Source organism: Atopobium minutum 10063974 (assembly GCF_000364325.1).
GTDB lineage: Bacteria > Actinomycetota > Coriobacteriia > Coriobacteriales > Atopobiaceae > Atopobium > Atopobium minutum.
In genome coordinates this window covers 1-113,494 of sequence record NZ_KB822534.1, presented here as the reverse complement: position 1 = coordinate 113,494, position 113,494 = coordinate 1, and the positions used below count along the sequence as shown (strand labels likewise).

Annotated in this window: 110 protein-coding genes and 1 pseudogene (1 of these 111 cut by a window edge); 72 read left to right on the top strand and 39 right to left on the bottom strand. The window is 48.3% G+C overall.

Going from position 1 to position 113,494, the window contains the following annotated elements:
* Window positions 1-69, bottom strand: partial view of a YlcI/YnfO family protein gene (locus HMPREF1091_RS07280; RefSeq protein ID WP_002564164.1) — the beginning only. The gene continues 144 nt to the left of window position 1, outside the view; 69 of the gene's 213 nt are visible here — the first part of the coding sequence; its start codon is at window positions 67-69; the stop codon falls past the left edge of the window.
* 136 nt (window positions 70-205) lie between these two features.
* On the opposite strand from HMPREF1091_RS07280, the pseudogene HMPREF1091_RS08585 reads away from it, so the two are divergent.
* A pseudogene (locus HMPREF1091_RS08585) lies at window positions 206-340 on the top strand (helix-turn-helix domain-containing protein); the annotation flags it as partial.
* Window positions 341-583: 243 nt separating this feature from the next.
* Here HMPREF1091_RS08585 and HMPREF1091_RS08525 read toward each other — a convergent pair.
* Both HMPREF1091_RS08525 and HMPREF1091_RS07265 read right to left on the bottom strand, forming a co-directional pair.
* Window positions 584-1,252: a zinc-ribbon domain-containing protein gene (locus HMPREF1091_RS08525; RefSeq protein ID WP_255345449.1), complete on the bottom strand. Its 669-nt coding sequence runs from the start codon at window positions 1,250-1,252 to the stop codon at window positions 584-586.
* Window positions 1,253-1,717: 465 nt separating this feature from the next.
* Window positions 1,718-2,545, bottom strand: a complete 828-nt coding sequence (locus tag HMPREF1091_RS07265; RefSeq protein ID WP_002564161.1) for a helix-turn-helix transcriptional regulator — start codon at window positions 2,543-2,545, stop codon at window positions 1,718-1,720.
* 165 nt (window positions 2,546-2,710) lie between these two features.
* On the opposite strand from HMPREF1091_RS07265, the gene HMPREF1091_RS07260 reads away from it, so the two are divergent.
* Genes HMPREF1091_RS07260 through HMPREF1091_RS07245 form a run of 4 tightly spaced genes read left to right on the top strand, consistent with a single transcriptional unit; the run spans window position 2,711 to window position 6,180 of the window.
* Complete coding sequence (locus HMPREF1091_RS07260) at window positions 2,711-3,742, top strand: FecCD family ABC transporter permease (protein WP_002564160.1); 1,032 nt, start codon at window positions 2,711-2,713, stop codon at window positions 3,740-3,742.
* A 2-nt stretch (window positions 3,743-3,744) separates the two neighbouring features.
* Window positions 3,745-4,500, top strand: coding sequence for an ABC transporter ATP-binding protein (locus HMPREF1091_RS07255; RefSeq protein WP_002564159.1), 756 nt, complete (start codon window positions 3,745-3,747; stop codon window positions 4,498-4,500).
* A gap of 11 nt (window positions 4,501-4,511) precedes the next feature.
* Window positions 4,512-5,516: an ABC transporter substrate-binding protein gene (locus tag HMPREF1091_RS07250; protein ID WP_002564158.1), complete on the top strand. Its 1,005-nt coding sequence runs from the start codon at window positions 4,512-4,514 to the stop codon at window positions 5,514-5,516.
* Window positions 5,517-5,520: 4 nt separating this feature from the next.
* Entirely contained in the window at window positions 5,521-6,180 is a 660-nt protein-coding gene (locus HMPREF1091_RS07245; RefSeq protein ID WP_002564157.1) for an alpha/beta hydrolase-fold protein, read from the top strand.
* A gap of 153 nt (window positions 6,181-6,333) precedes the next feature.
* On the opposite strand, the gene HMPREF1091_RS07240 is transcribed toward HMPREF1091_RS07245, so the two are convergent.
* The 3 genes from HMPREF1091_RS07240 to HMPREF1091_RS07230 form a co-directional block, all read right to left on the bottom strand.
* On the bottom strand, window positions 6,334-7,365 hold the full coding sequence (locus HMPREF1091_RS07240; protein ID WP_231289409.1) for a serpin family protein: 1,032 nt from the start codon (window positions 7,363-7,365) through the stop codon (window positions 6,334-6,336).
* Window positions 7,366-7,550: 185 nt separating this feature from the next.
* Window positions 7,551-7,916, bottom strand: a complete 366-nt coding sequence (locus HMPREF1091_RS07235; RefSeq protein WP_155887842.1) for a hypothetical protein — start codon at window positions 7,914-7,916, stop codon at window positions 7,551-7,553.
* Window positions 7,917-8,153: 237 nt separating this feature from the next.
* The gene (locus HMPREF1091_RS07230; protein WP_002564153.1) at window positions 8,154-9,038 is read right to left on the bottom strand and encodes a radical SAM protein; all 885 of its coding nucleotides are present in this window, start codon (window positions 9,036-9,038) and stop codon (window positions 8,154-8,156) included.
* A 137-nt stretch (window positions 9,039-9,175) separates the two neighbouring features.
* On the opposite strand from HMPREF1091_RS07230, the gene HMPREF1091_RS07225 reads away from it, so the two are divergent.
* The 3 genes from HMPREF1091_RS07225 (at window position 9,176) to HMPREF1091_RS07215 (ending at window position 11,645) form a co-directional block, all read left to right on the top strand.
* The gene (locus HMPREF1091_RS07225) at window positions 9,176-9,493 is read left to right on the top strand and encodes an ArsR/SmtB family transcription factor (protein WP_002564152.1); all 318 of its coding nucleotides are present in this window, start codon (window positions 9,176-9,178) and stop codon (window positions 9,491-9,493) included.
* Between the two features lie 119 nt (window positions 9,494-9,612).
* The gene (locus tag HMPREF1091_RS07220; protein ID WP_002564151.1) at window positions 9,613-10,581 is read left to right on the top strand and encodes an NADH:flavin oxidoreductase; all 969 of its coding nucleotides are present in this window, start codon (window positions 9,613-9,615) and stop codon (window positions 10,579-10,581) included.
* Between the two features lie 128 nt (window positions 10,582-10,709).
* Window positions 10,710-11,645: a Fic family protein gene (locus HMPREF1091_RS07215; RefSeq protein ID WP_002564150.1), complete on the top strand. Its 936-nt coding sequence runs from the start codon at window positions 10,710-10,712 to the stop codon at window positions 11,643-11,645.
* A gap of 336 nt (window positions 11,646-11,981) precedes the next feature.
* On the opposite strand, the gene HMPREF1091_RS07205 is transcribed toward HMPREF1091_RS07215, so the two are convergent.
* The 3 genes from HMPREF1091_RS07205 to HMPREF1091_RS07195 form a co-directional block, all read right to left on the bottom strand.
* On the bottom strand, window positions 11,982-13,319 hold the full coding sequence (locus tag HMPREF1091_RS07205; RefSeq protein WP_002564149.1) for a hypothetical protein: 1,338 nt from the start codon (window positions 13,317-13,319) through the stop codon (window positions 11,982-11,984).
* A 136-nt stretch (window positions 13,320-13,455) separates the two neighbouring features.
* A complete protein-coding gene (locus HMPREF1091_RS07200) occupies window positions 13,456-14,688 on the bottom strand; it encodes a sensor histidine kinase (protein ID WP_002564148.1) in 1,233 nt (410 codons plus the stop codon).
* Between the two features lie 84 nt (window positions 14,689-14,772).
* The gene (locus HMPREF1091_RS07195) at window positions 14,773-15,369 is read right to left on the bottom strand and encodes a response regulator transcription factor (RefSeq protein WP_002564147.1); all 597 of its coding nucleotides are present in this window, start codon (window positions 15,367-15,369) and stop codon (window positions 14,773-14,775) included.
* Window positions 15,370-15,753: 384 nt separating this feature from the next.
* Between HMPREF1091_RS07195 and HMPREF1091_RS07190 the strand changes: the two genes are divergently transcribed.
* Both HMPREF1091_RS07190 and HMPREF1091_RS07185 read left to right on the top strand, forming a co-directional pair.
* Entirely contained in the window at window positions 15,754-16,425 is a 672-nt protein-coding gene (locus HMPREF1091_RS07190) for a DUF3800 domain-containing protein (protein WP_002564146.1), read from the top strand.
* 205 nt (window positions 16,426-16,630) lie between these two features.
* Entirely contained in the window at window positions 16,631-18,766 is a 2,136-nt protein-coding gene (locus tag HMPREF1091_RS07185) for a cation:proton antiporter (protein WP_002564145.1), read from the top strand.
* Window positions 18,767-18,787: 21 nt separating this feature from the next.
* Here HMPREF1091_RS07185 and HMPREF1091_RS07180 read toward each other — a convergent pair whose 3' ends face one another.
* Window positions 18,788-19,420: a DUF1643 domain-containing protein gene (locus tag HMPREF1091_RS07180; RefSeq protein ID WP_002564144.1), complete on the bottom strand. Its 633-nt coding sequence runs from the start codon at window positions 19,418-19,420 to the stop codon at window positions 18,788-18,790.
* Window positions 19,421-19,557: 137 nt separating this feature from the next.
* Between HMPREF1091_RS07180 and HMPREF1091_RS07175 the strand changes: the two genes are divergently transcribed.
* The 3 genes from HMPREF1091_RS07175 to HMPREF1091_RS07165 all read left to right on the top strand — a co-directional run bounded on the left by HMPREF1091_RS07175 (window position 19,558) and on the right by HMPREF1091_RS07165 (window position 21,432).
* Window positions 19,558-20,016, top strand: a complete 459-nt coding sequence (locus HMPREF1091_RS07175) for a methionine-tRNA ligase, beta subunit (RefSeq protein ID WP_002564143.1) — start codon at window positions 19,558-19,560, stop codon at window positions 20,014-20,016.
* Window positions 20,017-20,249: 233 nt separating this feature from the next.
* A complete protein-coding gene (locus tag HMPREF1091_RS07170) occupies window positions 20,250-20,855 on the top strand; it encodes a DUF4230 domain-containing protein (protein WP_002564141.1) in 606 nt (201 codons plus the stop codon).
* Complete coding sequence (locus HMPREF1091_RS07165; RefSeq protein ID WP_021736012.1) at window positions 20,845-21,432, top strand: DUF4230 domain-containing protein; 588 nt, start codon at window positions 20,845-20,847, stop codon at window positions 21,430-21,432. Before HMPREF1091_RS07170 ends, HMPREF1091_RS07165 begins: the two co-directional genes overlap by 11 nt.
* A 266-nt stretch (window positions 21,433-21,698) precedes the next feature.
* Here HMPREF1091_RS07165 and HMPREF1091_RS08420 read toward each other — a convergent pair whose 3' ends face one another.
* The 4 genes from HMPREF1091_RS08420 to HMPREF1091_RS08480 all read right to left on the bottom strand — a co-directional run bounded on the left by HMPREF1091_RS08420 (window position 21,699) and on the right by HMPREF1091_RS08480 (window position 24,642).
* Window positions 21,699-23,432 (bottom strand): immunoglobulin-like domain-containing protein, encoded by a 1,734-nt coding sequence (locus tag HMPREF1091_RS08420; protein WP_002564139.1) that lies wholly within the window; start codon window positions 23,430-23,432, stop codon window positions 21,699-21,701.
* Window positions 23,395-23,676 carry a hypothetical protein gene (locus tag HMPREF1091_RS07155; protein ID WP_002564138.1) on the bottom strand — a complete coding sequence of 94 codons (282 nt, stop codon included), beginning with the start codon at window positions 23,674-23,676 and terminating at the stop codon, window positions 23,395-23,397. The genes HMPREF1091_RS08420 and HMPREF1091_RS07155 overlap by 38 nt, the downstream gene beginning before the upstream one ends.
* 226 nt (window positions 23,677-23,902) lie before the next feature.
* Window positions 23,903-24,217 (bottom strand): TipAS antibiotic-recognition domain-containing protein, encoded by a 315-nt coding sequence (locus HMPREF1091_RS08485; RefSeq protein ID WP_231289408.1) that lies wholly within the window; start codon window positions 24,215-24,217, stop codon window positions 23,903-23,905.
* On the bottom strand, window positions 24,202-24,642 hold the full coding sequence (locus HMPREF1091_RS08480; protein WP_002564137.1) for a MerR family transcriptional regulator: 441 nt from the start codon (window positions 24,640-24,642) through the stop codon (window positions 24,202-24,204). The genes HMPREF1091_RS08485 and HMPREF1091_RS08480 overlap by 16 nt, the downstream gene beginning before the upstream one ends.
* 308 nt (window positions 24,643-24,950) lie before the next feature.
* Here HMPREF1091_RS08480 and HMPREF1091_RS07145 point away from each other — a divergent pair, with 308 nt between their 5' ends.
* Genes HMPREF1091_RS07145 through HMPREF1091_RS07135 form a run of 3 tightly spaced genes read left to right on the top strand, consistent with a single transcriptional unit; the run spans window position 24,951 to window position 27,604 of the window.
* Window positions 24,951-25,970: a metal ABC transporter substrate-binding protein gene (locus tag HMPREF1091_RS07145; protein ID WP_002564136.1), complete on the top strand. Its 1,020-nt coding sequence runs from the start codon at window positions 24,951-24,953 to the stop codon at window positions 25,968-25,970.
* 17 nt (window positions 25,971-25,987) lie between these two features.
* The gene (locus HMPREF1091_RS07140) at window positions 25,988-26,734 is read left to right on the top strand and encodes a metal ABC transporter ATP-binding protein (RefSeq protein WP_002564135.1); all 747 of its coding nucleotides are present in this window, start codon (window positions 25,988-25,990) and stop codon (window positions 26,732-26,734) included.
* A complete protein-coding gene (locus HMPREF1091_RS07135) occupies window positions 26,735-27,604 on the top strand; it encodes a metal ABC transporter permease (RefSeq protein ID WP_002564134.1) in 870 nt (289 codons plus the stop codon).
* A gap of 135 nt (window positions 27,605-27,739) precedes the next feature.
* Here HMPREF1091_RS07135 and HMPREF1091_RS07130 read toward each other — a convergent pair whose 3' ends face one another.
* The 4 genes from HMPREF1091_RS07130 to HMPREF1091_RS07115 all read right to left on the bottom strand — a co-directional run bounded on the left by HMPREF1091_RS07130 (window position 27,740) and on the right by HMPREF1091_RS07115 (window position 31,228).
* Entirely contained in the window at window positions 27,740-28,171 is a 432-nt protein-coding gene (locus tag HMPREF1091_RS07130) for a Dps family protein (protein ID WP_002564133.1), read from the bottom strand.
* A gap of 26 nt (window positions 28,172-28,197) precedes the next feature.
* Window positions 28,198-28,638 carry a Fur family transcriptional regulator gene (locus tag HMPREF1091_RS07125; protein WP_002564132.1) on the bottom strand — a complete coding sequence of 147 codons (441 nt, stop codon included), beginning with the start codon at window positions 28,636-28,638 and terminating at the stop codon, window positions 28,198-28,200.
* A gap of 174 nt (window positions 28,639-28,812) precedes the next feature.
* Window positions 28,813-29,949, bottom strand: a complete 1,137-nt coding sequence (locus HMPREF1091_RS07120) for a YdcF family protein (RefSeq protein ID WP_002564131.1) — start codon at window positions 29,947-29,949, stop codon at window positions 28,813-28,815.
* 76 nt (window positions 29,950-30,025) lie between these two features.
* Complete coding sequence (locus tag HMPREF1091_RS07115) at window positions 30,026-31,228, bottom strand: NAD(P)/FAD-dependent oxidoreductase (RefSeq protein ID WP_002564130.1); 1,203 nt, start codon at window positions 31,226-31,228, stop codon at window positions 30,026-30,028.
* A 273-nt stretch (window positions 31,229-31,501) separates the two neighbouring features.
* On the opposite strand from HMPREF1091_RS07115, the gene HMPREF1091_RS08155 reads away from it, so the two are divergent.
* The 5 genes from HMPREF1091_RS08155 (at window position 31,502) to HMPREF1091_RS07090 (ending at window position 35,395) form a co-directional block, all read left to right on the top strand.
* On the top strand, window positions 31,502-32,377 hold the full coding sequence (locus tag HMPREF1091_RS08155) for a tetratricopeptide repeat protein (RefSeq protein ID WP_002564129.1): 876 nt from the start codon (window positions 31,502-31,504) through the stop codon (window positions 32,375-32,377).
* A gap of 133 nt (window positions 32,378-32,510) precedes the next feature.
* Entirely contained in the window at window positions 32,511-33,554 is a 1,044-nt protein-coding gene (locus tag HMPREF1091_RS08150; protein WP_002564128.1) for a helix-turn-helix domain-containing protein, read from the top strand.
* Between the two features lie 201 nt (window positions 33,555-33,755).
* The gene (locus HMPREF1091_RS08145; RefSeq protein ID WP_002564127.1) at window positions 33,756-34,490 is read left to right on the top strand and encodes a TetR/AcrR family transcriptional regulator; all 735 of its coding nucleotides are present in this window, start codon (window positions 33,756-33,758) and stop codon (window positions 34,488-34,490) included.
* Between the two features lie 2 nt (window positions 34,491-34,492).
* Entirely contained in the window at window positions 34,493-34,843 is a 351-nt protein-coding gene (locus tag HMPREF1091_RS07095; RefSeq protein ID WP_002564126.1) for an arsenate reductase family protein, read from the top strand.
* A 33-nt stretch (window positions 34,844-34,876) separates the two neighbouring features.
* Complete coding sequence (locus HMPREF1091_RS07090; RefSeq protein ID WP_002564125.1) at window positions 34,877-35,395, top strand: hypothetical protein; 519 nt, start codon at window positions 34,877-34,879, stop codon at window positions 35,393-35,395.
* Window positions 35,396-35,516: 121 nt separating this feature from the next.
* On the opposite strand, the gene HMPREF1091_RS07085 is transcribed toward HMPREF1091_RS07090, so the two are convergent.
* From HMPREF1091_RS07085 to HMPREF1091_RS07070, 4 genes are read right to left on the bottom strand one after another with little or no spacing between them, the layout of a single operon-like run.
* The gene (locus HMPREF1091_RS07085) at window positions 35,517-37,427 is read right to left on the bottom strand and encodes a hypothetical protein (RefSeq protein ID WP_002564124.1); all 1,911 of its coding nucleotides are present in this window, start codon (window positions 37,425-37,427) and stop codon (window positions 35,517-35,519) included.
* Window positions 37,428-37,454: 27 nt separating this feature from the next.
* Entirely contained in the window at window positions 37,455-38,240 is a 786-nt protein-coding gene (locus HMPREF1091_RS07080) for a metal ABC transporter permease (RefSeq protein WP_002564123.1), read from the bottom strand.
* Window positions 38,240-38,977 (bottom strand): metal ABC transporter ATP-binding protein, encoded by a 738-nt coding sequence (locus tag HMPREF1091_RS07075; RefSeq protein ID WP_002564122.1) that lies wholly within the window; start codon window positions 38,975-38,977, stop codon window positions 38,240-38,242. The genes HMPREF1091_RS07080 and HMPREF1091_RS07075 overlap by 1 nt, the downstream gene beginning before the upstream one ends.
* Window positions 38,970-39,911: a metal ABC transporter solute-binding protein, Zn/Mn family gene (locus HMPREF1091_RS07070; protein ID WP_002564121.1), complete on the bottom strand. Its 942-nt coding sequence runs from the start codon at window positions 39,909-39,911 to the stop codon at window positions 38,970-38,972. The genes HMPREF1091_RS07075 and HMPREF1091_RS07070 overlap by 8 nt, the downstream gene beginning before the upstream one ends.
* A 452-nt stretch (window positions 39,912-40,363) precedes the next feature.
* Between HMPREF1091_RS07070 and HMPREF1091_RS07065 the strand changes: the two genes are divergently transcribed.
* Both HMPREF1091_RS07065 and HMPREF1091_RS07060 read left to right on the top strand, forming a co-directional pair.
* Window positions 40,364-41,422 carry an NAD(P)-dependent alcohol dehydrogenase gene (locus tag HMPREF1091_RS07065; protein WP_002564120.1) on the top strand — a complete coding sequence of 353 codons (1,059 nt, stop codon included), beginning with the start codon at window positions 40,364-40,366 and terminating at the stop codon, window positions 41,420-41,422.
* A 211-nt stretch (window positions 41,423-41,633) separates the two neighbouring features.
* Window positions 41,634-42,722: a GTP-binding protein gene (locus HMPREF1091_RS07060; RefSeq protein ID WP_035424313.1), complete on the top strand. Its 1,089-nt coding sequence runs from the start codon at window positions 41,634-41,636 to the stop codon at window positions 42,720-42,722.
* 5 nt (window positions 42,723-42,727) lie between these two features.
* On the opposite strand, the gene HMPREF1091_RS07055 is transcribed toward HMPREF1091_RS07060, so the two are convergent.
* Together HMPREF1091_RS07055 and HMPREF1091_RS07050 are read right to left on the bottom strand one after the other, a co-directional pair.
* A complete protein-coding gene (locus tag HMPREF1091_RS07055) occupies window positions 42,728-43,303 on the bottom strand; it encodes a helix-turn-helix domain-containing protein (RefSeq protein ID WP_002564118.1) in 576 nt (191 codons plus the stop codon).
* A gap of 155 nt (window positions 43,304-43,458) precedes the next feature.
* Complete coding sequence (locus HMPREF1091_RS07050; protein WP_002564117.1) at window positions 43,459-44,310, bottom strand: DeoR/GlpR family DNA-binding transcription regulator; 852 nt, start codon at window positions 44,308-44,310, stop codon at window positions 43,459-43,461.
* A gap of 447 nt (window positions 44,311-44,757) precedes the next feature.
* Between HMPREF1091_RS07050 and HMPREF1091_RS07040 the strand changes: the two genes are divergently transcribed.
* The 6 genes from HMPREF1091_RS07040 to brnQ all read left to right on the top strand — a co-directional run bounded on the left by HMPREF1091_RS07040 (window position 44,758) and on the right by brnQ (window position 50,744).
* Window positions 44,758-45,609 (top strand): class II fructose-bisphosphate aldolase, encoded by an 852-nt coding sequence (locus HMPREF1091_RS07040; protein ID WP_002564116.1) that lies wholly within the window; start codon window positions 44,758-44,760, stop codon window positions 45,607-45,609.
* A 21-nt stretch (window positions 45,610-45,630) separates the two neighbouring features.
* Window positions 45,631-46,548: a 1-phosphofructokinase family hexose kinase gene (locus tag HMPREF1091_RS07035; RefSeq protein WP_002564115.1), complete on the top strand. Its 918-nt coding sequence runs from the start codon at window positions 45,631-45,633 to the stop codon at window positions 46,546-46,548.
* A 63-nt stretch (window positions 46,549-46,611) separates the two neighbouring features.
* Window positions 46,612-48,129 carry a PTS fructose transporter subunit IIC gene (locus HMPREF1091_RS07030; protein ID WP_002564114.1) on the top strand — a complete coding sequence of 506 codons (1,518 nt, stop codon included), beginning with the start codon at window positions 46,612-46,614 and terminating at the stop codon, window positions 48,127-48,129.
* A 256-nt stretch (window positions 48,130-48,385) separates the two neighbouring features.
* Window positions 48,386-48,838 (top strand): LytTR family DNA-binding domain-containing protein, encoded by a 453-nt coding sequence (locus HMPREF1091_RS07025; RefSeq protein WP_002564113.1) that lies wholly within the window; start codon window positions 48,386-48,388, stop codon window positions 48,836-48,838.
* 15 nt (window positions 48,839-48,853) lie between these two features.
* Window positions 48,854-49,327, top strand: coding sequence for a hypothetical protein (locus HMPREF1091_RS07020; RefSeq protein WP_155887841.1), 474 nt, complete (start codon window positions 48,854-48,856; stop codon window positions 49,325-49,327).
* 76 nt (window positions 49,328-49,403) lie between these two features.
* Complete coding sequence (gene brnQ / locus HMPREF1091_RS07015; RefSeq protein ID WP_002564111.1) at window positions 49,404-50,744, top strand: branched-chain amino acid transport system II carrier protein; 1,341 nt, start codon at window positions 49,404-49,406, stop codon at window positions 50,742-50,744.
* A 135-nt stretch (window positions 50,745-50,879) separates the two neighbouring features.
* On the opposite strand, the gene HMPREF1091_RS07010 is transcribed toward brnQ, so the two are convergent.
* Window positions 50,880-51,815, bottom strand: a complete 936-nt coding sequence (locus HMPREF1091_RS07010) for a 3-hydroxyacyl-CoA dehydrogenase (protein ID WP_002564110.1) — start codon at window positions 51,813-51,815, stop codon at window positions 50,880-50,882.
* A gap of 223 nt (window positions 51,816-52,038) precedes the next feature.
* Between HMPREF1091_RS07010 and HMPREF1091_RS07005 the strand changes: the two genes are divergently transcribed.
* The 3 genes from HMPREF1091_RS07005 to HMPREF1091_RS06995 all read left to right on the top strand — a co-directional run bounded on the left by HMPREF1091_RS07005 (window position 52,039) and on the right by HMPREF1091_RS06995 (window position 55,898).
* On the top strand, window positions 52,039-52,608 hold the full coding sequence (locus HMPREF1091_RS07005) for a nitroreductase family protein (protein ID WP_002564109.1): 570 nt from the start codon (window positions 52,039-52,041) through the stop codon (window positions 52,606-52,608).
* A gap of 149 nt (window positions 52,609-52,757) precedes the next feature.
* Window positions 52,758-53,057 carry a metal-sensing transcriptional repressor gene (locus tag HMPREF1091_RS07000; protein WP_002564108.1) on the top strand — a complete coding sequence of 100 codons (300 nt, stop codon included), beginning with the start codon at window positions 52,758-52,760 and terminating at the stop codon, window positions 53,055-53,057.
* Between the two features lie 9 nt (window positions 53,058-53,066).
* A complete protein-coding gene (locus tag HMPREF1091_RS06995; protein WP_002564107.1) occupies window positions 53,067-55,898 on the top strand; it encodes a heavy metal translocating P-type ATPase in 2,832 nt (943 codons plus the stop codon).
* Between the two features lie 118 nt (window positions 55,899-56,016).
* Here HMPREF1091_RS06995 and HMPREF1091_RS06990 read toward each other — a convergent pair whose 3' ends face one another.
* From HMPREF1091_RS06990 to HMPREF1091_RS06975, 4 genes are read right to left on the bottom strand one after another with little or no spacing between them, the layout of a single operon-like run.
* Window positions 56,017-56,820, bottom strand: a complete 804-nt coding sequence (locus HMPREF1091_RS06990) for a metal ABC transporter permease (RefSeq protein ID WP_002564106.1) — start codon at window positions 56,818-56,820, stop codon at window positions 56,017-56,019.
* Window positions 56,821-57,585, bottom strand: a complete 765-nt coding sequence (locus tag HMPREF1091_RS06985; protein ID WP_002564105.1) for a metal ABC transporter ATP-binding protein — start codon at window positions 57,583-57,585, stop codon at window positions 56,821-56,823.
* Entirely contained in the window at window positions 57,582-58,574 is a 993-nt protein-coding gene (locus tag HMPREF1091_RS06980; protein ID WP_002564104.1) for a metal ABC transporter substrate-binding protein, read from the bottom strand. The genes HMPREF1091_RS06985 and HMPREF1091_RS06980 overlap by 4 nt, the downstream gene beginning before the upstream one ends.
* A 16-nt stretch (window positions 58,575-58,590) precedes the next feature.
* Window positions 58,591-59,001 (bottom strand): Fur family transcriptional regulator, encoded by a 411-nt coding sequence (locus tag HMPREF1091_RS06975; protein WP_002564103.1) that lies wholly within the window; start codon window positions 58,999-59,001, stop codon window positions 58,591-58,593.
* 332 nt (window positions 59,002-59,333) lie between these two features.
* Between HMPREF1091_RS06975 and HMPREF1091_RS06970 the strand changes: the two genes are divergently transcribed.
* Window positions 59,334-59,969: a Crp/Fnr family transcriptional regulator gene (locus tag HMPREF1091_RS06970; protein WP_002564102.1), complete on the top strand. Its 636-nt coding sequence runs from the start codon at window positions 59,334-59,336 to the stop codon at window positions 59,967-59,969.
* A 3-nt stretch (window positions 59,970-59,972) separates the two neighbouring features.
* Complete coding sequence (locus tag HMPREF1091_RS06965; RefSeq protein WP_002564101.1) at window positions 59,973-60,443, top strand: deoxycytidylate deaminase; 471 nt, start codon at window positions 59,973-59,975, stop codon at window positions 60,441-60,443.
* Window positions 60,444-60,530: 87 nt separating this feature from the next.
* Here HMPREF1091_RS06965 and HMPREF1091_RS06960 read toward each other — a convergent pair whose 3' ends face one another.
* Together HMPREF1091_RS06960 and HMPREF1091_RS06955 are read right to left on the bottom strand one after the other, a co-directional pair.
* Window positions 60,531-62,339 carry an ABC transporter ATP-binding protein gene (locus HMPREF1091_RS06960; RefSeq protein WP_002564100.1) on the bottom strand — a complete coding sequence of 603 codons (1,809 nt, stop codon included), beginning with the start codon at window positions 62,337-62,339 and terminating at the stop codon, window positions 60,531-60,533.
* A gap of 60 nt (window positions 62,340-62,399) precedes the next feature.
* The gene (locus HMPREF1091_RS06955; RefSeq protein ID WP_040324395.1) at window positions 62,400-63,575 is read right to left on the bottom strand and encodes a cation diffusion facilitator family transporter; all 1,176 of its coding nucleotides are present in this window, start codon (window positions 63,573-63,575) and stop codon (window positions 62,400-62,402) included.
* Window positions 63,576-63,769: 194 nt separating this feature from the next.
* Between HMPREF1091_RS06955 and HMPREF1091_RS06950 the strand changes: the two genes are divergently transcribed.
* Window positions 63,770-66,289 (top strand): ATP-dependent helicase, encoded by a 2,520-nt coding sequence (locus tag HMPREF1091_RS06950; RefSeq protein WP_002564098.1) that lies wholly within the window; start codon window positions 63,770-63,772, stop codon window positions 66,287-66,289.
* A gap of 2 nt (window positions 66,290-66,291) precedes the next feature.
* Window positions 66,292-66,999 (top strand): 5'-methylthioadenosine/adenosylhomocysteine nucleosidase, encoded by a 708-nt coding sequence (locus HMPREF1091_RS06945; RefSeq protein ID WP_002564097.1) that lies wholly within the window; start codon window positions 66,292-66,294, stop codon window positions 66,997-66,999.
* Window positions 67,000-67,074: 75 nt separating this feature from the next.
* On the opposite strand, the gene HMPREF1091_RS06940 is transcribed toward HMPREF1091_RS06945, so the two are convergent.
* Complete coding sequence (locus HMPREF1091_RS06940; protein ID WP_002564096.1) at window positions 67,075-67,941, bottom strand: DegV family protein; 867 nt, start codon at window positions 67,939-67,941, stop codon at window positions 67,075-67,077.
* Window positions 67,942-68,111: 170 nt separating this feature from the next.
* Between HMPREF1091_RS06940 and nhaA the strand changes: the two genes are divergently transcribed.
* On the top strand, window positions 68,112-69,521 hold the full coding sequence (gene nhaA, locus HMPREF1091_RS06935) for a Na+/H+ antiporter NhaA (RefSeq protein ID WP_002564095.1): 1,410 nt from the start codon (window positions 68,112-68,114) through the stop codon (window positions 69,519-69,521).
* Here nhaA and HMPREF1091_RS06930 read toward each other — a convergent pair.
* Window positions 69,518-69,763, bottom strand: coding sequence for a hypothetical protein (locus HMPREF1091_RS06930; RefSeq protein WP_002564094.1), 246 nt, complete (start codon window positions 69,761-69,763; stop codon window positions 69,518-69,520). The genes nhaA and HMPREF1091_RS06930 overlap by 4 nt on opposite strands.
* A gap of 103 nt (window positions 69,764-69,866) precedes the next feature.
* On the opposite strand from HMPREF1091_RS06930, the gene HMPREF1091_RS06925 reads away from it, so the two are divergent.
* The 9 genes from HMPREF1091_RS06925 to ricT all read left to right on the top strand — a co-directional run bounded on the left by HMPREF1091_RS06925 (window position 69,867) and on the right by ricT (window position 79,780).
* Window positions 69,867-71,156 carry an aminotransferase class I/II-fold pyridoxal phosphate-dependent enzyme gene (locus HMPREF1091_RS06925; protein ID WP_002564093.1) on the top strand — a complete coding sequence of 430 codons (1,290 nt, stop codon included), beginning with the start codon at window positions 69,867-69,869 and terminating at the stop codon, window positions 71,154-71,156.
* Between the two features lie 92 nt (window positions 71,157-71,248).
* Window positions 71,249-72,019: a tetratricopeptide repeat protein gene (locus HMPREF1091_RS06920; RefSeq protein WP_002564092.1), complete on the top strand. Its 771-nt coding sequence runs from the start codon at window positions 71,249-71,251 to the stop codon at window positions 72,017-72,019.
* Between the two features lie 21 nt (window positions 72,020-72,040).
* Window positions 72,041-72,355 carry an STAS domain-containing protein gene (locus tag HMPREF1091_RS06915; RefSeq protein WP_002564091.1) on the top strand — a complete coding sequence of 105 codons (315 nt, stop codon included), beginning with the start codon at window positions 72,041-72,043 and terminating at the stop codon, window positions 72,353-72,355.
* A 10-nt stretch (window positions 72,356-72,365) separates the two neighbouring features.
* On the top strand, window positions 72,366-72,965 hold the full coding sequence (locus HMPREF1091_RS08140; protein ID WP_002564090.1) for a Sec-independent protein translocase subunit TatA/TatB: 600 nt from the start codon (window positions 72,366-72,368) through the stop codon (window positions 72,963-72,965).
* Window positions 72,966-72,996: 31 nt separating this feature from the next.
* Complete coding sequence (gene tatC, locus HMPREF1091_RS06905; protein ID WP_035424248.1) at window positions 72,997-73,773, top strand: twin-arginine translocase subunit TatC; 777 nt, start codon at window positions 72,997-72,999, stop codon at window positions 73,771-73,773.
* A gap of 107 nt (window positions 73,774-73,880) precedes the next feature.
* Window positions 73,881-76,481 carry a DNA topoisomerase I gene (locus tag HMPREF1091_RS06900; protein WP_002564088.1) on the top strand — a complete coding sequence of 867 codons (2,601 nt, stop codon included), beginning with the start codon at window positions 73,881-73,883 and terminating at the stop codon, window positions 76,479-76,481.
* Entirely contained in the window at window positions 76,481-77,110 is a 630-nt protein-coding gene (gene tmk / locus HMPREF1091_RS06895; protein ID WP_002564087.1) for a dTMP kinase, read from the top strand. Before HMPREF1091_RS06900 ends, tmk begins: the two co-directional genes overlap by 1 nt.
* A gap of 1 nt (window position 77,111) precedes the next feature.
* Window positions 77,112-78,269, top strand: a complete 1,158-nt coding sequence (locus HMPREF1091_RS06890; RefSeq protein ID WP_002564086.1) for a DNA polymerase III subunit — start codon at window positions 77,112-77,114, stop codon at window positions 78,267-78,269.
* On the top strand, window positions 78,269-79,780 hold the full coding sequence (ricT, locus tag HMPREF1091_RS06885) for a PSP1 domain-containing protein (protein ID WP_002564085.1): 1,512 nt from the start codon (window positions 78,269-78,271) through the stop codon (window positions 79,778-79,780). Before HMPREF1091_RS06890 ends, ricT begins: the two co-directional genes overlap by 1 nt.
* 89 nt (window positions 79,781-79,869) lie before the next feature.
* On the opposite strand, the gene dtd is transcribed toward ricT, so the two are convergent.
* Genes dtd through HMPREF1091_RS06870 form a run of 3 tightly spaced genes read right to left on the bottom strand, consistent with a single transcriptional unit; the run spans window position 79,870 to window position 82,383 of the window.
* The gene (dtd, locus tag HMPREF1091_RS06880; RefSeq protein ID WP_231289406.1) at window positions 79,870-80,286 is read right to left on the bottom strand and encodes a D-aminoacyl-tRNA deacylase; all 417 of its coding nucleotides are present in this window, start codon (window positions 80,284-80,286) and stop codon (window positions 79,870-79,872) included.
* Between the two features lie 49 nt (window positions 80,287-80,335).
* A complete protein-coding gene (locus HMPREF1091_RS06875) occupies window positions 80,336-80,806 on the bottom strand; it encodes a pyridoxamine 5'-phosphate oxidase family protein (protein ID WP_002564083.1) in 471 nt (156 codons plus the stop codon).
* A gap of 47 nt (window positions 80,807-80,853) precedes the next feature.
* Window positions 80,854-82,383, bottom strand: coding sequence for a carboxypeptidase M32 (locus HMPREF1091_RS06870; RefSeq protein ID WP_002564082.1), 1,530 nt, complete (start codon window positions 82,381-82,383; stop codon window positions 80,854-80,856).
* A gap of 75 nt (window positions 82,384-82,458) precedes the next feature.
* Here HMPREF1091_RS06870 and HMPREF1091_RS06865 point away from each other — a divergent pair, with 75 nt between their 5' ends.
* The 6 genes from HMPREF1091_RS06865 (at window position 82,459) to HMPREF1091_RS06840 (ending at window position 89,059) form a co-directional block, all read left to right on the top strand.
* Window positions 82,459-83,274 (top strand): HAD-IIB family hydrolase, encoded by an 816-nt coding sequence (locus HMPREF1091_RS06865; RefSeq protein WP_002564081.1) that lies wholly within the window; start codon window positions 82,459-82,461, stop codon window positions 83,272-83,274.
* Between the two features lie 351 nt (window positions 83,275-83,625).
* Window positions 83,626-84,693, top strand: coding sequence for a phenylalanine--tRNA ligase subunit alpha (gene pheS, locus HMPREF1091_RS06860; protein WP_002564080.1), 1,068 nt, complete (start codon window positions 83,626-83,628; stop codon window positions 84,691-84,693).
* Window positions 84,694-84,711: 18 nt separating this feature from the next.
* Window positions 84,712-87,171: a phenylalanine--tRNA ligase subunit beta gene (gene pheT, locus HMPREF1091_RS06855; protein ID WP_002564079.1), complete on the top strand. Its 2,460-nt coding sequence runs from the start codon at window positions 84,712-84,714 to the stop codon at window positions 87,169-87,171.
* Window position 87,172: 1 nt separating this feature from the next.
* On the top strand, window positions 87,173-87,838 hold the full coding sequence (locus tag HMPREF1091_RS06850; RefSeq protein ID WP_002564078.1) for a hypothetical protein: 666 nt from the start codon (window positions 87,173-87,175) through the stop codon (window positions 87,836-87,838).
* 46 nt (window positions 87,839-87,884) lie between these two features.
* Window positions 87,885-88,625, top strand: a complete 741-nt coding sequence (locus tag HMPREF1091_RS06845; RefSeq protein ID WP_002564077.1) for a GntR family transcriptional regulator — start codon at window positions 87,885-87,887, stop codon at window positions 88,623-88,625.
* A 140-nt stretch (window positions 88,626-88,765) separates the two neighbouring features.
* On the top strand, window positions 88,766-89,059 hold the full coding sequence (locus tag HMPREF1091_RS06840; protein ID WP_002564076.1) for a PTS sugar transporter subunit IIB: 294 nt from the start codon (window positions 88,766-88,768) through the stop codon (window positions 89,057-89,059).
* A gap of 43 nt (window positions 89,060-89,102) precedes the next feature.
* Here HMPREF1091_RS06840 and HMPREF1091_RS06835 read toward each other — a convergent pair whose 3' ends face one another.
* On the bottom strand, window positions 89,103-89,759 hold the full coding sequence (locus HMPREF1091_RS06835; protein WP_002564075.1) for a Crp/Fnr family transcriptional regulator: 657 nt from the start codon (window positions 89,757-89,759) through the stop codon (window positions 89,103-89,105).
* Window positions 89,760-89,867: 108 nt separating this feature from the next.
* Here HMPREF1091_RS06835 and HMPREF1091_RS08135 point away from each other — a divergent pair, with 108 nt between their 5' ends.
* Window positions 89,868-90,800 carry a DMT family transporter gene (locus tag HMPREF1091_RS08135; RefSeq protein WP_002564074.1) on the top strand — a complete coding sequence of 311 codons (933 nt, stop codon included), beginning with the start codon at window positions 89,868-89,870 and terminating at the stop codon, window positions 90,798-90,800.
* 137 nt (window positions 90,801-90,937) lie between these two features.
* Here HMPREF1091_RS08135 and pyk read toward each other — a convergent pair whose 3' ends face one another.
* Together pyk and HMPREF1091_RS06815 are read right to left on the bottom strand one after the other, a co-directional pair.
* Window positions 90,938-92,380 carry a pyruvate kinase gene (gene pyk / locus HMPREF1091_RS06820; RefSeq protein ID WP_002564073.1) on the bottom strand — a complete coding sequence of 481 codons (1,443 nt, stop codon included), beginning with the start codon at window positions 92,378-92,380 and terminating at the stop codon, window positions 90,938-90,940.
* A gap of 114 nt (window positions 92,381-92,494) precedes the next feature.
* Window positions 92,495-93,499, bottom strand: a complete 1,005-nt coding sequence (locus HMPREF1091_RS06815; RefSeq protein ID WP_002564072.1) for a 2-hydroxyacid dehydrogenase — start codon at window positions 93,497-93,499, stop codon at window positions 92,495-92,497.
* 225 nt (window positions 93,500-93,724) lie between these two features.
* Between HMPREF1091_RS06815 and nagA the strand changes: the two genes are divergently transcribed.
* The 19 genes from nagA (at window position 93,725) to HMPREF1091_RS06720 (ending at window position 113,329) form a co-directional block, all read left to right on the top strand.
* A complete protein-coding gene (gene nagA, locus HMPREF1091_RS06810) occupies window positions 93,725-94,897 on the top strand; it encodes an N-acetylglucosamine-6-phosphate deacetylase (protein ID WP_002564071.1) in 1,173 nt (390 codons plus the stop codon).
* Between the two features lie 232 nt (window positions 94,898-95,129).
* A complete protein-coding gene (locus HMPREF1091_RS06805; protein ID WP_002564070.1) occupies window positions 95,130-97,811 on the top strand; it encodes a cation-translocating P-type ATPase in 2,682 nt (893 codons plus the stop codon).
* 64 nt (window positions 97,812-97,875) lie between these two features.
* On the top strand, window positions 97,876-99,141 hold the full coding sequence (rsgA, locus tag HMPREF1091_RS06800) for a ribosome small subunit-dependent GTPase A (protein WP_021736013.1): 1,266 nt from the start codon (window positions 97,876-97,878) through the stop codon (window positions 99,139-99,141).
* 191 nt (window positions 99,142-99,332) lie between these two features.
* The gene (cpaB, locus tag HMPREF1091_RS06795) at window positions 99,333-100,046 is read left to right on the top strand and encodes a Flp pilus assembly protein CpaB (RefSeq protein ID WP_002564068.1); all 714 of its coding nucleotides are present in this window, start codon (window positions 99,333-99,335) and stop codon (window positions 100,044-100,046) included.
* 43 nt (window positions 100,047-100,089) lie between these two features.
* Window positions 100,090-101,418, top strand: a complete 1,329-nt coding sequence (locus HMPREF1091_RS06790; RefSeq protein ID WP_002564067.1) for a MinD/ParA family ATP-binding protein — start codon at window positions 100,090-100,092, stop codon at window positions 101,416-101,418.
* Window positions 101,418-102,755 (top strand): CpaF family protein, encoded by a 1,338-nt coding sequence (locus HMPREF1091_RS06785; RefSeq protein WP_002564066.1) that lies wholly within the window; start codon window positions 101,418-101,420, stop codon window positions 102,753-102,755. The genes HMPREF1091_RS06790 and HMPREF1091_RS06785 overlap by 1 nt, the downstream gene beginning before the upstream one ends.
* Complete coding sequence (locus tag HMPREF1091_RS08130) at window positions 102,725-103,654, top strand: type II secretion system F family protein (protein ID WP_002564065.1); 930 nt, start codon at window positions 102,725-102,727, stop codon at window positions 103,652-103,654. The genes HMPREF1091_RS06785 and HMPREF1091_RS08130 overlap by 31 nt, the downstream gene beginning before the upstream one ends.
* The gene (locus tag HMPREF1091_RS06775) at window positions 103,651-104,301 is read left to right on the top strand and encodes a type II secretion system F family protein (RefSeq protein WP_002564064.1); all 651 of its coding nucleotides are present in this window, start codon (window positions 103,651-103,653) and stop codon (window positions 104,299-104,301) included. The genes HMPREF1091_RS08130 and HMPREF1091_RS06775 overlap by 4 nt, the downstream gene beginning before the upstream one ends.
* Window positions 104,302-104,312: 11 nt before the next feature.
* Window positions 104,313-104,528: a hypothetical protein gene (locus tag HMPREF1091_RS06770; RefSeq protein WP_002564063.1), complete on the top strand. Its 216-nt coding sequence runs from the start codon at window positions 104,313-104,315 to the stop codon at window positions 104,526-104,528.
* A complete protein-coding gene (locus tag HMPREF1091_RS06765; RefSeq protein WP_002564062.1) occupies window positions 104,525-105,040 on the top strand; it encodes a hypothetical protein in 516 nt (171 codons plus the stop codon). The genes HMPREF1091_RS06770 and HMPREF1091_RS06765 overlap by 4 nt, the downstream gene beginning before the upstream one ends.
* Window positions 105,015-105,242, top strand: a complete 228-nt coding sequence (locus HMPREF1091_RS06760) for a hypothetical protein (RefSeq protein ID WP_021736018.1) — start codon at window positions 105,015-105,017, stop codon at window positions 105,240-105,242. The genes HMPREF1091_RS06765 and HMPREF1091_RS06760 overlap by 26 nt, the downstream gene beginning before the upstream one ends.
* Window positions 105,243-105,381: 139 nt before the next feature.
* Entirely contained in the window at window positions 105,382-105,696 is a 315-nt protein-coding gene (locus tag HMPREF1091_RS06755; RefSeq protein WP_143273475.1) for a hypothetical protein, read from the top strand.
* Window positions 105,665-106,723, top strand: a complete 1,059-nt coding sequence (locus tag HMPREF1091_RS08125) for a hypothetical protein (protein WP_002564060.1) — start codon at window positions 105,665-105,667, stop codon at window positions 106,721-106,723. The genes HMPREF1091_RS06755 and HMPREF1091_RS08125 overlap by 32 nt, the downstream gene beginning before the upstream one ends.
* On the top strand, window positions 106,711-107,742 hold the full coding sequence (locus HMPREF1091_RS08120; protein ID WP_002564059.1) for a hypothetical protein: 1,032 nt from the start codon (window positions 106,711-106,713) through the stop codon (window positions 107,740-107,742). Before HMPREF1091_RS08125 ends, HMPREF1091_RS08120 begins: the two co-directional genes overlap by 13 nt.
* Complete coding sequence (locus tag HMPREF1091_RS06745) at window positions 107,739-108,233, top strand: hypothetical protein (RefSeq protein WP_002564058.1); 495 nt, start codon at window positions 107,739-107,741, stop codon at window positions 108,231-108,233. The genes HMPREF1091_RS08120 and HMPREF1091_RS06745 overlap by 4 nt, the downstream gene beginning before the upstream one ends.
* A gap of 78 nt (window positions 108,234-108,311) precedes the next feature.
* On the top strand, window positions 108,312-108,773 hold the full coding sequence (locus HMPREF1091_RS06740) for a hypothetical protein (protein WP_002564057.1): 462 nt from the start codon (window positions 108,312-108,314) through the stop codon (window positions 108,771-108,773).
* Window positions 108,774-109,323: 550 nt separating this feature from the next.
* Window positions 109,324-110,670 (top strand): glutamine synthetase family protein, encoded by a 1,347-nt coding sequence (locus tag HMPREF1091_RS06730; protein ID WP_002564055.1) that lies wholly within the window; start codon window positions 109,324-109,326, stop codon window positions 110,668-110,670.
* A gap of 200 nt (window positions 110,671-110,870) precedes the next feature.
* The gene (locus HMPREF1091_RS06725) at window positions 110,871-111,545 is read left to right on the top strand and encodes a winged helix-turn-helix transcriptional regulator (RefSeq protein WP_002564054.1); all 675 of its coding nucleotides are present in this window, start codon (window positions 110,871-110,873) and stop codon (window positions 111,543-111,545) included.
* 179 nt (window positions 111,546-111,724) lie between these two features.
* On the top strand, window positions 111,725-113,329 hold the full coding sequence (locus HMPREF1091_RS06720) for a S1C family serine protease (RefSeq protein WP_002564053.1): 1,605 nt from the start codon (window positions 111,725-111,727) through the stop codon (window positions 113,327-113,329).
* Window positions 113,330-113,494: the final 165 nt, after the last annotated feature.

The following is a 113,494-nucleotide window of genomic DNA, read 5'->3' as shown; positions in this document are numbered from 1 at the left end:
CACCAGGAAGCTCCTGATCTCCGTCTCGTCGGGATTGCTCTTGATGAGTTCCTTGTAACCGTCAGACATCTGCGCTCCCATCGCTCAAAATGCAATACAAATGCGTTTAAGATATTATAATGCAACAGTACGCCACAGCATTAGGGGTGCTTGAACAGCCGATGACTCGGCTTTATGTGAGGGTAAATGGTAGAAGGAGCTTCTCGCAGATTCCAATGCAAGCATCGACTCGATTCCCTTCAAATTAGGATTTGTCTACCCGAGCAATTTCAGCGTGATGTTTAAACGCGCGACTGGGAAAAGTCCAAACGAGTGGGGGGAGGGGGAGGCAAAGCTCTAATCAAGGGGTTTTTACGGTTTGCAAGTTCGTTCCATTGGCATCAGGGTAATAGATTTGATACATATGGACACCGTGACTACTGTGACTACTTAGAGTTTCACTATAGAGCATTATCCAGCCGGTTGGTACAGCAAATAAATCGCCAGCATTGAAAAACGCATCACTTCAAATATAGAAGTGATGCGTTTACTAAAGGGATATATTTACGAGAATCGCTAGGACGGAGTAATTGCTACCCCTCCATTAGCTGTTGCAGTAGGGGCAAGGCTTCTTCCCCTTGATACGGGATGCAACCGTTGCAGTCCATGTGTGGTTGGGGTCGGCTGAGCAAACCCACATGGGAGTAAATCTGAGCTGGCCGTAGGGCTTTGTGTTCCATGGGCTTACTGGGTTGTCCGGACTCCATTCCCTTGCAAGATCTGGATATTTCCAGGCGAGTGATCCCATGATCTTGCCACAATGCGGACAGCGATTATTCATGCGGAGTTCCCTACTACGTACGGTATCGGTCCATTCGTGACTGCAGGCAATACAGCGCCACAGCACCTTGCGTTTACTGCCGCTCTTTACAGTTTCGGGGGTGTAACGTGGTCCATCGACTGCTTGTATCCATTCTTCTGCGAGTTCGGGGTTAGTTTCTCTAAGGCAGTTCCCGCTGCTCTTGATGGATTCGAGAGCAGTCTCTGCCTTCGCTCGCTCGTTGGGGTCGTACGAGTTTTTCGCCAGCCATGCATTGAGCCCAGTAGCCCCTGGAGTTCTTGGAGCTACGTTTCGCTGCTCTAATGGTGTTGTCGGCTTCCTGTCTTCATGGCCAAACAAGACACCGCCGCCCTTCTTTCCACCACAGCCACATCCGAAGTGAATGTCTCCAAGTCGTTCAGCTACCTGCCGACCACATGCTTTGCACTTCACAACGAGCACATCATCGCTAGCCCTTTTACCATGCAGTAGATCGACGAGATCAAATCCGTGTTTATTCGCTAGCGACTCCGCCTCCAGCCAAGATTTATCCTTCTTTGAATATATGACGCCTTGCTCGATAAGGTCTTGGCGAGAAAAGCCTTGTTCGATGAGCTTTCTGACAGACTCATCATAGATATTGTTTGACCGTCCATATCAGCCCATCCAATAACAGGCCCTACAGACCTGCTCTCCAACATCGTTCTTATGGAGGATGTATCTGAGGCAGTAGTGAGCTTCCGTTCCGCATCTGACGCAAGAAGTATAAAGCCAATCGTTCTTGCGGTATTTTCCTTCGGCGTTGTACGACTGCATCAACCGTAGCCCCGCTTGTTGAAGAATTCCATCCAGCTGTTTGTCAGTGAGCTTCATGCGTATTCTCCTATCGGTATCACATCGTTTAGGTCAATCTTCTCTTCACTGGTTTAAATCTGCGGTTTCCTCTTCTTCATTTCGATAGGTTTGACTTGGTGAAATCCCAAAATGTTTCTTATATAACCTACTGAAGTATAACGGATCTTGATAGCCTACATCCCGAGCAGCCTCTGTTACCGAATGTCCCTTCAGCAGCAAAGCTGCTGCTTTTTTCAATCTCAATCGGATGAGATAATCAATGGGACGAATATGATATATTTTATTAAACTTATAAGAAAAGTGTGACACATCCATCTGGGCTACCGCTGCTAAATCTGCCAGTCTTAGATTGTTAGGATACGAAGTCTCCATGAATTCAATTGAGTCTGCAATCTGTAAAAGTTCTTGATTGATATGCGTATATCCAAAAGAGCTCAAAATCAATTGTTGGGCGATTACAGTTCGTTGAATCTGATCATCCCAATTTGCACGTTCTACACTCGTTTTTAAACGATTTAACAGCTCTATGGAATTGTTATCCTTTGGCGATGGAATTTCATAAACCATGTTCATGATATCGCTGACACCATGCCAAGGAATTTCTGGGTCATAGTAAATATTTAGATGTACAAACGGTTCTTTTGAGCTTACTTCAAACGTAATCTTTTGATTTTTTGTGCCATGAATAATCAGATGAGGCATTGCATGGAACGTGTGATGATTAAACGAAATAGATGCGCTGCCTTCTAGTGGATAGATAAACGCACTATGCGTTGTGTCATACGAAATAGTTTTCCCAGGTTCTTTCGTCTGAAGAGAGATGCCAGTAATCAATAATTTACGGCTGGTATATTCTTTTTGACAAGCAACCAAAAAGTCTTTTTTCTCCATAGCCGCGACTCTTTTCTAGACAAGTTTAGTACATGGATATTTTATTACATAATTATCCATGTTTTTCTACTTTTCTACATTCAAAACACTGCTTTGTACCTTTATGATTTCACAAAGGTTAGCCAAATCTAACTAATTACTCATGAGGGGAATGAACTATTTCTCATGACAGTGAGATCAAAGCGTGATATAGCATTTCCATATCTAGTGCTATTTCTCTGCATAGGCTTAGTGATTTCTTTGTTTGTTGCCGTATCACTCGGTGCAGTTAAGATCAACCTAAGTGATACCTACCAGATAATTACCTATCAACTATTTCACATTGGAAATATCGATCAGTTTGCTAAATCGACGATTGCAATCGTATGGAATATGCGCAGCCCACGAGTCATCATGGGGCTTATCGCCGGTGCCGGCCTTGCTCTGTGTGGCACGGTAATGCAGACAACAGTGAATAATCCCATCTCGGAACCGTATATATTAGGTATCTCTGCAGGAGCAACCTTTGGTGCAACGCTGCTGATTATCCTTGGGATAAAATCTTTTATCGGGTTTGGTGCCTTTATTGGTGCGGTTGTTGCAACTGCTGCTGTGATCGCGATTGCCTCTATCGGAAAAAAGCTTACAACAACAAGTCTTGTGTTGGCTGGCGTCGTCGTGAATGCTTTGTTTACTTCTATTTCCAACTTCATTATTTCTGTCGGTGCTAATTCCGATAGCATAATGTCCATAAAATTCTGGACGATGGGATCTCTCACAAGTTCTTCTTGGGACAGCATCCTATTGCCGTTTATTCTCGTTCTGGTTGCCTTACTCTTTTTCTTAACGCAATACCGCGTCATGAATGCGATGTTAATGGGAGATGAGGTTGCAATAACCTTAGGTATCTCACTGCACGTATATAGATTGATCTACATGCTCGTTATTTCCTTTATAACAGGCATCTTGGTTTCTAGTTGCGGCATTATTGGTTTTGTCGGCTTAATTACTCCGCATATCGCAAGAGCGCTTGTCGGAACCAATCACAAAAAGGTGCTCCCCATTTCTGTTATGTTAGGAAGCCTTTTTATTATTTGGGCTGATGTTTTGGCTCGCTGTCTGTTACCTGATGCCGAGTTACCTATCGGAATTTTTACTGCGCTTGTGGGTGCGCCGTTCTTTGTTTACATCGTAATTAAAAACCAAAAAGGTCGCTAACTATGGACGTAACTTGCAAAGATGTGTGCTATTCCATCAGAGATAAAAACATATTAGACCATGTTTCGCTTACGGTGGACAAGCAGCGCTTTGTTGCTGTTCTTGGCCCCAATGGCTGTGGAAAGACAACCCTGTTAAAGAACATTTATAGAGTTCTCAAAAAGGATTCTGGTCAGATTAAATTTGATGATACGGACATTGATGATATGCGCTTGAAAGAAACGGCCAAGAAAATTGCCGTGGTCGCACAATTTAATGAAATCAATTTTGATTGCACGGTCAAAGACATGGTCCTTCTCGGGAGAACTCCGCATATTCCATTTATGCAATCGGAGACTCACAAGGACTATGAAATTGTGGAAGACGCGCTCAAAAAAGTTGATATGCACGATAAGGCCAACCGCTCGTATCTGTCTTTATCGGGAGGAGAAAAACAGCGGGTTGCTTTGGCGCGTGCTATTGCCCAACAGCCAAGCTTGTTAATCCTTGACGAGCCCACCAACCATTTGGACATTCGATACCAAATCGAAATCCTACAGATTGTCAAAGATTTACACATTAACGTTCTCGCGGTTTTACACGATATCCAATTGGCGTGTAGATATTCGGATTATATCTACCTGATGAAGAAAGGAACCATGGTATATGAGGGACCACCTCAAGCCACGGTAACTGAACAGTCGATGCGTGATGTATATGGCATCGACTGCAACATTACCTGGTCACCTGATCAGCAAGCATTAATAGAGTATATCTGAAAGGAACAGATATGAAGAAAATAGTAGGCACCGCCCTCGCTACGGTATTGGCGCTTTCCCTGGTTGGTTGTGGTAATAAGCCCGCGACATCCCAAAAGGACAATGAAGCAGCTACGACACAAAGCGCGGCTGAAACAAAATATCCTTTAACAGTTGCAACCTACGATGGTGACGGCAAAGAGATTGAACAAACCTTTGAGAAGGCACCTGAGCGTGTTGTTACAAACAATCTTTCTGCTACTAAGATCATGATTGACCTAGGCCTGCAGGACAAGATTGTTGGCATGCTCAATCCAGACAACGCAGTTACCGATAGCTACGCCAAAGCGATTGAGGAGATTCCTCACATTGGAGATAAGATGACGGCGTCCCAGGAAGTGGTTCTTTCCTACAATCCCGACGCAATTATCGGCAGGACTTTGATGTTTTCAGATAAGTTTTTGGGAACAGTAGATAGCTGGAACCAAAATGGGGTCAGTGTCTATACGCAAAAGGCTTCTGTATCCAACATGGAGCAGAGCCTCGATACTGTTGTCGAAGACGTCAGGAACATCGGTACTATCTTTAACGTTCAAGATAAGGCCAATGAATACGCAGATAAATTGCAAGAAAGAATTGATGCTGTTCTTGCAAAGCACAGCGATAAGAACGCAGAAAAGAAAGGCGCACTCCTTATGGTTGGGTATAACGATGAGACCTACGGAGCTTTTAAGTCTCCCTTGCAGGAAAGCATTCTTAACGTGCTTGGTTATACCAATGTTGCTACTGGAACATCTGGGCTAACGCTTGAGAACCTCGTAACTTCTAATCCTGATCTTATTATCTATGTGACGTCTGACCGTAATCAGAAGTTGGATGCAACGGCTGTAGATCTGATGAAGAACAATGCCGTGCTTGCTGATGTGCCGGCTATTAAAAACAATAAGATCATGACAATCTCTTACGATGAGCTTATGGATTACGGTCCATCCGTGATTGATGCCCTTGAAGATATCGACGCGTTCTTGAATAAATAACGTAATGCCTATTACCACAAAGATATCTTTACCTCAGAGCTATGACTCAAAGCTTGCATATCCGCTCATTCTCTTGAACGATGGAGGGCTACAGCATTTAGAAGCTTTAAAAGATAGAGTGATACTTGTAGGGTTGATTCCCGAGAATAGGCTATCTGATTACACACCTTGGGCGACACGCGCAATCAGGCCAGGCGCTGAAGACTTTGGTGGAAAGCTGGATGAATATCACAACGAGCTATTCAATTTTGTTTTACCAGAGATTCAAGCAAAGTATCACGTTAACCAGCACCAGATTGTATATGGCGGGCATTCTCTAGGTGGTCTAGCAGCAATATATAGCCTGTATCAGACAAACATTCCTACGAGGATATTCTCTGTCTGCGGGTCATTTTGGTATCCAGGGTTTGTTTCATTCTGTAGGAACAATCCGGTCAAAAACCAGCATGCTCATGTCTATCTGCATAACGGGAAGAGTGAAGGTTCTAAGCACAATAACATTCTAGCTACTGCAGTTCAATGTGCGGAACAGGTTCATTCTTATCTAAGCGAGCAGGTGGATGATTGTGCTTCTGCGTTTGATGGATACGGACACCACGGGCATGTAAAAGCTCGCGATAAGGCTTTAGCCGGTTGGCTGGAACAACAACTTAGTTGTTTGTAGCTTTGTAAGTAAGCTATTCGAAATGTAGGCGCGTCACTTTGAACCTTGAAGTGGCGCGCTTGCTCAATATTTTGATGCTATTAGACAGGGAGTGGTGTGTCCGAGAAATCGGCGCACCACTTTGCGTAGAAGTACAAAGCTTGGATGCCTAGGCTAGTTGCCTATATATGTGCCAACGAATAGCGGAGCTTTACTTTGTGAGAAAAGAGCGAAGGCAAACGGTCTATCAAACACGAGCCTAATGGGAGGTGGCGGAAACTCTGGTGGTATGCCAGCGACGGCAACTAACAGAGTAAATGCAGAACCCTCTACTCCGTTAGGATCGAGCTTGAATTTGGAGCTCTGAGTCACAGAGTCGAGCATGATGTCAGCTTTCGTAATACCTTTGAGCTGAGCCTTGGGAGTGAACACTCGGCGCACGCCCATCGAGTACATAATTTCTTTAAGTTTGAGTGTCTCTGTTGTTAACTCGAATTCCGGTACGGTGAGTTCTATTCCGTCCTCAGGGTATTCGTTATTCTTGTTTGTGATACAACTCGAGATGGTTTTCCATGCTGCGCCAGACTCGATAAATTCGTCAATACCATCTATTGCTGTGGGCATTGTGAACACTACATATGCGCCAGAATCCATCTGCCAAGAGACAGCGATTCCTTTGTTGTTCACATCGGTTAGCATACCTGCGTTGGAGCCGAAGCCTGTCATCATAGTGACCTGTGAAGATGACTCTCTGCCATGGAAGATTTTGTTTTCCTCATGGTTATCAAGGCGATCAATCCAGGTGTCTTTGAAGTCGAGCGCGCTTATGATTGTGAGGGTCGTTTGGGGGTTGCAGTTAGGCGCATTGGAGAACTTTCCACCAGTGTTTTCGGAAAGCCATCTATCCATTTGCTCTTTGGTTTTTGCGCTGCCAAAGTTGGCGGCGAAGGTGCTGCTGTTGAGGAGTTTTAGGGAGTTTATGTACTCATCGCGTAGGGGAGCCCTTTGCTTGTCGGCCCAGACTGAAGTGCCGATGTGGAATCGGTAGTTGTCTGATACATAGTACAACGGCTTCTTGAACAAAGATGACTGTGCAGCCGTACGACCTTCCTTGCCTCCGAGTACAGTGTCGATTTCGGTGAGCGTTTCGCCTTCGGCGCCTCTTGCGAGTGTTTCGAGCGCTACCTGTAGGCATGCTGGCGAGATGACAAAGCTACTCTTTTTGTATAGCCGAACTCGAGCAGCTGTGCGGCGATGGAGTAGAGGCCAGATTTGAGCGTCTTGGGATTTTCGTTGCTTTTATGCACGTTCTGCTCCGAAATTATATGAGAATAGCTACTGGGATAATACGGACAACAGAAAGAGTGTTAAAGCTCTCTTTCTATCATTACTTACATAAACTGAAACCAAATTGGGTGACCTGTTTCCATTGCCTTGGTACAAAGCCTCTGCGTACATAAAAGAGCAACGTGTTCTACCCAATAGCTAAGATTCCAGGTACCAAACTTATTGAAATCAGTTTTGAACCATTCGATATTCCTACGCTCCTCATCCGTCAGTTCATTGAATCTCTTTTGGATGACCTTCAAAACGGTTGGGGCACAATCAGCGGGATAGAATCCATAATAAGGATCTCCTTGTGGCTCTACCTTTGCTTCCTTAAAAATATCCTGAAATTCATCTATAACGGAACTTGAGCGGATCGCCTTGATAAACACGCCTCGTTCGTGTTCACAAAGGTGTTCCATCCGATCCATAAACTCATAGTACCCCATCCCAAATTTCTTGCGAACCGCTTCATCTGAGAAGGGGCCATTCGATATCTCGCTGAAAGATCTGGATGAGAGCCAACCTTCCGCATCGATGTAAAGGTCTTCATATGGAACGGGATAGTTAATAAGCTTTCCCTATTCATAGCAAGTGCATCTTACAAATGCAAAGCCATCCATCGTCAATCCTTCTGTTTACTTTTTCTTTAATCTTAATGGATCTTACTATACGCTCATCATAGCAGCACGACGGGAGTGCAGAGCACGTTCCTGCTCATCGTTGAAGTCAGCAATGATCCTGTCAAGTGCAGTCACAGCCTCCTGTTTATCGTGAGGCAAGTTTGCCTTGAAGTAGATGCTACTTGCTGCGGTACCGGAATCAACCACAATTTGGTTGTCCAAGTTTGCGATAAGTTCACGCATTTCCTGCAAACGTTCCTTCTCGGTAGCCTCCGTGAACTCACCTGAAAGCATTTGGTCATAGAGCTTTGTTCCTGGTAGAACGGATACGTTCGTGTAAATCATGTAATACGGATGAATCTGATTGAAGACTTCCGCACTCTTCCGGGCGCTTTCCACCAACTTGCCTGCCCCGAGCAGGCCGCCTAGATAGATCATGCGATATGTCAATCCGGCCTTGTCGAGCTTTTGACATTCGCGCACGATATCGACGGCTGTGTAGCCCTTGTTTACAAAGGTCAGCGCTTCGTCATCGCCTGTCTCGATACCGATCATGACTTCGTCTATGCCGTGTTCCTTTATGGCGCGCAGGTCATCGATGGATTTGCGGCGGAAGTCATTAATGCGCGCATAGGTGCTTACACGCGCCTGGGGGTAATACGTGCGGAATAAGTCGCCCAGCTCTATGAGGCGTTTCGTTGGAAGGGCAAAAGGGTTTCCGCCCGAGGCCCAGATCTTGTGTACGTGAGGTAGCTGCTGCTTGGCTTCCTTCAGCTGTTCTTCGACTTGCTCATTTGAGGCAATCCATAGCGGTGTATCCTTATAGAAGTTGCAAAACGTGCATCTATTGTGCGTGCATCCAGCAGTTACCTCGATAAACAGACTGTCAGCGTCGGTTTGGGGTCTAACAATAGGTCCGTGCCATTCCATGGTGCTTCTCCTTTTTATGTAAAGTGTTGGCAGGGTAGTGCGCTTCCTTGGAGTGCTTTATACCCGAATATATCTATACTTTTCGATATGTCAATATATTTTATTGACAATTCGAAATATCACGATATGATGGAACCATGAAAAACATAGTGGACATATTCAAAGCACTTTCTAACGAGAAACGCCTGCAAATTCTGGAATGGTTACGTGATCCCGCGTCCAACTTTCCTCCTCAGGGTCTGCATATTCCCGAAGGGGATAGTTTTGATAACAGCGTTTGTGTGGGTTCGATTTGCGAGAAGTTAGAGGCATCGCAATCAACTACCTCGCATTATCTTGATATGTTGCAGCGAGCGGGTCTTCTCGAATCGCAGCGCTTTGGCAAGTGGACGTATTATCGTCGTAACGAATCTGCGCTAGCAGAGTTGGCACGCTTTGTTGGGGAAGAGCTGTAGGTATAAACGCTCCGCTCTGGGCACGGGCTCTCTTTGCTGTGGCTCGCCTTGCTGTATGAAGTATTTTCTCGTCATATATATCGATATTTTTAGTTATATAGATATGAAAGGAGTTTGGTATGAGAATTGATGAACCGATCAAAGTAGGCCAACTGAAGCTTGCCACACGCCTTGTAGCTCCACCCATGGCTACACAGAGTACTGAAGCTGGTGTTCCTGGTCAGGCGACCATCGACCACTATCGAGCGTTTGCAGCTAATCCGCAGATTGGTCTTATTATCACTGAACACAGCTACGTAAGTACTCAGGGCAAAGCCGACCCTCACCAGATGTCATTTGCTGACGATTCGGTGATTCGCGATCAGACCCGTCTGATGCATGCGGTACATGCCGAAAACCCCGCCATAAAACTATTCGCGCAGATAAACCATGCTGGATTCAACACGTCTGAGGCTATCACCGGGCAGACGCTTGTGTCAGCTAGCAGGCTACGTGGCCGAGGAAGAGAAAGCCGAGCGCTCTCAATAGCGGAGATAGCTCAAATCGAGGACGCATTTGCTGCGGCAGCACGACGCGTGAAGGCCGCCGCATACGACGGCGTGGAGATTCATTCTGCCCATGGTTACCTGCTTAACCAGTTCTATTCTCCGCTTACGAATGATCGTGGCGATGCGTACGGACCTCAGAGTCTCCAGAGCCGCATACGTTTTTTGGTTGAGACGGTGCGCAAGGTACGCGCGGCCGTGGGTGATGACTTTCCTATTGCGGTGCGTCTGGGAGGTAGCGACTACGCAGACGGCGGAAGCACGATTGACGATGCAGTAGCCGCCGCACAGATGTTGGAGTGCGAAGGTGTTGACTTGATTGATCTTTCGGGTGGAATGTGCATATATATGCGGCCGGGCCATCAGGAACCAGGCTGGTTTTCTGACCTATCAATCGCTGTGAGTCAGGTTGTGCAGGTGCCTGTAATGCTTACGGGCGGAGTTCGCACGCCCGATCAAGCTCAGCAGTTACTCAATGACGGCGCGGCCGACCTTATCGGCATAGGACGTGCACTTCTGCGAAATCCATGTTGGGGCATGTAAGAAGCCATGCAGAAAGTCAGGTAGAAGAGCAAACGGAAAAAGAAGAATTTTGCCGATAACGGCAATAAGTTTTCCATTTATACTATAATAGCTCCATTAGGTTTTTGCCGATAGGGAGGTGGAGCTCGGTGGCATATCTTTCTGTTGCTGAGATTGCCAAGCTTTGGGGTATATCCAAAAGGAGCGTCCGCAATTATTGCGCTCAGGGTCGGGTGCCGGGTGCATTCCTCACAGGAAAAACTTGGAATATTCCTGCTGATGCAGCAAAACCCGCTCGCTCAAATGCAAAAGTATCAAAAGTATCCACGATAAGCCCAATATTCATGCGTCTTTACGAGGAAAAAGCGTCAAAAATTAAAGGTGGCATCTATCATAAAGTCCAGGTAGAGCTAACCTATAACTCAAACCATATTGAAGGAAGTAGGCTTTCCCTCGATCAGACGCGCATGATCTTTGAGACTGCAACCTTCATCAACGAAGGCGAGCTTATTCGTGTAGATGATATCGTAGAAACTCAGAACCACTTTCACGCCATTGACTATATTATTGACCATATGCAAGACCCGGTTTCCGAAGCTATGATCAAAGAGCTTCATTACATTCTAAAAACCGGAACAACAGATGCCTCGAAAGAGTGGTTTGCCGTCGGAGAGTACAAGCGTTTGCCCAATGAGGTTGGGGGTAGACAAACCACTAGTCCAGAAAATGTTGCTAAGGAAATGAAGCAGCTCTTAGAAGCGTATGATCCTCGTGCACAACATGTTCTAGAAGACATTATCGACTTCCACGTGCGCTTTGAGCGAATTCACCCTTTTCAGGATGGCAACGGCCGCGTAGGAAGACTTGTTATGTTTAAAGAATGCCTTGTTAACAATGTGGTTCCGTTTATCATTGCTGATGACATGAAATTCTTCTACTATCGCGGACTGGTTAAATGGGATAACGAAAAAGGATATCTCACAGATACGTGCCTTGCAGCACAGGATAGGTTTAAGACTATGCTTGATTACTTCCGAATTGCATACTCTGAAGACGAGAGAGTGTCTACCCTTGATAGGGACTGAGTCCATCTGAGGCTATTAGCGTATTTCCTATCAAATCTATTAAGGTAGGAGAGCTACCTTTAATCTGCGTACCGAGAAACCCTCCTATGAAGCGATTGCAGCGAAAGTATACCGATCTCCCAAACTCTGCCCTATCGATATGTTCGCTTTGTCATACAATACCTCCCTTACGGTTGTTGGTATGCCGTAAGGGAGGTAAATTAAACCATCATTGCAGGTAGCGGAAGGTATAGGATCTGCTTCAGCCGGCTTTTCAGTCAGCTTGCTCCAGCCAGCTTGCCCCATCAGATCTGCTCCAGCCAGCTTGCTCCATCAGCTTTCCCGTCAGTTTGTCTGTTAGCTTGTTCCGCTGAGTGCTGTTCCGCCCACATACAGAGTGTATCCATTGGCAACTACATTAGTGGCAGTACCGCTAAACTTGCTTACGTGGCTGTCGGTGGTAAGCGTCCAGGTGCTCTTGCTATCAAGCGTAACGGTAACAGTGCCAACTTCAGTGGAAACGGTCTTGTCGTTAGCGTTTGTAATAGTGCCGTCAATGTAACCTTTAAACGTGGAACCATTGCTGAGGTTCAATGCAAGTGTGGAGTTATCACCAACCAGTACTGCTCCTGCTAAATCCTGGTCAGAGGCATTGAACGTAGCCTGGTTGTTGCCGCCATTCCAGCCATCATCGCAAACAGAAATGAGAACGTTGTTGGCGTCTTCGTTGGTCAGTGTAACGCCGTTCAAATCAATGTCTGCGTTGGTGTTGGTAACGTGGAACATGTGACCATTTTTGCTGGCAAGGCTTCCGCCGGTCATCGAGAAGGTCGAGTTGCCACTTGCTGCGTCGCCGGACATGGACTGATACATCATGATGGTGTCCAAAAAGGTTGCATTGCCGTTGCACTTGGTGTTGTTTGCGGTAAGGTCGCAATCCGTCAGCTCAATAGAGTTCAGGCCTTCAATGCACACGCCCTCGGAAAGGTTAGAGACAAGCGTTGCATTGGCAACGTGAATCTCGGCGGTAGAGTAGATTGCTGGAGACCCAAGTCCATTGGATGTATAGCTGCCGCCATCTACGTATACCGTTCCGCCGCCTCTGTCGGTTCGGATTGCTGCGGAAGAACGCCCGCTTGTGGTAACCGTTACGTTAGAAGCATTGGTAACGCCTCCACCTGTTGTCATGGTGCCGCCGGATCCATCGCCTGTTGTAGCGATGATGCAGTCCTTGATAACAACCTTGGTGCCATCACCAGCAGCACCATTGTGCCCGCCGTTACCACCGTAACTAAAGACGCCATTAGCACCGTTTGCGCCAGATGTAATGGTGAGATTAGTCAGGGTGGTTGTGGAGCCACTTTCAACGAGAACCGCTGCGTTCTGGCCATAAAAGTTGCAATTGTCTCCGCCGTCAGAATCGCCGGTCTTATCGACCGTACAATTGGTGATGGTTACTTCGTCTGCGGTGTTGACCAAAATTGCATTTTCATCGGCGGTGGTGCTGGTAATCGCATAGCCATCGAGGGTTTGCTCGGCAGTAATTTGTATGGCTCCAGAAGCCTTTTTGGAGCTTTGACCAGCGCCTGTAGTCGCATCGTTGGCGGCTGCATCATTTTTTGCACTGCACCCAGCAATGCCAAAAGCCATCAAAGCAGGCAGACCAAGTACTACGTCTCTTCTCGTGTATTTCATAATGAACGTCTCCTTAGCTCTATAGGTATGCAGGGGAGGCGAGGGATGAATAGTTGAACGGGTTGCTTCCCCTGCATCTGATGAGATAGTAGGGGACCAAGATTGAACAAAGATTGAAATCAAAGTAACGCTAACACTACTTTGAAGGTTTTATGGGGAGTACAACTTTGCAGTGTACTTTGCCATCAGCGCAAGAAATATCAATGCTTCCGCCGTGCTTATCGACAATAGCTTTGGCAATGGAAAGACCCAGTCCATAATGCTGGCCTTCACCACTACGTGCCTCATCTACACGATAAAAACGATCAAAGATATGCGCTAGTTGTTGTGCTGGAATTTCTTCTCCATCGTTGGCAATGCTCAGAACAGCGCTGTGTGCCACTTGCTTGAGGGTCACATCAATGTGGGTGCCCGTTGCATGGTTTACTGCGTTGTCCAGTAGTACCGATATAACTTGTGCTAGTTGATTTTTATTTCCTGTAAGAAGAATGCCCTCGTCAATGCTGCTTTGAAGCGTTTTACCCTTCTCAAAAGCAATGGTTTCAAAAACAAGGACTTCTCCCGTAACGACGCGAGAGAAGTCAAGCGCATCCATGCTGACGTTTTTGTTTTCTGCACTTGACAAGTCAAGCAGCTGTTTTATCAGTTTGCCCATGCGATCGTTTTCGTACTGGATGTTAGAAAGCCACTCGTTTTGGCCAAGCTCTCTGGACAGCAGCTCTGCATTGGTGCTAATTACGGCAAGGGGCGTCTTGAGCTCATGGCTTGCGTCTGAGATGAATTGCTTTTGCTGTGCATCATTTTCTTCCAGAGGGCGAATGATTTCCTTTGCCAGGAGAGCGGCAACAAAAAATAGCACCACAAGAGACACCCCGCCAACGATAAGGGCAGTGCGCATCATCGTTTTAAGGCCGCCTTCTGACACGGTGTTGTCCATAAATGCCACAAGGGTATAGCCATCCTTTTGGCTTACCACATAGGAGAGGTTATCTTTTCTTCCCGCCGTGTGCTTCTCGTCCAAAATTTGACACGCCAGAGTCACTAGCTGGTCATTTGAGTAAACGGTTTTATTGCCGTCATACACAGAAAGTACGCTTCCATTGGACGAGAAGGCAACCGAGTAGAACGTAGAAAGCTGATAGTCCGGTCTGTCTTCTGGTTGTTGATCGTTTGGCTGGCTACTTGGCTCCGCTTGGTTTTCTCGCTTAGTGTCCGCAGGAGATTCAGTGGGATTTTCCACTGCTGGCTGCATGGAATACTGATTGACATACCGATTGAGCATGTCCATGTTTTTCTGTCTGATCTCCTGAGAGCTGGCAAACAAGATGACAGACAGCGTTGTCACAAACAAAAGGACAAGCGAAACCATAGTAAACAGAATGATTTTTCTTCTGGATTGCCTAAACAGTTTTCTCCCTCAATTCATATCCCAGCCCGCGAACCGCTTTTATCTCTACCTGCGAGCCAACAAAGCCAGCCTTTTGCGGGTGAAAGACATGTAGACTTCCACGTTGTTATATTCCGCGTCACTTTCAAACCCCCAGATCTTAAGGGCCAGTTGATCGCGCGTCATAATCCGACCGTGGCTTGTCATCATATACTCTAAAATGCGCAGTTCCTTCTCGGCCAGACGAACGCTCTGCCCAGAAACATCACAGCTCAGCGTGGCTGTGGAAGTGTCAAGCGTTATATCCCCAAAGTGCAGCACGCTGTCTTGGAAATTGGTGCTTCTTCGCCCCAAAGCGCGCAGGCGGGCGAGAAGTTCTGCCGTTTGAAAGGGCTTTGTGAGGTAGTCATCCGCACCGGTATCAAGCCCCTCGACCTTGTCGTCCAGTTGGCTTTTTGCCGTCAGCAGCAAAATGGGGATGGTCATGCCTTTGCGTCGCGCCCTGCGAGCAACTTCAAAGCCGTTCATCTGAGGTATCATGACATCAAGGATTGCAAGGTCGTATATGCCGCTTTCCAGGGCGAGAAGGGTAGAAACACCATCCGCCATATGATCGACGTCATAGTTTTCCTGTTGTAGCAGGACAACTAGGGCTGTGGCCATTCTTTTTCATCTTCGGCGAGAAGGACGCGCATGGTATCACCGCCTTTGAGCATCGCTAGCTTTGACATTGCGGCTTTGACACCATACTACCCAAAAAGCCAGCACCTATCGTCTCGTGCAGCATTCTTGCGATAATTGCACGGTGTTATGCCAACAACGTTACAAAAGATCGATGCAAACCTTGAGGTATTCGTGTATCCAGTTTCAAGTGCGGTTGAGCTTGCAATGGATGAGAGAAACCAGTATAGACTTTAAAAATGAAGGGACCTAGCATTCCTTGCTGATAGGCCAAAAAAATGGTATAAAGATATTGGTCTTTCTCGATAGGAAGGCTTCCAAGTGCCGGGGACGTTTTCCCCGGTTTTCTTGTTTTTAGGAGCTATCGTGCAAGAGCTAAGCATCTTTATAGATGAGTCGGGTAGCGATGGGCTGAAAGACCAATATTATCTGTTAACGCTTGTATTTCACGAACAAAAAAATGATATTTCTAAAAGCGTTGGACTCTACGAAAGTTCACTTGCAAAGAAAGGCTTACCTAACATTCCATTTCATGCATCCCCGCTTCTTAACGGTCACGATAGATATACAGGAATGGAAATTGCAGACCGAAAGAGATTGCTGTTTGCGTTTAGAGTATTTATTAGACATATGCCAATTAAGTACACCTGTATTGCTCTAAAGACCAAAGATCATCCAACAACAGATGACATTTCAAATACGATGCGTCGGCAGCTGGTAGATTTTCTGTTTGACTCACTTTCTTATTTTCAGTCATTTGATGCCGTAAAAATCTATTACGACAACGGTCAGCAATCTGTAGCGGAAGCAGTACATAAAGCAGTTGATTATGTCCTCGCAAAAGATGCCATTACTTACCGTGGTGCATCTCCAATTAATTACCGGCTTTGTCAGATAGCCGACTACATTTGCACAATGGAGTTTACAGCATTGAAATATGCTGATAAGACTTCTACTTCAACCGATGAGAAGTTCTTTGGGTCTTGGTCACAGTTCAAACGAGGCATCTTGAAAGAGATTCGATTAAAGCGGATTTAGCAGCTATTTGTTATTGTTACTCGTTCATCTTTAGCAGTATTCTCACTATTACCTTTATCGTTCACTACGACGCTCGTTTACTCCCATCACCCCTGCTATGTACTACACATGGTATGCTGCATGTGAAAAATCAAAAAGTCACTGCAGCGTCGCTTGGCGTTGTGAAGGTTTTTGCATCTCAAACAAATGCACGCGGAGTGTCTCTATGGAATCATTTGAACTTGTTATGGTGCTGCTTGCTGGAGTTATTCTCGCTTCTCTTGCAGAACAGCTGATACGTCCCATGTCTTTGCCGCTTGTTCAGATTGCAACAGGCTTGCTGGCTGCACTGTTGCTACCTCGCGTAGCCAATGTTCGCATAGACTCGGAACTGTTTTTAGTGCTCTTTATTGCTCCGTTGCTCTTTAATGAGGCGCGCGAATCAAGCAGGCATGAACTACGTACCAATCTATCGGCCATTCTTTCACTGGCAATTGGATTAGTGGGTGTCACGGTGCTAGTGGTAGGCTTTGTGCTTAACATGCTCGTGCCCTCAATTCCGCTTGCTGCGGCTTTTGCCTGCGCGGCAGCTCTTGGCCCTACCGATGCCGCTGCTGTCAGTGCGCTTGGTTCAACAGTGCACCTCACAAAGCGTCAGAAAGCACTACTCTTGGGCGAGTCGCTTATGAACGATGCTTCGGGAGTCGTGTGCTTTCAATTTGCCATTGCTGCCGCCGTAACCGGTGCGTTTTCTGCTGCGGAGGCTGGGTTCACGTTTGTGGTGATGTTCTTTGGTGGTATTGCGTTTGGCATAGTGGCGGGCTTTGTGGCGTTTTTGGGCGTAAGCCTTTTACGTCGTCGTGGCTTAGAAAACAATATTGTGCACGTGCTTTACGAGGTATTTACACCATTTTTGATATTTCTTCTCGCGGAAGAACTAAGCGTTAGTGGCATTCTTGCTGTAGTGGCAGCGGGTTTGGTTATGGCTCGACACACGCCACGACTTACTACTACGGAACAGGCTAAACACAACGTACTTTCCAATGGGTTTTGGGAAATCATTGCATATGTGATCAACGGCGTTGTTTTTGTGCTACTGGGTATGCAGCTTCCGCAAGCGCTATCACCTACCGTTACCGGTGGCTATGGTCCGCTCTACCTTATAGGCATCATCGTAGTGCTTACAGCGCTTGTGATGCTAGCCCGCTTTGTGTGGGTGTTTGTCATGGAGCTGGGCCATCGTGATCCAGAAATGGGCCAGCGCAAAATTACTCAGCTATCAGCATCGTTCAAAGAGACCCTTACAGAGGCTGTCAAAGAGGCCCTGGTAACCACCATTGCTGGTCCAAAAGGTGCGCTTACACTGTCTATTATCTTTACTATCCCGCTTACCTTAGAAAATGGGGAAGCCTTTCCTGAGCGTGAGTTTATCATCCTTGTTACGGCGGGAGTTATCCTTTGTACGCTCATTCTTGCAGATGTGCTCTTAGCGCGTTTGTCGCCATCGCAAGAAACAGGGGCGAGTGAGGAAACCATCAAGTGCTTTGAGGTTATGGTGCTCAAAAACACCATCTCAGAGCTGGAGTCAAAAATCGCCCACGGATCTCATCCGGAATATGAGCCCGCAACGCGCGTGGTGCTGGGTAGCTATCGAACGCGCCTCATCAAGGCTCAGCTGGAGATAGCGCAATACAGTGATGCCATGGCCACGCTTATTCGCAACACGCTAGCGGTTCAGCGGAAGCGTTTTGATGAGCTGGAGCGAGAAATGCTTGCACATGTGTCTGCTCAGGCGGCTGCACCCTATTATACCTTGCTCAAAAATATTCGTGGATCAGTGGGGTATTACGACAAGGGCACTCATGTTGGTTTGCGGCCAGGCAGTCTTTTTATGAAGCTCCGAATGCTCTACGCATATTTAAATCCTCATAAGGTATCTGACGAGAAAATCGAGCTCATGTACTATCAAACCTGTCTGTTTGCCATCGAGCTAGAGTGTGTGGCACTTGACTATCTTGAGGGCGTTTGCGCTGCGGCCGATAGTAGCCAAGATGTTGCTAAGGCTGCTCGTATATTGCTTGATGAGCACCGCAGCATCAAAGAAACCCTCCAAAAACGTGTTGGATACACCGGTGAGCAGCCAGGCGCTGATGCAAGAAGGCTGTTTGAAAGTAAGCAGTGCACGCTCAGCGAACAGTATCGGCTCTCTCACGAATACCTTGCCATGATTACCGCGGCTGCGCTGTCTATAGAGCTGGAAAAAATTGGCGAGCTGCAAGCTACAGAGGTTATCGGTGAAGAGGTAGCGCGAGCGCTTCGCCAAAACGTCTACGTGCTTCAAATGAATACGGGTATTGAGTAATCGGTTTTACAGTAATCGGTCTCACAAGGGGGCATAAATACTCACTTTGCCGTTGCTATCAAATGTAATGGGGGAGAGTACCAAGTTGGTAAACAATGGATGGTGGGGATTGCGAGCCTTGGATGGCTTGCCCACCATATGCCACTGTCTTTTGCTGGTAAGTTGCAAGATCTCTTGCTCGCTTTGCTGCAGATAAACCCGTCGATCTATGTTATTGCCCCATGCAGCTATAAGAAGTGCGTCGGGATAGCGAGCCAAAACCTCCTGGATACCGGCAAGATTTGCTTGGATATACTCTTGGCGTACGTCCTTATTTTTGTGCAGATTAACGGGCTTAGTAGTGCGTTGGGGATACAGGTTGAGCATAAACCAGCCATCATAGCCTTCATCACGCTTGGACTTAAGCAAGCTCATTACGCGATCGATGGTAGGATCGTTTCCGGCGGCTCCTTCGGCATCGGTGGCGGTGCTGGGATTGACGCCAAATACAATGAGCGGCTTTGAACCTGGCACACCTAACACAAACCGAACTGTGTCCTTGTCGCCCACCATAATCTTTTTACCGGGTTGTGCTTGGGCTAGCTTGGAAGCAAGCGCTTTGCGCACGGCTCGGACGGTCCAAGTATTTGTGCTGGTAGGTGCAATGGCAGACATCTCAGCTCCTTGTTGATTGGGCGCATACCTGGATGGATACCGCTTTGTTTAAGTATGCGAGAGGCCATCAGCTGACATAATAACACGGGAATAGTAAACTAACAGCAATACTATGCCCGCAAGAAAAGAGAACAGTCATGTGTGAAGAAACTTCTACGCCCAGCAGGTATCTTGTCGATAACCCCATTGAGCTTCAAGCAGAAACCAACTCTACTAAGCACGCTGATTCCCACATTGTAGTTGAGCCTCTTGCAGAAGAAGAGGTGGATTTTGAGACCTTTAGCAAGTCGGACTTTAGGGTTGTTAAGGTCAAAGAGTGCACGGCAGTTCCTAAGTCTAAAAAGCTGTTGAAGTTCGTGCTGGATGATGGCTCGGGAACCGACCGCATTATTCTCTCTGGCATTCATGCACAGTATGAGCCTGAAGAGCTCGTAGGAAAGACCCTTGTTGCCATTGTTAATCTCCTGCCACGTCGTATGATGGGCATTGATTCCTGTGGCATGATTATTTCTGCAATTCACCAAATAGATGATGAAGAAGGACTTAATGTATTGATGTTAGATGATACCATCCCTGCAGGAGCAAAGCTTTACTAGGTGTGCCTGTGATTTATTAGTACGTATTGGTAAACAACTTTGAGGTGAGGAGACATGGTGGATAGCTCCGTACCAGACTCTCAGAACACTGAGCATATGGATGCTAAAGCTCTGGGGGGGGGGATTCTAAAGACACCCAACATAAGCAGTTAAATCCGTTTTCTAGTGCTCAAAAAGGCAAAGATAAAAAGCCTAAGTCATCCATTGCAAAGGGCATTCGTAAGCTTTTTAAAATGCTCGGCTTAAAGGGCACGCTCATTCTTCTTGCTGTACTTTTTGCAGCACCAGTTCTTATATGGTTTGTAAGTAGTCTGTTCCAACCACCCATTTTTATCAGTTCTTCTCAGCTTACTAAAGTTATTGCTGTTAATAAGCTTTCTGCTATTGAGTATCCCTATGAGGGTGTTGCTGAGTATACTGATGGCATTTACTATGAACGTTTTCCTGTTCATATGCACTATAAGGCAATCGTTACGGTTTCGTTTAACCCTGCGGATGTGCAGTGGAATATTGATAATGAGAAGAAAACGATCACTCTAATTTTGCCTGAATTTACTCATTCAGAACCAGTTATCGATGATTATATTGAGTATCTAGAAGATTGGTCTATGGGCATAGATCCAAAGAAAGCCTTTAATTATTGCAAGCAAGATGCAATAAAAGAAATAGCAGATAAAGTTGACTTAAATAATATGGCTGTCGAGAATGCTCACGCTATGATTGAGGGTCTTACGTATAACCTCGTCAAATCTGGTGGTTATAAACTTGTGTGGCCAGAAGACATGAAACAGGACGAGCAAAAAACAGCAGAAACTACGGGTGATAAGAATGCTGCGTAAATTTGTTGCTAGCTTTGCATCAGTACTTCTTGCTGTTGGTGCCATAGTTTTGCCAGGATGCAAGGCTCAAAATACCGATCTTTCCAATGCTATTCAAGCTGCAAAATGGGCTACGTATGACTGCTATTTTCATGATGTAGCAAAAGGCAAGTTTCACGATAATCTGGCGATACTGATTGGACAAGAAATTTGGTATGAGTATGATGCAAAAGTCCAGTATGGTATCGATGTAAATAAAGTAAAAGTTGGTAAGCCGCATCAGGTGGGGTCAGATCTGGTTGTTACTGTGCAAATGCCAAAAGCCCAAGTTCTTGGTCGCCCAGCTATTCAGCCAGATTCAATTAACTTTGTTGCAAAGACAGGTGGTGCTCTTGTCTTCTGGGCGGATTTGGGTGCCCAAGATAAACAGCAGGTCATCAACGATGCTCAAGACAAGCTTGAAGAAAAGTGCTCCAAAGATACCGATATGCTTGCAAGGGCAGAGAAGCGTGCACAAGAACTGTTGAAGAGCTCTATTGAGGATATTGGCAATGCTACAGACCAAAAATACGTTGTTCAATTTGAAACAATAGACTAATTGTTATTTTGAGCTGTGTCGGAGCATTATTACTATTAATAATGGTTCGACACACTCGTGCTTTCTATGAGAAGCTCAACAACACAGATCATAGAACTGTGCTCTACAGAGAGATACGTTCTAATACGTTCTGTAGTGTTGGACTCTTAGCGCTACAACAAAGGCCAGTAGACTTTAGTCTACTGGCCTTATTTACACATCGGTAAGATTGCTTACTGGATTAAGCAGCCTGAGCATCCATTTGTTTGCTCAGCTACGTGCTTGCCCTACTTTGTGAGGTTCTTCTTATAGTGAAGTACTCCAGCAACTCCAACAAGAGCTAGTGAAAGCAATGCAACAGACAATCCAGCAGTGGTGTTGTCACCTGTTGCAGGAAGAGTTGTTTTTGCACCTATAGTCTTTGCCTGATTTGGAAGAGGCTTGTTGGTGCCAGGAGTTGGTTTGTCAGGCGTTGGATTATCGGGCGTAGGGTTGTCAGGTGTAGGTGGCTGTGGAGTTTGTTTTGCAACCACAGTAACTGTTGCCTGCTTGGTTGTGCTTGCACCCTTGCTATCGGTGACCTTGAAGCTAACGGTGTACTTGCCTACAACGTTTTTGTTAAAGCCACCCTCATCGGTGATCTGAACGGCGTCCTTAAGGTCTCCGTCTTCTTTGTCGGTGGCAGATACGATGAGGCTCTTGAGATCAAGCTCGTCACCTTGGGTGATGGTCTTGTCGCTTACTGTCAGCTGAGGTGCCTCATTCATAACCGGTGCGTCTGCTGTATAGATGGCGTATACGGTAAGAGGCTCAGTAACAATGGTGTTCTCGGTAAATGTCTCGCCGGTACCGTCGGCCTTGGTGTTCCACTCTTTAAATTTATACGTAAGTCCTGATGCGGTAAACGAGGCTGGCGCATCAGCAATAGTGTCGCCCTCTACCGTGGCAGATGGCTTTGTTCCGGTATTAAGCGAGTCATCCTTCAAGGAACCCTTATAAGCTACGCGAGAAGTTCCAAGATTCTGATCACTGGCATCTCCCAAGTTCTTGCTGTTCTTATTAAACGTTACAGGAATGCTGCTAAGAGAAAGAGAGACAGGTGTCTGTGCGTTAACGGCTGGGATTTTCTGCGACAAATCAATGCTCAAACCCCAGAGAGACGTTGTTGGGAGCTTTACATAACCATCAATGAGTCCTGTGATGGTTAAACTTTCTTGTGATTTAAGCAGCTCTAGCGCCTTTGCCTTGGAAACGGACAAAGGAGTGCTATCAATCAAGCGCATCTGCTCATCTTGGATAGTGCGTGCGCTTACATTTGCAATTTTCTTTCCGCCATAAGCACCATTGGTTCTCAGGATGGTACGGATGGTTATATTCCTAGACTTATTGGGGTTTTTGACGGTAAAGGTTGTAGAAGGATCCGTATTGCTTACCAGCTCAGTAATATTCCACTTTTCAGCACCGGTTACTTCTTTTATTTCAAACTTATCCCTTGAAACAGTGTCCAGTGCCATATAAGGCTGGAAGTAATATCCGCTAAAAGTCAGAGGAATCTCTTCAGGAACATCAACACCCTCGGGGATGATAACGTTCAGATCAACCTGCGTATACTTAGCCTGTTTTGCCGAGCTACCCTGATCAGACTGAGTGTTCGTCATGATGGTTGAGCCATTGCCGGTGTACAGCCAGTGAGCAAGGACCTTATTCATTTCAAAGCTTGACTCAAGTGAAATGTCGTATGAGTTCTTGGTCTCGTCAAAGTACAGAGGAATGACGTGGTCGCTGGGATCGGTATCAAGCTGAGGGTTAATCGTTGAACCGGGAACTGTCTGCTGGTCGGTCTTATCCATGTTGATATGAGCAACATTATCGTCTAAATAACTTACTATAGAAGTCCTGTCTATATATACAGGATACAGCTCTGTTACACCATCTTTAATGAGTTCAGAAGCTGTCTTGTTGCCATAATAGAGTTTGGCACCGTCAGTACTGGTATACTTGGCCGAAGGACTCCATCCCAAGAAGTACTGCTTTAAAAGCGTTGCCGCTTTCCCAAGCCGCACCCCTGTTGGTTGAGTCAGAGATTGCTTCGTCTGCGGTAGTAAAGGTAACTGGTACATTGCCAGACGGCACCTTAAACGTTACCTCATAGGGCAGAGCGGCAGGATCTGCCTGGTTGTCTGCGAGTGCAACACAAGGCAAAGCTACTAAAAGCAGTGCTATACCAAGGGCTACACGCAACAGATGCTTTGAAAAATGTTTCATTGCTCAGCCCTTTGCGAATAGAACCATTATTGCTGACTATAAAATGCATTTTTAAGAACATATTATCGCTAGTATATCTGTGCAGCTAGCATATGTATAGCTGAAAATAACATATTGGTACGGCTGAAAATAAAAATTAACCGAAGTATAAAATACTTCGGTTAAGGACAAATGGTAAGGACAGGTGTGTAGGACCAAGTTACGCTTGAGAAGCTCTTAGTGCATGCTACCTGTTTTTCTCGACAAATACCTTAATGGCATTGCTGGCGTAGACTGCAGTTCCTTCTCCAAATGCATCTATATTCTTGCGGAACTCGGGGTTACTTGCGTACCCAGCGCCAATATGACCAAAGACCTCGACGGTGCAGTCAAAACCATAACGACAAATAGTATCCAATAGGTTTTGTGCAAGCAGCTGGTTTTCTGGTGCTTCGGGTGTGAGGTTAGCAGTCTTGTTGGTTGCAAATTGCCTAAAAACCTGATTAAAGGCCTCAGCAGCCTGGTCTTCTTTGCCGTGTTGCCGGCTTAGCGCCTCATCAATAAGCTTATCTCCGTAAAGCTTACGAGCTTGTGATTCATACTTTTTACCGTCGTCACAGGTAAATCCCTTAAACTTTTCTTGTACACTGGCATAAGAATACCTTCCTTTTGTGCCTGAATAGTCTTTTGAAGCGTGGCGATAAGCACATCAAGCTGCACCCGTTGGGACTTAAGCAAAGCGAGCTGATCCTCAAGTAAAGGTAGCCGATTATCTTTGGATTGCACTAAAAGCTTGCCAATGGTAGTAAGAGGAAACCCCAGATACTTGAAATACAAAATGGTCTGTAGGGTATCAAGATCTTCGTTGGTATAGTGGCGATATCCATTGTCCGCCTTATGCGGGACGAGAAGACCAATATGGTCGTAGTATTGCAAGGTCCTCACCGATACGTGTCCAAGCTGTGCTGCTTCTTTGATGTGATACATGCACGCCTCCTTTCGCTTCTGTTATAAAGCCCTACGTTACGTAGTAGTCAGGAGATAGTATGAAAAAATTGGCATTCAATTGGCATTCCAGCGCTTGCGGTGTGCAAAAACTGTGTAAAAGAAAAAAGTTCGCTTTAGTTAACTTATTGCAGTATTATGCTCATTAAGTCAAAGTAAACCACAGCTAACTTATGAAATACAGTACCTACTGCAGAGGTGTCTATCAAGGCCAGTAAAGAAAGCGCATGCGTAAAGCCTAGGTCATAAGTGAGCTGAAGTGGTCTGAGAACAAAAGAGAGAAGTGAGAAATGGTTCATCATACACATGCTCCAAGCGCTGACGCTTCTGCCGTACCTGCTGCGCAAATGTTGCTGCGCGCAGCTCTTCCGGCTTTTACGGCAATTGTCGCCACGTTTCTAGCAGTATTATTGCTGACTGGCTGTACCAGCACAAAGCCTGTGTCCACTGATGGTGGGAGCGCTGCTGGTGCGGACAAAAAGCCTATTGTACTGACTACGTTTACGGTGCTCCAAGACATGGCACAAAACGTTGCTGGTGACCACCTGGATGTACAATGCATTACTAAACCTGGTGCAGAAATCCATGACTATGAACCCACTCCTGATGACATCAAGCGTGCTCAGGGTGCCAACCTTGTGTTGGAAAATGGTCTTGGTCTAGAGCGCTGGTTTGAGAAGTTCATGGCAGACTCTAATGCCAAGCGCGCTAACCTTTCTGAGGGCGTTGAGGTCATGAACATTGCCGAGGGCGAGTATGCGGGCAAAGCAAATCCTCACGCCTGGATGTCTCCCAAGAATGCAGAGATTTACGTGGACAACATCGTAAAGGCTTTTAGTGAGCTTGATCCTGATCATGCTCAGGACTACAAGGACAATGGCGAGAAGTACAAGGATCAAATCCGTCAAGTAGGCGAGGAAATGCAGGAAGGTCTTGCTGGATTGCCTGAGGGTCATCGTACCTTGGTTTCCTGCGAGGGTGCCTTCTCCTATCTGTGCCGCGATGCCGGTCTTTCTGAGGTCTACTTGTGGCCAGTAAATGCAGAGGACGAGGGAACCCCTCAGCAGATCGCTAACGTTATTCAACAAGTAAAAGAGAAGTCTGTTCCTACGGTATTTTGTGAAACAACTGTCAATCCTAAGGCTATGCAGCAAGTAGCGGATGAGACAGGTGCTAAGTTTAACTCTGATGAGGAGCATGCGCTATACGTGGATTCCTTGTCCGAGAAAGATGGTGTAGTTCCTACCTATCTTGAGTTGCTGCGTCACGATGCACGTGTGATCGTAGCCGGATTGAATGGACAGAACTAAGTCAGGAGAAAATTTTTATGAATTCGCTTGAGGTTTGCAAGCTTACTGTGGGGTATCCTCATACACCCACACCGGCCATCCATGATGTGAGTTTTTCCCTAGAACCAGGTAGTTTGTGTGCACTTGTTGGTGCAAACGGTGCTGGTAAGTCTACCTTACTCAAGGCGCTCATGGGGATGCTGCGACCTCAAGCCGGATCCATTTCTTTTGCGGGCTTGGAGTCAAACCAAGCCCGCAAACAGGGACTTGTGGGATATGTTGCTCAGCGCGATGCAATGGCAGAAGATTTGCCGCTGCGCGTAAGCGATGTAGTAATGATGGGCCGCTATGGCAATATAGGTTTGTTTTCCCGTCCTTCCAAGGAAGATAAGCAGGCGGTAGACCTGGCTTTGGAGCGCGTGGGTATGAGTGAATTTGTCAACCGACCCATCTCTGCTCTGTCTGGCGGACAAGCAAAACGAGTATTCGTTGCACGAGGTTTAGCCCAACATGCACAGTTTATGCTGTTGGATGAGCCCTTTGCGGGTGTCGATAAAACCTCGGAGGCAGCGCTTGTCTCGCTCATACAAGATATGGCACACCAAGGCGTAACCGTGTTGTGTGCTGTGCATGATCTACATATGGTAACCGAATCGTTTGACCAGGTTATCCTGCTTAATCGCACACTTATATATCATGGATCGTCCACTGAGGCCATGCAGCCGGTATATGTGGCGCAAGCATTTGATGTAGATGAATCAAAAGCTCAAAAGTTGGTGATATAGATGTCTGTTGCATTTTCATTTGTTCCCGCCTTCCAATCTCTTTTGGATATTTTGAGCTTTGCCTTTATGCAGCGCGCCCTTATTACGGGTATAGCAACAGCCTTGGTATGTGGTGTGATTAGCTGTTTTGTTATCCATGTAGGTTGGTCGCTCATGGGCGACGCAATTTCCCATGCAGTGTTACCAGGAGTTGTTATTTCTTACATATTGCAACTTCCGTATGCGGTAGGCGCCGTAGTGGCAGCACTTATTGCTGTGGCGCTTATCGGTTTGGTGCGACAAAGTAATGTAATTAGCTCTGATACCTCTATGGGTATTGTCTTTACCACGCTCTTCTCGCTTGGAACAGTGCTTATTTCTAAAGTTCCGAGCCAAACAAGCCTGTCACACATTTTGTTTGGCAATTTATTGGGCGTAACGCCTTCGGATATGTGGCAGGTGTTGGTGCTGGGCACCGTGGTTTTGCTTGTGGTTATTATCCTGCGTCGAGACTTTGCGCTGTTTACTTTTGATCCCATGCATGCTCAGGCGCTGGGCAAGTCTCCTCGAATACTGAGCTGCATGCTGTTGGTAGCCTTAGCCATTACCGTGGTGGTATCTTTGCAGGCTGTGGGTATTATTCTTTCTGTTGCTATGCTGGTTACGCCGGGAGCTACTGCACGTATGCTTACCGATAATTTCTGGAAGATGCTGTGGTTGTCTCCTGCCATTGCGGCGCTTGCAACAGTGCTAGGAATTTGTGCAAGCTACGTCTTGGATGCCTCATCTGGTGGTATGATCGGCGTGGTGCTGGGCCTCATGTTTGCCTTGGCGGCAGTCTTTGGTTCTCGCGGTGTGCGAGTACACAGACAAATAGAGCAGCAAAAATAGTAGTCAAAACAATGACGATAAAAACCGGGTGTTGGAATTGCTTCCAACACCCGGTTGCTTTTTGGATTGGGTCAGCCATTTTTGTAAGGATTACATGGCTCGAGAAAAGGTTATAGGCTCAGGGTGCCTATGGTCTTACTTTTGGGACTGACCAATCATCCAAATAAGCTTGGAGAGAGCAGCATTCTGCTCGTCCATTGCAGCAGAAATCAGGAAGTTATCCTCGGCGTCTGCGTCCTTCTTGATCTGGATAGCCAGCTCGCGCAGGGACTCAAAGTCACGCTTAGCAGCATCAAAGACATCCTCAGGGGACTTGAACTCATCAGCGTGCTCTTCAAGCGTGGCGGAAGCAGCAAACTTCTTAAGAGAACCAAAGGGCTTGCCACCGTTTTGCAAGATAAGTTCTGCAATCTCATCGATCTGATCGAAAGCCTGATCATACAGGGTCTCGAGCGTTGCATGAGCATTAAAGAATGAAGGACCCTTTACATACCAGTGAGCATTCTGCAGCTTGTGTGCCTCGAGAACATAGTTGGATAATAGTACATTGAGCTTGTCGTTAAGCATGTTTTCCTCCTTGGAAATAGTTAGGGTTACTGATTTGAGGATTCGTTCAAACAAGATGATGCATGAGAAGCGCTTTTATCTGCTGCGGATGTCTTAGCTAGGCACTCTGAGCACAGCCCGGTAAAGTACAGCGAAAAGCCCTGTACCTGTCCGACCTTTGCTGCTTTGACAGCGCAGGCTAGCTGTTTGCGCTCGGGTGCTTCTAGATCAAAAACCTTTCCGCAGCTGGTGCATCTAAAATGAGAATGTTGGGTGGTCAGGCAATCAAATCTAGAAACCGTATCACCCGTGTCCACCTGTATTAATTCGCCCATTTCCACCAGTTGCATCAAATTGCGATACACCGTACCCAAACTAATGTTGGGAAACTCCTTGCGCACAGCCACATAAACCTGGTCTGCAGTAGGGTGGTCATGGCGATCCCTCATGTAGGTGCGAATTGCCTCTCTTTGCTTACTCGTTCTCATCGTATCCTCTAATCAATAACGATAATCGTTACTGGTTATTATATTGCCAAAGCGAAAAAGTATATACACACAAATTAAAAAAATTTAAAAATTTTTTGGTTACCCATTCTGTAAAGTTACAAACTAGTGCTTTACGAGGGGATATGCCGAGTTCTTATCGGATGGCTAAAGCGTTTATGCACACATTTTGGCAATAAGAGTAATAAGAAGTGGCACAAACCAAAGCAGGGTAAGGCTCCAAAGTATGGTAAGCGTTTTAATAAAGGACTGCTTCCACGTAACGATAAAGGCAACAAATTCGCGAACCATAGCGTTGATATAAAAGTACAAACGCGTTCTTGAACCACGTCCATCGCAACTAAGTCCCATGTTTTTGGCCAAGAGCAATGCCCGGTACACATGGTAATTGTCAGAGACTACAAGGACGTTTTGAGAAGAAGGGTCGGCAGGTGCTGTGGCTTGTTCGCTTGTGGCATTGCTGTTTGTGCGGCCATCATCGATAAGCCCAAACGAATAAACAAGGTTTTCTCGCGTGTTTTTTGAGTTACGTTCTTGTGTGATCGCCTGCGCAGGAACACCTTTTTGTAGCGCATATTCAAACATGGCCTGTGCTTCGGGGACAAGCTCGTCGGGGCCTTGTCCGCCGGACATAATAAGGGTGCTGCCTGGGTTTTTATACCATGCCGCGATACCTGCGTCCACTCGTTTTGCCAACAGTGGTGTAACACTGCGTCCGTTGGTAAGCCCTGCTCCCAAGACGATGATATGAGAATAGTGTTTGCGCACGCAGGGGATGAGATTGAGCCAACTTGCTACTACATACAGAACCAGTAACAAAGATATAAGAGCAAGGGTGACAGAAATAAGTGAGTAGATAAGCGAGATCGTCCAAGACAAAAGACTTTCGCTTGGATTTTTGCTCGGTGTTATAAGGGGCCAGACCAAAAGATATGCCATAGCACAAATGCCTGCACCAATAGAAAGAAGGTTGCGTGCTCGCAGTCCTTCTTTACGAATCAGGTGGATACCCGTTGTAAATGCCGTGATAGTAATAATGAGAGGCGATAAACCCAGCAATACTGCTACCAGAGCGACAAAGATAATCCCAAGAGTTGCTATGACTGAGGTTTCGGGGATTTGCAGCATAATGCCTACGAATAAAATCCCCATGCTTATCAAGCAAGCAAAGAATTTAATAGAAAGCCACAGAGTTCTGCGCTCCTTGCGCCACTGAAGCACAAAGAGTGTCGTAGTGACTAAAAGCGGAAGTGCCGCAAGCAGACTAATAGCTAGATGATTGCTCAGGTCCACAGATAAGCCTTTCGTGTTGGTATAGTTTTAATTTTAATGCAGGCTTTCTCTGTATTAGACTTTCTCTTTTGTAAGATTAACGCTTGGATAGGGCTGTTGCCACGGCATAGGCACAAGACCAAGCAGCAGTAAAGTTAAAGCCACCCGTAATGCCATCTATATCCAATACCTCGCCCGCATAGAACAAGCCAGGGGTTTCTTTTGATTCAAGCGTAACGTTGTTTATACTGCTCAGAGGTATTCCGCCGCAGGTGACAAATTCCTCTTTATAGGCCACACGGCTCGAGATCTGGCAGGGGTATGTGCTGAGCACCTGCAGTATATGAGCACTATCTTTTTTGGAAAGTTCACCACAGCGCTTTTTTGTGAGGTCCAAGCCCGGGTGTCTGCTCTTACTGCTGGCACTAGAATCCGTGCCTTCCTGCGCGCACTTCAACAAATAACCCCAGAGCTTTGTTGACAAGCCAAAAGGATGAACGTTGCCTATCTGCTTATGTGCATGGCTCGCAAACACCTCTTTGAGCTGGGCGCGTACAAGCTCCGTGTTTTTCTCGCCCACCCAATTGATCTGTAGCGGTGAGCGATACCTGCAGTCTGCTAAATAACGTGCTGCATAGCTCGATAGGGTAAGTGCGGCCGGCCCGCTCAATCCCTTGTGGGTAATAAGCAGTGCTCCTGTTGCGGCAAAGCTTGTTTTTGGAATGCTTAAGCGCGCGGATGGGACAGTGGTACCAGCAAGTTCATGCAGCGCCGCATCTTCTAGGGCAAAGGTAAACAGACTGGGAACGCAGCCGTCTTTGTGGGGTGTACCGCCGCTGGTTACTGCAACAAAATCAAACGATCCACCATTTTGGCGCAACAATGTTTTGGGATGAGCAATGCGCTTGCCTAAAACAAGCACCACACCCAACCGTTGTGCGGTTTGTACAAAACAGTCGATAAGGGCTTGGCTCGTTTGAGCTTTTGGGAACACGCGCTGATCTGGCTGCACCATGAGCGGCACACCATGAGCTTCAAACCAGGCATAGGCATCTTGTGGTCCAAATTGCTTGAAGAGTTTTTTGAGAAGGCCAGCGCCGCGAGGGTAGACCTGTTTAAGATCGGTCACCTGCGCAAAGGTATTGGTACAGTTGCAGCGTCCGCCACCTGAGGCTTTCAGTTTAGAGAGCACGTTGTTGTGCTGTTCAAAGATGATGACATCAAGTTCAGGACACATTTCTTTTGCATTGATCGCCAAGAAAAAGCCTGCTGCACCTCCGCCAATAATTGCTAGTTTCAAACTGTCTCCCTTGGGTCTTAGCTTTGCTTGCTATGAAACCTCAATGTGAGAGTTCTGGCAAGCTGTTAAGGTGCGTCACTATCTATCTTCCAAACACGTATGCCAAGTGTCCAGTAAAGAGGACAGCTGCTCAGTGCTTTTGGGATTGTTACTTTTATAAAGGGCTTATCGGCAGAATGGTGGTGTACATACAGCGTATTTGACATTGGATATATCAGGTTTCTCAGTGATAATAAGATGCAAAGAATCGTGCATTCAATGATTGGAGCGTACATGGACGCAAAGCTTGAAGGCATCATGAGTACCTATGCTACGGTTACTCAGAAAGACGAAGCGTTCTTTTTTGAGTTTGGTGACCGTGTAAGGAATACGAGTCATTCTTCGAGCGGGTCTTCATATGCAAAAGCCCTTATCGAGGCGCTTCTTTCTGAAGACGAGGGTGAAGATGCCTTTGCACAGCTTATTGATTCAAATGCGTCGGATCTTGCCATGGAGTGTGAGCTTGATCATGAGCTTCGCCGCTTTATTATCACAGGGCTGCAGCTTGGTATTACCCATAAGAACAGTATCTGTGCCCTTACGTTTGGAGTCTTGTATTACAACGGCCAGATTGTTTCTCAAAACTACAGCGCTGCACGTGACCTGTATGAGCTCGCTGCTGCTTTGGGAAGCACCCAGGCTGCCATTAACTTAGGTTCTATCTATGAGGATGGTCATACTGCAGAGCCAGACTATGCAAGAGCATATCTGTGGTATTCCTTTGCTGTGGGTGTATCCGATGCACCAGAAGCGCTGTACAAGATGGGCGATCTTTATGCTCATCAGTATATTCCTGGTGCAACTATTCAGATGGCCTTTAGTATGTGGATAGCTAGTTTGGAGGAAGCATCCGAGAAAAACTATGTAGACGATAAGGCTCAAGCTGCCCTGAGGATTGCTCCGTATTATGTGGATCCAGACAAGGCTAAGCAGGTTGGTGTAGAGGTTGACTTGATGTGGGCACTTCATTTGTATCATGAGGCAGAAATTGGCTTGCGCGTTTCCATTGAACATGGACAAACGCAGTGTAAGAAGCGTTTACAAGAAGCGCTTGATGGGCAAAAGCGGGTTCGTCGTCTGCTGGATGGTCCTGATTTTTTGTCAGAATAGATTATAAAAGCCCAGCTTAACACCGATTGCAACCACAAGTTAACAAAATTCCAAGTCAGCTTGGTAGTGTGCAACTATCCAAATTCGTATGGTCTTTGTATCCGGTACAATAGCTTCGGACAAAGGAGAACGTATGATTTTGGGCGAGAAAATAATGAGCTTGCGCAAGCGTATGGGCTGGTCTCAGGAAGAGCTTGCACATGAGTTGGGTGTATCGCGTCAGTCAGTAAGTAAATGGGAGTCTAGTGCCTCCATTCCTGATATCCAAAAAATAATAGCCCTTGGTTCGCTCTTTGGTGTTTCTACAGATTATTTGCTTCGAGATGAACTGGATGAACCCGTAGCGGCCATAGCTGTTGACGCAGAGAAGCAAGATGCTGTTTTTGCACAGGCAGATGTTTCTTCTGCATCTTCTACTACAGATGAAGCTTGCGATAAAGCAACTACCAGGCCCACTCATTTTGTAACGCTCGATGAAGCTCAGGCTTTTTTGGAAGCTACGCAACGGATGTCTGGACCGTTTGCGTTTGGTGTATTTTTGTGCGTTGCAAGCTCCGCGATACTTATGGCTCTACTGTCACTGGGCAACAAATATATAGATGCTACCCTTGCTCAAGCAATTGGTTTTACTGTATTGATAGGCATGGTTGCCGCAGGTGTCGCACTGTGTTTCTTCCAGAATCTTAAACTTTCTCGTTTTGATTACATTTCAAAAGAAGTGCTGTCCCTACAATATGGTGTGGAAGCCGTTGTACAAAGAAAACAAGAGGCAGCTCAAGAGGGGTACCGTATCCGTATGACGGCTGGCATACTATTGTGTATCGCCAGTGCAATACCCCTGTTTTTTGAGGAATACCTGTCTGGTTCTTGGAGCGACGGTCTGATAGTCTCAATAACGATTCTTATAGTTGCTATAGCCCTTTTTTGGATTATAAAAACGAATCTGGTGGCAGATAGCTTTAAAAAGTTGCTTCAAGAAGGTAACTATGCCCCCTGCAAGAAATCCGCAGAAAAAGGGCTTCCTAAGATTGCTACGCTGTATTGGAATGTTGTAATCGCGGGGTATCTACTTATCAGTTTTATCAGTTATGATTGGGGTCACAGCTGGATTATATGGCCTGTAGCTGCTATTTTATATCCCATCGTTCGTATTTTTGCTGAGTGGGTAATGCATTAAACACCATTTTAACTGCTTGCCCAAACCGTCCAAGCCCCCTCTCTTGTCTCATGTATTTGTAGTAAACAGGTAGATGAAAGCTTTCCAAATAACTCTTCAGATACAATTTGGTTTTTTTGCAGCTATGCAATAAAATCAATCTGGTCCTCTATAATTCCTGTATATATGAGCATGCGCTCATATTAAAAACAAGAGACCAACATGCGCAAGAGACCAAAGAGGGGGATTATTTTGTCACGCCAGCATGTAGCCACTACGGCTTCAAAGACTCCACTTACTCATAAAGGCGTTACGTCGCGCGAGCATATTATTCAAACAGCGCTACGTGAGTTTTCTGCTAATGGGTATGAGAAGTCTTCCATGCGCGCCATTGCTGTAAGCGCAGGACTAACTACCGGTGCTATCTATGGGTATTTCCCTGGTAAAAGAAATCTTTTTGACGCAATTGTTACTCCCGTCGCCACCAGCTTATTGTCGCTGTATAAAACCTCATATCAGCAGTTCTTAGATCTTCCTAAAGAAGAACAAACACCCGATGCACTCTGCGATTTAGAACGGTCGTTCATCGAGCAGTTTGCTCAGATTATGTATGACAACCGTGATGCATTGCTTCTCTTGATGGAAAGTCCCGAGGGCACGGGCTGGCAAAACCTTGTTTCTGATCTTGCGGATATTGGTGATAGATCTGTCTTGGCTCATATGGGTGCTCAGCGTAGTGTTTCAAATGGTGCTGCCGCTCAAAGTAGCTCTCCTACCGAGAAAACCGAGGATGCTGGAGTATCGCCTACACTAGCTACGGTCTTTGCTATTTCATACTTCAATGCCTTGTTTACGGTATTTAGACTTGAGCCAGATTTCCAAAAGGCTCTTGTTTCTATGCGTGTACTGGTAAAATTCTTCCATGCTGGTTATGAAGCGATTACGCCAAAGGATTAGGTATGGTCTTTATTGAATATCCTAAGTGCACTACCTGCAAGCGTGCAAAGAAGTGGCTTGATGAGCATGAGCTTGTCTATGAGGATAGGCATATCAAGGAACAAAACCCTAGTGCCGCTGAGCTCAAAGCATGGCATACAAAAAGTGGTTTACCTCTTAAAAAGTTCTTTAATACCAGTGGCCTTCTTTACAAGTCCATGGGTCTTAAAGACAAGCTCCCTACTATGTCTGAAGAGGAGCAGTATGAGTTGTTGTCCACCGATGGCATGTTGGTAAAAAGACCACTTATTATTGATGGTGATACTATATTAGTGGGCTTTAAAGAAAGCGAATGGGCCGAGAAGCTCCTCTAGTTTTGTCAGCTTATGCCAAGCGATTGAGAAGGTATGGACAACAAGAACGTGTCGTATAACAACGCGCAGGATTATAAGAACACATCCTGCGCTCTTGACATAAGTCTGGATACTCTTATCGCGCAAGATAGGCGCGAAAATATGTTTGCCGATGAGGTGGATTTTCTCAGGGCTCGAGCCTTGCTCATTGCAAGAGCTCATCAATTGCAAAATCCAAATAGCACGCAGCTCCAAGAAATAGAAGAGCTTTTGCGCAATCAGCAAAGTGTGCGCACCGATCAGACTCAGTCCTCTGCTTCTCATTGCCAAGAGTTCCCCGAACAGGTACAAAGGCCTTCTTGGATACCGTATGTCCTTAAGCCCCTGTTTTTATATGGGCTGTTGTGGCTTGTTCTTTTCGTTGGTGGAACCATCATCGTTACTATAGGGGATCTGGATTCCTTCTTTCTTGCAAATGTGCTCGCAGGTATGCTGGTGTTTGTGCCCGCTTATGTAGTGGCCTTACTCATTAGATATGTGGCTCTTAGGCAGAAGTACAACAAGTCAAAATAGCTCAGCGATAGAGTCCTTAGCGTGCAAGAGTTGAGGGCCAAAAAGAAAAACCGGCAACCCCGAGTCGCGGAGATTGCCGGTAAAACCGCTGTTGTTGTGCTTAAAAGCACACTCTTAAAGTCTATTCCTCTGTAGCAGTATCTGTGTGTACGGATGATGTATCTATAGATTCCTCATGTGAGGGCTTCTCGGCTGTTTCATCTTTAGGTTGAGGACTTGGAGCTTCCGTCGCTTCGGGCTTTTCCACCTCTTTGGATGCCTCGGCTTTTGGCTTTTCAGCCAAGGGTTTAAATTGGTACGTTTTGCCGTGAACAATAACGGTGCCATCCGTGTTGAAAATGATTTCTTCCATGGGAGTGTAGGGGAGCGCTAGGAAAGCATCTTCAAACTCATCTTGCGTCATGCCGTAAATCTTGGACCACTTAGCAATAATTTCTTCCTGAGTCATATCGCCATTCGGTTTAGTGTGGGTAGCCTTTTCTACCTTTACGCCAGGCCACTTGGAGGATGGATCGTAAGAAAACTCCTGGGTAGAGCTATCTTCGTAGTACACCAACCAAATGTTGTTAGCTTCCTCAATGATGCGGGTGGGCTTTTTGGTATTCGCATTGGAATGAGAAGTTCCTGCATCATTGGTGTTGTCGTGAGTATCAGGAGTGTTGGGAGTAGCTGGAGTATCGGAGGTATCAGACGTATCTACAGAAGCATCGGAGCCCCAGCCATTCTCGCCCTTAGGACGAGCCTCGGGATGAGCAATGAGGTACTTAATAGTGGCTACTACATCACGGGCAGACGCATTGCCAAAGGACTGTGCAAAGTAGCTGTCTTTACAACACTGAATAATGGTCTGCAGAGAGACGTAGTGGTAGTGATCGTAGTGGGGAATGACAAAAGCGTCGCGCTCACGATCAAAGCGAACGGAATGTACCAAGTTACCGTAGGTAATGGATTTAATATCCACGGCAAGCTTAGGCTCTATTTCATCGTAGGAGAACTTCTCGCCGTCAATCAAAGGATCAAGGATGTGGCCATTGTTGGGATCGTACTCCTCAATCGTAATATCGGGATACAAACGAGAAGGATCTTCCCTGGTGATGGACTCGGTGCCATCCGCATGATGCAGATGCCAGTGGTCTTCATGGTGCTCAATGCGAACTACGCGTTTGGGATCGTTGGGATCCTGCCTGATAGGTCCTACTGGGGGCTGGGGCTCGGGATGGCCGCCGGGGGTATCGGTGCCACTATATTCGCCAATGACTATGCCAGGAAATGCGCTGGCGGGGTTATCTTTGGTAATGTACTCGGTATTGTCGGCAGTATAGCAATGCCAGTGGTCCGCATGACGCAAAATCTTGGTGATGGGCAAGCGGCGCAGCTCATCAAGGGTTACTACCGATATAGTGTGCAAGCCTGGATTGCCGGGAAGGCCACCACCGGGTTGAGAAGAGCTATCTGGATTGATTTGGCCGCCAGTCTGGTGGGTGCTGCCAGTGTTAGATCCATTGCCATAGTTGTGGGAAGTGCCATGATTGCCCTCATAGGTACCTACCGTGGCATTTGGATAGTAGGGGCGAGGGTCGGTGTAGCTTATATATTCTGATCCGCCCGCGGTAAAAATGTGCCAATGGTTTCCATGCTTAAGCAAACGTACAACCGTGTTGGGATCAATGCGCTTGAGCGATTCGCCGCTCAATACGCTGGCAGTGTTTTTGAGGTTGGCGGCGCTGCCCGCTTTGGTGGGGTCGGAGTAGGTAATAATTTCACGGCCGTCTTTGGTAAAAACGTGCCAGTGATCGCCATGTTTGATAATCTTTACGATTTCATCAGCGGACACAGCTGGTGCATCGATCAAAACCTGCGTGGTGTCGTCCGCGGCGTAGTCGGTCTGTTTTTGTGCGAGGGGGGCGGCGGTAATGGCAGTGGCCTTGTTACTAACCGGTTGTTGTTTTGTCTGCTGCACAAACAGAGTGCTACCAATGCCCAAAGATACAACGAGCAAGCCAGCAACTACTGCTCCAGTCTTATTAATCATGTAAGCTCCTTTGTCTTCTTACTTGTGTTAGTTGCGCTTGAATATGAGTGAGATGATCAGCAGGCCCACCGAGAGCAGCACGATAACGGCGCCTGGGCGAAGGTTGTAGCAGTATGAAAGGTAAAGTCCTGCATATACAGCCACCAGTGATACCAACATGGAAATTCCCAGCGTGCCGCAGTAGGTCTTGCTAAACTGCATGGCGGTAATGGTTGGTACCACCAAAAGGGACGAGACAATCAACGAGCCAATGGTCTTGGCTGCAATAGAAATGGTAATGGCCACCAAAAAAGAGAACACAAAGCTCATCAGGTTGGTATTGATGCCCAGCAGCGGTGCGGATTGTGGGTCAAATACGCTTAGGTACAGGCGGTTATACAAAAGTTTGTACGTAACAATAACGATAAAAGCAACGCAGATAACCAGATAAAACTCCAGGTCTCCAATAGTTACGATAGAACCAAAGAGGTATGAACTAATGGAGTTGCTATTGCCGGCAAGGCTGGTAAAAATACCGGCCAAACCAATGGACGCTGCCAGCACAATAACGGTGGAAATCTCCTGGTAGGATTTGAGTCGAGCGCTCAGGATCTCTGTAGAAAGTCCCGCTATAATACAGGCCACTACCGATCCCAAAAGCGGATCAAAGCCAAAGCACAATCCAATTGCTACGCCTGCTAGCGAGGCATGAGAAAGCGTGTCCCCCATCATAGAGAGGCGCTTGAGCAAAATGGGCAAGCCAATGCAGGGGAGGATAACGGCCAAAATGCTTCCCACCACAAAGGCGCGCTGCATAAATTCGTATTCAAACATTAGCGCTCACCTCCGTTGGGGTTGCTTGCAGATGGCATGTCGTTTGTGTTTTCAGCCTTTGCGCTGGAAACGCGCTGCAGACCTCCGTGCTCACAAGGCTCTACTTCATAGCAGTGGCCATCTTCCAAGCGCATGACCTTATCGATAAACCCTTGCGCCTCAGAGAGATGGTGCGTAATGATGATGACGGTTTTGCCCTGGTCGCACAGCTCGCGCAGAATCTGATAAAGCTCTGCCGAGAATTTCTTATCGATGCCCGAGGTAGGCTCATCCAGCAAGATGAGCTTGGCATCCTTGATAAGGGCAAGCAGTAGGCCAACGCGCTGAAGCTGACCGCCAGAAAGTTGGCTGAGCTTTTTGTGTATCTGTGCTTCCAAACGCACCGTCTTAAGCAGCTTGTCTACGCAGAGCTTCTTTTTGAGGTGCTTAAGATGGATGCGGACAACCTCCTCAAGCGTTGTAGGAAAATGCTTATATCCTAAAACGGAATATTGCGAAACGTAGGCAATGTCTGCATAGTGATTGTGAGCGGTTTGGGCATCACCAAACAGGAAGATTTCACCAGAGCGTGGCTTGAGCTTACCGAGAATTAGGTTCATAAGCGTAGACTTACCGGCGCCATTCTCGCCAACTACGGCAACAAATTGAGCCTGCTTAACCGTAAGCGTGACGTCTAGAAGGATGGGTTCATCCTCGTAGGCAAAGCACAGATTAGTTATGTCTAAAACGTTACTCACTGAAGGATTTCACCAGCTCATCCAGGTTATGTTCCATGAGCTTGAGATAGCCCATCTGCTGCTCTTCTTCGGTCAAACTTTCCATGGTATAGAGGGTTGCCGTTTTGGTGCCCGTGCTCTTTGCAAGGGTTTCTGCAACTTTGGGAGTGGCCTTACCCTCAAAAAAGATGGTGCTAATCTGATGCTTCTTTACAAAGTCTGCAATGGTTGCCAACTGTGCTGCGGAAGGCTCATCTTCGGGGGAAATACCGGTAACGGCTACCTGCTTGAGACCGTAGTCATGAGCAAGATAATTAAAGGCGGCATGGGAGACAACAAAGTACTTCTCGGAGTCAGAAACCTTAGAGAGGGTTTCCTCAAACTTTTGATCGAGCGCTTTGAACTCAGCACTGGCCTTCTCATAATTTTGCTTGTAGTAGTCTGCATTTTGAGGGTCAAGAGCAGCAAGTGTTTTATAGATGGTGTCTAGCTCTACCAGGGCATTTTTAACAGATAGCCAAGTGTGGGGGTTAACGCTGGACTGGTCGCCTGCTACGGCATCCTTGTTTTGAAGCAACGTGAGTCCCTGGGATAGGTCAAGGAAGACATCATCATTTTTAGCGGAAGTTTTGAGATCGTCGATAAAGGATTCCATGCCGGCGCCGTTGTACACAATGAGGTCTGCCTTGCTGATGTCTGCTCTATCAGCTGCTTGGAGCTCAAAGTCGTGAGGTTCTTGGTTGCCCTTGATGATCATTTTGACGTCCATCTTGTCACCAACAATGCGCTTGGTAAGATCATAGACGGGGAAAAACGTGGTGTAGACCGTCTTTTTAGCGGCTCCATCTTGGGCGGGTGCTGCGTTCTTATTGGCTTGGCTACACGCGGCAAGTGGTAGGGCAATGAGCGTTGCTATGAAGGCAGCGAGAAGAAATTTGGTAATTCCCTTACGCATGACATCTCCTTTAATCTTTGGTCGAGCAGGGTCGAACTATTGGGTTTAGTACTGGATCTCAATCCCTTTTAAATTTGAAATTGAAAACCAAATTAGCTTTTGTGTCTAATAAGTTAGCACAAGATAACTGTTGTGCAATGCACTTTATAAAATAGTTATAAATTTTTTGAATTACGTTACAAACACGCTGATGGTGTTTTTGTTTTTACGTAGGGGCAGCGCGCGTGTGCACCACACACAAACCGCTATCCTTGTCATAAAAAGCGCAGGTTAAAGGCATTCTTTAGCCGTATGCGTGGTCATAGATACCGTCAAAAGGAATTCCAAAAATTCGTCAGTAACGTCCGTTTTTTGAGTAAAATAAAACGTGGTGATACGTTCTAGGCATAGTTGGAAGATTCCGCTGTACGAGCGGTTTCATATGGTTGTCGATTTTTGAGAAAGGTGTTCCTATGAAGGGTTATGCAATGCTCAAGATCGGCGAGTCTGGCTGGATCGAGAAGGACGTTCCTCAGTGTGGTCCTCTTGATGCTATTTGTAAGCCACTTGCCATCGCTATTTGTACTTCCGATATTCACACTCTGTGGGAGGGCGCTATTGGTGAGCGCCACAATATGATTTTGGGTCATGAGTGCTCTGCAGAGGTTGTAGAGGTAGGCGAGTGCGTCAAGGACTTCAAGCCCGGCGATCGCGTACTGGTACCTGCAATTACTCCCGATTGGAACTCGCTTGAAGCTCAGGCTGGCTATTCCATGCACTCCGGTGGCATGCTTGCCGGTTGGAAGTTCTCTAACTTCAAGGATGGCGTCTTCTCCGAGTTCTTCCATGTAAATGATGCAGATGGCAATCTTGCCCATATGCCTGAGGGCATGGATCCTGCAGATGCCTGCATTTTGTCCGATATGGTTCCCACTGGTTTCCACGCAGTAGAGCTTGCTGATGTCCAATTTGGTGATACGGTTTTGGTTATTGGTATTGGGCCTGTTGGCCTGATGAGCGTAGCCGGCGCTGCTCTCCATGGTGCTTCTCGCATTATTGCGGTAGGTACGCGTCCGGTATGCGTTGAGGCTGCTAAGGGCTATGGCGCAACTGACTTTATCTCTTACAAGGACGGTCCTATTGCCGATCAGGTCTTGGAGATGACAGGCGGCAAGGGCGTAGACCGTGTGTGCGTAGCTGGTGGCGGCGTAGAGACCTTTGAGCAGGCGGTTAAGGCGCTCAAGCCTGGTGGCAAGATTGGTAATGTAAATTACCTTGGTTCTGGTGACTACGTATCTATTCCTCGCGTTGAGTGGGGCGTTGGTATGGGGCACAAGGATATCCGTGGTGGCTTGATGCCTGGCGGTCGTCTGCGCATGGAGAAGCTGGCAAGCTTGGTAGAGGCTGGCCGTCTGGATCTTCATCCTGAGGTTACCCACCTGTTCCATGGTTGGGATCATGTAGAAGAGGCACTGTTCCTCATGCGTGATAAGCCTGCAGATCTTATCAAGCCTGTAGTTGTTATTGACTAACTTCATAGTTAATCGCTACAAGGTATTGATCACTACAAGCCTCTGCACAGGGTGTATATCTTTGCAGGATAGTTGGGTTTAACGGACAGGGTCGTCGCTGTGTTTGGCGGCCCTGTTTTTAGTAGTTGTGATGGTGGCTGCAGCTGTTGTTAGTGGTAGGTTTGGCTTGGTTTGTAAGCTGCAAATTGACGTTGGTGTTTGCGGAGCGGTAATGGACATTTTGGTTGTTTCTGGTTTTCTAGGTGCAGGTAAAACTACCTTTATTAAGGAACTTGCTCGTCGTACGGGCCGCGATTTTGTTGTGTATGAAAATGAGATCGGGCAGGCCGATATAGATGCCCAGCAGCTCAGAAATGCGTCGGAGCTTGAGGTCTGGGAGTCTACCGAGAATTGCATCTGTTGTTCGGGAAAACAGGACTTTGCTTCGTCGGTGCTTACCATCGCCAACACCTTTGACCCGGATTACCTGGTTGTGGAGCCAACGGGCATTGCACGCTTGGGTAGCGTGTTGGAAAATCTGTCAAAAATCCGCTATGAGCACATTCGTTTATTGCCTGCCATCACCGTGCTTGATGCGCTTAATTGTGCGCACCAGCGCACGCTCAATCCAGATGTATTTGACAATCAGATAGCCTCGGCAGCTACCATTGTGTGCTCTAAGGTTGCACATGGTTCTGATGATGTTGTTGCGGCGTCCCTGTCTGAGCTGGTACGTCAATCCAATCAAGCTGCCACTATGATTTGCCAGCCATGGGATGAGTTGCCCGATGCGTGGTGGCGGTCATTGCTCCACGCTCCTGCCGAGAAGAGCAGTGAGTTCAAAGAAATATCCTCTACAACAAACGGCCCTGGTGCCATTGGGTCTCTTAGTGCCGCTGGCGTTGAGGCTGTCGATACTACCGATGAGCTCGAAAGCCTTGCACTACAGTACGTGTCTGTGCCAACGCCCGCGCACCTTGCTTGGATTGCTGACGCGCTTGCCTGTGGCACCTTTGGGCAGATAACCCGTGCCAAGGGTGTGGTAGCGTGCGGAGCGCAGCTGATACGTTTTGATGTGGTGGATCGCTCATGGGCTCTTACGGGGGCCGAGCCATCCATGGAGGCAGATGAAGTGCGCGCTGTATTTATCGGCAAAGCTTTGAACCGTCATGCCTTGCGTGAGTTTTTTGTCCCCGCTTTGCAGCGTAAGCATGCAGAAATTGAGGGGCACCACCATCAGGCACACGAGCACGAGCATGAGCACGAGCACGAGCAGCTTCATGAGGAGCACTGCCACGAGCATTACCATGAGCATGGCTGATGGAGTTACTTAAAGATAACGTACATGCCGGTGCTAACCACCGCGGAAATGATGCCTGCTGCTAGAGCAAGCAAGATCTTTTGATACGGTCTCTTTCCTTCTTCTCGGGCCTTCTCAAGCTCATCGAGGTGCTTACCTTCTGTAAAGGCCAGAATTTCACGATAGGTTTGCATGTCAAAGTGCTTCTTGTATTTCTCAACCTTATACGCAACGATAAGTGCAGCGAAGGCAAGAACACCCCAGACAGCGATTCCAAGTCCTCCAAAATAGTGGACGAGAGGCAGTGGCGTTACTATAACGAGGATAAACAATAGAGTAAACATGTATCCTAGGGCGTTAAATGCCCTTTGATCAATCTCATTGATGCGCGCTTTCATGATAGGCAAATCTCCCTTGATAAGCTGATCGAGTGATACGTCAAAGACATTGCATAGAAGTACCAAGCTATGGATATCTGGATAGCTTTTATCGTTTTCCCAATTGGAAATGGTCTGTCGAGAAACATAGGCTTTTGCAGCTAAATCATCCTGAGATAAGGACAGGGCATTCCTATACTGCTTGATATGTTTTCCTATTTCCATGGTGTCCTCCTTTCACGTATCAGACTAGCTTGAGAGCTGCATGAGCGCTATCAAAAGGCTTTGACAAGTGGGGATTGTGCCTGTTAATCCTAGCTGTCAAAACAGTTTTACAGGGTTGTATAGTCACATGGTTGTGCGGATGTATGGTTGCACGGTTATGCCGGCACTACAACAAGCTGTGTAGCGCTGCCCTCCAGTGCTTCTGTAAACAGTGCTTCTGAGCTTGTTTCGCACACAACAAAGTCTGCATCGTCTAAGCTGGCAAATTTAATAAGGCCCTGCGCACCAAGCTTACTTGAATCCATAAGAACACAGGTTTTCTCGGCACAGTGCATAAAGGCACGTTTAAGCTCTGCCATTTCTTGGTTGTTGGTAGTAAGGCCATACTGAGGTGTATATGCGGTGGGACACACAAATGCCATATCGGGATGGAGCGACTCAAGCATTTGCAAGGACAGCCAGCCACTGGAATACCTGTGACCCTTGCGCAGTTTGCCGCCCAAAACGATTACGTCTATGGAGGGCATGGAGCGATCTACCAAATTGGCAATCGTAAAATCATTTGTGATAAGGGTGATGCCAGTTTTATCTGCGAGCGCTTTTACAAACTCTACTGCTGTGGTGCCAGAGTCCACCAAAATGGCTGTGTTGTTGGGAACCAGTGTGGCAGCGGTGAGCGCAACAGCGCGTTTTCCCTCCGCGTTAAGGTTAACGCGCTGATCTTGCAAAGAAACGGTGACCGTACGGGCAAGGGCAAGAGCGCCGCCATGGGTACGACGCAAACGCCCGTTTCTGCCCAAGGCATCTAAGTCAGTGCGTATGGTTACGCGAGAAACACCAAAGAATTCTGCGAGTTGGTTTACCTGGACAGAGCCTTCTTGGTTCAGAAGGCTCATAATGCGGGCACGCCGTGCTTCTACAAAACCCGCAATGGTATCGTTCGCCTGTGCGGTGTGAGTGGGATTGGTGGAAGTAGGGCTTGTGGCCGTGGTGTTTTTGCCTGTCATGGATACTCGCAAACGTGCATAGTGTAGGTATAGATGTGTATAAAACGTGTAGGAACTGTGAAGCATGATCTGAGGCTAATGATAACAGTTCGATTTGCTTTTTCTTGCTTTTATCGAGAGGAGCGAGCAAACAAAACAAAAGATAAACAAAAAGCAAAAGAAGCACTATTAAAAGGGCTATCTCTCATATTCCCTGCAGATAAACAATGCAAAATCAAGCTGAACAAGAGAGCTGATAAGCGCGTAGAATACAGCTAACAAAAGATTGCTTTACGACTAAAGACAAGCTTTAAAAGCAAGTTTTTGTCGCAAAACAAGTTCTGCTTGGTTGTGTGATGTCGGGCTCATTTGTGAAGAAGTATGAGGCTGGGCACCAGTTGGCGAGTTGGTCACAGGCTGACAAAACCAACAGATCAGCAGAACCACAAGGGGAAAGGATGCTTTGTCATGCTGGTAAGCACCAAAGAAATGTTGCGTGATGCACAGGCACGCCACTATGCAGTGGGCGCCTTTAATGTAGAGAACCTTGAGTTTGTTATGGCTGTTATTCGTGCTGCTGAGGCTAAAAAGTCTCCAGTGATTATGCAAACTACGCCCGGTACGCTTAAGTATGCTGGCTTAGAGTACTTTGTTTCCATGGTTCGCACAGCTGCTCAAAAGGCAAGCGTGCCTGTGGCTCTGCATCTTGATCATGGTGATAGCTTTGATCGCTGTATGCAGGCAATGCGTGCTGGTTACACCTCGGTTATGATTGATGGTTCGCATGTGTGCTTTGAGGACAACATTGCACTTACTGCTTCGGTAACCAAGGTTGCGCAGGCAATTGGCCTGCCGGTAGAGGCAGAGCTGGGCAAGGTTGGCGGCAAGGAGGATGACGGCCCTGCTGTAGAGGGAGAAAATCCCTACACCGATCCCGATGAGGCCGTGGAGTTTGTCGAGCGCACCGGCTGCACATCTTTGGCGGTTGGCGTTGGTACCGCTCATGGCGTATATAAGGGCATTCCCCACATTGAGCAGGGTGTTCTTAAAGAGATCCGTTCTCGTCTTGATATTCCTCTGGTTTTGCACGGTACATCTGGTGTACCAGATGATCAGGTAGCAGAAGCCATTCAAAACGGCATCTGCAAGGTTAACTATGCCACAGAACTGCGTCAGGCATTCATGGCTGGCTTTATGGAGTACATGGCCGCTCATCCCGATTGCTTTGATCCTAAAAAGCCTGCGGCGCCTGGCATGGTAAACATTCAAAAGGTTGTTGAGGATCACATGGACAACCTTGGCTCTACCAATCGTGCATAAGTGCGGCAACCGGAGTAGGTAATGATTTACACCCTTACAACTAATCCTGCGGTAGACATGAATATTACCAGCGATGACCTGCGCTTTGATAAGGTCAATCGCACGCGTGACGCCGTGTATACACCTAACGGAAAAGGACTCAACGTATCCTTTACACTCGCCCACTATGGAGTGGACTCTCAGATCTTAGGCTTCTTCGGAGGTTTTACAGGCAGCTATATCGTAGACGGAGCTTCCAAGATTTGTCCCGTTAAGCCTGTCTGGATCGATGGCATCACGCGCCTTAACGTATTTCTTACGGTGGGCGATAAGGAATACAAGCAGGTAAACGCTGGCGCACCGGTAAGTCGTAAGGCTCAGCTGCAGATGCTTGACCTTATCGACCGCTTGGAGGATCTGGACTGTCTGGTTATCTCTGGCAGTTTGTCGCCCAACATGGACCCTCAGTATTACGATGAGGTTATCAATGTTGTCCAAGCTAAAGGCGCGCAGTTTGTGCTGGATATTTCCCATCCCTGTTTGGCTCATTTGGTAGAGCGCAACCCGCTGCTCATTAAACCCAATGATGAGGAAGTCGCGGACATCTTTGGCGTGGACGTTCATTCTGAGCAGGATTGTATTGCCGCATTGCACATGCTGCATGAGCGCGGCGCACAAAACATTTTGCTGACGCTTGGCGGTAATGGTGCGTACTTTTACGACGGACAGGACGTGTACCATGCTACGGCTGCCAAGGTCCGTGTGTTATCCACGGCGTGCGCGGGCGATGCAACTCTGGCAAGTTTTTTGTCTATCTGGAATGAAAATCGTAGTAAGGTTAAGAGCGCTTTATCCCGCGCTATGGCAACGGGTGCCAATGTTGCTATGAGTGCTGGTTTGGGAGACTTTGCTTTAGTGGATAGTTTATCCAGTCAAATTCAGGTCTCACAGATAAAGTAAGGTAATCGCGCGTAAGCGCAAGGGGGATGTGCCACAGGCACAAAAAGAAAGGAGGGGTTGCACATGGCTGAAGACACCCAGGTCTACGACATTATCGCAGCTACCGGTTGTCCAACAGGCATTGCGCACACCTTTATGGCCAAGAAGGCGCTGGAGGATGCTGCAGCCGCCAAGGGTCTCACCATTAAGGTGGAGACTCACGGTCAGGTAGGCATTGAGAACGAGGTTACTCCAGCTCAGATCAAGGCTGCCCAGGTGGTCATTATCGCTGCCGATAAGGACGTGAATGCCGAGCGCTTTGCTGGCAAGCCTATGGTTTCTGTAGGCGTGAGCAAAGCAATCAAAAAAGAGGACGCAGAGGCTCTTATCGACCAGGCTCTGACCGCTCAGGCTTCTGGCGAGATGACCAAAGAGGTCGCAAACGCTGACTCTCAGACCGATGCTCCTGCTAAGGAATCCGTGGGCCATCAGATTTACAAGCACCTCATGAACGGCGTAAGCCACATGTTGGTCTTTGTAGTTGCTGGTGGTGTTCTTACCGCAGTTTCGTTCCTTTGGGGCATTACTTCATTTAGCTCTACCGCTACAGATTACAATGCTTTTGCCGCCTTGCTTAAGACTATCGGTGGTATCTGCATGGGCCTTATGGTTCCGGTGCTTTCTGCCTACATTGCAGAGTCCATAGGTAAGCGTCCTGCATTGGTACCTGGTTTTCTTGCCGGCATGATTGCAATCCAAGGTCTTCCTGTATCACCCGAGACCGGCCTTATTGACGCAACCGGTACGGGTGTAGGCTTTGGCTTTTTGGGCGGTATCATTGGTGGTTTCTTAGCTGGTTATACCATTGTTCTTTTGGAGAAGCTCTTTGCCAATCTTCCCGAGAACCTCAATGGTCTTAAAGCAATGTTTTTGTATCCACTGTGCTCTGCCTTCATTGTTGGTCTGGTAATGCTGGGCATTTCTGGTCCTATGGCAGCAATTAATATGGCAATGATGGACTTCCTCAGGAGCCTTTCTGCTTCTGGTCCTATCGTATTGGGTCTTGCTATTGGTTGCATGTGCGCGTTTGACATGGGTGGCCCTGTGAACAAGGCTGCGTACGTAACCGGTACCGCTATGCTTACTGAGGCCTTAGCTGCTGGTGTTGGCACCCCTACCTATAACTTTGGTACCAACTTCATGGCTGCCGTTTCTGCTGCTTGCATTGTTCCTCCACTGATTACTACCTTTGCTGTCCTTTTGGGCAAGAAGTACTTTACGCAAGAGGATCACGATGCTGGTTTGGTTAACTTTGTCCTTGGTTGTACGCACATTACCGAAGGCGCAATTCCTTTTATGACCAAGAACATTTGGCCCGTTATGCCCATCATGATGCTTGGCTCTTCCATTGGCGCTATCCTCACCATTTTCTTTGGCGTCCACGATCCAGCGCCTCATGGTGGCTTCTTGGTATTGCCTGTTGTTGATGGTGGCCTTATGTGGGTGGTAGCAATTCTTGCTGGTACCGTTGTAGGTGGCTTGCTGTTCTTGCTCTTTAAGCGCAATCAGTATGTCAAAAACGGCAATAAGGTTGTTGACTAAACAGGGTAAGCAAGCTACGTAGACTGAGTGCTTCCAAACATAGTAAAGGTGCTGGATGTACCGTACGTCTACCAGCCCTCTTAAGAAAACAGGATGCAGTTCATTGTGAGCTGTGTCCTGTTTTTTTGTGTCTGCAGTGCTTTGTGAGAGCTTTGGTGTGCAACTTACCAAGCATTTGTTGCATCTTAGGATTCTTTGCAGAGGCGTGTGAGTCTGAGCTTTGTATACTGGGTCCATCAAAGAGAAGGGTAGGTCAATGAGAATATCAATTACAGAAAAAGATGGCTTTGAAGGTATTGAAGTCAAGCTCACCGTTGATCCTCATAATCCTCAGCTTCCTCGCCTGCTTGAAGTCTTACGCATGAGCGAAGGAAAATTCCTTGCGTATCAAGGCGCTGGAACTGAGCGTATAGTAATCCCGTTTGCACAGGTGGCATTTGTAGAGGCTCATGAGCCAAGGGCACATATTCATTGCATGGATGGGCGTGTGTTTGAAAGTGCCCAGCGCTTACGAGCTCTAGAAAATGACTTAGAGCATACGGAGTTTATCCGCATTTCAAAACAGCTCATTGTCAATTTTGATGCCGTCATTGGGATTAGGCCAGAACTGTATGGTCGTATGGTTCTGGATTTACAAGGTGGTACCACCGTATTGGTGTCTCGGGCATATGCAAACACCATCAAACAAAAACTGACGTCTTGGAAGTAGGGGAGTACTATGGGAGTGTACTTTAAAGAATCTACCGATAAAAACAGCAGTGCTGTTGTTCGCCTTGTGCAAAATGCAAAGGAGGGCTGTGTTGGCTCAGTTGTAATGCTGGTACTCATATTGGTTGTTAATGTCTTTCTCAAGTATCAAGCGGTGCAAAATGAGCTGATACTCAGCATAATCATTGCAGGGATTATGGGAGGCATACTGCAAGGATTTTGGTTTAGATACGACACCAAGACCACAGCCTCATTAAACTACATAACGCGGATTCTTGGTTTTGGTCTGAGCTATTTTGCCGTATTGGTAGGTTGTGCATGGTATGGTACTTGGCTACCTGTCAGTCAGGTAGGTCCATGGATTGCTTTTACTGTTTTGTATTTGCTGATATTGGTAATAAATGCCCTTGCGATTAACTCAAAATTCAAAAAGCAGGGCGGTACTTATATGCAGCAGCTTGAGGAATATAGAAAACATCAGGTTAAATAATCTCTCGTACAGCATTGATTCAGAGCTATTTTTTGGTACCGTAGGAAAATTATTATCCAGCGGACAAAGGATGCTCATGCAAGATCAATCTATCACACGCCTGAGTGCAAAAAATTCTCTTACCGTAGGCATCACGCTTTTTTCGATGCTCTTTGGTGCTGGCAATCTTATTCTTGCCCCTATGGTGGGTGCTCAGGCTGGTACGGCTGCTACAGCTGCAATGGTAGGCTTTATCGTTTCCGCTGTTGGACTACCTATTTTGACCATTGCGGCTGTAGCAAAAATTGGTACAGCTACAGATTTGGGTAATTTAATCCATCCGCTGTTTTCAAAAGTATTCATAGCACTTGTCTACTTAGCCATTGGTCCTTTTTTGGCAATTCCTCGTACGGCTTCTACATCGTTTCAGATGCTTTTGCCTTTGCTGGGAGTTGCACAGGATAAAGTAGCGTTTGCTCAGCTGGTCTTCTCGATTGTCTTTTTTGCGCTGGCTTTTGTGCTGGCCATGCATCCAACCAAGCTTAATAAGCTCATGGGTATGTTTTCTGGTCCGGCGCTTATCATTCTTATTACCTTGGTTGTTGGTAAAACACTTTTGTTTCCTGCGGCTGCTCCACAAGCCACTCAGGTAGCTGCTTACAGCACGAGCCCTCTTGCTACGGGATTTATCCGTGGATATGAAACTATGGATGTATTGGCAACGCTTGCCTTTGGTGTGGTTGTTGCAATGAATATCCAGTCTTTGGGCTTAAAAGAGCCTCAAGCTGTTTCTAACCAGGTGATTCATTCTGGTGTGATTGCTGGTATTGTGATGGCCGTGGTGTACTTGGGCATGTGTTTTGTGGGCATGACGGTAGGCCCTGTGATTGGAAACATGGCAAACGGTGCGGATATTATTTCTTCTGCGGCAACGATACAGTATGGTGTTGCGGGATCGGCGTTGGTGGCTGCCATTTTCTTGATCGCCTGTCTTAATGTGTGCGTTGGCTTGGTAAGCTCTATCTCTGAGTACTTTGTTACAACAGAGGTGGGAAAGCATCTGAACTATACACAACTGGCCATTGGTATTGTGCTGATCTCGGTGGTATTTGCGAACTTTGGTCTTGATACCATCTTGGCTTATTCCGTACCCGTGCTTTCTGCCCTCTATCCCGTAACCTTTGTTTTGACAGCCTTGGGTCTTGCGGGTGGCAGTAAGCCTTCAACTGCGAAGGCTTGGAAACTGACCGTAGTGGTGTGCATAGTAATTAGCACAGCCATTGCCATGAGAAATGGTTTTGCACCACAGGTTTGGATTGTGTTTGATGCGCTTCCTCTTGCAGATATAAGCCTGGCTTGGTTTATACCTTCGGTAGTAACGTTTGTGTTGGTCTGGGCATATGGCGCTGTCTTTGGCAAGAAGCAACAGCAGGTATAAGCACATGAGCGGTGGCTATAAGCAACAGTAATGATAGGCACAAGCTCTGGTAGAAGCAGTAGGTATAATCGAATGAGTAAAACAAAGCGGGGTGTAAAAACCCCGCTTTGTTCGTACTGTTGGTTTTTGCTGAGATTACTTGCTGTAATTGTAGAAGCCCTTACCTGCGTTAATGCCTAATTCACCGGCATCAATCTTGGTCTTAAGCTTTGCGGCAATCTTTGCATGCATTGAGGTGGGATCAGATGCATCGGGCTGCATGGCATTGATGTTATATGCCGTGGTGAGTCCAACAATATCAAGAATGCGGAAAGGACCTGCAGGAGCACCAGTGCCAAGCATCCAGGTTTTATCGATAGTCTCGGGGTCTGCAACATCATTGGCCCACAAAGACATGCTTGCGTTAAGGAAGGGAACGAGCATGGAGTTGAGAATATAGCCAGGCTGCTCTTTGTGAAGCAGCAGAGGAATCATGCCAATTTGCTTGGCAAACTCTACGACCATATCGTAATACTTCTGATCTGTACCAGCGTGACCCATGACCTCACCCGTGTTATGTGACCAGATTTCGTTTGCAAAGTGCAGGGCAAGGTATTTCTCAGGACGACCTGTAGCCTCGGCAAACATACTGGGGATCATGGTGGAAGAGTTGGTTGCTACAACGGTATGCTCGGGAAGATACTTTGCGAGCTCCTGGTAAAAGGCGGTTTTTTGTGCGGGATCTTCTGCAATAGACTCGATAAGGAAGTCTACATTTGCCGCTTCTTCATAGCTGGTAGTGAGCTTAAGATTGTCATAGGCCTTGAGTACCTGCTCTTTAAGAGCGTCGATGCCGGCTGCATCGAGCTTGGCACCCCAGCCTGCAGGCCAAGGAGCCTTCTCATTAGTCTTGGCATTGTCAAGAATGCCCAGGTAAATATCACGTAGACGCTCAAACTTAGGACGAGCGCGTTTAATGGAATCCTCAGAGCGCAGCCATACGGTGGTGTCAAACCCCTTGAATGCGGTCTGGAATGCAATCTGGCTGCCCAGAACACCGCCGCCTGCCACTGTTACTTTTGTAAAGCTCATGACAAACCTCTTTCTTATAGAACGCGCCCGGTGCGCGTTGCGTACTGAACTACCACTGTTCTTCCCACATCATACGTTTCAAAACAGATTTTATGCATTTCACAAAAAGATTGTATACAACTAAATTTGACGGGAATAGAAAAAAATTACAAACGTTGCTGTTCGAGAAAAAGCATGTCTGTTGGAGGCATGGAATTCTCGGCTCCATAAGGAAGGATGAACTATGTCTTTGTTTGATGCGCTTGAAAAGCGTCGTTCTGTGTATGCACTCACCAAAGAACTCCCTATTTCTGATGAGGAAGCTGTAGCTCTGGTAAAACGCGTCGTTGAGCTTACTCCGGATGCCTTTAACATGAAGAGCGCTTATGCCCTTGTTGTAATGGGCGAGAAGCAAAACGAGCTTTGGGATGCCGTCTATGATGCCTTTGGTGGTAAGGTTGCGCGTGAGAAGATTGATGGCTTTAAGGCTGGCGCTGGTACCGTGTTGTTCTATATCAACCAGAATACGGTAAAGGCAATGCAGGCAGACTTTACTCCTTATGCAGCTAATTTCCCTATCTGGGCTAACCAAGCAAACGGTATGCTCCAGTCCAATATTTGGGCTGCATTTGCCGAGAAGGGCGTTGGCGCAAATCTCCAGCACTACAACCCTGTTATTGATGACAAGCTAGCAGAGCTGTTTGACGTTCCTCAGGGCTATACTCTTGTTGCACAAATGGTATTTGGTGGCATTGCTGCTGTTCCTGACGATAAGCCCGCAGATGATGGTACACGCGTAAAGGTTGTTCGCTAAGAGCTTGGCTTTGCAACACGAGAAAGACTTGATACAGCCGAGGTAACGAGTGTTTTGTTGCCTCGGTTTTTTCTTGTTTATATATACCTCTATGGGGTATAGTAGATTCAGGTATAAAAACCCCTTGGGGGTATATTGAGGAGTGAGCCATGACCGAGTGCCCAACCTGCCATATAAAGCATACGCCCCGCTCTGAGCAGCTCGTAAAGGATACAACGACACGCCTTAATCGTGCGATTGGCCAGCTTAACGGTGTTAAGCAGATGATTGAAGAAGGCCGGTACTGTGGGGATGTGCTGGTGCAATTAGCAGCTGCGCAAAGTGCTGTTAAGGCGGTCTCTCGCATGCTGCTGGAAGACCATCTGCAAAGTTGCGTTGTAGAAGAAATCCAGCAGGGCAACACAGAGGTTATTTCAGAGGTTGTAGACCTCCTCAAGAAGTTCTCGTAAGGAAGCACTATGGATACACAACATGATCCTTCGTCCAGCACTGCTGTTGAGGTATTTGACATTGAGGGCATGACCTGTGCAGCATGTCAAGCGCGTGTCCAAGCCGTTACCAATGCGGTCGATGGCGTGGAATCCGCGCGGGTTAATCTGCTCAAAAATTCAATGGAGGTCAGCTATGACGGCAACGCTCAAACTATTGAGGCTATTGTAAAGGCTGTCGATAAGGCCGGGTATAGCGCAACGCCTCGCACCGTAGCTGAGGTCTTCTCGTCTCATGCAAATGCAGGCATAGGAGGCGGGGCATCGGCCGCCGTTTTGGGTGCAACGGTTAATCCGGCGCACAACGCACAAAAGGCCATTGACCATAAGCGCATGCAGCTTATCTGGTCGATGGTATTCTCGGTACCTTTGTTTTATGTAGCTATGAGTCCCATGTTCGGATGGCCTTTGCTGTTTGCTTTGGGCAGCATGCAGGGCATGGGCGTTCGTGCGTTGTTGGAGCTGGTGCTTGCAACGCCCATCCTGTTTGTTAATCGAGAATACTTTGTGATGGGCTTTAAGTCTTTGTTCCATGGGGCGCCTAATATGGATGCCCTGATAGCTTTGGGTTCAGCCGCTTCGTATGCCTATAGTTTGGTGGCTCTGTTCCAGATTATGTGGGGCTATGGCTTTGGCAATACCCAGCTGGTAATGAGCGTGGCGCATGAGCTGTATTTTGATTCTGCGGGTATGATTTTGACGCTCATCACCTTGGGCAAGTTTTTTGAAGCGCGTGCTAAAGGTAAAACCACCAATGCTATTTCCGCTTTGATGGATCTCTCTCCTAAAACGGCAACGCTTTTGCGTGAGGGCAAGGAGCTTGTGGTGCCCACCGACCACGTGGCTGTTGGCGATGTGGTTGTGGTGCGTGCGGGACAGTCGGTACCGGTAGATGGCACGATTCTTGAGGGTTCGGGTGTGTTGGATGAATCCGCCATTACCGGAGAGCCGCTGCCTGTGACCAAGCAGGCGGGTGAGCAGGTAGTTGGTGCCACGGTTTCTAAAGGCGGCTGGTTTACCATGCGCGCCGATGCCGTTGGAGAAAACACTGCTCTTGCAGGTATTATTCGTCTGGTGGATGAGGCAACCAATACTAAAGCACCTATTCAACGGGTGGCAGATAGTATTGCAGGCGTATTTGTGCCTATAGTTATGGTTTTGGCAGCGCTTACCTTTGCAGCATGGTTACTTATTTTTGCTCCCGGTGAGGTTGCGGTAGCACTTAATCATGCGGTATCCGTGCTGGTAATCTCTTGCCCCTGTGCATTGGGATTGGCGACACCAACTGCGGTTATGGTGGGCACGGGGCGTGGTGCTAAATTTGGGATTCTCATTAAAGATGCAGAGGTGCTCGAAACAGCGGGTGCTTTGGATACCGTGGTATTTGATAAAACGGGCACCATTACAGAAGGTAAACCCAGTGTGGTTACCATAGTTTCAGCGCAAGGAGTAAGCGAAGCTGAGCTTTTAGGCTATGCGCTTGCTATTGAGTCTAAATCCGAGCATCCTTTGGCAGATGCCGTAGTTGCTTATGCGAGCAAAAAGCTGGAAGCGCTTACAGGCGACGCAGTTGGTACGGGTAACACAGCTGACGCAGGTGGTACGGGTAACACAGCTGACGCAGACAGCGCGGCGGCGCAGGTACAAAAGCTCCAGGCAGCTGTGGTTGAGAACTTTAGCCAAGTGGCAGGAGCAGGGCTGGTTGCTTATGTAGATGGCAAGCTGGTCCTTGCTGGTAATGCGTCTCACCTGCAGGCACATGAGGTTTCGATCACAGAACTTCTCGCTGATGCAGATGTGTGGATGGAACAAGGAGCAACGCCACTGTTCTTTAGTGCGGACGGTCGTGCGCTGGGCATGATTGCGGTGAGCGATGCTATAAAGGTGCAGTCTGCGTCTGCGGTGAAGCGCCTTCATGAGTTGGGACTGCATACTATTATGCTTACGGGTGATCAGGAAAAGACTGCCCGTGTCGTTGCGCAGGCAGTGGGTGTGGATGAGGTTATTGCTGGTGTGCTTCCGGATCAGAAGGAGCATACGATTAGAGAGCTGCAGGCCTCTGGCAAAACGGTTGCTATGGTGGGCGACGGTATCAATGATGCACCCGCACTGGCACGAGCAGATGTAGGCATCGCTATTGGCGCTGGTACCGACATTGCTATCAGTTCTGCCCAAGTGGTGCTCATGCATTCCAATCCTGCAGATGTAGCAACAGCCATCGAGCTCTCCCGTGCCACTTTGACTGACATCCATCAGAATCTGTTCTGGGCGTTGTTCTATAACGTCATTTGTATTCCGGTTGCCATGGGTGTGCTGGTTCCCTTTGGCATTACGCTCAATCCCATGATTGGTGCGCTGGCCATGGGCTTCTCGTCCGTGTTTGTGGTGTCCAATGCCTTGCGTCTGTTTGGCTGGAGACCGCGCGTTGCGCCACATGCTCAGGATGATGGGGTTTCTCAGCAGGTAGCCCACACAAATGTCCACAATACCAGCGCTCATGGTGAAAATACTGACAATACCAGCGCTGACGATAAAACAACTGACGATACCAATGCTTCTGGAGAAGCTCAAGAGAAAGGAAATGCTCCTATGGCAGCCAAGACACTTACTATTGATGGTATGAAGTGCGAGCACTGCGCAGCGCATGTAACCGAGGCGCTTGAAGGCGTGCGCGGTGTAAAAAATGTGCGGGTATCACTTGATGACAAGACCGCTACGCTTGATGCGGGTTTGTTGGTGTCTGACAACAAGCTCATCAAAGCGGTTGAGCAGGCAGGGTATACGGTTACCAACATTGCGTAAGGCATAAGAAGTCTGTCGGCGCCGGCACTGGTACTAGCACTGGTATCGGCATCGGCATCGGCCTCGGTATCGGCACCGATACTGGCGTCGACACCAGCGCGCTTTTATCGAGAAGTTCTTATCGAGAAGCCCTTGTCATAAGTGAGCGGATCGCAAAGATAATCGCAAGCAGTGCCACGGAAAGTAGCACAATGGTGCCGCCTGGCTTTAGGCCAAGATAGAAAGAGATGGTAAGTCCCACAAGGGTGGAAATAACTCCCACGCTGCAGGCAACAAGACAGGTGGTCTTCCAGCTTTTTGCGAGCTGAAGCGCACAAGCAACGGGGACCACCATCATGGAAGAAACCATGAGCGAACCAACCGTGCGTGAAGCTACGGCAACTATCAGAGCTGTGATGGCTATAAAACTGGCGTTCATGAGCGGCACATTAACACCGCAGATACGCGCTTGCGTCTCATCATAGGCAAGCAAAAAGAGCGAGCGTCGTGCACTAAAACAAAACAGGACTGCCACTGCTGTAACAGCTATCACAAACAGGGTTTCCTCGTTAGAAACGGTAAGAATACTGCCAAACAAAAACGCACTAAAATTGGCAGCGTTTGGCACAAAACCAGAGAGTACACCCGCTAAACCAATGCCTGCCGCAAGGACTACGGCCACAGCAAGTTCAGACTGCTCTTTAAAGCGCTTGCGAATGGCCTCTATACAAAAGGCTCCGGCTAAACAGGCAGCAGCGGCACCAAAGACCGGATTGATACCGGCGATAAGCCCTGCCGCTACGCCTGCAAGGGATGTGTGGGACAGAGCGTCGCCTACCATAGAAAGTCTGCGCAGCACAACCGTAACGCCAATAAGGGGCAGAGTAATACCAAGCAGCAAACCAATGATAAGACTGCGCTGCATGAAGGCATAAGCTAACATTTATCCCTCCTGCTTAGGAGACATGCCAAAAGAGGGGTACAAACAACCGCCTTCGAGCGACAACTGCTGACCACCTGCCAGGTCAATTGCTTCTTTATCGTGCGTTACTAGTAGCACCGAGAGTGTACGCTGCTGCTTAAGGCTGCCGATAAGTTCAAAGAAATCGCAGGTGCTTGCCTGGTCAATGCCGGTAGTGGGTTCATCGAGAATCAGCAGGTCAGGCTTAGAGACAAGCGATGCTGCAAGGCGTACTCGCTGCAGTTGCCCTCCGGAAAGGCTGCCAATAACGTGCTGCGCAAAGTCCTGCATGCCCACCTGCTCCAAGGTCTCAAGCGCACGAGCACGACGAGCCTTCTTGTTATGAGTTCCAGTACTGCTGGTCTGTGGGGTTTTTGGCATCCGTATTGGTACGCTTGTCTGCATACTTGCTTGCACAAGTTCCAAAGCGGTGGCCGGAAAACGAAGCACGCTGGTAGGCGGCAGCTGTTGAACGTAGCCAATGCGATCCCAGTTTGTAAAGCGTGTGGCAGTGATGCCAAAAAGTTTTGCGTGGCCTGAATTGGGGATGAGCTCACCAAGAGCAGTTTTTATAAGGGTGGATTTACCCGCGCCATTGGCGCCAAGCAAAACTAACGTATCTCCCCAGCCAAGCTCGAGAGATACGTTAGATAGTATTTGTTTTTTGCCCAAACGTACGCTTACCTCGGCAAGCGATAAGGGCAACGCGGCACGCTCATTATCCGCGCCGCGTGTTTTATCTATCACGAAAGTGCACCTACCAGTTTCTTTAGATTAGAACGCATGACGGAAAAGTAGTCTTCTCCAGCAGCGATCTCGTCATCGCTCAGGCCCTCCAAGGGGTTAAGCTCTTCCATCTTTGCACCGGTTTCCTCGGCAATTGCCTTAGCTACTTTAGGGCTGACCAGCTCTTCACTAAAGATGGTGCTCACCTTGTTGTTCTTAACATATTCTGCAATTTCTGCCATACGCTTTGCATCGGGCTCAGCCTCGGCATCAATGTCGCCAATGGAGTACTGGGTAAGGCCATACTCATTGCAGAGGTATCCAAAAGCCGCGTGGGAAACAACAACGGTTTTCTGTAAAACGCCTGCTAGCTGGTCTGAGAATTCGCTATCCAGTTTGTCGCACTCAGCTTCCCACTTGCTAAAGTTGGAGGTGTAGCTCTCTTTATTATCAGGATCCAGCTCAACCAAGGCATTCATAATGTTCTTCATCTCTGCTTTGGCATTTTTTGGATCGAGCCATACGTGAGGATCGTATGCACCATGCTCATGCTCGTCATGATCATCGTGCTTATCCTCGTGTTCGTGTTCGGGGTCCGTTTTGTCTGCCTCTAATAACGTAATGCCCTCGGATGCAGCAATTGCCTTTGGCGCGGTGTCCCCCAGGCTCTTGAGTGTGTCATCCACCCAGTGCTCCATGCCAGCTCCGTTGTAAATCAGCAGCTTAGCATTGGTAAACTGAATCATATCAGAGGTTGAAGGCTCCCAGTCATGTGGTTCGGTACCAGTGGGAACAAGCGTCTTGACCTCGATTTTATCGCCACCAATTTTTTGGGCAAAGTCCGCTATGGGATAAAAGCTTGCAAGTACCTGTAGCTTAGAGTCCTTGGCAGCTCCGTTGGTGCCTGCAGGTTTATTACAGCCCGAAAGTCCTAGCAGGGTAGGGGCAACCACACATGCGGTAGCTCCACTCAGGCGTAAAAAGTCTGCGCGCGTCATGTTCTTGTGCATGATCCTTCTCCAAAACCTAGTGGTGAGCTTGGCGAGAAAGGCAATCGGGGCAGGTACCATACAAAACGGTTTTATACGCGTCTATCTCAAAGCCATGATGGGCCTTAATGTGGGAGGTAAAGTCATCCACCATATGGCAATCCAAAGGAAATGCCCTACCACATTCCAAACACACCAGCTGAGCAGCGTTTTGCTCGGGGGCTAATCGATAGAGTGCTTCGCCCTTGGGAGAGATGGCCTTGAGCAGCTCCTGCTTGGCAACAAGGTGCTCCAAATTGCGATAGACCGTGGTCCGCCCAATTTCACTACCAGTCGCGCGCAGGGCTTCATATACACCGTCTACGGTTAAATAGCGTTGCGTGTTATCCCCGAGGCAGGCGAGAATATCTTCTCGCTGACGAGTTTTGTATGAACCGCGCTGTGACATAGCAGAACCTTTCTCGTTTCCAATATGAAATTGGAAACTAAATTCATACTAGGGTAATGAGAGAAGAAGTCAATACGTATTTAATACTCTCACATTACTGTAGAACGTGCTGTAGAACTTTGCAGGTAGTTTATACCAAAATTCTGAAGAAGCGGTGTGTTGCTAGGGGTATGCTGCTAGGGGCATACTCAAAGCTGTAGAGGTACTATGAAGCGGGAACGGAAGCGTGTGCATGAGCGCGTCGCGTGCCACCTGGCAGGTGTTGTGCGGGCCGCGTGCTGGGTCTGCGACTGCACGGCGCGCTGGAGCTGGGGATGTAGGAGAAAGAATCTATGACCGATAAAGACAAGGTGTATCAGCTGCTGTTTGCACAGGCAACAACAGGTACGCTAGCTCGTGGTCAGAACTTGTTTCGTGCAGGAGATCCCTGCGATGCCCTGTGGCTGGTTGACTCAGGGCGCTTGCGCTTAGTTTTTGTGCTGCCCGATGGCCGCGAGTGCGTACGCGACGTGGTGAGTGCTGGGGAAAGTATTGGTATGGCATTGCTGGTAGATAAGGCAGCATATCCTTATACTGCGCAAGCGCTGGATGAGGTGCAGTATAGACGGGTTTCTTGGCAGCAGGTGCTAGACCTGATGGAGCATACGCCTTCTGTAGCATTGGCGATTTTGCAGGTAATGAGTGTAAAGTTGCGTCAGGCAAACGAGCAAAATGCTATGCTTGCTCAAAAGAATCCGCTGGTAAGATTGGCAGCATTTTTGCTGGAGCGCTCGGCGCGCTTGCAATCGGGGGCTATTGAGCTTACGGTGGATGACTTAGGAGCTGCGTGTGGCATGCGTCGCGAGACGGCAAGTCGCAAGGTCGGGGAGCTGCGTGACCTGGGGCTGGTTGAGCGTGTAGGCCAAAGCGGGATTAGAATCGTAGATAAGGCGGGTCTGCAAAGGCTGGCTGGACGAGTAGAGGGGTAGCAGATGCCTGACAAGCGCAACGATGTAATTAGCTGGGACGAGTTCTTTATGAGAGTTGCCATGGCGGCCGCTATGCGTTCCAAGGATCCGCGCACACAGGTGGGCGCATGTATTGCCGACGCACATCACCGCATTTTGTCTGTGGGTTACAACGGTACGCCTTCTGCGATTTCTGACGATGAATTCCCCTGGGGTGATTCCAGCGACCCTCTGGACGATAAGCACAGCTATGTTATCCACGCAGAGGCAAATGCTATCTTGAACTATCGCGGCAACCTCAAAGATATGCAGGGGGCCACGGTGTACGTAACACTGTTCCCCTGTCATGAGTGTGCCAAGATGCTGGCTCAGGCAGGCATTGGCGAGGTTGTGTACCTATCCGATAAGTACAATGGCACAACCGATAACTTAATCGCTCGTCGCGTTTTGGAAAACTGTGGCATTGGCTTTAGACAGGTGTTTGTCGCTGACTAAATGTGTGTTACAGCAGCAGCGCACGCTGCGTAGCAGTGCGTGCAACAAGTCATAGGAGTTGTCAGTAGCTAGAGGTTTTAAACTCGCTTACTCAGCACTGTCCAAAAACGTACCCGTCTGGCGATTCCACAGCGTGGAGTATTCACCGCCAGCCTCAATAAGCTGAGCATGGGTGCCATCTTCAACAATTTTGCCATCGGCTAGCACGACTATGCGGTCCAAAGAGGCAACTGTAGACAAGCGGTGGGCGACTACGATAGCAGTGCGGCCTTTCATGAGGTTTTCAAGCGCGCCCTGTACCAAGGCTTCACTTTCAGAGTCTAGGGCAGAGGTTGCCTCATCCAGTACAAGGATGGGGGCATCGGTCAAAATGGCGCGGGCAATAGCAATGCGCTGGCGTTGGCCGCCGGATAGTTTAACGCCTCGCTCACCCACCATAGTCTCTAAACCTGCAGGAAGACGATCAATAAATTCTAAGGCGTTTGCCTGGGCTGCAGCCTCACGGATTTGCTCGGTAGTTGCTTGGGGACGACCATAGGCAATGTTGTCCTTAATGGAACGATGGAACAGCAGTGCCTCCTGGGGAACATACGCTACCTGCCTGCGCAAACTTTGTTGGGTGGCATGGCTGATCGCCTGTCCGTCAATATAGATGTGTCCGTCTTGAACATCAGACAAGCGCAAAAGTAGCTTGGTAAGTGTGGTCTTGCCAGAGCCCGAGCGCCCCACCAAACCTATGCGCTGACCAGCGGGGATGTGTAAGTTTAGATCTTCAAAGACCGTATCGCCTTTGGCAGCATCCAAGTACGCAAAGCCGAGGTGATCAAAATCAATGGCGCCTTTGGTAACGACAAGAGGTTGAGCATGGGGGTCATCTTCTACCAGACGGGGTTCGTCCAAAATCTTGGTCATCTCGGCAGCATCACCAATAGCACGGTTGATGCGCTGCATCATGGAGTTGATGTAGTTAAAGCGCATGGACAGCTGGTAGGTATAGGTAAAAATCATAACCAAAGTACCAGCAGAAATACCAAACCAGGCATTGCCTCCTGCTACAAAAATAGACGTTACGAGCATGATAAGCGTAATAAGCCCGCTTGTGGTAAAGCCACGCTGCATCATGGCGTGCATGGAGCGATTGGCGGCAGCCATGGCATGTGTATTGGCATCGCTAAAGAGTTGTTTTTCAAAGTCTTCTCGTCCACAGGTTTTAACGGCCAAAATGTTGGTTACCGCGTCAGAAAGCACGCCAGAAAGTTGATTTTGTGCGGAGGATGTCTCCACGGAAAGCGGAACAATGCGCTGGTACATGCGTGTGGCAACAACCACATACAGCGCAAGCATAAGCGTAAGCACCACTACAAATAAGGGCACCACCGGCGCTAGCATAACAATGGTACAGACAACTGAGGCAAGGGTAGGTATGAGTGAATATACCACCACGTCTACCAAGGAAGAATATCCTCCCATAAAGCGTGTGGTTTGTGACACCAATGAGCCGCCAAAACGACTGGAATGGAAGGTCATGGACTGATTGGAAAGCGTATCAAAGCATAGACGGGATAGCTGGTAGTCTCCGTTAATTTCCAGCTTGTATACGGAGTAATCCTGCAGCTTAGAACAGATCTGCCCAATGGCATTAACGGCAAGGAGGGCCAGAATATAGCTACCAAATACCTGCCATATTTGGTCGGCGGAAACAGGCGATGCTTGAACACGATCAACAATAAGACTCATGATCCAGGTGTTGATATAGGTAAGAAGCACAACATAAGCAATGGAGGTAAAGACGGCTAAAAAGGTAGCGCCAGGTTTTAGTTTAGTTACGTGCCAAAAACGCCAGAGCGTGCGGCGTACAACGGCCTTATCGAGTTGTGTGGTGGTGCGTTGAGGCATACAAGTCCTTCCTTTGCCTTATCCTTTGCCTTTATGGCGTCCGCGTTGAGCTGTATGGGTTTAGGCTTCGATGCGTAAGAAGTTTTGGTCGATAGTAATGTTGCAAACGGCTTGTGGATAGCGCTTGCTAACGGTGCGAGTAATTGCCTGTTTGAGCTCATCGTCGGTCATGGGCAAATTGGTGGGGCGCACGCAGTCAAAGATAATAGTGGTATGCGTTGGTCCGGGGATACAGCGCACATCATGAATGGTAAGCCGTGGGTCAATAGCACGGACGCGCCTTGCAATCCAATTGCGCATGTCATCAAGATGAGGGTCATTAGTTACGATGGGGTCGTAGTGTAAGATGCAGACAATGCCCTCTTCTTGGAAGTGCCGCTCAATGTTGTCTATGACGTCATGGCTTTTGAGCGGATCTATTTCTGCCGCCATCTCTACGTGCGCGCTTATAAATATCCGTCCAGGGCCATAGTTGTGTACCATAAGATCATGAGTTCCTAAAATGCCCTCATAGCTCATGATGGTATTTTGAATGTGCTTTACGAGTTTGGGATCCGGTGCGGAACCTAAAAGTGGATCAATCGTATCTTTGATCAGGCCAAATCCGCTGTAAATAATGTATATTGCAACAGCCAGACCAGCCCAACCGTCAAAATTAAAGCCAATGAGGGTGGGCAGGAAATTTGCCATCAAAACGGCCGAGGTCGTGATAACGTCATTTCGCGCATCAACAGAGGCAGCCATAAGGGCACTGGAATCAATTTGTTTGCCAATGGACTCATTGAACGAGAACATATAAAACTTCACTAAAATAGATGCCACAAGCACCAGAGCAGCAGGGGTCCCAAAGCTAACGGGAGCAGGACTTACGATTTTTTCAAAAGAGGTTTTGAGAAGTTCTACCCCGATGACCATAACGATAACAGCAACTATTAAACCGCTGAGGTATTCATAACGACCATGCCCATAGGGGTGCTCGGTATCTGCTGGTTTGGCAGCAAGTTTAAACCCAAACCAGGCAATGATATTACCGCCTGCATCGGACAGGTTGTTAACAGCATCTGCAAAGATAGAAACCGAACCGCCCAGTAAACCAACCAGAGCTTTAAACACAAACAACAGCAGGTTAAACCCAATGCCTGCAAGCGCAGCAGCAGCGCCCCAGGCGCGTCGATCCTGGGGATTACTAAGATCGTTTGCCTCGGGAGCCAGATGGCTCATGATCCATTGTTCCAAGCTGTAATCCATTTCAACTTTGTGCTCTTAGATGCGTTACAAAGATATTTACCCAGTTGAGCTTTGACTATCGTGCGAATTGGAGTTCTGAGAGAAAAAATGTCTGAGCACACCGTTAGACTTAATCCATACAAAGGGATTGGTAGTTTTCAGCGTACATGCGTGCGTTGAGGTTTGATTGTTGTGGAGCATGGATGTCTAACGAGCAAAATTCTTTGTCGCTTGAGGTACCCCGTATTGATATAACAACGCTTAATGCAGCTCAGCGCACGGCGGTAGCGTGCACCTCTGGCCCGCTTTTGGTACTTGCTGGAGCTGGTTCGGGCAAGACGCGCGTGCTTACGTATCGCATCGCTCATATGATTGCGGATAAAGGGGTGCGTCCTTGGCAGATCTTGGCCATTACCTTTACCAATAAGGCAGCAGCGGAGATGCGTGAGCGTCTGAATGCTTTGCTGCCCGGTGGTACGCGTGGTATGTGGGTGTGCACCTTTCACGCTATGTGCGTACGCATGCTTCGTGAGGACGCAGACCGGCTTGGGTTTCAACCAAACTTTACCATCTACGATGATGATGACTCAAAACGCCTGGTAAAGGCTATTATGAATGACTTTGATATTGAGCCCAAGTCATTCCCCCTCAATGCCATCCGTTCTCAAATCTCCAGCGCCAAAAATGCCCTGATCACGCCCGATCAGATGAGCGATGAGGCACAAAGTCCCCTGGCATGCAAAAGTGCACAGGTGTATCGAGAACTGCAGCGTCGTTTGATGCGCTCAAATGCTATGGACTTTGACGATCTTCTCGTGAACGCCTATGAACTGCTATCCAAGCATCCCGATGTGTTGGCAAAGTATCAGCACCGCTTTGTACAGATCTCGGTAGATGAGTATCAGGATACCAACCATGTGCAGTATAAAATTACAAATTTGCTGGCGGCGCTCACGCGTAATCTCATGGTTGTTGGTGACGATGACCAGTCCATTTATTCGTGGCGTGGTGCCGATATTCAAAATATTTTGGACTTTGAGAAGGACTATCCTGATGCCAAGGTGGTAAAGCTGGAAGAGAACTATCGCTCTTTTGGCCATATTTTAGCGGCTGCCAATGCAGTGGTTGCTCATAACTCACGCCGTAAGTCCAAACGCCTTTTTACCTCGCGTGGCGATGGCGATAAGGTGCGGGTTTATCAAGCGGCGGATGAGCGTGATGAAGGTCGTTGGATTGGCTCTGAGATTGATGTGGTCCACGATAAGGGCACCAGCTACGATGATATTGCCGTGTTTTATCGTACCAATGCTCAGTCTCGTATTTTGGAAGATATGCTGCTTCGTGCGGGTGTTCCTTACAAGATTGTGGGTGGAACGCGCTTCTTTGATCGTCAGGAAATCCGTGACGTTATGGCCTATCTCAAGTTGGTGGTTAATCCCGATGATGACGTAGCGGCGCGTCGCGTTGTTAACACACCTCGTCGTGGCATTGGCACCACGTCTATCAACAAAATTGCAGAGTATGCAGCCTCCCATGGCATTTCCTTTTTTAGCGCTGCACAAGCCTGTGTGGCCGAAGCGGGCCTGTTATCAACTAAGGTACGCAATGCCCTGGCAGAGTTTACTAACAGCATTGAAGCAAGCCGCCACCTTTCTGGCGATTTAGCCGATGTCGTAGAGGCTATTGTCGAGAAAAGCGGCATCATTCGTTCCTATGAGACTGAGAATACCATGGAGTCTCGTGGCCGTATTGAAAACATACAGGAATTCTTTGGTGTAGCAGCGGAATTTGATGAGGATCATGAAGATGCAGCTGAGACGCTTGAGTCACTCTCGCAGCTTAAAGAGGCTGGCGCTCTTGATGCAAGCGATGCAGCGCTTGCAACAGAAGGCCTTGATGCTGATGCCTCTGCTGTTTTGTCAGATGGCTTTGCAGGCTCATCAGAGAGCTCTTCTGTTGCGCTCACGGCTGCTTCTGTGCGCCCTGCTGTTGAAGCAGAAAAGCTTCCTGCTCTTATCGAGTGGCTTGCTCTGCGCAGTGATTTGGATTCTCTTGCGGGATCTACCAGTGCCGTTACGATGATGACCATTCACTCGGCTAAAGGCTTGGAGTTTCCTGTTGTGTTTGTTGCCGGTATGGAGGATGGCATATTTCCTCACACCGCTTATGAAGCAGATCCTGCTTCGTTGGAAGAAGAGCGCCGCTTGGCATACGTTGCCATTACCCGTGCCGAACAGCGCCTGTACCTTACCTATGCGGTGACGCGTCGTACCTATGGGTCCACTCAAGCTAATCCACGGAGCCGTTTTCTTAATGAGATTCCAGAAGAGCATATTACCAATGTGGGCGTAGGTTCATCGGGCTTTACAGGAGTGGGTTGGGAAAAGCGCGGCGATCGTCGGGGAACCTATGGCTCTGGACAGGGATCCGATATGTATGGCGGGCGTGTTTTTGGCTCCGCAACGCGTTCATCCAACTTAAGTGCGCGCAAAACTACTGATACTGGTTCGAGCTTTGCCGAGTTTACTGCCCGCGCTGCTCCGCAAAACCAAAGGACAGACGCGCAAACCTTTGCTATAGGAGATGCTGTTTCACACAAGACCTTTGGCCCTGGTGTGGTGACCGCGGTGGATAACGACATCATTGAAGTTTCCTTTAGTCGCACAGGGAAAAAGAAAAAGCTTATGAAGGGCTTTGCACCGCTTGTTAAGGTGGAGGGATAGCCATGAAGTTGGGAATTATTTGCGCTATGGACGTGGAGGCGGTGCTGCTTAAAGAGCACATGCACGATACCACCGCTACCACCTATGCGCACATGGACTATATTGCAGGCACACTTGAAGGCTGCCCGGTTGTGGTGGTACGTTGCGGCATTGGTAAAAGCAACGCTGCTGTGTGTGTACAAAATTTAATCAATCACTTTGGCGTAACGCATATCATCAATTCGGGAGCCGCAGGTTCGCTGGACAATCGCATTGATATTTTGGATATCGTGGTTTCAACCGACGCGGTTCATCATGATGTTGACGCAAGCATTTTTGGCTACGCTGTTGGTGAAGTTCCTGGTTTAGGCATACGAGAATTCCCCGCAGATGAAGATTTGCGCCGTGTGGTGCGCCAGGCCATAGCCCAGGCTCACGAGAAGTATGCGGTGTTTGAGGGACGCATTGCTTCGGGGGATCAGTTCATTGCAGATAATGCCACCAAGAAACGCATTCATGACACATTCCAGGCATTTTGCTGCGAGATGGAAGGTGCTTCTATAGCTCAGGCTTGCTGGCTTAATGATCTGCCCTTTGTTATCATTCGTGCCATTTCTGATAAGGCAGACGGCTCAAAGCAGCTTGAGTATCCCGTCTTTGAAAAGATTGCAGCACATCAAAGCGCTAAAGTTGTCATGTTAGTTGCCGCTCAGCTTGCAACACGTGCGTAATCGTACGGCCTGCACTGTGCAGTGGCTTAGCTTGCAGGACGTGTAGGCACTACGCGCACAGACTCAAAATAGCCACTACGCCAAAATATCTGGCTGTACACATATGCCCACCAAGTCAGGGCCTGTATGAACCAACAGCTCAGGCGTGGCAGAAGAAAAAACAAGACGTGTTACGTTACTCAGGCGTTTTTTAACCTCGGATTCAAAGTAGGAAGCAATTTCTGCAGAATTAGAAACGCAAATTCCTACAGCAACCCGCGGGAAATTCTTGGCATGGTTTTCTGCAAGCTTAAGCTCTTCCTCAAGAGCTTTCTCAAAGCCGCGCGCCTTCTTAACAGGAGCATACATACCTTCCGGGTCACAGGTGATAACAGGCTTGATGTTAAGGATGGTGCCCAAACGATAGGTTGCTTCAGAAATGCGCCCGCCCTTACGTAAATAGGAGAGGGTTTTGGTGCAAAACCATAGACGGGTATCGTTTACCAGCTGCTTGCACTTGGCCATGATCTCATTAAGCTCAAGGCCCTTCTCGGCAAGAAGCGCTGCAGCCTGGACAACCAAACCAGCACCTAATCCAATATTTTTAGTATCAAGTACGTGTACAGCAAAATCGCTTATTTCGGAAGAAATGAGCTGTACGGTATGGTTGGTGGAAGACAGCCCGCTTGAAATGGTTATAAAGATTGCTTGGGTATATCCGTCATCTTTGGCCTTGCGCAGTGCTGCCAAAATACTGTGAGGGCTGGGCAACGATGTTTTAGGGACCTCAGTATCCAGCCGCGCAATCACATCTGCAGACGTGATGTTAATTGTGGATTCAAATGAACTGCCGTCGGAATAGGTAATGGTAAGCGGCACAATCCGTACGTCATGCTCGCGCGCAAAGGCTGCGCCCGTATCAGTACCGGAATCGGTAAGAATTGCAATTCGCTGGCTGTTCATCAAAGTCCTTTCCAGCACAGGTCAGAGGGTATCGCTTGTAAATATACCGCTCTTAGGTTACCCATTCTTGTGAAGTATTTCTACTTCACAGCAATGGTATTGTGCAACCACTTAGTTGAGCGGGTATATTTTTTATAACATTTTTATACTCAAAACATAAGGGAGTGTGTATGGCCAATCGTTCTGGCAAGCCCAGTACGCATGAACTGCCAAAGCGTTCGACCATTATTAGAGAGCCTGCTGTGGTAAGAAGACATGCACGCAGCTCTCAAATAAGTAAAGTTACGTCGGACAACACCATTGCTGCAGCAACTATGGTTTTTGCGGCATTGCTTGCTGTTATGGTAGCTAATTCATTTTTGTATGAGCCGCTTCACCACATTTTTATGACGCCCATTGGCATCAAGCTGGGCCGATTTATGCTCACCATGACCATCGAGGCCTTTGTAAATGACTTTTTGATGGCTATATTTTTCTTGCTCGTGGGCATTGAACTTAAATATGAGGTAACCGTTGGGCAGTTACGTCGTCCGCGTCAAGCAATCCTTCCCATGTTGGCTGCTGTTGGTGGTGTAGTTGTTCCAGCGTTGATCTTTATTGCATGTAATTGGGGTGGACAGCAGCATGGCTGGGCTATCCCCATTGCCACTGATATTGCCTTTGCTCTGGGTGTTATGTCGCTTTTGGGCGATAAAATCGCTGCGGAAACCAAGGTGTTTTTCCAAACACTTGCCATTGCGGATGATATTTTGGCCATTGTGGTTATTGCGCTGTTTTATGGGCACAGCCCGTCCATCTTTTGGATGGCGGCATCGGGTGTAGCCATTCTCATGCTCTGGGGCCTTAACCGAGCACGCATCTACACTGCCAAGCCATACCTTATTGTGGGTGTGCTCTTGTGGATCTGCATGTATAAGTCTGGCATTCACGCTACGCTTGCAGGTGTAATCTTGGCGTTTTTCCTGCCCGCTAAGTCTGATATTCGTCTGAGCGCTCTGCGCGACTGGCTTAATGGTCAGGCGCGTAAACTGGATGATGTGTACGATGATCAATCTCACGTGTTGGGTCAGCATGGCTTTACTAAAAATGCCGAGAAGGTAGAGCAGGTATTGCATCACGTTACACCGCCACTGGTACGTGTGGAACGAGAAATTTTTGTACCCGTAAACTTTATTATTCTGCCGCTGTTTGCCTTTGTGAATGCACAGGTTCGCCTGGTTGGAGCAGATTTTGGCGCTCTTGTTGGAGATCCCATTGCGCTCGGCGCCTTCTTTGGTGCTGTGTTAGGCAAGCCTGTTGGCATCATTTTTGTTACCTGGATTTTGGTCAAGCTCGGTTTTTCCAAGCTGCCCAAAAACGTAAGCTGGGATCAGATCATTGCGGTAGGTATGATGGGTGGCATGGGCTTTACCATGTCCATTCTCATTGCCGGCATGGCTTTTTCTGATGCAGACAAGATTTTGGCAGCAAAATGTGCCATCTTACTGGGCAGTGTTGTTGCCGGTGTAGCTGGTATTGTGTTTGTACGTGCTCATGATGCGCTTGCCCATAAGGCGTTTACCAAGACAGCTGAGGACTAACTGACGGTTCCGTATACATAACCCCAGCCATGAGCAGTAATGATAGAGTTGAGCTGGTCACATAAACGTGCGCGAGAATAGCTTCCTGTGGGCACGAGCTCAACCACCTCCATCAGGTCGCTCGGCAGGTCGTTTATCTCGGCACGAACAACCATATCCACATGGGAAACCACTGCAGTTGTTGCATAGAGTTCGTCAACCAAACGCTGCAGTTCGCCAAAGTCTGATGCTTGCGTATTCATGCAACTCCTTACATCGCTCATATGAATATAAGCATGGTACCCAATACTGTCCGATAATTGTGGGATAGTAAGAAGGCACAACACATCGGCGTTTGGAGCAATCGTGTCAAATTATTATCAGTCACTCACGAATGACCAACTTGACCTTGAGCTTTCGCAGCTGGATCAGCAAATTTCTCAGATCCGTAGCAAACAGCTTGCGTTGGATATGGCACGCGGTAAGCCTCATCCTGATCAAGTGAAATTGTCATACCCCATGCTGGATATGCTTGCTTCCTCCACAGATTTTATCGACAAGGGCGTTGATGCTGCAAATTATGGCTGCCCAGAGGGATTGCCGTCGGCACGACAGCTGGCAGCAGAGCTCTTGGGCGTTAACCCTAACAATGTATTGGTGGTAGATTCTGCCAGCTTAAGCATTATGTATGACGTTATAGACAATGCATTTGTCCATGGTATTAGTGGCTGCAAGCCTTGGTGTAAGCAAGAGGGCGTCAAGTTTTTATGTCCAAGCCCCGGCTATGATCGTCACTTTGCCCTCACCGCTTCCTTTGGTATTCAAAATGTGCCCATAGAGATGGGTGCAGATGGGCCAAACATGGATGAGGTGTGCCGCTTAGTACAAACAGATGCACGTGTTAAGGGTATTTGGTGTGTGCCCAAATATGCCAATCCAACAGGAATTACCTATTCTGATGAGGTAGTACGTCGTTTTGCATCGCTTAAGCCAGCGGCTCCAGATTTTAGAATCTATTGGGATAATGCCTACTGCGTTCATGATATAGAAGAGCCATCGGACAAGCTTCTTAACATCTTTGAGGCACTGCAAGAAGTTGGTGCCACAAATCTTGTTTATGAGTTTGCCTCTACTTCAAAGATTACTATTCCTGGTGCCGGCATGTCTTGGGTTGCTGCTTCGAATGATGATATTGCACAGCTTACTCAAGCGTTTTCCTTCCATCGGGTGTGTCCCAATAAGATGGTTCAGTTAGCTCATGCGCGCTTTTTACAGGATGCTCAACAGGTGGCCAAGCACATGAAAAAGCATGCTGCGCTCATTAAGCCTCGGTTTGATCTGGTGGTTTCTAAGCTTGAGGCAGGCTTAGGCAGCTTGGGGATTGCGCGTTGGACTCATCCCAAAGGTGGCTACTTTATTAGTTTTGATGGTCCAGCAGGGTCTGCTCAGGCTATTGTTGCGCTTGCGGAAAAGTTGGGTGTAAAGCTCACAAGTGCCGGCGCTACCTGGCCTTATGGCAAGGATCCGCATGACACTAACATCCGCCTTGCCCCCACGTTTCCCTCTTTGGAGGAGCTGGATCAGGCGCTTGATGTTTTTATCGTCTGTGTTAAATACGTTGTTGCTCATTTGGAAAAACAGAGCCGTCAGGTATAGCAGCTAAAGACTTCGCTACAATAAAAAGCTATTACTGTAGCTGAAGTGCTATGAAGGTAGCGGAAGCAATTTGATTCCACGAAGGGTTGGTTATGGCAAAAAAGAAGCAAAAAACAGCACGTGAGCGTTTCACGGTTGTTGTCGTTGCAATTCTTGCGGTTCTGATGGTGTTATCAGTTTTGTTGCCCTCACTGTCGTCCATCTTCATGGCGCGTTCGCAAAATGCCGCATCTTCTGCCCAGGCTTCAGGAGGATCAAATACCTCAACAACGGTTATTAAGTCTATGGCTGAGGTGGATGAAAAGTATAGCAAGTTGGTAGAGCAGTACAAAACCACGCTTGCTTCTGATGCCAATAACCAGGCTGCTCTGCTCAACCTAGGAAATGGTTATATGTCTTGGGCGAGTGTGGCTACAGCCTTTGCTACGGATGATGCCAACAAAGCACATGTAACGGATTTATATAAGCAGTCTATGGATGCGTACGATAAGTACCTGGCGCTTAATGATTCTATTGATGTGCGTGTACGTCGTACGATGGCCCAGTATTACTCCGGAGATACGGATGCGGCACTTGCAGCTATGGAGGAGTATACCACAGGTGCTGGTAAGGAGTATGGTCCTGCATGGGCATATCTAGGTTTGATGTATCAGACTGCTGGTAATACTGATAAGGCAAAGGAAGCGTATAACTCTGCAATTTCTTTTGATGAGAACAATACGTATGGAGCAAAAACTTTTGCCCAAAAGCAGCTCTCTCTTTTGGAAAATGCATCTTCTAGCACATCTTCTAATGCATCTACGGATAATTCAAATGCTACAAATCAAAGCTTGCAGGGCCTTTTAAATGGCTCTTCTCAGTAAGCAAGTTTGGAAGGACATGTTATGGACCTCTTGGTTACAACACAAACTACTGCAGCAGGCATCACCATTACGGTAACGGGTGAGGTGGATGTATCTTGTGCAGATACCCTGCGCAACGCACTTGTAGCTGCCTTGGAAACAAAAGCTGCTCATATCACTGTTGATCTTTCTGCAGTAACGTATATTGACTCTACGGGTATTGGTGTGTTGGTTGGTGCGGCTCATAAGGCTGCCGAGCAATCTGCCACGCTTACCGTTACGCATCCTCAAAAGAATGTTGCGCGCGTACTTTCTTTGCTTGGTGTAGACTCCGAACTTAACGTAGTGCTGGACTAGGAGGAATCCGGTGTTTGGTATTGGAGAGACAGAGCTTGCGTTAATTTTGCTCTTTGGCTTCTTGATGTTTGGTCCCGATAAGCTTCCCGGGATGGGCAGGACTATTGGTCGTGCTCTGCGTCAATTTAGAACGGCACAGGACGGCGTAACCAAGGTTGTCCAATCTGAGATCATTGATCCCATCAGCAAAAGTGCAGATGCAGATATGAGCTCTTCCATTGAGGATGAGTTGGATGCGGATATTGATACCAGCAAGAAGGAGACCTTCGCTCAAAAGAAAGCTCGTCTTGCTGCGGAAGCAGCTGCCACAAAATCTGACCTGTCGGCAGCGTCCGATGTACCACAAGAGGATGGCGCAACTGCAGCTGCTGCCACTACCGATGTTGAGCCAGAATCCACTCCCAACGCAGGGGCTACTGCTACTGCAGTATCTACGGCCGACGCAACACCCGCTTCCAGTACAGAGTCACAGTCCGCGGAGCAAGCAGCTGATAAACCGGAGATTTCTACCAGCGCTGCTTCTTTGTACGGTCTTACTACCACTGCGGCTTCTGCCGTAGTTGCTGCTAAGAAGGATGCAAGCGATTCTATAAAGGAGGAGGGGGAATAAGTAGGCATTAGCCTTCATTCCCGTACTAGTTATGCCTATCGGACCAGCTCGCATGCCGTTGCTCGACCATCTGGGAGAGTTTCGCCGTCGTCTTACCATCATTGTTGTTTCCGTCATCATTGCAGCTCTTGTGGTGTATGAGGCAACGCCTGTCATCCTTGATGTTCTTATTGACTCCATACGAGAGTATATCCCCGGTGGTCAGCTTGCCGTGCTTACTGCTTTGGGTGGCTTTACCATTCGTTTTAAAGTTGCAATGTATACAGGTGTTATTGTTTGTACACCCATTGTTATCTGGGAAATCCTGGCATTTTTCTTGCCAGCACTTAAACCAAACGAGCGGAGATGGGTTATTCCTACCGTACTAGCAATGGTAGTGCTGTTCTATCTTGGTATGGTGTTTTGTTACTTCATAGCTTTGCCTGCTGCATTTGGTTGGTTGCATGAGCAGGCATTGGATTGGGCAAGCACTATTCCCCAAGCCGAGGATTACATCAATATCATCACCTTGATGGAAATGGGCTTTGGTATTGCATTTGAGTTACCGCTTGTTGTGTTTTATCTCACGGCGCTTCATGTGGTCCCTTATGCAAGTATTCGTAGTAGTTGGCGTTATGTATACGTTGGCCTCATGATTTTATCGGCTGTTGTGACCCCTGATGCATCGCCTGTAACCATGATTTTGATGTTCGCTGCACTCATCTCTTTGTATGAGATTTCTTTGGCAGTGGCGCGACAGGTCATTGTTATCCGCGACGGCAAAAAAGCTCTCAGATGGACGCGCGAGGATTACGCTAACCGTAGCTAGTATTCTCAATAGTCAGCTTTTTAGGTATGCTCATAAAACAGCAAGAGCAGGTTTAATGAGCAGGGTAAGATGTGCCAATAAGCCAAGTATGTTAAAGGAGCATGCGAGTGAAGCTTGTAGTTGCAGAGAAAAACGATGCAGCCCAGCAAATCGCACGCCTGTTGTGTGATACGGGTAAACCCACGTCTGACAAGGTGTATAACACGCCGGTGTACCGCTTTGAGCACGAAGGTGACGAGTGGGTAGCCATTGGCTTGCGAGGTCATATCTTAGAACCAAGTTTTCCGCCAGAGATGCATTATCAAAAGCGCAATGGCTGGTTTGGTGTAACAGAGGAAGGGGAGATGCTTGTATGTGACGCTCCTGCCTCTCTGCCTACGCCTCCCTTTGCATCCAAACGCCGTCCCTATCTGGAGGATGGTATCTCCATCAAATCATGGAATATTGCCTCATTGCCGTATTTGGTATGGGCTCCTGTAGAAAAGCTTCCTGCCGAGAAAGAAATCATTCGTGCGCTTAAAAATCTTGCCAAGAAGGCAGATTTTGTCGTCATTGGTACGGACTTTGACCGTGAGGGAGAACTCATTGGTTCGGATGCTCTTACTCAAATCCGAGAGGTTGCTCCCACGGTTTCCGTAAGTCGTGCGCGCTATTCTGCGTTTACCAAGCGTGAAATTGACCATGCATTTAGTAATTTGGTTGAGTTGGATCAAGATCTTGCAGATGCAGGGGATTCTCGCCGGTATATTGATCTTATTTGGGGCGCTGTTCTTACGCGCTATTTAACCGTTGCAAAGCGTAGTGGGTTTGGTAATACGCGCTCTGCCGGGCGTGTGCAAACACCAACGCTTGCGCTTGTGGTAGAGCGTGAGCGTGAGCGCATGGCGTTTATTCCAGAGGATTATTGGGTTATCACTGGTCTTGCTGCTTCTGGTTTGGATGAGTTTAAGATTGCTCACACCAAGAATCGTTTTACCGATGGAGATGCTGCTCAAACAGCGTTTGCTCACTGTGATGGTGCTGGTCGCGGCATAGTGGCTGATGTTACCAAGCGTGAGCGTACATCCAAGCCGCCCGCTCCGTTTAATACCACTTCTTTGCAAGCGGCAGCTGCGGCAGAAGGCATTTCTCCTGCGCGAACCATGCGCTTGGCGGAATCTCTGTACATGAATGGTCTTATCAGCTATCCACGTGTAGACAATACCGTGTATCCTTCTTCGCTGGATTTACGCGGTGTGGTTTCTACGCTTGCTGGTGTGCCAGCTTACAAAGCCGCGTGTGATAGCATTTTGTCTGCTCAAGAACTTCATCCAACGCGAGGTAAACAGCAAACGACGGACCACCCGCCCATTTATCCTACTGCCGCCGCCAATCCTGATGCCCTGCAAGCTGCAGAGTGGAAACTCTACAACCTCATTGCGCGTCGCTTCTTGGCAACGCTGATGGACCCTGCGGTTATTGAAGGAACCAAGGTCAAAATTACCATTGAGGACGAGTTGTTCCAGGTTTCGGGCGATGTGCTTAAGCATGCAGGGTATCGTGCTATTTATCCCTTTGGATTAAAAAAAGACGAACAGCTTCCTGCTCTTAAACAGGGTGATGAGGTTTCCATCAAGAAGGTTGAGCTTGCGCAAAAGCAGACCGAACCACCCGCGCGCTATAGCCAGGGCAAGCTTATTCAAGAAATGGAGCGCTTGGGTTTGGGTACCAAGTCCACCCGTGCGTCTATGATTGAGCGCCTCTATGCCGTTAAGTATCTCAAGAATGATCCCGTAGAGCCCAGTCAGCTTGGTATAGCCATCATTGATGCGCTGCAAGCCTACGCGCCTCACATCACATCTCCGCAGATGACCAGCCAGCTTGAGCAGGATATGACCAAGGTTGCTGAGGGTGGAGATAGCCAAAGCAGTGTGGTTACCCATTCACGCGCGCTTCTCGCAGAGATTATGCAAGATCTTATCGAGCATACCGAGGATTTGGGAGCGTCCATTTCAGATGCGGTAACAGCGGATGCTCGCGTGGGTGCGTGCCCCAAGTGTGGCAAGGATTTGGTGCTTAAGTCTTCTGCAAAAACACGTGGCAACTTTATTGGCTGTATGGGTTGGCCTGACTGTGATGTTACCTTTCCCGTGCCCTCTAATGTACGTATCGATGCTCTGGAGGGGCAGGCGGCCGTGTGTCCCGAGTGTGGTGCACCACGCATTAGCTGTCGTCCCTTTAGGGGTAAGGCGTTTGAGCTGTGCGTAAATCCTGCTTGTCCTACCAATCAAGAACCTGATGTTGTGGTAGGAAGCTGCCATGTTTGTGCTGAGCAAGGCCGTACCGGCGAGCTTATTGCGCACAAGTCCGAGAAGAGCGGCAAGCGCTTTATCCGTTGCACCAATTATGAAGAGTGCAAAACGAGCTATCCCTTGCCCGCACGCGGAGAACTCCATGCTACGCAGGATCGCTGTCCTGATTGTGGTGCCCCCATGGTAGAGGTACAGACAGCGCGTGGTCCGTGGAAATTGTGCCCCAACCCTGAGTGCTCTTCTAAGCAAAAGACAGTACGTCGTGGCTCAAAGACTACGGCTAAAAAGGCAGCAACCAAAACAGCCCCAACCAAAACGGCAGCTAAAAAGACCACCGCTCAGAAGAGCACTAAGAAAGCAAACGGTAAGACACGTGCTCAAAAGGCCGCTTCAACCTCAGCAAAGAAGTCTTCATAATGGCTGGCGTATTTATTAGCTTTGAGGGCATTGACGGCTGTGGTAAGACTACGCAGGTACAGCGCCTGTATGACACGCTTGTAGCTGCTGGTGTAGATGTTATTTGTCTGCGGGAACCCGGTGGCACAAGGATCTCTGAAGCCATTCGTGCCGTGCTGTTGGATAAAACTAATAGCGAGATGTGCGCCGAGTGTGAGCTTCTTTTGTATGAGGCTTCTCGGGCCCAAATGGTTAAACAAGTGGTAGAGCCAGCACTGGCTGCTGGCAGCGTGGTGCTGTGCGATAGGTTTTATGACTCCACCTTTGCCTATCAGGCGGGTGGACGTGGTCTTGACGCCCAGCGGGTGCTGACAGCAAACAAGCTTGGGAGCTGTGGTATTGATCCTGCAAGAACGCTCATTTTGGATCTTGATCCGCGTGAAGGTTTTGCTCGTGCTACAAAGAGTGGTGCCGATAGGCTTGAAGCAGAAGGACTTATGTTTCAGACCGCAGTGCGTGAGGGGTATTTAGCGGTGGCCCAAGCAAATCCTCAGCGTGCACTGTTGGTAAACGCCTCTGGAAGTCCGGATGAGGTGTATCAGCGTATTTGTGATGTACTCAAAGATCTTATTCCGCAGCTAGGTGTGTAATATGGCTTTTGGTGTACAACATACCCATGAAGTTCCTGCGCTTGACCAGATTGTGGCCCAACCGCGTGTTAAGCGTTTTTTGACAGCCGCTGTGTCGAGTGGACACACCTCTCATGCCTACTTATTTGTAGGTGCTCCTGGTGTGGGCAAAACCGTTGCAGCGCAGGCACTGGCACAAAGTTTGGTGTGTCCTCACGGGGGAGATGCGCATTGCGATGATTGCATTCGTGTGGCTCACCGTACGCATCCAGATGTGCACTGGTATAGTCCGGCAGGTGTCTCTGATTACCTTGCAGGACAGGTTCGTGAGCTTATAGATGATGCACAGCTTACACCCGTGCGGGCAAAAACCAAGGTATACATCATTCAGCGTGCAGATATGCTGCGCGGCACAAGTGCAAATGCCTTACTTAAGACCATTGAGGAGCCTCCGGCGCAGGTAGTCTTTATTCTTATTGCGCGTACCGTGGATAACGTGCTGCCCACCTTGGTTTCTCGCTGTCAGACGGTACCCTTTAGCGTGCTATCTTCACAGGCAGGTGTTCGCGCGGTGGAGCTGGCAACGGGCGTAGGAGATTATCGTGCGCAGATAGCTCTTGCAATAACTGGCACACCACAGCAGGCCGAGCAGTATCTTTTATCGGCCACACGCCAAGAAATTCGGGCCCAAGTCATACGTGCTTTTAGTGAATTGGCTCATGCAGACTCGTGGGATATTTTGCAAGCTGCTCAGCGGATTACCTACGCTATCACACCGCCTAAAAAGAGCAAAAAGAAGGTAGATACCGCGCAGTTGAGTGCAGAAGAGCAGCAAGAAGCGGCGCTTGTAGAGCAGTATCTTTCTAAGAAAGCACAAAGCGAACTGGAAGCCATCAAAAAACGCGAGGCAACCGCGAGAGATCGTTCGGGTATGATAGAGGCTCTAGCTGCAGCAAAATCGCTTTTGCGTGATGTGCTTATGTACTGTGAGCAAGTGGATGTGGCGCCTGTCAATGCGGACCATAGTGATGTTATTCAACGCATAGGGGCGCATACCACTACTGCAGGAGTGATTCGTGCGCTCGAAGCTGTTGATGTAGCAATTGCTGACATCAACCACAATGTAACACCCCAGCTGGCTTTGGAGGTCATGCTGTTATCTGCCAAGGAGGCACTGTAATGCCCACCGTTTTGCCGGTGAAGTTTCCCTATATTGTTCATGAACTCTGGTTTGATCCAGGTACTACCGGTGCCTGTGTTGGGGACCATGTCATTGTCTCTACCGAGCGCGGCACTGAGATTGGCCTTGCTACGCGCGATCCCTTTGCTGTTCCTGAAGAAGAGCTTGGCGAAACCCTTGGTGAAGCCGCCCTTAGTGCTGTGGTTCGTATCGCTACAGAAGAAGATCTTGTCCGTGCAGATGAGCTTGCCACACAAGGTGAAGCTGCTCTACCGATCTTTCATCGTTTGGCTAAGGCTTCGGGCTTGGAGATTAAGCCGGTTGGTGTGGAGTATCTTTTTGATGGCGAGAAGGCCGTCTGCTATTTTGCGGCTGAGGAGCGTGTAGACTTCCGTCAGCTCGTGCGCGATCTGTCCCATGAGCTGCATGAACGTATTGATATGCGTCAGATTGGCGTACGAGAAGAAGCTGCTATTGTGGGCGGTTATGCTCACTGTGGCCAGGAGTTGTGCTGCCGTAGGTTTGGTCGCGAGTTTGAGCCTGTGTCTATTCGCATGGCAAAGGAACAGGATCTGCCACTTAATTCCAGCAAAATTTCTGGTGCTTGCGGTAGGCTTATGTGCTGCTTGCGCTATGAATTTGAAGCGTATCGCGATTTTAAATCCCGCGCGCCCAAGCGCAACGCTGTTATCGACACGCCTTTGGGTAAGGCAAAAATTGTTGAGTACAACACTCCCAAAGAGGAGCTGTGCCTGCGTTTGGAAAGCGGCAAGCAGATCCGTGTACCTTTGGCAGAAATGGAAGCCTCTGAGTCTGCTTGTGCAAAGTCAAAAGAGCTTGGTTGCGCTTGCCGTCCCGATACCGTTTTACGCTCTACCTTGGACAAATTGAGCTCACCAGAGATTCAAATGGCTCTTGCCGAGCTGGATCGCAAAAACGGGTTGCTTCCAGAAGAGCACTCCGATGAACAAGACATTTTTGTAGAGCCGCCCAAGCGTGTGCGTCGTGAGCGTCAGGTGACTTCAAGCGCCGCCTCATCTTCTGTAAAAACGCGCCGCGAACGCCGCAAGAACGGAGTGCCTGAACAGCGCACTGCCGCTCAGGCTGCCCGAGACACCCATACCGGTCATGCCACTCAAGCAGCTGGATCGCAAGAGGCACAGGTTGCCCAGGTCAAGACGCCCAACAAGCGCCGTCACCATCGAGTTGCACCGTCCTCACAGGCGGCTGACACCACAGCAAAGAACGCAGCTCAGGCTTCTCCTAAGCAAGCAGGTTCCCATAAGGTACGTCGTGTTCGTCGTCCTGGCGATAAGGGCGGATCTGCTGGAACAACCATGCCTGAACATGCGGAACACACTAATCATTCCGATCGTTCTTCTCGCTCGACACATCCAACAAAACGCACGCGTAAGGCTCAAGCCTCTGCTCAGACGACAAAGGCACCAAACAGCTCTGCTCCTAAGACGCGTCGTAGGCGTCCTTCTGGCGAAAACTCTACTGGTGAGTAGGCACCAGCGAGGTAGGCACCAGTAGAATAGGCACCAGCGAGTAAGCATGTTGCAGCTGCGCTGGTGCAACAAACAAGGTTATAGCTTGATTACAGCCCAAGCTCGTCACTGTCAAGCCAGATGGTAACGGGACCATCGTTTACCAGCTCAACCTGCATATCAGCCCCAAATACGCCATGGCCAACGTGGGCCACATCATTTGCAGCATAGGCACAGAACTGCTCGTACAGTTTCTTTCCGAGTTGTGGTCCAGCGGCCTCTACAAAAGAAGGCCGCCTGCCACGTCGAGCATTTGCATAGAGGGTAAACTGGCTCACAATGAGGACTTCTCCGCCAATATCGGCAAGGGAGAGATTCATTTTGCCTGCTTGGTCATTAAAAACGCGCAGACCATAGATCTTATCCCAGAGGGCCTGAGCGGTTTGGCAGGTATCATATGGCCCAACGCCCAGCAGAATTAGGAAGCCCTGCTTGCACGAACCAACAAGTTTTGTATCAACGTGCAACGGAGGCGTGGGTTACGCGTTGCAAACAAGCTCGCATACCAGTCCTTACTTACTTATCACGGTTTTGCTTGGCCGACCAGCTTTGTGGGGTAATTTTTACAAACTGCACGGCGTGGATGTATGTATCGATAACTTCGTCCAGTCGCTTCATTTCCCACTCAGGCGCAAGTTTTCTGCTCATCCAAGCAAGTCTTTCGCGCACCAGCGCTTCATCGGTTACAAACTCAGCGGTGCCATGCACCATGGCACTTTCATACCACGTTGTATATTTTTCTTCGGGCATCTGCACATGAGCGACGGCCGTATAGCATACGTTGGGGTTTTGCGCTAATGCGCCAGCGCGCGTCCCACCACGGCGGCAATGAAACCACAGGCTGTGGTCATCATCATCCAACACAGCATTGACTGGGGTTGCATAGGGCATTCCATCAGGCAAAATGAGGGAAAGGGTTCCCCAGGTGCACTCATTAAGAATGCGCCAGGCCTTATCATGAGGAAGATTTCTTTTGGGAGCAGACATATGAACTCCTTAGCCGAAATTGTGGTGGGACGCGCGTACAACAAAAACTAGGCAAGCTTATAAATCTTGCTAAACTTGTCCTGTAAATAGCTGGTGTAGAAGCTAGGATCAAAGTCTGTGCCTACGGCACCCTTGATAAGATCAATGGGGTCCTTGCCTCGTCCATAGGTCCAGATGCGGCTCTGTAGCCACTGGTTAATGGGAGCCAGCTTGCCGCAGGCAATGTAGCCGTCAAGATCTATGCCCTCCTCAACCATCTTGGCAGCAAATTGAGAAGCATAGGCGCTGCCCAGCGCATAGGTGGGGAAGTAGCCAATAGAGCCGTCGGACCAGTGCATATCCTGCAACGCACCTACGGTATGATTGGGTACCTCAATACCCAGATAGTCCTTATACTTCTGAGCCCACAGTGCAGGAATGTCCGCCGCCTTTGCCTCACCAGCAAACAGCATCTGCTCAAGCTCAAAGCGAATCAAAATGTGCAGGGGGTAGGTCAGCTCGTCTGCTTCGGTACGAACAAGGGAAGGCTCGGCGCGGTTCTCGGCCAAATACAGATCCTGAGCACTTACGTTTGTCATCTGCTCGGGGAAGTACTTTTTAAGCAGGTCAAGCAGGACGGGGGCAAATGCCTCACTGCGTCCTACCAGGTTTTCATAGAAACGAGACTGGGCCTCATGGATACCCATAGAGGTGCCACCCTTAAGGCAGGTATAGTCGTAAGCAGGGTTAACGCCTTGCTCATACAGGGCATGTCCGCCCTCATGCAGCATAGAAAAGATATTGGATAGAACCTCATTTTCATACACATGGGAAGCGATAAAGACATGTTGAGAAGTGAGTGAATCCGTAAAGGGGTGCTCGGTATGGGCGCATACCAGCGCATCCATATCCAAGCCTTCGATCTTGCACAGCTCAATGCCCAAATCCCACTGCTTTTTGGGATCAAAACTTCCCTCAGCACAGGCTTTGCTCGGCTGGTAACCGTTCTTTACGATGTCATTGACGAGAGGAACAACCACTGTCTTGACCGCATCAAAGAAGCGATCGTAAAACACGCGTGATGTGCCTGGCTCAAACTCATCCAGCCAGACATCATAAGGATTGCGAGAAGGATCTTTGAACTCGGCAATTTGGCGCATGTAACTTACAATTTGGTCCAGATACGGCGCAAAGCTGTCCCAGTCTCCTGCAGGCTTTGCCTTGTGCCAAGCATCACCAGACTCCACTCGCAGGCGGGTATAGTCGCTTGCCATCTGAGCAGGAATGTCTGCTATACGCGAGCGATCACGTGCTAAAACGCGGACTTCTGCAGCACGGAACTCATCAAGCTCTCCGTTTTTCTCTGCAGCTACCAGGCGATCCAGCAACTCTTTTGTTGCTTCAGAGCATAGAAGCTCATGGTTTTCTTCATCTAAGATTGCCAGCGCTTCACCGCGACCAGCTGCACCCTTGACGGGGTCGGTTGTGGCTCCGCTAAAATAGATGCCACTTGCAGCATAGTTGTGGGCAAAAAGATGCTTCTCTATACGATCAAGCTCTGCAAGATCGGCTGCGAGGTGCTCGGGATTGGTTGGCATATCGCTCCTTTTGGTAGGGGATTGGTATATAAAAGTAAGTGTAGCGTTTCGTAAACTTTTGGGATGGGAGAGCCTGTGATTAAGCTCATTTTATCGGACATTGACGGAACAATTTTGCCGTACGGGCATAAGCACGTATCGGCTCCCCTGTTGGATGCCATCCATGAGGCCCTGGATGCGGGCATACGCTTTGGGCCGTGCACCGGTCGCGGTATGGAGTGGCTTCCTCCTCTGTTTTGCGATGACGCTGCAGCGTATGCAACAGCCATTGCCACAAACGGGCAAAGTGTCTACCTTGATGGCCAGGCGTTAGTGGAAGCTCATTTTACGCCAGAACAGCTCAAGCCCCTGATAGAGGAGCTGTCTGATGTTGCTGGTGCGGGTGTGTTGGTGTTTATAGACGGTGTGCCCCATCTGCTGTGTGGCGAACCCTCGGATTTGCTCGCGTCTTATGCAGAGTATGCTAAAAGCGCAATTATCGAGAAAACCATCCCAGATTCAGACGCTATAACCAAGTGCAATGTGTTTCTCAGAGGCGATATGGACGCCACGGTTGAGCTGTGTAATCGTTTAAATGAGCGCATAGATGCTCTGGATTTTGATATTCCCAGTCCGGCATTTCTTAATGTCATGCTCAAGGGGCGCAATAAGGCATCTGGTATAGATATGCTTACCACTCATTTGGGCATCACGCTTGAGGATGTGGTGGTATTTGGTGACGGCGGAAATGATGTGCCCATGCTGGCACATGTGCCCAACTCTGTGGCGGTGGCACAGGCTATGCCCCAGGCAACAGCGGCTGCACGCTGGCATACGGGCAGCGTGGATGAGGACGCCGTAGCAGATGATATTCGTGCGTTAGCTCGTGGTGAGTGGCCCTTTACACACTAAGTTGTGCTAAGGTAATCCAATGGCTATGACGGAGAGGGTATCTTCTCGCGTTATCTGTGGACAGAGAGGGAGCTCAGCGCTGTTGGTTGGTATTGCGCTGGTTGAGAAGCGCCCACGCAGGTAGAGAAATGCGTTCACTCTATCAGCTGTGACCTTAACGGAAGTGTTGTGCACAAAGAGTATGCTTGTGTGCTGGGCTTCTCAGTAGGGAAACCGTACTCCTTACGAAACAAGGACAAGTAAGTGGGCTTGCACGAGAGAAAACGTGTTGGTCAATCAAGGTGGTACCGCGGTTATTTCCCGTCCTTGAGCGTATGCTCAGGGACGGTTTTTCTTGGAAGGGGAAGGTAGATGTCGCTTGTTGACGACCTCAAGCTCATTGCCGAGCAGGCAAATGAGCAGCTTGCTGCTGCAAAAACGTTGGAGGACCTAGAAAAGGTTCGCGTAGCGACTATGGGTAAGAAAGGCTCGCTTGCGCATGTTTTACGCTCCATGGGTAGCGTGGATCCGGCTGAGCGCCCCCACATTGGTAAAAAAGCCAATGAAGTTCGTGCACAGTTTGAGGCTTCACTTGAGTCCTTTAAAAAGGAGCTTCAATCAGCAGAGCTGCAAGCACGCATTGCGGCGGACACCGTAGATGTCACGCTTCCGGGGACTCCTCTTTCTGTTGGTACCCAGCACCTCATTTCTCAGATTGTGGAAGAGATCGAGCAGATCTTTGTTGGTTTGGGCTATACCGTTCAGGATGGTCCGTATGTAGAAACCACCTACTACAATTTTACTGCGCTCAATGCGCCAGAAGATCACCCCTCACGCTCTGCTCGTGACACCTTTTATGTGCTTGATCGTGCGGATCAGGGCGCACATGCACATGTTCGTGGTGAGTCGGATATCTTGCTGCGTACGCAAACCTCTGGCGTGCAGGTGCACACCATGGAGGAGCACAAGCCGCCCATCTACATGATTTGTCCAGGCACCGTATTTCGTCCTGATACCGCAGACGCAAACCATCTGCCCCAATTTACTCAGATTGAAGGCTTGGTAGTGGACGAGGGTATTACCTTTGGCGATCTCAAAGGCACCCTGGATTATTTTTGCCGTGAGATGTTTGGTAAGGATCGTGCAACGCGCTATCGTCCGCATTTCTTCCCCTTTACGGAGCCTTCGTGTGAGGTAGATGTTTCTTGCAATATTTGTCATGGCGCGGGTTGTCGTTTTTGCAAGAACACGGGCTGGCTGGAGATTTTGGGTTGCGGCATGGTTGACCCCAACGTCTTTGCTGCCGTAGGCATTGATGCTCAGAAGTACTCTGGCTTTGCCTTTGGTATTGGTGCTGAGCGCGTAGCTGCACTTCGATATGACCTTCCCGATCTGCGCATGCTGGTAACTGGTGACATGCGTTTCCTTCGTCAGTTCTAAGAGAAAGGCAGCTTTAGCATGCGTATTTCATATGAGTGGCTCAAGTCCATGGTGGAGCTTCCAGAAAACCCCGATGATCTTTGTCGTGAATTTGTCCGTACGGGTACGGAAGTAGAGCATGTCGAGAAGACCGGCGCACATCTAGATCATGTGGTCACCGGCCAGGTTATGTCTAAGCTTGCTCACCCCAATTCCGATCATATGTGGATTACACAGATATGTGTGGGCGAGCACAATCTTGATGAAGCCGGCCAACCTGCACCCCTGCAGATTGTGTGCGGTGCCCAAAACTTTAATGAGGGTGATCACATCATTGCTGCTTTGATTGGAGCGGAACTTCCCGGTGGTGTAAAGATCAAAAAGTCCAAGCTGCGCGGCGTAGAGTCTTGTGGCATGAATTGCTCCTGGCGCGAGCTGGGCTTGGCTGGACAGTCCGATGGCATTGCAATTTTGCCTGCCACCGCGCCCGTAGGCATGCCTATTGCTCAGTATCTGGGCTTGTCCGACGTTATTATCGACGCAGAAATGACGCCCAACCGCCCCGATTGCCTGTCTATGCAGGGCGTGGCCGTTGAGGTAGGCTCTATCTATAACAAGGATGCTCACTTTGACAATCCCACCATTGCTGCCGAGAAGGGCACACCAACTGCTGAGCTTGTCTCGGTAGAGGTGGCAGATCCTGCTTTGTGTTCTTGCTATGTGGCACGTGTAGTGCGCAATGTGAGCATTGGGCCCAGCCCGGATTGGTTGGCTCGCCGTGTCATGGCTGCTGGCGCTCGTAGCATCAATAATGTAGTGGATGTAACCAACTATGTTATGTACTTAACCGGTCAGCCCCTGCATGCCTTTGATTTGAATACCGTTACGCAGCAAGCAGATGGCAAACGCCATATTGTTGTGCGTGCGGCACAGGAGGGTGAGGTACTTACCACTCTGGATGAGCAAAAACGTAGCCTTACGCCTGATATGGCTGTTATTACGGATAACGGGCAGACGCCTTTAGCCCTTGCTGGCGTTATGGGTGGTCTTGACTCTGAGGTGCGTGAGGGCACTGTAGACGTGCTGCTAGAAAGCGCTGTTTTTGATGCGGGCCACGTTTCTCGTACCAGCCGCAACCTTGATCTTATGAGTGAGGCGTCCATTCGCTTTGAGCGCAAGGTTGATCCCACGGGATGTGTTGCTGCTGCTAACATTGCCGCTGCACTGTTTGAGCAGTGCTGTGGTGCCGAAGTATGCCCCGGGTATGTGGAGTGCAAGACAGCGGAGTTTGAGCCTGCAAGCATCTGCTTGCATCCTGATCGCGTGCGCGCTTTGTGTGGCGCCCCCATAAGCAACAAAGAGATGGAAACCTTCCTTACTCGCTTGGGTTGCTCGATAGACTCCAGTTTAGAGCCTTGGAAGGTGGTTGCGCCATCCAACCGTCCCGATCTTACTCGTGAGGCAGACCTGATAGAAGAGGTCTTGCGCTTGTGGGGTATGGATCGTGTAGAGCCTACGCTTCCTGCAGCACGCAATCATCATGGAGGTCTTACCAAGGATCAGGTGCGCGTGCGTGCCATGGGGGCTACCCTGCGTGCTTGTGGTCTTAATGAGACCAGCACCTATTGCTTTGCAGACCATAGGGACCTTGAGTTGCTTGCCATGCCAGAAGAGGGTAGGGGCTTGCCTGTGGTTTTGCTCAATCCCTTGGTGGCAGGCCAGTCCGAGATGCGCCGCAGTATGCTTCCTGGTCTTTTGCGCTCGGTTGCCTATAACTTGGATCATGGTGTTGCAAATGTTGCGCTCTATGAGATGGGTCGCTGCTTCTTTGCCAGTGCAGATGCAAGTCAGCCTGCAGAGCCGAGCTTTGTAGCAGGTGTACTCTGTGGTCAGAATTGCTTGCCGAGCTGGAACGCTAAGCCCAAGACCTACGATTTCTTTGATGCTAAGGGTATTGTGGAGCAGCTAGTGGCCTCGCTTCATATCCAAAAGATACGCTTTGTTCCTGCAGATCCTGAGCAGTATCCATGGCTGCAGCCTGGTAGGAGTGCTCAGATCTTTGCAGGAAAGGATTTGTTGGGCTGGATTGGTAACGTGCACCCCAACTCTCTTGTCAACTTTGGCATCGAGACAGATGTGGTTGCGTTTGAGCTTGCTCAGGATGCGCTGCTGCGTGGGGCTTCTCACAGCTATGCCTACCAGGAAGTACCTACTTTACCTGGTGTAACCATGGATATTGCCCTGCTTGTACCTGAGGATGTAACGGCACAAACGCTTATGCAGCGTGTGAACTCTGCTGGAGGCAAGCTCTTGGCAGAAGCTCGCTTGTTTGACGTGTACCGCGATCCGTTGCTTATTGCTGCTGGTAAAAAGTCCATGACGGTTTCTTTGGTCTACCGAGCCGCGGACCATACCCTCAGCTCCAAAGAGGTAGAGGCAGCACACAGCAAGTTTATCGAGAAGCTCAAGCGTAGCTTGGGCGCCGAGCTGCGCGGTTAGCGTGCCAAGCTGGAACGTACATAGTGCCCATGTTGAGCGGCTCTTGCATGCCAAAGAGCCGCCTGCACTGGGCATTTGCGACACAAATTGCTTCTTGTTTGGTAACTTTGTTCCGGATATTTACGTGGGCTATATGGTGCAGCCCCTTACCAAGACGCTGAGCTATTGCAGTACCCACCTTGCAGCAGATGAGTTTATGCCCACGCCACGCTACGATGAGTTTTGGGAGCTGTATGTAACACCGCTTTTGTCTGGCGGACCTTCGCCGGAGCGGGATATGACTCTTGGCGCATGGGCGCATCTGGTGTGTGATCACGTGTATAACTTGGCTGCTCGTCAGGTTGCGTTTGATGCTGGCTATACGCCGGGGGATACGGTGCGCATTTTAAAGCAGTCCGACTTTGACCTGTACGGCAAGAGCCTTTCTATATCCATGGTGCCACAAGCAAGTCCTGCACTTGTGCGGGCAGCGCACAACTTTGCACAGTATGCTATCGAGAAGCCCGATGTACAAGCAGCTATAGCGGCAGCTCAGCGCATTGTGGCAGCCAATACGCCCCCTCTGCCAAACCCACGCTATCAGCTACTGAGCGCTGAGTTTTTTGAAGCAACAGCCACAGAAGCTCACAATATCATAATTTCAACCTTATTGGATAGGGTGACATAGTATACTATGAGCAGTTCATAGTCTTGCGTGCTGCTAAAGGGGAGATATGGCGCAGTTTGAGAAATCGTCTGATTCACTTTTGTACGTACAGGTATCTGACTTTGTGCGTGAAAAAATTTATTCAAAAGAGTGGGGCGTGGATGATCGCATTCCGTCTGAGCATGAGCTTATGGACATGCTTGATCTGTCACGTGGTACCGTGCAAAAGGGTATTCGCACGCTGGTAGACGAAGGCCTTCTCGTTCAGCAGCGCGGGCGCGGTACGTATGTAACCCAGCCTGTCATGGCACGCCCATCTTCCAATTCTTTGCTCTCGTTTGCTGAGTCCATGAACGAGCAGGGCATTCCGTATCAAACAACGGTTGTCGAGAAAACCGTGCTGCCTGCTGGCAAGGCTTGTGCAGAAGCCTTGGGCATTGATCGCGGAGATTCATATTTGTACCTTGCACGCGTGCGTGAAGTCTTTGGTGAACCCGTTATGTTTATCGAAAGCCACCTCAATCTAAAATTGATCCCAGATTTGGTAGATGTGGACTTTAATGAGGAAGGTCTGTTTGAAGCAGTGGAGCGCCTCAGTGGTCATGGTATTGGTAAGTCAGAGATGATCTATAGCGCGCGTACTGCTGGTAAAAAACGCTCTGAATGGCTGCGCTGTGATGAGCATGCTCCGGTTCTTAACCTTGATCAGCTCGTGCGTTTGGAAAATGGTTCTCCCTTTGAGTGGGGTAGTATTTGGCTGCCCGCAAACCGCTGCGTCATTAGTTCTCAAACGAGTCGAGAAGATTAGCCCTTTTGACAGAGCTTGCGTAGAGGTACCAAAATGATTGTAAGATATCGTTTTGGTAAAGAACGCTCATGGAATACACTATGAGATGCAATGCGTATAGGTTTCTTGGGGCTTGGCGTAATGCTAAGAAAGGATTTAGTATGACGGCTCGTATTATTGTTGCTTGCGGATCAGGCGTTGCAACTTCTCAAACGGTTGCATCAAAGGTCCAACATCTCCTTACACTCAAAGGCGTTGACGCACAATGCGAGGCGGTCGATATTAAATCTCTTAAGCGATGCATTAAAAATGCCGATATCTATATTTCAATTGTTAAGGAAGACACCGATTGGCACATTCCAGTATTTAATGGTATTTGCTTTTTAACGGGCATAGGACAAGAGGCAGAGTTTAAGAAGCTGCTCGCCGCTATTGATAGAGTCAATAAACGTTAGTCTGCGTGCCAAACTAGTTATCACAGCTAAAACGTAGCAGGGATTAGCCATCGTACACGATGTGCTCGAGAGCGCTTACGTTACGAATGCTAAATCCTCGACCTTCTCGACAAAGAATGTTTTGGTCACAGAGTTCTTCGAGCAGACGAAACATGTGTCGGTAGCTCATACCAATGGAAGCACTGATCTCGGTAAGGGCATCGGAGAAAAATTCTGCATTGGCGTTCTTAAGAATGTAGGCACACAGGCGCTGTTTGCCCGTGTAGAGGGCGGATGAAACATATGCATCTGCGGAATTTGCCAGCTTGAGGGCAAGACCGCGGCCCAGCTTGTTAGAAAAGACAATATTGTGCGTGAGCTCCTTGCGACACAAAGAGTAGGGTAGCTGGATGCATTCCAGCTGTGTGATGGCGCTTACCGTAGTTTTTGCTTGAGGCAGATTGCTCATAAGTTCAATGTCACCAATGACACCACTTGAGATATACCGACTGACAATAAGTGTTTTGCCGTTCTTACCCAGCCTGAATGCTTTGGCACGGCCTTGTATGACCAGCCAAAAACTTGTAAACCTGTCACCTTGGTTAATGATGGTTTCTCCGGAGGTGTAGAGGGCACAGCAGCAGTTGCTTGTATCGATAGCCGATAGCCCATATTCCGCAAGAACCATCTGATGCGCTTGGACAAGACGCCGGGTTTTCATAGGAGCTACCTCCAAGTATGGAGAGACTGCGTGGTGTTGCTATAAGTATGACATATGTCCTATCTATAGGATGAGTTCCCTCTTACAGTGGAGGCAGAAAGGAGAGAAATGTACACCTTTTTGTCGTTGCTTGCCGGCGTGCTTTTGTCGGTAATGATTGCGTTTAATGGAAATTTGACAAGCTTGTATGGGGTGTTTTGGGCGTCAGCCATCATTCACCTTGTGGGTTGTCTTGCCGCATTTGTACTGTGTAAGGTAAAAAATGAGCAGAGGCCAAGGTTTAACCAGGGTCCTGTTTGGATGTATTTAGGCGGACCTATTGGCGTGGCTACTGTTGCGTTCCAGAGTTTTGCATTTGGCAAGATTAGCGTCACGGGTATTATTGCCTTAAGTCTGTTAGGTCAGACGTTGACGTCATGCGCGATTGATCACTTTGGTTTATTTGGTGTTTTGCAGCGCCCCTTTTCTCTTAAGCAGCTTCCAGGTATTGCACTGAGCTTTGTAGGCATTTTTCTCATGTTGGATACTTCCGTTGAAACATCCTCGCTTGTAGCTGTTGTGATATCACTGAGTTCGGGTGTTGCAGCGGTTCTCTCTCGCATGGTTAATTCTTGTCTTGCTCAGAAAACCAGTACCTTACAAAGCACCTTCGTTGCTCATATTACGGCGTTTCCATTTGCAGTGCTGCTTACACTCATTTTTGCAGCCACGCTTCTACCACGGGTATTTGGGGGACCATTTGGCTCTGCTTGGATGTATGCAGGCGGTCTGGTAGGCGTACTGGTTATTTTGCTCTATAACACCACGGTGCCTCATGTGCCAGCGCTTCGTTTGACACTTTTGACGTTTATTGGCCAAGTGGGTATGGGCGTGATACTTGACACCGTGATTGGTGCAGCACAATCAAGTGCGTCGATTATGGGCGGCATAGTGATTGCAGCAGGTTTACTTCTTAACTTTGGCATTGAAGCTTTGAGCAAAAAACGCAAAGAAGTTCATCTGGAACTATCTGAAGCAACAGTAAATACAGAGTCCGCATAGAAATACAGAGTCCGCATAGCGTAAAAAGAGCCTACCGTCTTGCGACGGTAGGCTCTGTGTAGTACGTACAGGTTTTGCGCTACAAACCCTTGCTGCGCACATACGTGCAATGCGAGCAGCTGCACTAGCTGCGAAGCTTAGTGTACCTGGCAGACCATTACCATGTTGGTAGAAGTGGAATAGTCTCCCTGAACAGGAGAGGTCTTGGGATCACCAGCAGTAATAACTACCAAATCGCCTTCTTTGACCAAGCCAAGCTTTTTAGCCTCTGTGAGAGCAATCTTAATAGTGCCATTAAAGTCCTCGGCATCTTCAGTTACAAAGCAGTTTACGCCCCAGTAGAAAGAGCACTTGCGATAAGTCTTCTTGGAAGGGGTAAAGGCGTACAAAGGAAGCTTAGGACGGAAGTCAGAAATCAAACGAGCGGTACGACCAGAGGCTGTAGGTGCAATGATGCAGGTAGCACCGACACGCTCTGCGGTGGTAACAGCAGCAAAACCAATGGCACCGTTTACGTTCTTTACGCCACCACGATCAAAGTAGGTATTGCGCTCCTTGAGGTACTTCTCGGTCTCAGCGGCAATGGATGCCATGGTCTTAACGGCGTCGGTAGGATACTTACCGGCAGCGGTTTCACCAGAAAGCATGACACAGTCGGTACCATCATAAATTGCGTTTGCTACGTCATTAACCTCTGCGCGGGTAGGACGAGGATTGCGGATCATGGAATCCAGCATCTGTGTTGCGGTAATAACGGGCTTGTATGCCTGGTTGCATTTGTGAATGATGGTCTTTTGGATATGAGGAACCTCAGCTGCAGGAACCTCTACACCCAAGTCACCGCGGGCAACCATGATGCCAGAAGAAGCTTCCAGGATTTCATCAAAGTTCTTAACACCCTGTGCGCATTCAATCTTAGGATAGACAGAAATACGCTCAGCGCCCTGCTCGGCACAAATAGCACGGATCTCGTTTACGCCAGCTGCATCGCGAATAAAGGAGGCAGCAATTGCGTCAATACCAAGCTCACAACCAAAAATAATGTCAGCACGATCCTGTTCGGTAACCGCAGGCAGACCAACCTCAACGTTGGGCAGGTTAACGCCCTTGCGCTCACCCAGCTCGCCACCATTATTTACCACACAGTGCATATCATTGCCGTCTACGGAAACTACCTCAAGACCGATCAGGCCGTCATCAATCAAAATGATGGAGCCAGGAACTACCTCATTAGGCAGATTTTTGTAATCCAGCGAGAAGCGCTTGGCGTTGCCGAGTACGTCATCATCGGTAGTGATAACAACTTTATCACCCGTGTTGAGGGTAACTTTTTGGTGATTCTCAAGCTCGCCGGTACGAACCTCAGGACCTTTGGTGTCTAACATAATGGCTACAGGAACATTAAGCTCTGCGGCAATCTTACGAACGCGCTCAACACCAGCACGATGGTAGTTATGAGAGCCATGGGAGAAATTAAAACGGGCAACGTTCATGCCATTGCGGATGAGTTCGCGCAAGACGTTCTCGTCCTCCGTAGAGGGTCCCATGGTACAAACAATTTTAGTTTTCTTGCTGGTCACAACCTGTCCTTTCCTTGCAATGATAAGCCATCTCTGATGGCGCTATATGTGTTTAAAAATACAGTTACAAAAAGTATACCGCGCTCAGAGGCATAAGAGGGCATCAACATACATCTAGCAAACAATGCTGGACTCAATAAAGTTCTTATCGGTAGCATAGGCATGTGCGTTTGCAAGCGTAGTGTGTGCAATCTGAGCTAAGGCCTCCCTCGTAAAGAATGCCTGATGGCTGGTGATGACAACGTTGGGGAACGAGCAAAGCTGTGCGGTGGGAGAGTCAAAGATTTCATCCGTGCGGTCACGGTAGACGTTAGGATTCTCTTCCTCGTATACGTCCAGACCGGCGGCGCCAATCTTGCCCGACAAAATGCCACGTATGAGGGCATGAGTATCGACGAGGCCACCACGACCAGTGTTAATAAAAATGACACCGTCCTTCATGCTGGCGATCGTATCGTCATTGATCATGTGGTAGCTTTCCTCATTGAGAAAGGCGTGCAAAGAGATGAGGTCTGCGCGCGCAAAGAGCTCCTCGTTGGATACATAGGCATCAACGACATGCTCTTCAGTGATGAGCTTTTGGTTGGGGTAGGGGTCAGAACCCAAAACCGTCATGCCAAAGCCCTTACAAATACGGCATAATGCCGCGCCAATTCTGCCCGTACCAATGATGCCTGCAGTTTTGCCGTGCAGGGTTTCTCCAACCAAGCCTACCAGCGAAAAGTCGTTATCGCGAATACGATTGTAACCACGGTGGATACGCCTATTTGCCGTAAGAGCAAGGCCCATAGCATGTTCTGCAATGGCTTCGGGAGAGTAGGCGGGAACGCGCGTGATGGTCATACCCAGTTCCTTGGCGTACCCAACGTTTACCACGTCAAAGCCGGCACAGCGCATCAAGATAAGTTGCACGTCTACACCACTGAGAATTTCCAGGGTCATAGCGGAGAGATTGTCATTAACAAAGGCGCATACGCCATCATAGCCACTAGCGAGAGGCGCCGTCATGGGCGTGAGATTGGAATCGGTGTACTTCAACTCAATGTCAGGATAGTTGGGAAGCTCTTTCTTGAAGGATTCGATGTCATAGCTCTTGGCACCAAAGACTAAAATTTTCATGCGCGTTCCTTTCTTTTGGTGATGGCAAACGCGAGCAAACAGAGCTAGCTATACAGCTCTTAGTTCTAGTGTAGTCGCTTTTCTTAATATTTTCTTAATGAATGTTTCTAGTAAGCGTTCTTAATAAGAGTTACTACTTAAGAGTTGCTACTGGTTACCTAACAAATAATGAGTAGAATTACAGGTGTATTACTACTATAGAGGCTTGCAAAAAGGACGGCTGCAATGAGTAGTTATTTTGTTAAAGCAAGTAAATTTGTTCTTCCTGGGTATGTGGCTTCTGAAGGTTATTTGGAAGTTGTTGACGGCCTGTTTGGCGAGGTAGTAGCTGAAGTTCCTGAGGGAGCAGAAGTGTTGGATTACTCGGGCTGTTGGGTAGCTCCCGGGTATGTAGACACACACATTCATGGCTTTGCCGGACATGATGTTATGGACTGTGATGCGCAGGGTCTTAATGAGGCAAGTGTAGAGCTAGCAAAGCATGGTACTACCTCATGGGTTGCCACCACGCTTACTCAGCCAGCAGATCAGATTAAGGCCGCTTGCGCCGCTGTTTGTGAGGCAGTGGAGGCGCGTGAGGACGGGTTTGTCGGCGCCAATATTGACGGCATTTATCTGGAAGGCCCCTTCTTTACCGAGAAACACAAGGGAGCTCAAAACCCAGATCATATGTGCGATCCAGACATAGATTTGTTCTGCGATTGGCAAGAAGCTGCTCATGGCTTGATCTGTAAAAGCGCGCTTGCCCCCGAGCGTGAGGGCTCTTTACAGTACAGCACCGCGTTGCACGGCATGGGAGTTGTGGTGGCGCTGGGGCACTCTGATGCCAGCTATGAGCAGGGTATGGCTGCAGTGGCTGCTGGTGCTACAGCATTTGTGCACACCTATAACGGCATGAGCGGTCTGAATCATAGAAATCCCGGTTTGGTCGGGTGCGCTATGACGGCTGCGTCTACCTACGCAGAACTTATCTGCGATGGCATGCATGTGCTACCTGCCGCTGTGCAGGCGCTGGTCAATGCTCGTGGCTGGGAGCACGTGGTCTTGGTATCCGATTGCTTGCGTTGCGGTGGCATGCCTGCGGGAGATTATTTCTTGGGCGATTTCCCCATTCGTTTAACGGGCGGTTTGGCACGCCTCAAGCAGTCAGACGGTAGCTTGGGCAGTATCGCAGGCTCTGTTCTGACGCTGGATCAGGCGGTGCGTAACGTCGTTGAATGGAGTGTTGTGACTGCCGAGCAGGGCATCCGCATGGCAAGTGAAGTGGCGGCAAAGTCTGCCGGCATTGATGACATTTGTGGTTTGATGTTGCCTGGTCGTTCCGCGGACTTTAATGTTTTGGATGCCGATCTTATGGTGGTTGACACCTTTGTCGGCGGTTTGCAGGTGCAAAAATAGAACGTGTGGTTGGTATCGTATAAGAGATGCCAACTAATATATGCGGGGTTTCTCGATAGGCTATGAATCTGTCGAGAACCCCGTTTTTATTTGCTAAAATACAGCATCTGAGACACTCGGATTTTAGCTTGGTGAGCCCTTGCCCCAACATGGGGAATTATGATCGGGCATCAAACGGATGGGTGAACTGTACCGTGGTCTTTGAGGCCACAGCCCGATCAAGGAGGAACCCATGAGGGAGTATTTGGTAGAGGCTCAAGAAGTGCTTACGGAAGTGGGCAGCAGTGAGCTTGAAGGCTTGAGCACAGGCGTGGCTCAGCAGCGCTTACAGCAAAGCGGTCCCAACAAGTTACAGGAAGCGCAAAAAGATCCTGTGTGGAAGCGGTTCTTCTCGCAGATGGCCGACCCCATGATTTTTATGCTGCTTATTGCGGCAGTGATTTCTGCTTTGGAGGGACTGTACAAAGGGTCTGTGGACTTTGCAGATGTCATCATTATTTTGTTTGTTGTCATTCTTAACTCTGTGCTGGGTGTTATACAGGAATCAAAGGCAGAGGAAGCGCTGGCCGCTTTGCAAGAAATGACAGCTGCTACCAGCAAGGTGGTGCGCGACGGCGCACAGATAGAAGTGCCTTCATCCGAGCTTGTGGTGGGCGATGTGGTGATTTTGGAGGCGGGAGATTCCGTTCCAGCGGATTGTCGCATTTTGGAATCCGCATCCATGAAAATTGAGGAAGCGGCTCTCACGGGTGAATCTGTGCCGGTAACCAAGCATGCCAAGAGCATTGTGCTGGAAGCAGATGCTGATGACGTTGCCCTAGGAGACCGCAAAAACATGTGCTACATGGGCTCGACCGTAGTCTTTGGTCGCGGTCGTGCTGTGGTGGTTGCCACGGGTATGGATACCGAGATGGGCAAGATTGCAGACGCGTTGGCCAAGGCAGAAGAGGGGCAGACGCCGCTGCAAATCAAGCTGTCCGAGCTTTCTAGCATTCTTACGCGCCTGGTCATTGGCGTGAGCGTTATTGTGTTTCTCACCGGCTTTTTCAAGTACGGTATGGGCTTTTTAGGCAACATGGACCTCATGCTCAGCACCTTTATGATTGCTGTTTCTTTGGCAGTGGCTGCCATTCCAGAAGGCTTGGTTGCAGTTGTAACCATTGTGCTTTCTATTGGCGTAACTAAGATGAGCCAGCAAAACGCTATCATTCGTAAGCTTTCTGCGGTAGAGACCTTGGGCAGCACCCAAATTATTTGCTCCGATAAGACCGGTACGCTTACACAAAATAAGATGACTGTGGTAGAGCACTTTGCCGATAATACCATCGCGCATATTCGTACGATGGCTTTGGCATCTGACGCCAAGTGGGATGCCGATGAAAAGTGTGCAATTGGTGAGCCCACAGAGGCTGCGCTGGTAAGTGATGCTGCAAAAGTTGGTTTTACGACCGAGCTTCTGAGCGCTTCTCGTCCTCGTGTAGGGGAAGCGCCCTTTGATTCCGGCCGCAAGATGATGAGCGTGGTTGTGCGCGGTAAAGATGGGTTTATGCAGCATACCAAGGGTGGCCCTGACGTGGTGTTGGCCCGCTGCACCAAGTACTTATCGGCAGATGGCGTTGTGGACATGACCGACGAGCTGCGTGCTCGCATTATGGCGTCCAATAAGGCTATGGCGGATAAGGCCTTGCGTGTGATGGCATCTGCTCGTCGTGATTGGGGTGCCGAGAAGCCCCGTGATTTTAGCCCGGAAAATCTTGAACATGACATGGTTTTTGTCGGCCTGTCCGGCATGATTGACCCGGTTCGTCCTGAGGTTAAAGATGCGGTGGCAGAAGCAAAATCTGCTGGTATTTGCGTTGTTATGATCACAGGCGACCACATTGATACTGCGGTTGCCATCGCTAAGGAGCTGGGCATTATTTCTGATCGTAGCCAGGCGATTTCTGGTGCGGAGTTGGATCATATGTCCGATGAGCAGCTTGCCCAGTCCATTGCGGGTTATGGTGTATATGCGCGCGTCCAGCCCGAGCACAAGGTGCGCATTGTTGATGCGTGGAAGAAGCAGGGCAAAATTGTTGGCATGACCGGTGATGGCGTCAATGATGCACCCTCTATTAAACGTGCCGATATTGGTATTGGCATGGGTATTACCGGTACGGACGTTACTAAAAATGTGGCAGACATGGTTTTGGCAGATGACAACTTTGCCACCATTATTGGGGCGGTAGAAGAGGGCCGCCGCATATACGACAACATTCGCAAGTGCATTCAGTTCTTGCTGTCCTCCAATCTTGCAGAGGTTATCTCGGTATTTATAGCGTCACTTATCGGGTTTACTATTTTGGAGCCAACCCATCTGCTGTGGATCAATCTTATTACCGACTCGCTGCCCGCTTTGGCTATGGCCGTAGAGGACACAGAGCCCGGCATTATGAAGCGCAAGCCTCGTGACGCCAAGGATGGCATTTTTTCCAATGGTATGGGTGTGGACACGGTGGTGCAGGGTGTCATTATTTCTCTGCTTACCCTGGTGAGCTACTTTATTGGTCACTGGTATGAGTACGGTACCCTGGACATTTCTCAGGTTCTTTCCAATCCCGCTGCTGGCATTGAAGGTATGACCATGGCCTTTTTGACACTGTCCATGGTTGAGATGTTCCACTCGTTCAATATGCGCAGCCGCCGCCAATCCATCTTTAGCCTCAAGACGCAAAACATCTGGCTGTGGGGTTCGTTTGTTATAGCGCTGCTGCTCACCTTTGTGGTCATAGAAACGCCTCTGGCGCAGGCCTTTGGCTTTGCAAAAATTGACCTTGCAGAGTACCTTATCGCCATGGGTCTTGCCATTCTTATCATTCCGCTGGTAGAGCTGGAAAAGGCCATTATGCGTGCGATCGACAAGGACAATCGCTAGTCGCTTCCCGGGCGCGTGCGGTCGAGAAGGACAATTGCTCGCAGAACCGCTACACTTAGTGCATATGGCACAAAAAAACAAACATAGTCGCAATCGCAAGAGTGCCGGTAAGAATCAAGTTGTTCTACCGGCGCTTTCTTCATTATTGGATGTGCCGAGCTTTGATGCGCTCCCGCTTTCCGAGGCTCAGCGTGCTGCCTTTTTACATACCTCTGCCCAGCTTGCTGCCGAGAATGGCGTTAATCGTGCAGAATATCATCTGGGCTGTGTGGTAAGGCTTGACCGCGGTTTTCCGGCGCTTGCCTGTGCCGATAGTGTTTTTAGGGCAGAGTATTCCGTTGCACTATCTCGCAGCGCACGGGTTCAGGCGGCAGTTGGTGATTGGGTGGTCGTACGCCGTCCTCAAACGCATGACATGGGCGTGATTGAGGCAATTTTGCCACGTGTGAGTGATGTTGCTCGCTGGCGTGGCAACAGTCGAGGAGAGCATCAAACACTTGCAGCTAACGTTGGTCTGGTTCTTATCGCTCAAGCACTTTCTGAGCATTCTTTGAATTGTAATCGCATTGCTCGCTCTATGGTTATTGCCCTTGATTGCGGTGCGCGTGTTGCCGTGGTGCTTACGAAGGCGGATCGCTGTGGTGATTCGGCGCAGCTGGTAGAGCAGCTACGCATACTGACGCGTGTAGTTGGTGCGGATGTTCCCATTGTGGTTACCAGTGCGGGTGCGGATGAGGGTGCTCGCAGAGGTGAGGATTCCGGTATAGGCGTAAGTGAGGGCGCTGACGCGGGTGTAAGTGCCGGTGTGGTTGCTAATGCGGATGCTGATATGGTTGTAAGCATAGGTGCCGCTTCTGACCAGATTAGCTGGGGGATTGATGCGGTTAGGGCACTTGTTGCTCCTCGCACCACAGCAATTGTGTTGGGAGAATCTGGCGCAGGTAAATCTACTTTGCTCAATGCACTTCTCGGCAGAAAAATTCTTGAAACTGGTGCTGTGCGCAGCTCAGATGATGCAGGTCGTCATACCACGGTTACACGTCGTATGGTGCAAATTCCTCATGCGGGCATTATTGTGGATGCTCCTGGTTTACGTAGTCTTCCCTTAGTGGGACACGAGCGCGGTTTGGCACTGGCATTTCCGGAGATTGCTTCTGCAGCTCAAGGCTGCAAATTTAGAGACTGTACACACACGCATGAGCCTGGATGTGAAGTGTTGGCTCATGCAGCTGCGGGTGATTATTATCCAGAGCGTCTTGCCGCATACCTTGCTTTAGCTGCAGAGATGCGTTCATCTAAGCAAACGCTCGATCCAGATATTATTGTATAGCTCGTGTAGCTCTTATTGTATAGCTCTTAAAATCGAACAAAACTTTTGTTGGGTGGCTGCCGTTTGCCGACTGTTGGATACTTGTTTGGTTGCTGACAGCCCAACTTTGACTTTCCTTTTTTCACCATGTGTGTGACGTGGTGCTTCTACACAATGTAAAGCACAGCTTAGATTCGTTGTGCGGAGTAGCCATGTCACTAAAATTTAGAGTTGTCTTCTCAATAGCCTGTGCAGTACTGGTTGGCGTACTGTTTTTGTCGTATGCCCAGTCGATTAAGGCGCAGGCCCAAGCTACACGCTCGGAAATCCTATCCAAATATGGGGGAGAAATCGTACACGTTGCTGTTGCAACAAATACGATTGAGGCTGGTAAAACCATCGATTCGAGCGATGTTCAAATGCGCGATTGGGTGGCTGAGCTAGTGCCGCAAGGAGCCATTACAGATGTCGATTCTATTATCGGAAAGACAATAACCGTTCCTATTTGTGCAGGCGCTCCGCTTTCTGAATTTAACTTTAGAGAGGCCGGTTCTGGCATTGAAGTGCCTAAAGGTATGGTTGCCCTCAGTATTCCCCTGACGGATAAAATTGGTCTGTCTGCTGCTACCTTGCCGGGAACAAGTGTTGCTGCATATGCAATACATGACTCAGACACCTCGCTTATCTCGGCAAATGTATTGATTCTGGCAGTGGGATCTAAACAGCAAAGTCAGTCATCATCGCTCACGCTTGCGGTCCCTGTTGCGGATGTAGAGAAAATTTTGTCGATAAGTGCAACCGGTCAACTGCGGCTGGTAGTTCCCGCAAATGATGTTTCTGCATTGCCTGGCAAGAAGAATCAGCCAGCCCCTGATGTTGTAGCTGCACATGAGAGTGACGAGCAACAAAGCAGTGATGATGAATAGCCTCGTATGTCAACCCCGCGGCATAAAAAGTAAGGAGTGCATGATGGCGAGCGTTTGGTTTGTTTGTACGGGCCAAAAGTATAGGGAAGAAGTTTTATCTGCAACACGAGCGCTTCATCCGAGTGCCCTGATTATTGATGAACCCTGTCCAAGTGCCATTCGTCAACGATTGTTGCGCCAAACACCACACCATGCCTCTGTGGTAGTTGGGCCAGAGGTCACTGGTCCAACAGCGGTTAATGTTGCTGCAGCGCTTGTGCGCGATGGATATGCAGATGAAGTTGTTTTAGTTGGCATCAAGCCATCTGGATCTTTAAAGTCTCGGGCTGTCCGTGCAGGTATTGCACGTGTGTACAGTCTGGAAGACTTGAAGATAAGTGCTGGGGAAGCGGTTACAGCTCAACAAGCAAAGGAGTTGCCTACACAGGCTGTCACTGATTTCCCCAGCGAACTAGTGGTGGATTTAGATGAGCCAGCAATTGAGAAACCCGTACAGCAAAAGCCATCGAAAGAACCCGTACCAACTATGCCAGCAAGTGTTCGTAAACAGGGTTGTGCGCCCATTGTGGTTGTTGCATCTGGGCGCGGTGGTGTTGGGAAGTCAACACTAGCCTGTGCAAGTGCACTACATGCTGCAAACTGGGGACTGAGGGTTGCACTGGTTGATCTTGATCTTGGTTCGGGGAATTTGTTTAGTATGTTTGGCGTGCAACAAGGAACAGATCTAGCTCGTTTTATTAAGCAGACAACTCTGGATGATTTGTTGGCAGCGGGTACTAAAGTGGCGGAAAATATCACTTTATGGGGACCCTGCTCAAAGCCAGAATTGGCAGAAACTGTTGCACCGCTTGTTAACAATTTATTGATCTCGCTTTCTAATACCTATGATCTTGTGCTGGTAGACACTTCAACGTTTTGGACTGATTGTGTTGGCCTGGCTGCTCAAATATGCGATCGGCTGCTTCTTGTTTCCGATGATCGTTATGGGGCTGTGGGCGCCATGTCTCGATGCGCTGCACTGGCTGTTCGTTTGGGTGTAGCCCGTACCCGTATTATGCGCGTATCCAGTAGAAGTGATGTAAGTAGCAAGAATGAGCATCATTTGTATAGAGCCGATATTGGTTTAGAGGCTGCTCGATTATTACGCGTTGCAGATGGTGGAGTAGAAATCTCTGAACTTTTAAGTACTGGTCACGCGGATAATTTGATGCAACTAGAAGGTGCATTTATGCGTACCACCAAAATTTGTCTTGCAAAAGTATTGTCCGAGTTAGGACGTCTTCCCCAAAATGAGGATGCACAAAAGGCATCCACTGCGAACTTCATCCAAAAATCTAAAGGATTCTTTGCGCGTATGAGGGAGGCAGGATAATGTCTTTGCTTTCCCGCGTACAAGAATCTCAAAGTGCTGGGGTAGTTTGTTCTGGTCAAGAGGAGCAGCAGTCAAGGGATGCCTTACGCAAGCAGCTCAAGGAACAGTTGATTGCCACTATGGGCTTGTCAACAATTTCACGCATTGCTCAGGAGCCAAATATTGGCACTGCATATAACGAGTTGGGGATTGCCTGTCAGACTATTTTGAACACGCATTCATTTGAGGGTGTTACAGCAGAAAACCAGTCTTCGCTCATTAAAGAGGTCCTTGATGAGATTTTAGGTCTGGGCCCTTTACAGCCGCTGTTGGATGATGCAAGCGTAACTGAGGTTATGGTCAATGGTCCAAGTGCGTTGTTTTTTGAGCGAGAAGGTCAGATGCAGTCTGCAAAGCGCGTATTTGAATCAGAAGAGCAAATCTTGATGGTGGTTGATCGGATTTTGGCACCGTTGGGTCGTCGTTTGGATGAACAAAACCAGATTGTAAATGCACGTCTTGCTAATGGTTACCGAGTCAATGTGGTCAATAAGCCCGTCGCACTTGATGGGCCTATTCTGACCATTCGCAAGTTTTCTGATCGGATTACGTCTTTACATGAACTCGTTCATTTGGGATCTTTACCTGGCTGGTACGCACAGCTCTTGTCATGGGCGGTTAGTTGCCGCAAGGATATTGCTGTTGCAGGGGGTACAGGCTCGGGGAAAACTACTCTACTTAATGCTTTGTCGTGCGAGATCAATCCAGCAGAGCGCATTATCACTATTGAAGATTCGGCTGAGTTGCGCTTTGACACCCATCCACATGTCATTAGATTAGAGGTGCGTGAGTCCTCTTTGGAGGGGACTGGTCAAATTACCATTCGTGACCTTGTAAAAAATGCTTTGCGCATGCGCCCGGATCGCATTGTGGTAGGAGAAGTGCGTGGTGAAGAGTGTATTGACATGCTGCAAGCCATGAATACAGGTCACGATGGGTCTCTTACAACACTTCATGCCGGTACTGCTCAAGAAGCACTGCTCCGGTTGGTACTTATGGCTCGTTTTGGCATGAATTTGCCTGTAGATGTCATTGAGGAGCAGGTTGCAACTGCTCTTGATCTTATCGTCATGTCCGCACGTCTTCCGGATGGCTCTCGCGTTATTACCTCGGCGGCAGAAGTTTTTAGGGAAGCTTCTACTGGTATACAAGCGAGAGATTTTATTTCTTATGACGTATCAAATCACAACTGGAAGCTGCTCTATGTTCCGTCGTTTATAGAGAAGTGCGTGGAAGAAGGAAGGCTTTCTCAAAAGGAGGTGGATTCATGGAAACAATCATGCTGGCAGGCGCCTTAGTTACAACTGGCATAGGAGTTTTTGTCTGTGTACCGGGTCACTTCCGAAGGCGTATTACACAAGGAACAACCACAGAGCAGCTGCCAGTTGTAATAGCATCTTTGAGTAAAATGGCCGCAATTATCTGGTTTTCTCAGCAGGATTTTTTTGCGTCTGTTTTTGAGAAAATCCAACAGCTGGGAGAAGAGCATGGTTTTCCAATAAGTCGCCCCGACGCAGCAGCTGTATACCTACTTGCAAGTACTGTGTTCTCTATGCTCCTCTGTCTAGCGTTTGGCCCTTTTCTTGCCGCACTTTTTACCATTGTTGCTGGTGTTGGTTCTGCAATATGGCTTTCGTATAGACAAAAGCAGCAAGCACTTCAAAGCGTGCAACAAGAAATGCCTGAGATCTTACGTTCTCTGTCTTTGGCTCTACGCTCTGGAAAAACATTGTTTCAGGCTATGGAATACGTTGGTATACATGCAAAAGGGATGCTTGCCCAATCTTTTGCGGGAGCTGCTCTTTCCATGCGCTGTGGCATGCCTATACAAGAAGCATTGGTACAGCTTAATGAGTCAATTTCAGTGCCAGGCGGAGAACTGCTAGCTATTGCTCTGGAAATTTCGCAAAGGACAGGCAGCCCTCTTGGGGATATTTTGGCCACTTCATCGCGGATGGTAGAGCAACGAGAAAGGCTTGTACGTCTGTTGCGCACTAAGACAGCACAGGCACGTCTGTCAGTCAAAATTGTTTGTAGCCTTCCTTTTCTTATGTTGTTGGTGTTATCGGCATTTTCTCAAGATTTTAGGCAGGGTCTTTTTACTCTTCAGGGGGCGGTGTGCATAGCAATTGCTCTGACGCTTGATGGGATTGCTCTGCTTATTATCAAAAAGCTCATGCAGGGGATTTCACAATGACTACACCTGAGCTGGCTTTGTTTGCAGGCTGTTTATTTGTAGGGTTCATCTGGTCATTTGTTATCATGCGTAAACCCAAATCATATGGGGTCATACCGCAGAATCGGCAAAATGAGCAAGTTGTTGCCGCGTTAGCCTGGTGGCAAAACTTACCCTACGTGCAAAGTATCAAAAAGCGGACAGAGCTTAAAGCAGCAAGAGTAGATTGCCTGGTTAATTTTCCAGTATTTCTTGACATTCTTAACCTGGGCTTATCAGCGGGAATGTCATTTGATGCGGCACTTGATCTGTATTGTTCTAAGTTTCATAACGATCTGTCTGTGCGTTTACAAAGATCTTTATTGAGTTGGCAAATAGGGGAGCAAAGTCGTACCAAGGCGTTGCGCGCATTGGCACAAGAGCTGGACTTACAGCCAGTGACACGTTTTGTAAATACCGTAGATGAAGCTTTGCGCTTTGGATCTCCTTTAACACGGGTGTTAGCTGCTCAAGCAGAACTCATTCGAGAAGAACAAAGAAATGCCTTGGAGGAGCAGGTGGAAAAAGTGCCTATCAAGATGCTTATTCCATTGGGAACGCTCATCGTACCTGCAATGTTGTTAGCAATTTTAGGACCCTTGCTCAGTGCAGCTTCGGGAAAACTATAGAAGGGAGTTTTATGCAATCGCAGATGTTGGCGGCAATGACTCGTGGATATACCAAACTGATGCGGTTGATTGCCACGATCCACGCTGAAAAAGATGCTCAGGGAACTACTGAGTATGCAATCTTAGTTGGTGTGCTAGTAGTTATTGCTATTGTGGCAATCCTGTCGTTTAAAGATAAGATTACACAGCTTTGGGATGCCATTGCGCAGGGTATTAACTCGCTATGATTCCTCAAATTGGTAGGAACAAGCTCTGGATTGTAGCTGGCATGGTAGTACTAGCCTTGGTTTGTCTTGTAGTTGGTTTTGGGTGCTCTATGAGCAATACGCCTACGAAGCAAGTGGGTGCGACAAACACAGGAACTGATACAACGGCTTCTAGGACAGAATCTAGCCGAGCCTTGCAATCTGACGTAAACAAGCTGACCGACGATGTATCAGAACTGTCAAGGCAAACTACTGAGTTTGGTGAAGTGGATACACGCTACGAGCAAACTGAGCTTTTTACCTGCGCACAATCTATTTTACAGACCTACCAGGCAAGGCAGGATTGCGTTCTGGCACAAGTTGGATATCTGGACTTATGTGGGAAGGTGTGGAGTTGCACAACCTGTGGAAAGGGGTGGGTGGACATTGTCTTTGTGTCTCAAAAACAAAACGATCAATGTGAGGTTAAAACCGTTCACCTCACGGCTCAGCAATGGGCTTCTCGATATGCAAATCCGACCACCGCAGCTTGATCTTTTACGGGGTCAAGCAGGGCAGGCAACAGTAGAGTATGCTTTGCTGCTTACGGCATTTATGGCAATTCTTATGAGCTTGGCTGCTATTTTTCATGCAAGCTGTGATGGAAAGTTTTTATCTCACGTCCTCACAGCCCTGCCTTTTACCTTTGGTGAACCGGGGAGTGTGGGGGTGTGGCAGGATGTCCTTTTGTTCTGAAACGCATGCTCAGTCGAGTGTAGAAGCAGCTTTTGTTGTACCTATATGTATGATGCTATTGCTTTGTCTTTTACAGCCGCTGTGTCTCATGTATACCCAAGCAACCATGTGGTCTGCAGCCAATCAAGCTTTGCGCTGTATGGAAACAACGCAAGATGAATCTGCTGTTGTGAGTTATATACAAAGACGTTTGTCTGCCATTCCCGAAGTGTCACTTTTTCATGCAGGAGGAGCGCAGGATTGGGACATTAGCTGCTCGGGTTTTGGCGAGAAAAGCGGCGAAGTTTCCATCTCTGGCCATGTAAAACCATTGCCTTTGTTTTATGCGGCATCCAGGTTGTTTGCGCAAACCGATGACAAAGGAATCATAGTGACCATTACGGCGCATTCTTTGCTCAGACCGGATTGGTTGGGAGGTGACTATGAAAGCTGGATTAGTTTATGGGACTCATGATCCTAAAACTTTAAAAAAGAAAGCCCTTGGCCCTTTGGGGTTGTTTATTCATGAAACAGGTGCCTATACCTCTTTGGCAGTGGTTACTGCTCTGGCACTTAGCGTGAGTCTTTTACTAACTACAGTTGGCGCCGGATGGTATTTGGCCAAGGCGCATAAAACGCAGGCCATTGCAGATAGTGCAGCCCTAGCTGGACAAAATGTTGTTGCAGGCTATGTGACCATTGCACAAGTGCTTGACTCGTGTGTTTTGAGCATGGGAATAACGGGAGTATTAGTTGGTGGAGCAGGGTTAGTATTGTCTGCTGTACCAGGACTATCTGGTGCAGGGGCACAAACGGTACAGACTGCAAAAACTATTTTGGATGCACGTTCAAAATTTGCTAAGAGCGCTAATTCTGGATTGCAAAAGATAGAAGCTTCACTTCCATTTTTAGTTGCCAAAAATTCGGCGGATGTTATCCGAGCAAACAGTACAGATTCACCGGAATATTCTGGAGCAGCCATTCCGTTTCCTCAAACATCACAGAGTAAATTCGAGCTTGATGAGAGTCCTCAAAATATTGATAAGCTCGAAGATTCTGCTGGTAAAATGGCCGAACAGTCAGATCAAGCAGAAGAGTCTAAGCAGCAAGCAGATGCTGCACTTTTGGAGGGATGGCACGCCGATTGTGTCGATGACCCCTACTGCTTGTATCAACGAGCTCAAGCACTATCGCATATCTCATTAGGCGATAACCCCTGTTACACCTCAAGTGATGGATGGAATTTTGGCGTACCTCTCTCCCGTGCACGTGCGTATTATCATGCACGGTATCTATCAGAGAGTCCCCAAGCTTCAAACGTGGAAGAGGAATCAAAATCTGCAGCACGTGTAGCATTTTATGAGTATTCTTCTCAAAAACTTAATGAAGGTCACTATAGCCAAGCTGAGGATGGCTGTGTTGATTTGGATTTACCTCTGTTGCCCTCAAACACTCAAGAGCTTAAACAAACCGAGTTGTATACCAAAAAATGTGGCCCATAACCAGCGTTAATGGTGTTCCCACTATCCATTACTCGCTTAACTGCCCTGCAGCAAATGGTACGTATTTGGGATTAGCATCTCTTGCAGATTTGGATGCAGGGATCGTACAAGAATGCCCAGTCTGTCATTTTAAGACGAGCGATGTTGGTAAAACACCTGCTGCATCAACGTCAATCGATAATGGATTTGAGCATTATTGGGCAAAAATAGCCCGTGCTGCAAAGCAGTATCAGGAGGCGAAAAACAAGCAGGTAGAAGCAGAAAAACAAATGAAACAACTAGCACAAGAGGGGAGCAATGCCTTTGAAGAGGCTCTTGATGCACTTAAGGTTACGCGACCCCAACTATGTCCTCCTGGTGCTTGGGGGTGCATAGCATTTGTAACGCGTGCAAGTTCTTCTCCGCAAGCTCCCGCACTCAAGTCACCGCTTATTAAAGCTCCAGATCTTCCCTCGGGGATGGCCATCTCTGCTGCAGTCCTTGCTCCAGATAATGCAGATAAACAGAGCAATGTTCTTTCTCACCTGTTTGACGGGATTTCACTCAAGCATGAAGGGCTTCTCGCTGGTTTACCAAAACAGATCTGTATGGTATGGGGCAAGCTGCTCATGTCGTATTCAGATGGGTATGACGCCTTGGCTCAAATTACAGATTCGTTTTTTGGGAAGCTTGAGGGTGTTGTGGGCGGAACAATTGCACATATGTTACAAGATCAGCTGGTTGACTTAGTTGAGGCGACCGGTTTTAAGCCAGTCAATCTGCAGGCAAGAAAACCTGTGCTCACCAATACACAAAACGTGCTTGAGCAAGCTGGTTTTGGTGGTATGGATGCACTGCGTTCTAAAATTCAAGCGCTCCCTACGCATGCAACAACTCAACAAGTTGCTCAGGCCATGGGTGTTGTTCTCATTAATGAACTGCCGGATGAGTACTTTACGATTGCGAGCCTTCCCATACCAGGGACGGAACTTTCCATTCCGCTTAACGTCGATGTAAGAAAGTTGGTTGATCTTACATGAGGCAGAAGGTATGGCGTTTGGCGCAAGCGCGGGCCTTGCAAAAAGATGCCCAAATGAGCGTGGAGTTGGCGGTGCTCATGCCTGTGGTGCTGGTCATGTCGCTTGTAGTGTTCAACCTAGCTCGTTACCTTGAATTAGGAATGAAGTTTTCTGCCGAATGCTCCCATGCCGTTGTCAACTTAGGAACCTCGGGCACTTCTGGTGCCCAGCAACTCGGTAATCCCCAAGCAGTACAGCAAGCTATCGAGAAAAACATGCAGTTGGGTGATTTGGGAGAAGTGGACGTAAAGGTTTACGAGCGCAAGCGCTTCGTTATAGCTACTACGAGCTTTAGTTTCTTACCTAAAGTTCATGAGTATGTTTGTACCTTGCGGATAAAACCCTGGCCTTCTCGCTTTGTTATTGCTGGCATTGCCTTTAGCCCGCCAGCATGTATGACCTATGAATATCGTTTGCATGTCGATCCATACCGGTCGGGGGTGGTGGTATAGCAAACAAGCAGCCGATTTTTCAGTCGCTTTAACTGCCTGGTGCTCTATCCATTTTTGTTTAAAGAAGGAGGATTCAAGATGACGGCAGAGATTCCAATTCAGCCAGCAAATACACAGCAGGATCCAACCCGTACAAAAACATGTCCCAGCTGTGGGGCAACCCTTTTTGCAGATATGGATATCTGTTATGGATGCCTTTACGATTTTACAAAAACATATGAACCACCACAGATTGGTGGGGCAGATGAAGTCCCGCTTGATATGTATGAGCAACTTCCTCAAACGCAAGAGAAAGAAAAAGAGGCAAACTATGCTTTGCAGGAAATCCCTGCCACTACAGATAAAACTACCATCGATTCCAGTGGACAGTCGCCGTACGTTTTGCAGGTATGCGGCCCCTCTGTCAATTTGTCTTTTGGCTGTAGTAATCAAGGTATTTGTTTGCTTACATTTAATGCTGCTTCAGGTCACTGTGAGAAAGTTGGCTTGGACAAAGGCACAAAGATTAACCTGAGCAACCTTGTATTTACCGTTCAATAAGACAGTCATCGCTACCATGTGTATCTACGGCATTTTTAGCTAGAGAGTCTTTTACTTTTATAGAGGAATAAGAACTTTGCATGCTTTGTAGCAAGTAAATTTTTTGCACCGTATTTGTTTAAAACGGGGTATAGTTACACATAGTTAACACTACAAGGTTTGGGGGTGCCACATGTCTCCAGTAGATATCGTTGTTTTTGCTGTTGTCGTGGCAATTATTGCTCTAGCTGTACACTCACTCAGGCATTCTAAGGGTCAGTGCGCAGGTTGTGGAAGTTCATCAAGCTGTGCAAGCCATAGTGGAGGGAGCAGCTGTTGTTCAGCAGCAGAATCCATGGTTTCTAATATGGAAGCTAAGGTCGCTTCTGAAAAGTAGTAGGTATGCTCTGACGTATGAACGATGAGTCTGTAATGGCTGTAGACTACCGTATTTCGGAAATCTACAGCCATTTGTTTTTTTCTATACGTTGGAAATACGAGTGAAACATCTGTGTGTCACACTTACTATGTTTGATGGTAAATTCTCAGCTTCAATCCGCCGGGAGGGACTATGTCCTACGAGCAGAACATTGATTTCGTACTGCGCACAGTTGAAGAGCGTAACATTCGTTTTATTCGACTGTGGTTTACCGATGTGTTAGGTAACTTAAAGTCGTTTGCTATTTCTCCAGAAGATCTAGAAGAGGCTTTCGACGAGGGTATTGGCTTTGATGGTTCTGCAGTAGATGGTTTTGTTCCTTTGGAAGAGTCGGATATGCTTGCATTCCCCGATCCAGAAACCTTCCAGCTGCTTCCCTGGCGTCCTAAAGAAGATGGCGTAGCTCGTATGTTTTGTGAGATCAAAACGCCTAATCACAAGCCTTTTGTCGGTGACTCCCGTGCTCGGTTAGAAAAACTTTTCCGTGAGGTAGAAAAGCACGGATATTTCCTTAATGTGGGTGCAGGCATCAGCTATTTCTATCTCGACAATGATAAGACACCTCAGTTGTTGGATGGCGCTAGCTACTTTGATTTAACCCCTTCGGATTATGCACAGGATTTGCGTCGCAGCACAACGCTTGCCCTTGAGAAAATGTCTATTCCTGTAGAGTATTCCTATCATTCAATTGCACCTTCGCAAAACGGCATCCAGCTGCGTTATGCAGAGGCTCGTACCTGCGCAGATAACATTGTTACCGCTCGTTTGATCATCAAAGAGTCGGCGTATAATCAGGGTCATTACGCATCGTTTATGCCCAAGCCTTTTAACGACATCCCCGGCTCGGCCTTGTTTGTTCATCAGTCCTTTATGGATCATGATGGCAACAACCTGTTTTGGTCAGATGACGAGAAGCTCGAGGGTGGCATAGGCCTTTCGAGTCTTGCAAAGCACTATATTGCTGGTGTTCTCAAGTATGCACCGGAGTTTTCTCTCGTAACTAATCCAACAGTCAACTCGTATAAGCGCCTCATTCCCAACGGGGAAGTTCCCTGTTATGCAACCTGGGGCCGTAAGAATCGTTCCGCTTTGGTTCGTATTCCTACGCACAAGCCTGGTAAGCAGGCTGCTACACGCATTGAGCTGCGCAGCCCCGATCCAACCTGTAATCCATACCTGGCATTTGCAGTAACATTGGCTGCTGGTATGCGCGGCATTCAGGAAGAGCTAGAGCTTCAGCCTGAGTCCACTTTGGAAGATGCAAATCTGAGCGATGAGCAGCTACGCGCCAAAGGCATCCAACCTTTGCCCCGCGATCTTGGTGAGGCTATTGCCAAATTCGAGACCAGTGCACTTATGAAAGAAGCGCTGGGCGAGCACATCTTTAGCTATCTACTTACGGTCAAGAAGCGGGAGTGGGAAGAGTATCGAACCTCTGTTACAGATTGGGAGCGCGCTCGTTATTACGGCGGCTTCTAATTCTCGTGAGAATGATACAAAATTAGTAGCGATAAAATAGTATAGATGCGCTCCTGAATAACACTTGAATTAAGCGGTAGAATACAAGTTAAAACTTGCGGTTACTGTGCACAATAATTCAAGCAAGAGCAGATGCCTGATGCTATGGTATTCTCAACATCAATCATCTTTCTTGCCATACTAGGTTGGAGGTGGAGTCCGTGCATCATAGGAAGATTTTGTACGTATCTACGACTTCCCGTCATCGTGAGTATATGCGTAAGCTTACACACTCATTGGATGCTTCTGCACTTATTGCATCTCCAGATACCTTTGAACAGGCAATTGCTTCTCATCGTGAGTTTGACCTCGTAATCTTAGACCTTGCGGGTGTGGCAAGTGATTTTTTTGGAACGGTAGAGGCCTATCTTTCGGATAACGGAATGATGCCGCTGCTTTTGGTGGTGGATAAGGCCGCCTTGTCCAAATTGAGGATTCCCGTTCAGTTTAAGACAGATTTTGTCGTCTCCAACTGCTCTGAAGCAGAGATGGAAGTTCGTGTTTCTCAGCTGCTTTGGCCAGGAGAAGAAAGTGCGCCGTCAGATATTGTCACTATAGACACCATGACTATCAACCTGGCAACTTACCAGGTATATGTGGACGACAAGCCCGTGGATTTGACGCTTATGGAGTACTCGCTCCTCTCATTTTTGGCAACACATCCTTCACGTGCGTATTCTCGTGATACCTTGCTTCACCGTGTGTGGGGCTTTGAGTATTGTGGCGGCACGCGTACGGTGGATGTGCATATCCGTCGCGTTCGTTCTAAGGTTGGCCCTCAAATTGCTGGTCATATCGTTACAGTGCGCGGTATTGGATATCTGTTCAAGCTATAGGCCGTCAACGCAGGCCGTCAGCCCATGCTTTAAGCCGGCAGTTCAAATATACAGAATAGAACAATGTTTTTGTTGGAATTGCGGTTTGAGAAAAATCATCTCTTAAGATAGCTAAAAATTGGACATCCTATATATACGTATTGAGTGGGCCGTTCGCAATTATTAAAAAGAGGTGCTCCATGTCTGATATTTCCAATGAGCCTAATCCATCACCAATGGACGGTGGCGACACCGCTTCTCAACCATCTACAACTACGCCCGCGTCCCCTGAGGACGCTACGGCTGTCAACCCAAATCGTGCCACGATGGGCTCAATCCCATCTATCGAATCGTCAGATCCGCGGCCAGATGCGCATGCTGCCGAGAAGACCATGGAGGGACCCAGCATAAACGAAAGCGCCGCCACTACTGCCAGCGCTTCCACTACCGTTGGTGCTTCCGTTCCCACCGGTGCTGCTACTGATGGCGCTACTACTTCTAACGAGACCTCATCTTCCCAAAAGCAAAACCGTCAAAACCGCAGACGAACGGTGCTCATTTCTGTGATAAGTGGTGCTGTGGGAGCTACGGCTATTGTGTGTGGTCTTAAGTTTAGCGGGCTTCTCGATATACCTACCACATCAAATATGAGCTCTGCGGGACAGACCATCTCTATTCGTCCCTCGGATGAAAAAGCTACTACTGCTCAAGCGGTCTCTAAAAAATGCCTGCCCTCTGTTGCCTCCATCTATGTTTCTTCTGGCAACAAAAAATATGTGGGTTCAGGCGTTGTCTTGGATACCGATGGCAATATTCTTACCAACTACCATGTGGTCGATGGTGCGCAAACCATTACGGTAACGCTTAACAATATAAATTACGAGGCAAAAGTTGTGGGTTCTGACTCTTCGAGCGACCTTGCCGTACTAAAGATTGATCCTAAGGGCGCTAAGCTTACGCCTATTGAGGTTGGTGATTCCAGCGCTTTGGTTGTAGGCGATTGGGTTATGAGTATTGGTAGCCCCTATGGCCTTGACCAGTCTGTCTCGTCGGGTATCGTGTCGTCGCTGTATCGCTCAACTATGTTGCCTTCTACCTCTGGCAATACCATTTATGCCAACCTTATTCAGACTGATGCTGCTATTAATCCCGGTAACTCGGGTGGCGCTCTCGTAAACGCTGAAGGCAAACTTGTGGGCATCAATTCCATTATTGAATCCCAGTCTGGAGCAAGCGCGGGAATTGGCTTTGCCATTCCTTCTAACTATGCAGTTAAAGTTGCCAAGACCATCATCGAGGGCAAGCAGGTGCTTCACGCATACCTGGGTGTATCTTTGCAAACCGTTACCGCAGACAATGCCGCGCGCAGTAAATTGTCTGTCAACCAGGGTGCATACGTAATGAACGTTACGGCTGACAGCCCCGCAGCTAAAGCCGGCCTTCAGGAAGGCGATGTCATTACCAAGGTAAACGACGATACTATCTCGTCTGCCGATGCACTTATTTTGGCGGTTCGCTCTCATGAGGTAGGCGAGAAGGTCACGGTTACGGTCATGCGTGGTTCTGAGGAGAAAAGCTTTGAGGTAACGCTTGGCTCCGATGAGTCACTCCAGGAAGCCGCCGCATCCAACACTGCACAAAAGGGCGACGTCAATAATGGCTCGAATGATGGCACTGATCCTCGCGGTCAAAACAATTCCAGTGAAAATCGGGGTTCGGACGGTCTCAGTGATCTGTTAAGCAATAAAGGTGGTGGCATGATTGCCAGTCGTGCCGAACTGAGTAATACAATCCTTGCCATCTAAGCGCTGTAAATTCCAGCAAATTCATAGTCACTTTTTATAAGAGCGGCATCCTATAGAAGGGGTGCCGCTCTTCACATTTGTGTCCAAAATATGAATCGAAACAAATCTAGTTTTTGTACTTGCAAGCCCAAAAAGGGGTGTGTATATTAGTAGGTCGCACGCGGT

What these genes read in the sequence shown, in the direction of transcription:
- HMPREF1091_RS07265 (WP_002564161.1), bottom strand. Translation starts at nt 2,545, where the DNA reads ATGGAGAAAAAAGACTTTTTGGTTGCTTGTCAAAAAGAATATACCAGC.
- HMPREF1091_RS07260 (WP_002564160.1), top strand. Translation starts at nt 2,711, where the DNA reads ATGACAGTGAGATCAAAGCGTGATATAGCATTTCCATATCTAGTGCTA.
- HMPREF1091_RS07255 (WP_002564159.1), top strand. Translation starts at nt 3,745, where the DNA reads ATGGACGTAACTTGCAAAGATGTGTGCTATTCCATCAGAGATAAAAAC.
- HMPREF1091_RS07250 (WP_002564158.1), top strand. Translation starts at nt 4,512, where the DNA reads ATGAAGAAAATAGTAGGCACCGCCCTCGCTACGGTATTGGCGCTTTCC.
- HMPREF1091_RS07245 (WP_002564157.1), top strand. Translation starts at nt 5,521, where the DNA reads ATGCCTATTACCACAAAGATATCTTTACCTCAGAGCTATGACTCAAAG.
- HMPREF1091_RS07235 (WP_155887842.1), bottom strand. Translation starts at nt 7,916, where the DNA reads ATGGATCGGATGGAACACCTTTGTGAACACGAACGAGGCGTGTTTATC.
- HMPREF1091_RS07230 (WP_002564153.1), bottom strand. Translation starts at nt 9,038, where the DNA reads ATGGAATGGCACGGACCTATTGTTAGACCCCAAACCGACGCTGACAGT.
- HMPREF1091_RS07225 (WP_002564152.1), top strand. Translation starts at nt 9,176, where the DNA reads ATGAAAAACATAGTGGACATATTCAAAGCACTTTCTAACGAGAAACGC.
- HMPREF1091_RS07220 (WP_002564151.1), top strand. Translation starts at nt 9,613, where the DNA reads ATGAGAATTGATGAACCGATCAAAGTAGGCCAACTGAAGCTTGCCACA.
- HMPREF1091_RS07205 (WP_002564149.1), bottom strand. Translation starts at nt 13,319, where the DNA reads ATGAAATACACGAGAAGAGACGTAGTACTTGGTCTGCCTGCTTTGATG.
- HMPREF1091_RS07200 (WP_002564148.1), bottom strand. Translation starts at nt 14,688, where the DNA reads ATGGTTTCGCTTGTCCTTTTGTTTGTGACAACGCTGTCTGTCATCTTG.
- HMPREF1091_RS07195 (WP_002564147.1), bottom strand. Translation starts at nt 15,369, where the DNA reads ATGGCCACAGCCCTAGTTGTCCTGCTACAACAGGAAAACTATGACGTC.
- HMPREF1091_RS07185 (WP_002564145.1), top strand. Translation starts at nt 16,631, where the DNA reads ATGGAATCATTTGAACTTGTTATGGTGCTGCTTGCTGGAGTTATTCTC.
- HMPREF1091_RS07180 (WP_002564144.1), bottom strand. Translation starts at nt 19,420, where the DNA reads ATGTCTGCCATTGCACCTACCAGCACAAATACTTGGACCGTCCGAGCC.
- HMPREF1091_RS07175 (WP_002564143.1), top strand. Translation starts at nt 19,558, where the DNA reads ATGTGTGAAGAAACTTCTACGCCCAGCAGGTATCTTGTCGATAACCCC.
- HMPREF1091_RS07170 (WP_002564141.1), top strand. Translation starts at nt 20,250, where the DNA reads ATGCTCGGCTTAAAGGGCACGCTCATTCTTCTTGCTGTACTTTTTGCA.
- HMPREF1091_RS07165 (WP_021736012.1), top strand. Translation starts at nt 20,845, where the DNA reads ATGCTGCGTAAATTTGTTGCTAGCTTTGCATCAGTACTTCTTGCTGTT.
- HMPREF1091_RS07155 (WP_002564138.1), bottom strand. Translation starts at nt 23,676, where the DNA reads ATGAAACATTTTTCAAAGCATCTGTTGCGTGTAGCCCTTGGTATAGCA.
- HMPREF1091_RS08480 (WP_002564137.1), bottom strand. Translation starts at nt 24,642, where the DNA reads ATGTATCACATCAAAGAAGCAGCACAGCTTGGACACGTATCGGTGAGG.
- HMPREF1091_RS07145 (WP_002564136.1), top strand. Translation starts at nt 24,951, where the DNA reads ATGGTTCATCATACACATGCTCCAAGCGCTGACGCTTCTGCCGTACCT.
- HMPREF1091_RS07140 (WP_002564135.1), top strand. Translation starts at nt 25,988, where the DNA reads ATGAATTCGCTTGAGGTTTGCAAGCTTACTGTGGGGTATCCTCATACA.
- HMPREF1091_RS07135 (WP_002564134.1), top strand. Translation starts at nt 26,735, where the DNA reads ATGTCTGTTGCATTTTCATTTGTTCCCGCCTTCCAATCTCTTTTGGAT.
- HMPREF1091_RS07130 (WP_002564133.1), bottom strand. Translation starts at nt 28,171, where the DNA reads ATGCTTAACGACAAGCTCAATGTACTATTATCCAACTATGTTCTCGAG.
- HMPREF1091_RS07125 (WP_002564132.1), bottom strand. Translation starts at nt 28,638, where the DNA reads ATGAGAACGAGTAAGCAAAGAGAGGCAATTCGCACCTACATGAGGGAT.
- HMPREF1091_RS08155 (WP_002564129.1), top strand. Translation starts at nt 31,502, where the DNA reads ATGGACGCAAAGCTTGAAGGCATCATGAGTACCTATGCTACGGTTACT.
- HMPREF1091_RS08150 (WP_002564128.1), top strand. Translation starts at nt 32,511, where the DNA reads ATGATTTTGGGCGAGAAAATAATGAGCTTGCGCAAGCGTATGGGCTGG.
- HMPREF1091_RS08145 (WP_002564127.1), top strand. Translation starts at nt 33,756, where the DNA reads ATGCGCAAGAGACCAAAGAGGGGGATTATTTTGTCACGCCAGCATGTA.
- HMPREF1091_RS07095 (WP_002564126.1), top strand. Translation starts at nt 34,493, where the DNA reads ATGGTCTTTATTGAATATCCTAAGTGCACTACCTGCAAGCGTGCAAAG.
- HMPREF1091_RS07090 (WP_002564125.1), top strand. Translation starts at nt 34,877, where the DNA reads ATGGACAACAAGAACGTGTCGTATAACAACGCGCAGGATTATAAGAAC.
- HMPREF1091_RS07085 (WP_002564124.1), bottom strand. Translation starts at nt 37,427, where the DNA reads ATGATTAATAAGACTGGAGCAGTAGTTGCTGGCTTGCTCGTTGTATCT.
- HMPREF1091_RS07080 (WP_002564123.1), bottom strand. Translation starts at nt 38,240, where the DNA reads ATGTTTGAATACGAATTTATGCAGCGCGCCTTTGTGGTGGGAAGCATT.
- HMPREF1091_RS07070 (WP_002564121.1), bottom strand. Translation starts at nt 39,911, where the DNA reads ATGCGTAAGGGAATTACCAAATTTCTTCTCGCTGCCTTCATAGCAACG.
- HMPREF1091_RS07065 (WP_002564120.1), top strand. Translation starts at nt 40,364, where the DNA reads ATGAAGGGTTATGCAATGCTCAAGATCGGCGAGTCTGGCTGGATCGAG.
- HMPREF1091_RS07060 (WP_035424313.1), top strand. Translation starts at nt 41,634, where the DNA reads ATGGACATTTTGGTTGTTTCTGGTTTTCTAGGTGCAGGTAAAACTACC.
- HMPREF1091_RS07055 (WP_002564118.1), bottom strand. Translation starts at nt 43,303, where the DNA reads ATGGAAATAGGAAAACATATCAAGCAGTATAGGAATGCCCTGTCCTTA.
- HMPREF1091_RS07050 (WP_002564117.1), bottom strand. Translation starts at nt 44,310, where the DNA reads ATGACAGGCAAAAACACCACGGCCACAAGCCCTACTTCCACCAATCCC.
- HMPREF1091_RS07040 (WP_002564116.1), top strand. Translation starts at nt 44,758, where the DNA reads ATGCTGGTAAGCACCAAAGAAATGTTGCGTGATGCACAGGCACGCCAC.
- HMPREF1091_RS07035 (WP_002564115.1), top strand. Translation starts at nt 45,631, where the DNA reads ATGATTTACACCCTTACAACTAATCCTGCGGTAGACATGAATATTACC.
- HMPREF1091_RS07030 (WP_002564114.1), top strand. Translation starts at nt 46,612, where the DNA reads ATGGCTGAAGACACCCAGGTCTACGACATTATCGCAGCTACCGGTTGT.
- HMPREF1091_RS07025 (WP_002564113.1), top strand. Translation starts at nt 48,386, where the DNA reads ATGAGAATATCAATTACAGAAAAAGATGGCTTTGAAGGTATTGAAGTC.
- brnQ (WP_002564111.1), top strand. Translation starts at nt 49,404, where the DNA reads ATGCAAGATCAATCTATCACACGCCTGAGTGCAAAAAATTCTCTTACC.
- HMPREF1091_RS07010 (WP_002564110.1), bottom strand. Translation starts at nt 51,815, where the DNA reads ATGAGCTTTACAAAAGTAACAGTGGCAGGCGGCGGTGTTCTGGGCAGC.
- HMPREF1091_RS07005 (WP_002564109.1), top strand. Translation starts at nt 52,039, where the DNA reads ATGTCTTTGTTTGATGCGCTTGAAAAGCGTCGTTCTGTGTATGCACTC.
- HMPREF1091_RS07000 (WP_002564108.1), top strand. Translation starts at nt 52,758, where the DNA reads ATGACCGAGTGCCCAACCTGCCATATAAAGCATACGCCCCGCTCTGAG.
- HMPREF1091_RS06995 (WP_002564107.1), top strand. Translation starts at nt 53,067, where the DNA reads ATGGATACACAACATGATCCTTCGTCCAGCACTGCTGTTGAGGTATTT.
- HMPREF1091_RS06990 (WP_002564106.1), bottom strand. Translation starts at nt 56,820, where the DNA reads ATGTTAGCTTATGCCTTCATGCAGCGCAGTCTTATCATTGGTTTGCTG.
- HMPREF1091_RS06980 (WP_002564104.1), bottom strand. Translation starts at nt 58,574, where the DNA reads ATGCACAAGAACATGACGCGCGCAGACTTTTTACGCCTGAGTGGAGCT.
- HMPREF1091_RS06975 (WP_002564103.1), bottom strand. Translation starts at nt 59,001, where the DNA reads ATGTCACAGCGCGGTTCATACAAAACTCGTCAGCGAGAAGATATTCTC.
- HMPREF1091_RS06970 (WP_002564102.1), top strand. Translation starts at nt 59,334, where the DNA reads ATGACCGATAAAGACAAGGTGTATCAGCTGCTGTTTGCACAGGCAACA.
- HMPREF1091_RS06965 (WP_002564101.1), top strand. Translation starts at nt 59,973, where the DNA reads ATGCCTGACAAGCGCAACGATGTAATTAGCTGGGACGAGTTCTTTATG.
- HMPREF1091_RS06960 (WP_002564100.1), bottom strand. Translation starts at nt 62,339, where the DNA reads ATGCCTCAACGCACCACCACACAACTCGATAAGGCCGTTGTACGCCGC.
- HMPREF1091_RS06950 (WP_002564098.1), top strand. Translation starts at nt 63,770, where the DNA reads ATGTCTAACGAGCAAAATTCTTTGTCGCTTGAGGTACCCCGTATTGAT.
- HMPREF1091_RS06945 (WP_002564097.1), top strand. Translation starts at nt 66,292, where the DNA reads ATGAAGTTGGGAATTATTTGCGCTATGGACGTGGAGGCGGTGCTGCTT.
- HMPREF1091_RS06940 (WP_002564096.1), bottom strand. Translation starts at nt 67,941, where the DNA reads ATGAACAGCCAGCGAATTGCAATTCTTACCGATTCCGGTACTGATACG.
- nhaA (WP_002564095.1), top strand. Translation starts at nt 68,112, where the DNA reads ATGGCCAATCGTTCTGGCAAGCCCAGTACGCATGAACTGCCAAAGCGT.
- HMPREF1091_RS06930 (WP_002564094.1), bottom strand. Translation starts at nt 69,763, where the DNA reads ATGAATACGCAAGCATCAGACTTTGGCGAACTGCAGCGTTTGGTTGAC.
- HMPREF1091_RS06920 (WP_002564092.1), top strand. Translation starts at nt 71,249, where the DNA reads ATGGCAAAAAAGAAGCAAAAAACAGCACGTGAGCGTTTCACGGTTGTT.
- HMPREF1091_RS06915 (WP_002564091.1), top strand. Translation starts at nt 72,041, where the DNA reads ATGGACCTCTTGGTTACAACACAAACTACTGCAGCAGGCATCACCATT.
- tatC (WP_035424248.1), top strand. Translation starts at nt 72,997, where the DNA reads ATGCCTATCGGACCAGCTCGCATGCCGTTGCTCGACCATCTGGGAGAG.
- tmk (WP_002564087.1), top strand. Translation starts at nt 76,481, where the DNA reads ATGGCTGGCGTATTTATTAGCTTTGAGGGCATTGACGGCTGTGGTAAG.
- HMPREF1091_RS06890 (WP_002564086.1), top strand. Translation starts at nt 77,112, where the DNA reads ATGGCTTTTGGTGTACAACATACCCATGAAGTTCCTGCGCTTGACCAG.
- ricT (WP_002564085.1), top strand. Translation starts at nt 78,269, where the DNA reads ATGCCCACCGTTTTGCCGGTGAAGTTTCCCTATATTGTTCATGAACTC.
- HMPREF1091_RS06875 (WP_002564083.1), bottom strand. Translation starts at nt 80,806, where the DNA reads ATGTCTGCTCCCAAAAGAAATCTTCCTCATGATAAGGCCTGGCGCATT.
- HMPREF1091_RS06870 (WP_002564082.1), bottom strand. Translation starts at nt 82,383, where the DNA reads ATGCCAACCAATCCCGAGCACCTCGCAGCCGATCTTGCAGAGCTTGAT.
- pheS (WP_002564080.1), top strand. Translation starts at nt 83,626, where the DNA reads ATGTCGCTTGTTGACGACCTCAAGCTCATTGCCGAGCAGGCAAATGAG.
- pheT (WP_002564079.1), top strand. Translation starts at nt 84,712, where the DNA reads ATGCGTATTTCATATGAGTGGCTCAAGTCCATGGTGGAGCTTCCAGAA.
- HMPREF1091_RS06845 (WP_002564077.1), top strand. Translation starts at nt 87,885, where the DNA reads ATGGCGCAGTTTGAGAAATCGTCTGATTCACTTTTGTACGTACAGGTA.
- HMPREF1091_RS06840 (WP_002564076.1), top strand. Translation starts at nt 88,766, where the DNA reads ATGACGGCTCGTATTATTGTTGCTTGCGGATCAGGCGTTGCAACTTCT.
- HMPREF1091_RS06835 (WP_002564075.1), bottom strand. Translation starts at nt 89,759, where the DNA reads ATGAAAACCCGGCGTCTTGTCCAAGCGCATCAGATGGTTCTTGCGGAA.
- HMPREF1091_RS08135 (WP_002564074.1), top strand. Translation starts at nt 89,868, where the DNA reads ATGTACACCTTTTTGTCGTTGCTTGCCGGCGTGCTTTTGTCGGTAATG.
- HMPREF1091_RS06815 (WP_002564072.1), bottom strand. Translation starts at nt 93,499, where the DNA reads ATGAAAATTTTAGTCTTTGGTGCCAAGAGCTATGACATCGAATCCTTC.
- nagA (WP_002564071.1), top strand. Translation starts at nt 93,725, where the DNA reads ATGAGTAGTTATTTTGTTAAAGCAAGTAAATTTGTTCTTCCTGGGTAT.
- HMPREF1091_RS06805 (WP_002564070.1), top strand. Translation starts at nt 95,130, where the DNA reads ATGAGGGAGTATTTGGTAGAGGCTCAAGAAGTGCTTACGGAAGTGGGC.
- rsgA (WP_021736013.1), top strand. Translation starts at nt 97,876, where the DNA reads ATGGCACAAAAAAACAAACATAGTCGCAATCGCAAGAGTGCCGGTAAG.
- cpaB (WP_002564068.1), top strand. Translation starts at nt 99,333, where the DNA reads ATGTCACTAAAATTTAGAGTTGTCTTCTCAATAGCCTGTGCAGTACTG.
- HMPREF1091_RS06790 (WP_002564067.1), top strand. Translation starts at nt 100,090, where the DNA reads ATGGCGAGCGTTTGGTTTGTTTGTACGGGCCAAAAGTATAGGGAAGAA.
- HMPREF1091_RS06785 (WP_002564066.1), top strand. Translation starts at nt 101,418, where the DNA reads ATGTCTTTGCTTTCCCGCGTACAAGAATCTCAAAGTGCTGGGGTAGTT.
- HMPREF1091_RS08130 (WP_002564065.1), top strand. Translation starts at nt 102,725, where the DNA reads ATGGAAACAATCATGCTGGCAGGCGCCTTAGTTACAACTGGCATAGGA.
- HMPREF1091_RS06775 (WP_002564064.1), top strand. Translation starts at nt 103,651, where the DNA reads ATGACTACACCTGAGCTGGCTTTGTTTGCAGGCTGTTTATTTGTAGGG.
- HMPREF1091_RS06770 (WP_002564063.1), top strand. Translation starts at nt 104,313, where the DNA reads ATGCAATCGCAGATGTTGGCGGCAATGACTCGTGGATATACCAAACTG.
- HMPREF1091_RS06765 (WP_002564062.1), top strand. Translation starts at nt 104,525, where the DNA reads ATGATTCCTCAAATTGGTAGGAACAAGCTCTGGATTGTAGCTGGCATG.
- HMPREF1091_RS06760 (WP_021736018.1), top strand. Translation starts at nt 105,015, where the DNA reads ATGCAAATCCGACCACCGCAGCTTGATCTTTTACGGGGTCAAGCAGGG.
- HMPREF1091_RS06755 (WP_143273475.1), top strand. Translation starts at nt 105,382, where the DNA reads ATGGAAACAACGCAAGATGAATCTGCTGTTGTGAGTTATATACAAAGA.
- HMPREF1091_RS08125 (WP_002564060.1), top strand. Translation starts at nt 105,665, where the DNA reads ATGAAAGCTGGATTAGTTTATGGGACTCATGATCCTAAAACTTTAAAA.
- HMPREF1091_RS08120 (WP_002564059.1), top strand. Translation starts at nt 106,711, where the DNA reads ATGTGGCCCATAACCAGCGTTAATGGTGTTCCCACTATCCATTACTCG.
- HMPREF1091_RS06745 (WP_002564058.1), top strand. Translation starts at nt 107,739, where the DNA reads ATGAGGCAGAAGGTATGGCGTTTGGCGCAAGCGCGGGCCTTGCAAAAA.
- HMPREF1091_RS06740 (WP_002564057.1), top strand. Translation starts at nt 108,312, where the DNA reads ATGACGGCAGAGATTCCAATTCAGCCAGCAAATACACAGCAGGATCCA.
- HMPREF1091_RS06730 (WP_002564055.1), top strand. Translation starts at nt 109,324, where the DNA reads ATGTCCTACGAGCAGAACATTGATTTCGTACTGCGCACAGTTGAAGAG.
- HMPREF1091_RS06720 (WP_002564053.1), top strand. Translation starts at nt 111,725, where the DNA reads ATGTCTGATATTTCCAATGAGCCTAATCCATCACCAATGGACGGTGGC.